Annotated in this window: 94 protein-coding genes, 1 tRNA gene and 1 pseudogene (2 of these 96 only partly in view); 44 read left to right on the forward strand and 52 right to left on the reverse strand. The window is 66.4% G+C overall.

Translation table 11 applies throughout. The features are described 5' to 3' along the window. A protein-coding gene (locus FEZ61_RS09090; protein ID WP_242455126.1) for a hypothetical protein crosses the window boundary here: on the forward strand, nt 1-225 show its 3' portion. Its footprint begins 681 nt before the window's first position; only the last 225 of its 906 coding nucleotides appear in the window; the start codon falls outside the window, past its left edge; it ends in the stop codon at nt 223-225. A 312-nt stretch (nt 226-537) separates the two neighbouring features. Here the strand turns inward: FEZ61_RS09090 and FEZ61_RS09095 are convergent, their stop codons facing one another. From FEZ61_RS09095 to FEZ61_RS09110, 4 genes are all read right to left on the reverse strand, one after another. Next, nucleotides 538-975 (reverse strand): hypothetical protein, encoded by a 438-nt coding sequence (locus FEZ61_RS09095; protein ID WP_017640942.1) that lies wholly within the window; start codon nt 973-975, stop codon nt 538-540. A 164-nt stretch (nt 976-1,139) separates the two neighbouring features. After that, nucleotides 1,140-2,147 (reverse strand): nucleoid-associated protein YejK, encoded by a 1,008-nt coding sequence (gene yejK, locus FEZ61_RS09100; protein WP_017640943.1) that lies wholly within the window; start codon nt 2,145-2,147, stop codon nt 1,140-1,142. 79 nt (nt 2,148-2,226) lie between these two features. Further along, complete coding sequence (locus tag FEZ61_RS09105; protein ID WP_064308629.1) at nt 2,227-3,105, reverse strand: GntR family transcriptional regulator; 879 nt, start codon at nt 3,103-3,105, stop codon at nt 2,227-2,229. A gap of 86 nt (nt 3,106-3,191) precedes the next feature. Continuing rightward, complete coding sequence (locus tag FEZ61_RS09110) at nt 3,192-4,646, reverse strand: amino acid permease (RefSeq protein WP_173148331.1); 1,455 nt, start codon at nt 4,644-4,646, stop codon at nt 3,192-3,194. 249 nt (nt 4,647-4,895) lie between these two features. Between FEZ61_RS09110 and FEZ61_RS09115 the strand changes: the two genes are divergently transcribed. Next, entirely contained in the window at nt 4,896-5,909 is a 1,014-nt protein-coding gene (locus FEZ61_RS09115; protein WP_064308627.1) for a GlxA family transcriptional regulator, read from the forward strand. 185 nt (nt 5,910-6,094) lie between these two features. Next, on the forward strand, nt 6,095-6,250 hold the full coding sequence (locus FEZ61_RS09120; protein ID WP_085984310.1) for a hypothetical protein: 156 nt from the start codon (nt 6,095-6,097) through the stop codon (nt 6,248-6,250). Nucleotides 6,251-6,323: 73 nt separating this feature from the next. Here the strand turns inward: FEZ61_RS09120 and FEZ61_RS09125 are convergent, their stop codons facing one another. After that, nucleotides 6,324-7,223, reverse strand: coding sequence for a DMT family transporter (locus FEZ61_RS09125; RefSeq protein WP_173148333.1), 900 nt, complete (start codon nt 7,221-7,223; stop codon nt 6,324-6,326). Nucleotides 7,224-7,320: 97 nt separating this feature from the next. Here FEZ61_RS09125 and FEZ61_RS09130 point away from each other — a divergent pair, with 97 nt between their 5' ends. The 5 genes from FEZ61_RS09130 to FEZ61_RS09150 all read left to right on the forward strand — a co-directional run bounded on the left by FEZ61_RS09130 (nt 7,321) and on the right by FEZ61_RS09150 (nt 13,049). After that, complete coding sequence (locus tag FEZ61_RS09130) at nt 7,321-8,181, forward strand: LysR family transcriptional regulator (protein WP_173148335.1); 861 nt, start codon at nt 7,321-7,323, stop codon at nt 8,179-8,181. 174 nt (nt 8,182-8,355) lie between these two features. Continuing rightward, a complete protein-coding gene (locus FEZ61_RS09135) occupies nt 8,356-9,546 on the forward strand; it encodes an MFS transporter (RefSeq protein ID WP_173148337.1) in 1,191 nt (396 codons plus the stop codon). A 182-nt stretch (nt 9,547-9,728) separates the two neighbouring features. Further along, the gene (gene sbcD / locus FEZ61_RS09140; protein ID WP_064308635.1) at nt 9,729-10,934 is read left to right on the forward strand and encodes an exonuclease subunit SbcD; all 1,206 of its coding nucleotides are present in this window, start codon (nt 9,729-9,731) and stop codon (nt 10,932-10,934) included. Between the two features lie 100 nt (nt 10,935-11,034). Beyond that, nucleotides 11,035-11,874, forward strand: coding sequence for an SRPBCC family protein (locus FEZ61_RS09145; RefSeq protein WP_173148338.1), 840 nt, complete (start codon nt 11,035-11,037; stop codon nt 11,872-11,874). Next, nucleotides 11,874-13,049, forward strand: coding sequence for a zinc-dependent alcohol dehydrogenase (locus FEZ61_RS09150; RefSeq protein ID WP_064308622.1), 1,176 nt, complete (start codon nt 11,874-11,876; stop codon nt 13,047-13,049). The genes FEZ61_RS09145 and FEZ61_RS09150 overlap by 1 nt, the downstream gene beginning before the upstream one ends. 42 nt (nt 13,050-13,091) lie before the next feature. Here FEZ61_RS09150 and FEZ61_RS09155 read toward each other — a convergent pair whose 3' ends face one another. After that, entirely contained in the window at nt 13,092-13,229 is a 138-nt protein-coding gene (locus FEZ61_RS09155; RefSeq protein ID WP_156522344.1) for a hypothetical protein, read from the reverse strand. A gap of 172 nt (nt 13,230-13,401) precedes the next feature. Between FEZ61_RS09155 and FEZ61_RS09160 the strand changes: the two genes are divergently transcribed. From FEZ61_RS09160 to treA, 3 genes are all read left to right on the forward strand, one after another. Next, nucleotides 13,402-16,827: an AAA family ATPase gene (locus FEZ61_RS09160; RefSeq protein ID WP_173148340.1), complete on the forward strand. Its 3,426-nt coding sequence runs from the start codon at nt 13,402-13,404 to the stop codon at nt 16,825-16,827. Nucleotides 16,828-16,953: 126 nt separating this feature from the next. Beyond that, nucleotides 16,954-18,867 carry an ATP-binding protein gene (locus FEZ61_RS09165; RefSeq protein WP_173148342.1) on the forward strand — a complete coding sequence of 638 codons (1,914 nt, stop codon included), beginning with the start codon at nt 16,954-16,956 and terminating at the stop codon, nt 18,865-18,867. A 99-nt stretch (nt 18,868-18,966) separates the two neighbouring features. After that, complete coding sequence (treA, locus tag FEZ61_RS09170) at nt 18,967-20,610, forward strand: alpha,alpha-trehalase TreA (protein WP_173148344.1); 1,644 nt, start codon at nt 18,967-18,969, stop codon at nt 20,608-20,610. A gap of 337 nt (nt 20,611-20,947) precedes the next feature. On the opposite strand, the gene FEZ61_RS09175 is transcribed toward treA, so the two are convergent. From FEZ61_RS09175 to FEZ61_RS09215, 9 genes and pseudogenes are all read right to left on the reverse strand, one after another. Continuing rightward, nucleotides 20,948-21,100, reverse strand: a complete 153-nt coding sequence (locus tag FEZ61_RS09175; protein ID WP_173148346.1) for a hypothetical protein — start codon at nt 21,098-21,100, stop codon at nt 20,948-20,950. A 64-nt stretch (nt 21,101-21,164) separates the two neighbouring features. Beyond that, nucleotides 21,165-22,956: pseudogene (locus FEZ61_RS09180) on the reverse strand (ABC transporter ATP-binding protein). A 934-nt stretch (nt 22,957-23,890) separates the two neighbouring features. Next, nucleotides 23,891-25,306: a diguanylate cyclase gene (locus FEZ61_RS09185; protein WP_017641718.1), complete on the reverse strand. Its 1,416-nt coding sequence runs from the start codon at nt 25,304-25,306 to the stop codon at nt 23,891-23,893. Between the two features lie 283 nt (nt 25,307-25,589). Further along, nucleotides 25,590-28,229, reverse strand: a complete 2,640-nt coding sequence (locus FEZ61_RS09190) for a glucosidase (RefSeq protein ID WP_017641719.1) — start codon at nt 28,227-28,229, stop codon at nt 25,590-25,592. Nucleotides 28,230-28,498: 269 nt separating this feature from the next. After that, entirely contained in the window at nt 28,499-30,136 is a 1,638-nt protein-coding gene (gene mqo / locus FEZ61_RS09195) for a malate dehydrogenase (quinone) (protein WP_017641720.1), read from the reverse strand. Nucleotides 30,137-30,740: 604 nt separating this feature from the next. After that, entirely contained in the window at nt 30,741-31,667 is a 927-nt protein-coding gene (rlmF, locus tag FEZ61_RS09200; RefSeq protein ID WP_017641721.1) for a 23S rRNA (adenine(1618)-N(6))-methyltransferase RlmF, read from the reverse strand. 70 nt (nt 31,668-31,737) lie between these two features. Then, nucleotides 31,738-32,709, reverse strand: a complete 972-nt coding sequence (locus FEZ61_RS09205; RefSeq protein ID WP_173148348.1) for an aldo/keto reductase — start codon at nt 32,707-32,709, stop codon at nt 31,738-31,740. A gap of 60 nt (nt 32,710-32,769) precedes the next feature. Continuing rightward, nucleotides 32,770-33,474, reverse strand: a complete 705-nt coding sequence (locus FEZ61_RS09210) for a pseudouridine synthase (RefSeq protein ID WP_017641723.1) — start codon at nt 33,472-33,474, stop codon at nt 32,770-32,772. Then, nucleotides 33,474-33,689, reverse strand: coding sequence for a cysteine-rich CWC family protein (locus FEZ61_RS09215; RefSeq protein ID WP_017641724.1), 216 nt, complete (start codon nt 33,687-33,689; stop codon nt 33,474-33,476). The genes FEZ61_RS09210 and FEZ61_RS09215 overlap by 1 nt, the downstream gene beginning before the upstream one ends. A 294-nt stretch (nt 33,690-33,983) precedes the next feature. Between FEZ61_RS09215 and FEZ61_RS09220 the strand changes: the two genes are divergently transcribed. The 5 genes from FEZ61_RS09220 to FEZ61_RS09240 all read left to right on the forward strand — a co-directional run bounded on the left by FEZ61_RS09220 (nt 33,984) and on the right by FEZ61_RS09240 (nt 38,137). Beyond that, nucleotides 33,984-35,105, forward strand: coding sequence for a glycerophosphodiester phosphodiesterase (locus tag FEZ61_RS09220; protein ID WP_173148350.1), 1,122 nt, complete (start codon nt 33,984-33,986; stop codon nt 35,103-35,105). A gap of 50 nt (nt 35,106-35,155) precedes the next feature. Further along, entirely contained in the window at nt 35,156-35,584 is a 429-nt protein-coding gene (locus FEZ61_RS09225) for an NUDIX hydrolase (protein ID WP_017641726.1), read from the forward strand. 107 nt (nt 35,585-35,691) lie between these two features. After that, the gene (locus tag FEZ61_RS09230) at nt 35,692-35,991 is read left to right on the forward strand and encodes a hypothetical protein (RefSeq protein WP_017641727.1); all 300 of its coding nucleotides are present in this window, start codon (nt 35,692-35,694) and stop codon (nt 35,989-35,991) included. Nucleotides 35,992-36,055: 64 nt separating this feature from the next. Then, complete coding sequence (gene ung / locus FEZ61_RS09235; RefSeq protein ID WP_173148511.1) at nt 36,056-36,751, forward strand: uracil-DNA glycosylase; 696 nt, start codon at nt 36,056-36,058, stop codon at nt 36,749-36,751. Nucleotides 36,752-36,847: 96 nt separating this feature from the next. Beyond that, the gene (locus tag FEZ61_RS09240) at nt 36,848-38,137 is read left to right on the forward strand and encodes an Nramp family divalent metal transporter (protein ID WP_173148352.1); all 1,290 of its coding nucleotides are present in this window, start codon (nt 36,848-36,850) and stop codon (nt 38,135-38,137) included. A gap of 10 nt (nt 38,138-38,147) precedes the next feature. On the opposite strand, the gene FEZ61_RS09245 is transcribed toward FEZ61_RS09240, so the two are convergent. The 3 genes from FEZ61_RS09245 to FEZ61_RS09255 form a co-directional block, all read right to left on the reverse strand. After that, complete coding sequence (locus FEZ61_RS09245; protein WP_026083917.1) at nt 38,148-39,098, reverse strand: DMT family transporter; 951 nt, start codon at nt 39,096-39,098, stop codon at nt 38,148-38,150. Nucleotides 39,099-39,175: 77 nt separating this feature from the next. Next, entirely contained in the window at nt 39,176-39,901 is a 726-nt protein-coding gene (locus FEZ61_RS24680) for an AraC family transcriptional regulator (RefSeq protein ID WP_017641731.1), read from the reverse strand. A 79-nt stretch (nt 39,902-39,980) separates the two neighbouring features. Next, nucleotides 39,981-40,886: a DMT family transporter gene (locus FEZ61_RS09255; protein WP_173148354.1), complete on the reverse strand. Its 906-nt coding sequence runs from the start codon at nt 40,884-40,886 to the stop codon at nt 39,981-39,983. A gap of 93 nt (nt 40,887-40,979) precedes the next feature. Here FEZ61_RS09255 and FEZ61_RS09260 point away from each other — a divergent pair, with 93 nt between their 5' ends. Beyond that, complete coding sequence (locus tag FEZ61_RS09260; RefSeq protein ID WP_173148356.1) at nt 40,980-41,504, forward strand: MarR family transcriptional regulator; 525 nt, start codon at nt 40,980-40,982, stop codon at nt 41,502-41,504. A 54-nt stretch (nt 41,505-41,558) separates the two neighbouring features. On the opposite strand, the gene FEZ61_RS09265 is transcribed toward FEZ61_RS09260, so the two are convergent. From FEZ61_RS09265 to plsB, 3 genes are all read right to left on the reverse strand, one after another. Continuing rightward, the gene (locus FEZ61_RS09265; protein WP_173148358.1) at nt 41,559-42,119 is read right to left on the reverse strand and encodes a GNAT family protein; all 561 of its coding nucleotides are present in this window, start codon (nt 42,117-42,119) and stop codon (nt 41,559-41,561) included. Nucleotides 42,120-42,229: 110 nt separating this feature from the next. Continuing rightward, complete coding sequence (locus FEZ61_RS09270; protein ID WP_173148360.1) at nt 42,230-42,712, reverse strand: YbaY family lipoprotein; 483 nt, start codon at nt 42,710-42,712, stop codon at nt 42,230-42,232. A gap of 48 nt (nt 42,713-42,760) precedes the next feature. After that, nucleotides 42,761-45,271: a glycerol-3-phosphate 1-O-acyltransferase PlsB gene (plsB, locus tag FEZ61_RS09275; RefSeq protein ID WP_173148362.1), complete on the reverse strand. Its 2,511-nt coding sequence runs from the start codon at nt 45,269-45,271 to the stop codon at nt 42,761-42,763. Nucleotides 45,272-45,640: 369 nt separating this feature from the next. Here plsB and FEZ61_RS09280 point away from each other — a divergent pair, with 369 nt between their 5' ends. Beyond that, the gene (locus tag FEZ61_RS09280; protein ID WP_017641736.1) at nt 45,641-45,853 is read left to right on the forward strand and encodes a cold-shock protein; all 213 of its coding nucleotides are present in this window, start codon (nt 45,641-45,643) and stop codon (nt 45,851-45,853) included. Between the two features lie 200 nt (nt 45,854-46,053). On the opposite strand, the gene FEZ61_RS09285 is transcribed toward FEZ61_RS09280, so the two are convergent. Genes FEZ61_RS09285 through dapE form a run of 3 tightly spaced genes read right to left on the reverse strand, consistent with a single transcriptional unit; the run spans nt 46,054 to nt 48,394 of the window. Further along, nucleotides 46,054-46,437, reverse strand: a complete 384-nt coding sequence (locus FEZ61_RS09285; RefSeq protein WP_064307967.1) for a hypothetical protein — start codon at nt 46,435-46,437, stop codon at nt 46,054-46,056. A gap of 5 nt (nt 46,438-46,442) precedes the next feature. Beyond that, nucleotides 46,443-47,255, reverse strand: coding sequence for a putative RNA methyltransferase (locus FEZ61_RS09290; RefSeq protein WP_173148364.1), 813 nt, complete (start codon nt 47,253-47,255; stop codon nt 46,443-46,445). Then, nucleotides 47,252-48,394, reverse strand: a complete 1,143-nt coding sequence (gene dapE, locus FEZ61_RS09295) for a succinyl-diaminopimelate desuccinylase (protein ID WP_173148366.1) — start codon at nt 48,392-48,394, stop codon at nt 47,252-47,254. The genes FEZ61_RS09290 and dapE overlap by 4 nt, the downstream gene beginning before the upstream one ends. A gap of 1,133 nt (nt 48,395-49,527) precedes the next feature. Here dapE and ltrA point away from each other — a divergent pair. Together ltrA and tcdA are read left to right on the forward strand one after the other, a co-directional pair. After that, on the forward strand, nt 49,528-51,267 hold the full coding sequence (gene ltrA, locus FEZ61_RS09300) for a group II intron reverse transcriptase/maturase (protein WP_145152957.1): 1,740 nt from the start codon (nt 49,528-49,530) through the stop codon (nt 51,265-51,267). Nucleotides 51,268-51,405: 138 nt separating this feature from the next. Then, the gene (tcdA, locus tag FEZ61_RS09305) at nt 51,406-52,191 is read left to right on the forward strand and encodes a tRNA cyclic N6-threonylcarbamoyladenosine(37) synthase TcdA (protein WP_173148368.1); all 786 of its coding nucleotides are present in this window, start codon (nt 51,406-51,408) and stop codon (nt 52,189-52,191) included. A 471-nt stretch (nt 52,192-52,662) separates the two neighbouring features. Here the strand turns inward: tcdA and mltF are convergent, their stop codons facing one another. Next, nucleotides 52,663-54,147, reverse strand: a complete 1,485-nt coding sequence (gene mltF / locus FEZ61_RS09310; RefSeq protein WP_173148370.1) for a membrane-bound lytic murein transglycosylase MltF — start codon at nt 54,145-54,147, stop codon at nt 52,663-52,665. A 316-nt stretch (nt 54,148-54,463) separates the two neighbouring features. On the opposite strand from mltF, the gene purL reads away from it, so the two are divergent. Next, nucleotides 54,464-58,363, forward strand: coding sequence for a phosphoribosylformylglycinamidine synthase (gene purL / locus FEZ61_RS09315; protein ID WP_173148372.1), 3,900 nt, complete (start codon nt 54,464-54,466; stop codon nt 58,361-58,363). A gap of 102 nt (nt 58,364-58,465) precedes the next feature. Next, complete coding sequence (locus FEZ61_RS09320) at nt 58,466-58,780, forward strand: NGG1p interacting factor NIF3 (RefSeq protein WP_173148374.1); 315 nt, start codon at nt 58,466-58,468, stop codon at nt 58,778-58,780. Nucleotides 58,781-58,783: 3 nt separating this feature from the next. Here FEZ61_RS09320 and FEZ61_RS09325 read toward each other — a convergent pair whose 3' ends face one another. From FEZ61_RS09325 to FEZ61_RS09345, 5 genes are all read right to left on the reverse strand, one after another. Next, nucleotides 58,784-59,080 carry a winged helix-turn-helix domain-containing protein gene (locus FEZ61_RS09325; protein ID WP_173148376.1) on the reverse strand — a complete coding sequence of 99 codons (297 nt, stop codon included), beginning with the start codon at nt 59,078-59,080 and terminating at the stop codon, nt 58,784-58,786. A gap of 53 nt (nt 59,081-59,133) precedes the next feature. Continuing rightward, on the reverse strand, nt 59,134-61,965 hold the full coding sequence (locus FEZ61_RS09330; RefSeq protein ID WP_173148378.1) for a valine--tRNA ligase: 2,832 nt from the start codon (nt 61,963-61,965) through the stop codon (nt 59,134-59,136). An 87-nt stretch (nt 61,966-62,052) separates the two neighbouring features. Beyond that, nucleotides 62,053-62,415, reverse strand: coding sequence for a hypothetical protein (locus FEZ61_RS09335; RefSeq protein ID WP_017642554.1), 363 nt, complete (start codon nt 62,413-62,415; stop codon nt 62,053-62,055). Nucleotides 62,416-62,419: 4 nt separating this feature from the next. Beyond that, on the reverse strand, nt 62,420-62,848 hold the full coding sequence (locus tag FEZ61_RS09340) for a DNA polymerase III subunit chi (protein ID WP_017642553.1): 429 nt from the start codon (nt 62,846-62,848) through the stop codon (nt 62,420-62,422). A 212-nt stretch (nt 62,849-63,060) separates the two neighbouring features. After that, complete coding sequence (locus FEZ61_RS09345) at nt 63,061-64,560, reverse strand: leucyl aminopeptidase (protein ID WP_173148380.1); 1,500 nt, start codon at nt 64,558-64,560, stop codon at nt 63,061-63,063. A 171-nt stretch (nt 64,561-64,731) separates the two neighbouring features. Here FEZ61_RS09345 and lptF point away from each other — a divergent pair, with 171 nt between their 5' ends. Continuing rightward, nucleotides 64,732-65,844 carry an LPS export ABC transporter permease LptF gene (lptF, locus tag FEZ61_RS09350; RefSeq protein ID WP_017642551.1) on the forward strand — a complete coding sequence of 371 codons (1,113 nt, stop codon included), beginning with the start codon at nt 64,732-64,734 and terminating at the stop codon, nt 65,842-65,844. Continuing rightward, nucleotides 65,841-66,902 carry an LPS export ABC transporter permease LptG gene (gene lptG, locus FEZ61_RS09355; RefSeq protein ID WP_017642550.1) on the forward strand — a complete coding sequence of 354 codons (1,062 nt, stop codon included), beginning with the start codon at nt 65,841-65,843 and terminating at the stop codon, nt 66,900-66,902. Before lptF ends, lptG begins: the two co-directional genes overlap by 4 nt. A 19-nt stretch (nt 66,903-66,921) precedes the next feature. Here the strand turns inward: lptG and FEZ61_RS09360 are convergent, their stop codons facing one another. From FEZ61_RS09360 to FEZ61_RS09370, 3 genes are all read right to left on the reverse strand, one after another. After that, nucleotides 66,922-67,242, reverse strand: a complete 321-nt coding sequence (locus FEZ61_RS09360; RefSeq protein ID WP_017642549.1) for a hypothetical protein — start codon at nt 67,240-67,242, stop codon at nt 66,922-66,924. 100 nt (nt 67,243-67,342) lie between these two features. Beyond that, a complete protein-coding gene (locus tag FEZ61_RS09365; protein WP_173148382.1) occupies nt 67,343-67,810 on the reverse strand; it encodes a hypothetical protein in 468 nt (155 codons plus the stop codon). Between the two features lie 35 nt (nt 67,811-67,845). Beyond that, nucleotides 67,846-68,016, reverse strand: a complete 171-nt coding sequence (locus tag FEZ61_RS09370) for a hypothetical protein (RefSeq protein ID WP_017642547.1) — start codon at nt 68,014-68,016, stop codon at nt 67,846-67,848. A 198-nt stretch (nt 68,017-68,214) separates the two neighbouring features. Here FEZ61_RS09370 and FEZ61_RS09375 point away from each other — a divergent pair, with 198 nt between their 5' ends. Continuing rightward, complete coding sequence (locus FEZ61_RS09375; RefSeq protein WP_017642546.1) at nt 68,215-68,544, forward strand: DHCW motif cupin fold protein; 330 nt, start codon at nt 68,215-68,217, stop codon at nt 68,542-68,544. Nucleotides 68,545-68,653: 109 nt separating this feature from the next. On the opposite strand, the gene FEZ61_RS09380 is transcribed toward FEZ61_RS09375, so the two are convergent. Then, nucleotides 68,654-68,738 (reverse strand) — tRNA-Leu (locus FEZ61_RS09380). 106 nt (nt 68,739-68,844) lie between these two features. Here FEZ61_RS09380 and queA point away from each other — a divergent pair. The 6 genes from queA (at nt 68,845) to FEZ61_RS09410 (ending at nt 74,945) form a co-directional block, all read left to right on the forward strand. Then, nucleotides 68,845-69,888 (forward strand): tRNA preQ1(34) S-adenosylmethionine ribosyltransferase-isomerase QueA, encoded by a 1,044-nt coding sequence (gene queA, locus FEZ61_RS09385; protein WP_173148383.1) that lies wholly within the window; start codon nt 68,845-68,847, stop codon nt 69,886-69,888. 10 nt (nt 69,889-69,898) lie between these two features. Beyond that, the gene (gene tgt / locus FEZ61_RS09390; protein WP_051226203.1) at nt 69,899-71,017 is read left to right on the forward strand and encodes a tRNA guanosine(34) transglycosylase Tgt; all 1,119 of its coding nucleotides are present in this window, start codon (nt 69,899-69,901) and stop codon (nt 71,015-71,017) included. Nucleotides 71,018-71,164: 147 nt separating this feature from the next. After that, on the forward strand, nt 71,165-71,509 hold the full coding sequence (gene yajC / locus FEZ61_RS09395; protein WP_007162951.1) for a preprotein translocase subunit YajC: 345 nt from the start codon (nt 71,165-71,167) through the stop codon (nt 71,507-71,509). Nucleotides 71,510-71,573: 64 nt separating this feature from the next. Further along, entirely contained in the window at nt 71,574-73,442 is a 1,869-nt protein-coding gene (secD, locus tag FEZ61_RS09400; protein WP_160923625.1) for a protein translocase subunit SecD, read from the forward strand. 10 nt (nt 73,443-73,452) lie between these two features. Next, nucleotides 73,453-74,358 (forward strand): protein translocase subunit SecF, encoded by a 906-nt coding sequence (secF, locus tag FEZ61_RS09405; protein WP_017642542.1) that lies wholly within the window; start codon nt 73,453-73,455, stop codon nt 74,356-74,358. A 59-nt stretch (nt 74,359-74,417) separates the two neighbouring features. Next, the gene (locus FEZ61_RS09410; protein ID WP_017642541.1) at nt 74,418-74,945 is read left to right on the forward strand and encodes a glycine zipper 2TM domain-containing protein; all 528 of its coding nucleotides are present in this window, start codon (nt 74,418-74,420) and stop codon (nt 74,943-74,945) included. 153 nt (nt 74,946-75,098) lie between these two features. Here the strand turns inward: FEZ61_RS09410 and FEZ61_RS09415 are convergent, their stop codons facing one another. The 7 genes from FEZ61_RS09415 to FEZ61_RS09445 all read right to left on the reverse strand — a co-directional run bounded on the left by FEZ61_RS09415 (nt 75,099) and on the right by FEZ61_RS09445 (nt 81,027). Beyond that, nucleotides 75,099-76,139: an acyltransferase gene (locus FEZ61_RS09415; RefSeq protein WP_173148385.1), complete on the reverse strand. Its 1,041-nt coding sequence runs from the start codon at nt 76,137-76,139 to the stop codon at nt 75,099-75,101. A 286-nt stretch (nt 76,140-76,425) separates the two neighbouring features. Further along, entirely contained in the window at nt 76,426-76,971 is a 546-nt protein-coding gene (locus tag FEZ61_RS09420; protein ID WP_173148387.1) for a hypothetical protein, read from the reverse strand. Nucleotides 76,972-77,091: 120 nt separating this feature from the next. Beyond that, entirely contained in the window at nt 77,092-77,229 is a 138-nt protein-coding gene (locus FEZ61_RS09425; protein WP_007159685.1) for a hypothetical protein, read from the reverse strand. Between the two features lie 64 nt (nt 77,230-77,293). After that, a complete protein-coding gene (locus FEZ61_RS09430) occupies nt 77,294-78,646 on the reverse strand; it encodes an MATE family efflux transporter (protein ID WP_064307955.1) in 1,353 nt (450 codons plus the stop codon). Nucleotides 78,647-78,725: 79 nt separating this feature from the next. Further along, nucleotides 78,726-79,364 carry a pyroglutamyl-peptidase I gene (pcp, locus tag FEZ61_RS09435; protein WP_173148390.1) on the reverse strand — a complete coding sequence of 213 codons (639 nt, stop codon included), beginning with the start codon at nt 79,362-79,364 and terminating at the stop codon, nt 78,726-78,728. An 8-nt stretch (nt 79,365-79,372) separates the two neighbouring features. Next, on the reverse strand, nt 79,373-80,323 hold the full coding sequence (locus tag FEZ61_RS09440) for a DUF979 domain-containing protein (RefSeq protein WP_017642536.1): 951 nt from the start codon (nt 80,321-80,323) through the stop codon (nt 79,373-79,375). Further along, nucleotides 80,320-81,027: a DUF969 family protein gene (locus FEZ61_RS09445; protein WP_017642535.1), complete on the reverse strand. Its 708-nt coding sequence runs from the start codon at nt 81,025-81,027 to the stop codon at nt 80,320-80,322. The genes FEZ61_RS09440 and FEZ61_RS09445 overlap by 4 nt, the downstream gene beginning before the upstream one ends. A 272-nt stretch (nt 81,028-81,299) precedes the next feature. On the opposite strand from FEZ61_RS09445, the gene FEZ61_RS09450 reads away from it, so the two are divergent. The 6 genes from FEZ61_RS09450 (at nt 81,300) to bfr (ending at nt 86,333) form a co-directional block, all read left to right on the forward strand. Next, entirely contained in the window at nt 81,300-82,220 is a 921-nt protein-coding gene (locus tag FEZ61_RS09450) for a LysR family transcriptional regulator (RefSeq protein ID WP_017642534.1), read from the forward strand. A 105-nt stretch (nt 82,221-82,325) separates the two neighbouring features. Then, nucleotides 82,326-83,072, forward strand: a complete 747-nt coding sequence (locus FEZ61_RS09455; RefSeq protein WP_017642533.1) for a 5-oxoprolinase subunit PxpA — start codon at nt 82,326-82,328, stop codon at nt 83,070-83,072. Continuing rightward, entirely contained in the window at nt 83,069-83,746 is a 678-nt protein-coding gene (gene pxpB, locus FEZ61_RS09460) for a 5-oxoprolinase subunit PxpB (protein ID WP_017642532.1), read from the forward strand. The genes FEZ61_RS09455 and pxpB overlap by 4 nt, the downstream gene beginning before the upstream one ends. Then, nucleotides 83,743-84,675, forward strand: a complete 933-nt coding sequence (locus tag FEZ61_RS09465; RefSeq protein ID WP_017642531.1) for a biotin-dependent carboxyltransferase family protein — start codon at nt 83,743-83,745, stop codon at nt 84,673-84,675. The genes pxpB and FEZ61_RS09465 overlap by 4 nt, the downstream gene beginning before the upstream one ends. Before the next feature lie 149 nt (nt 84,676-84,824). Next, nucleotides 84,825-85,715: a PA4780 family RIO1-like protein kinase gene (locus tag FEZ61_RS09470; RefSeq protein ID WP_017642530.1), complete on the forward strand. Its 891-nt coding sequence runs from the start codon at nt 84,825-84,827 to the stop codon at nt 85,713-85,715. Nucleotides 85,716-85,835: 120 nt separating this feature from the next. Next, nucleotides 85,836-86,333, forward strand: a complete 498-nt coding sequence (gene bfr, locus FEZ61_RS09475) for a bacterioferritin (RefSeq protein ID WP_093250619.1) — start codon at nt 85,836-85,838, stop codon at nt 86,331-86,333. A 30-nt stretch (nt 86,334-86,363) separates the two neighbouring features. Here the strand turns inward: bfr and FEZ61_RS09480 are convergent, their stop codons facing one another. The 11 genes from FEZ61_RS09480 to FEZ61_RS09530 form a co-directional block, all read right to left on the reverse strand. Beyond that, the gene (locus FEZ61_RS09480; protein ID WP_173148392.1) at nt 86,364-88,931 is read right to left on the reverse strand and encodes an ATP-binding protein; all 2,568 of its coding nucleotides are present in this window, start codon (nt 88,929-88,931) and stop codon (nt 86,364-86,366) included. A 100-nt stretch (nt 88,932-89,031) separates the two neighbouring features. Further along, nucleotides 89,032-90,360, reverse strand: a complete 1,329-nt coding sequence (locus tag FEZ61_RS09485) for a bifunctional DedA family/phosphatase PAP2 family protein (protein WP_017642528.1) — start codon at nt 90,358-90,360, stop codon at nt 89,032-89,034. Between the two features lie 62 nt (nt 90,361-90,422). Beyond that, a complete protein-coding gene (locus tag FEZ61_RS09490; protein WP_242455127.1) occupies nt 90,423-91,568 on the reverse strand; it encodes a cell division protein FtsQ in 1,146 nt (381 codons plus the stop codon). A gap of 10 nt (nt 91,569-91,578) precedes the next feature. Beyond that, nucleotides 91,579-92,994 (reverse strand): MBOAT family protein, encoded by a 1,416-nt coding sequence (locus FEZ61_RS09495; RefSeq protein WP_173148394.1) that lies wholly within the window; start codon nt 92,992-92,994, stop codon nt 91,579-91,581. 13 nt (nt 92,995-93,007) lie between these two features. After that, entirely contained in the window at nt 93,008-93,619 is a 612-nt protein-coding gene (locus tag FEZ61_RS09500) for an alginate O-acetyltransferase AlgF (protein WP_051226201.1), read from the reverse strand. Between the two features lie 35 nt (nt 93,620-93,654). Continuing rightward, nucleotides 93,655-94,320: a cell division protein FtsQ gene (locus FEZ61_RS09505; RefSeq protein WP_017642524.1), complete on the reverse strand. Its 666-nt coding sequence runs from the start codon at nt 94,318-94,320 to the stop codon at nt 93,655-93,657. Nucleotides 94,321-94,334: 14 nt separating this feature from the next. Continuing rightward, nucleotides 94,335-98,117: a cellulose biosynthesis protein BcsC gene (locus FEZ61_RS09510; RefSeq protein WP_173148395.1), complete on the reverse strand. Its 3,783-nt coding sequence runs from the start codon at nt 98,115-98,117 to the stop codon at nt 94,335-94,337. Between the two features lie 3 nt (nt 98,118-98,120). Next, a complete protein-coding gene (gene bcsB, locus FEZ61_RS09515) occupies nt 98,121-100,355 on the reverse strand; it encodes a cellulose biosynthesis cyclic di-GMP-binding regulatory protein BcsB (RefSeq protein WP_173148397.1) in 2,235 nt (744 codons plus the stop codon). Next, the gene (gene bcsA, locus FEZ61_RS09520; RefSeq protein ID WP_173148399.1) at nt 100,352-102,550 is read right to left on the reverse strand and encodes a UDP-forming cellulose synthase catalytic subunit; all 2,199 of its coding nucleotides are present in this window, start codon (nt 102,548-102,550) and stop codon (nt 100,352-100,354) included. Before bcsA ends, bcsB begins: the two co-directional genes overlap by 4 nt. A gap of 2 nt (nt 102,551-102,552) precedes the next feature. After that, entirely contained in the window at nt 102,553-103,602 is a 1,050-nt protein-coding gene (locus FEZ61_RS09525; protein WP_173148401.1) for a cellulose synthase operon protein YhjQ/BcsQ, read from the reverse strand. Nucleotides 103,603-103,966: 364 nt separating this feature from the next. Further along, nucleotides 103,967-106,984 carry a cellulose biosynthesis protein BcsC gene (locus tag FEZ61_RS09530; protein ID WP_173148403.1) on the reverse strand — a complete coding sequence of 1,006 codons (3,018 nt, stop codon included), beginning with the start codon at nt 106,982-106,984 and terminating at the stop codon, nt 103,967-103,969. A gap of 251 nt (nt 106,985-107,235) precedes the next feature. Here FEZ61_RS09530 and FEZ61_RS09535 point away from each other — a divergent pair, with 251 nt between their 5' ends. The 7 genes from FEZ61_RS09535 to mltB form a co-directional block, all read left to right on the forward strand. Further along, complete coding sequence (locus tag FEZ61_RS09535; RefSeq protein WP_026084015.1) at nt 107,236-108,495, forward strand: glutamate-5-semialdehyde dehydrogenase; 1,260 nt, start codon at nt 107,236-107,238, stop codon at nt 108,493-108,495. Continuing rightward, the gene (gene nadD, locus FEZ61_RS09540; RefSeq protein WP_017642517.1) at nt 108,495-109,157 is read left to right on the forward strand and encodes a nicotinate-nucleotide adenylyltransferase; all 663 of its coding nucleotides are present in this window, start codon (nt 108,495-108,497) and stop codon (nt 109,155-109,157) included. Before FEZ61_RS09535 ends, nadD begins: the two co-directional genes overlap by 1 nt. Nucleotides 109,158-109,167: 10 nt before the next feature. Beyond that, complete coding sequence (rsfS, locus tag FEZ61_RS09545; RefSeq protein WP_017642516.1) at nt 109,168-109,518, forward strand: ribosome silencing factor; 351 nt, start codon at nt 109,168-109,170, stop codon at nt 109,516-109,518. Nucleotides 109,519-109,523: 5 nt separating this feature from the next. Beyond that, nucleotides 109,524-109,991, forward strand: a complete 468-nt coding sequence (rlmH, locus tag FEZ61_RS09550) for a 23S rRNA (pseudouridine(1915)-N(3))-methyltransferase RlmH (protein WP_007159668.1) — start codon at nt 109,524-109,526, stop codon at nt 109,989-109,991. Nucleotides 109,992-110,003: 12 nt separating this feature from the next. After that, nucleotides 110,004-111,911 carry a penicillin-binding protein 2 gene (gene mrdA, locus FEZ61_RS09555; protein WP_173148405.1) on the forward strand — a complete coding sequence of 636 codons (1,908 nt, stop codon included), beginning with the start codon at nt 110,004-110,006 and terminating at the stop codon, nt 111,909-111,911. A gap of 44 nt (nt 111,912-111,955) precedes the next feature. Then, complete coding sequence (gene rodA / locus FEZ61_RS09560; RefSeq protein ID WP_085984320.1) at nt 111,956-113,059, forward strand: rod shape-determining protein RodA; 1,104 nt, start codon at nt 111,956-111,958, stop codon at nt 113,057-113,059. Between the two features lie 78 nt (nt 113,060-113,137). Continuing rightward, nucleotides 113,138-113,832 carry the 5' portion of a lytic murein transglycosylase B gene (mltB, locus tag FEZ61_RS09565; protein WP_242455131.1) on the forward strand. Its footprint extends 271 nt past the window's final position, so the window shows 695 of its 966 coding nt (coding positions 1-695); its start codon is at nt 113,138-113,140; its stop codon lies off the right edge, out of view.

Genomic DNA, 113,832 nt, shown 5'->3' on the forward strand with positions numbered 1-113,832 from the left:
GGCGGCGTGGCGACCGCTGCCGCCCAGGAAACCGCCCAGTTGTCGGCGCCGACCTTCAACGTCAGCACCGGTGCCGATGGTGCACCCCAGTGGACGGTGCTGCCGGTGGACGAACAGGGCGCAGGGGCAAACACCGCGCTGGATGGCAGTATCCTCACCCAGATGACCGGCACGACCGCCGCGCCGGCGCTGTCGCTCTATCGGCAGATCGCCGCGTTCGGTTGAGTAGGGCTGTTGGGCTAGGGCCTGCTTGTTGGGCTTCGACGATGGAGCCGTCTCAGCCCAACCTACGGTGCGGTAGGTTGGCGCTGAGCGCAGCGAAGCCCAACATCGTGGTGCTTAGGTCTATCTGTTGGGCTTCGACGATGGAGCCGTCTCAACCCAACCTACGGCGCAGTAGGTTGGCGCTGAGCGCAGCGAAGCCCAACATCGTGGCATCCGGGTTGCCCATGGGACTTCGACGATGAAACCGTCTCAACCCAACCTACGGCGCGGTAGGTTGGGTTGAGCGCAGCGAAGCCCAACGCCAAGCTGACCTCAGATCGCCCGCAGTTTCTTCGCCGGCAGGTAGTCGCGATGGACGCGCTCTTCCACCAGGTACAACCAGCAGGGGCCTTCCACCTGGGGAAAGAGGCGCACTTCCTGGATGCTGCTGGGCTTGGGTTCGCCATTGCCGACCTGCACGGCCACCGTCTGGCCCAGACGGAAGCGCGGGACCACGCCGGCGTCCACCACGCTCTGCTCGGCCTTGGTCGCCGGGCGGCCCAGGTATTCGCCCAGGTCCACCGGGCCGGAGGGGCCTTCGGCCACGGTGTCCACATGGAAGCTGTAGGCGGTGGCCAGGCCTTCGTCGCCACCGTGGGTCTCGCCCTGCTTGATGCGCGACACGGCCTGGTCGAGGGCGGCGTCGAGCGTCAGTTCATTGTTCGATTGCAGGGTGATGACGATGCGGCGTTCAAAGGGGTACTGGCTCATGGTTTCGACTTTTTCGGCAGATAAGGAAAAGAAGGGACATCTTGTGCCCCCTTTGGCCGGCCACTGTCCAGCCGGGGGCGCCCGATCGGTGATCGCGTTTGCAACCCCAGGTGTCCAGGAGGCTCGACGGTCATTCGCGGATGACCGTGCTCGCTGCGCTCAGGCTAGTCATTACGCCGCTTGAGCTGGTCCTTGAGCTGGGTCGGCACCTCGCGAATGATCAGCAGATCCTGGCCTTCGTCGTATTCGATGCGCGAACCCAGCAGGTGCGCTTCGAAGCTGATCGACAGGCCTTCGGCGCGACCGGTGAAGCGGCGGAATTGATTGAGGGTGCGCTTGTCCGCCGGGATCTCCGGCGCCAGGCCGTAATCCTTGTTGCGGATGTAGTCGTAGAAGGCGCGCGGGGCCTGGTCGTCCATCAGCTCGGAAAGGGCGTCCAGGGCCATGGGTTCGCCGCGCTTGGCCTGGCTGCTGGCGTAGTCCACCAGGGTATCGGTCTTTTCCTTGGCGGCTTCTTCGGGCAGGTCCTCGCTTTCCACGTAGTCGCTGAAGGCCTTGAGCAGGGTGCGGGTCTCGCCCTTGGCGTCGACGCCTTCCTGGCAACCGATGAAGTCGCGGAAGTAGTCCGAGACCTTCTTGCCGCCCTTGCCGCGGATAAAGGAGATGTACTGGCGCGACTGCTTGTTGTTGCGCCATTCCGAGAGGTTGATGCGCGCCGCCAGGTGCAGCTGGCCCAGGTCCAGGTGCTTGGCCGGGGCGACTTCCAGGCTCTCGGTGACGGTCACCCCCTCGCTGTGGTGCAGCAGGGCGATGCTCAGGTAGTCGGTCATGCCCTGCTGGTACTGGGCGAACAGCACATGGCCGCCGGTGGAAAGGTTGCTGCTCTCCATCAGCCCCTTGAGATGCTCCACCGCCTGGCGACTGAAGGCGACGAAGTCCTGCTCGCCTTCCAGGTAGGCATGGAGCCAGCCGCTCAAGGGATAGGCGCCGGATTCCTCGTGGAACAGGCCCCAGGCCTTGTTGGGCTTGGCGTTGTAGCTGTCATTGAGATCGGCCAGCAGATTCTCGATGGCCTGGGAGTCGGCCAGTTCGGCGTCCCGCGCGTGCAGGGTCGCGGGCTGGCCGTCGGGCTTCTTGTCGATCAGATGGACGATGGCGTGACGGATCGGCATGACGGCCTCGGGTGACGGAGAAAAGTCCGCCAGTCTAACGCCCCCGCGCCCTGGCGGGCAGGCCCTGGGCGCCGCAGGCTCAGCGCGCCGCCGTGGCCTGCTTTTCCTGCAGCGCGTTGCCCAGGTGGCGGGTCATGAAGGTCGCGGCCTCTTCGCGGCGGCCCTCCAGCAGCAGATCGATCAGCTGCAGATGTTCCTGGCAGCGGCGCTGGGCCTGCTGGCGATCCACCGACTTCTGGTACTCGATCAAGCGGCGCAGGCGATTGAGCCGGCGCAGCGCATCAAGGATGAAGGCATTGCCCGAGCAGCGGGCGATGGTCTCGTGCAGGCGGGTGTTGGCGTCGAAGATTTCCGCGGGCGAGGCCTCGAACACCCGGCCTGCGGCCAGCAGCGCCTGCTCGTCGCGGCAGCGGCGCAATTCTCCGGCATCCAGGGTGAAGTCGGCGTCGCGGATGCCGGCCGGTTCGATCAGCAGGCGGAAGGCATAGCTCTGGGCATAGGCATCGGGCGAGGTGAGACCTTCGACGAAGCTCCAGCCGTAGCCCGGCAGGCGCTCGGCCCAGCCTTCCTGGACGATGCGCCTGAGGATATCGGCCAGTTGCCCACGGGTGACCTGGTAGCGGCGGATCAGCTCGTTTTCCGTGACCTTGAGCGGCAATTCGCCCTCGATGCGGTCGCGGGCGATGGTCAGGTACAGGCGTTCGCTGGCGGACACCTCTTCGCGCGCCTGGGGCGTGGCGTCCAGGGCCGCGGCGGCCACGGCGAAACCGCCCTCGGGATGCCGCGCCAGCAGGCTCTGGTCGGCCATCTGCTGCAGGGCGCTGCGCACCGGCGAGCGCGACACCCGCAGCCGCTCGGCCAGGGTGCGCTCGGGCAGCCGGGTGCCGACCGCCAGCTGGTGCGAGGCGATGTAGGTGAGGATGTCGGGAATCAGTTGGGAGGCGAGGGTGGTGCCCATGGCAGCGCTGGCGAGTCGATCGGAAAGATCCGGGATGCTAGCACGGGACCCGCCGGGCGCAGCCGGTGGGTCCCGCTGGCGGTCGCTCAGTCCCCGCTCGGACTGACGTCCATGTCCTTGAGCTTCACCAGGCGGCTCCGATGCTTGAAGCGGTAGCCCAGCCAGACGGCGAGAAACAGCGGCAGGCTGATGTAGGTGGCGGCCAGGCCCAGCCAGTCGACGCCGTTCGGCCCGAACAGGGCGGCATAGTTCTGCCCCAGGGTGATCACCAGGCAGAGGGCGAAGGCCAGCAGCGGCCCGAAGGGAAACAGCTTGGCGCGGTAGGGCAGGTCTTCCAGGCGGCGACCCTGGGCCAGGTAGCCCTGGCGGAAGCGATAGTGGGAGACGGCGATGCCCAGCCAGGCGATGAAGCCGCACATGCCCGAGGTGTTGAGCAGCCAGCCATAGAGGGCCTTGTCGCCCACCAGCGAGGTAAAGAAGCACAGGGCGCCCACCGCGGTGGTGGCCAGCAGGGCATTGCGCGGCACGCCATTGCGCGCGACGCGGGCGAACAGGCGCGGCGCCTTGCCCTGTTCGGCCAGGCTGTGCAGCATCCGGGTCGAGGCGTACATGCCCGAGGTGCCGGCGGAGAGCACCGCCGAGAGTATCACCGTGTTCATCAGGCTGGCGGCGAAGGCCAGGCCGGCGCGCTCGAACAGCAGGGTGAACGGCGAGACGGAAACGTCGGTGGCATCGTTCTGCAAGAGGCGCGGATCGGTGTAGGGAATCAGCATGCCGATAACGAAGATCGCCAGCACATAGAACATCAGGATGCGCCAGAACACCTGGCGGATGGCGATGGGTACATTCTTGCGCGGATTCTCCGATTCACCGGCGGCGATGCCGATCAGCTCGGTGCCCTGGAAGGAAAAGCCGGCGATCATGGCCACCCCGACCATGGCCTGCAGGCCGCCGACGAAGGGCGCCTCGCCCTGGGTGAACACGGACAGGCCCGGCGGCTCGATGCCGCTGAAGATGCCGAGAATGGCGGCCAGGCCCAGGCCGATGAAGACCACCACGGTGGCCACCTTGATCAGCGCGAACCAGAATTCGCTCTCGCCGAAGCCGCGCACCGACACCGCATTGAGCAGGAACATCAGCGCGAGAAACAGCGCGCTCCAGATCAGCCCCGGTACCTCGGGAAACCAGAAGCCCATTACCAGCTGCGCCGCCACCAGTTCGGCGGCGATGGTCACCGCCCAGTTGTACCAGTAGTTCCAGCCCAGGGCGAAGCCGAAGCCGTCCTCGACGAAGCGACTGCCGTAGATGGAAAAGGAGCCCGACACCGGCTGGTAGGCGGCCATTTCGCCGAGGCTGGTCATGAGGAAGTAGACCATCAGGCCGATCAGCGCATAGGCCGCCAGGGCGCCGCCCGGGCCGGCGGTGGCCACGGTGGCGCCGGAGGCGACGAACAGGCCGGTGCCGATGGAGCCGCCGATGGCGATCATGTTGAGGTGGCGGGGCTTGAGCCGGCGCTGCAGACTCGGAGAGGCGGTGGACATGGAATTTCCAGCTGGCAGTTGAAGGGGCCGGACGTTGGCTCTGGCGGCCATTCACGGTCATGGGGCGCAGGGCGGTGAACCCACCGCCTGCGGCGACCTGCACGGGCAGGTGGCAAAAAAGCGGCGAAGCTTAGCAGGCTAAGGGCGCCAGGTGGGATGGCGGTCGTCGGTGCGAAGCTGTCGCAGTCCGATCATCGCCAGGTTGAGCTTCGGCTAGCATGAGCCCAAGGTCGGAGAAGGCAGCATAGCGTGATCGATTCAAGAACCTTTGGCAGCGGTATCCAGGGCAAGAACTACCTGCAGTTGCAGTCGACGCGGCCGCGACCGGAGTTTTCCCGACTGGTCGGCTTCATCCTGCTCGATCACTTCTCCCTGCCGTCCTTCACCCAGGCGCTGGATACCCTGGTGACCGCCAACCTGCTGGCCGCCGGCACCTTCGCCACCCAGACCTACAGCCCGACCGGCGCCGAGGTGCTCAGCGATCTCGGCATCGTCATCCGTCCGGATGGCGACTACCGCGCCGTGGAGCAGGCCCGCTTCGACCTGCTGGTGGTCTGCGGCGGGCTGCGGACACCGCTGGAGCTGGATTCGCGGCTCAAGGCGCTGCTGCTGCGTGCCGCCAAGCAGCAGGTGACCCTGTGCGGCCTGTGGAATGGCGCCTGGCAACTGGGTCAGGCCGGGGTACTGGACGGCTATCGCTGCGCCATCCATCCCGAGCACCGCGGCGCCTTCAGCGAGCGGGTGCGTGGTTGCAAGACCTCGGCGGAAAGCCATGTGCTGGATCGCGACCGCCTCACCGCCGCCAGCCCCAGCGGCGCCTTCCACCTCTTTCTCGAATGGATCGGCGCCCAGTGCGGCAGCGCCCTGGCCGATGGCCTGGTCAATATCCTGGCTTTCGAGGAATCGCGCTTCCGCCAGGTCAATCCGACGCTCAAGGTGCAGATGACGCCGCCGCTGCGCGAGGTGGTGACCCTGATGGAGGCCAACATCGAGGAGCCCCTGACCATCGAGCAGCTGTGCGACTACGCCGGCCGCTCGCGGCGCCAGGTCGAGCGGCTGTTCCGCGAGCAGCTCGATACCGCGCCCATGCGCTACTACCTGGAGTTGCGCATCACCGAAGGGCGGCGCCTGCTGCAGCATTCCACCCTGTCGGTGCTGGAGGTGGCGGTGGCCTGCGGCTTCACCTCGGTCACCCACTTCAGCAAGAGATACTCGGCCTACTTCGGCTATCCGCCGTCCAAGGAGCGGCGGTTGAAGTACTAGCCTGCCGGTACGCCGCAGGCAATGACAATCGTCAAGAAAACGCCTGCATGGCCTACTTCAGAGTGTTTCGTCGGTGCGCTGGAACGGCTGCGCGCCGTCCCGCTCGAAACATCACCCCCGGTGCAACACTGCCCGCATGATGCGTCGATGGGGATCCGAACGACCTACCAAGCCAAGGAAATCCCATGACCGATCCACGCAACGTCGCCCACGACAAGAAAGTGCAGCAAGAGAAAAAGCATCATGGCGAGGACATCGCCCCCGATGCCGAGCACGCGCCGCAACCAGGTAAGAAGCCTGCACTCAAGGATCACGACGAGCAGGCTGACGAAAAGGAGTGAGCATGGGCGCGCCTCGTATCGAACGAGGCGCATGACGATGCTGACAGCCGTCAGCATCGCGTTCTGGAGACCCTCATCTGCCCAGCGCCGGCTCCAGGCGGCCGCTCCGCTCCGCGGCATTCAGGCACAGCAGCCCCGCCAGGGCGAACAGCAGGCCGAGCAGCATGCCGGGTGCCAGGGGTTCGTCGAAGCAGGCCCAGGCCCACAGCAGCGCCACCGGCGGACTGAGATAGAGAGCGCCACTCACCGCCTGGGGGCTGCCCTGGCGCAGGCACAGCCAGTAGAGGCCGAAGCCGAGCAGGGTCGGGATCAGCAGCCATAGAACCGCCAGGGCGAAGCCAAGGGTCAGCGGTGGAGTCAGCGGGCCTTCCACCCCGGCCACTCCCAGCATCACCAGGCTACTAGCTGCGAGCTGGATGAACAGCTGGGTCCGCAGGGCCAGGCGGCTGGGTGGCAGGCGACTCTGCACCAGGGTCGCCAGCGCCAGGGCCAGGGCGCTGCCCAAGGGCAGGGCATAGGCCCAGGCAGGCGCCACGCCCAGCCCCAGTCCGGCGCCGGTCGCGAGCAGGACCCCGGCCAGGCCCAGCCCCAGGCCGAGCCACTGACGCCCGTTGGTACGCTGGCCCGGCAGCAGGCAGCAGCCCAGGGCCACCAGCAGCGGCGACAGATCCGAGAGCAGTGCCGCCAGCCCAGGTGAGACACCCAATTCGATGGCCTTGGCTGCAGGGGCAATGCAGCAGGCGAAGGCCAGGACGCCGATACCCGCCTGTTGGCCAATGATCTTCAGCGGTAGCCGCCGCACCTCGGTCCAGGCGAACGGCAGCAACAGCAGGGCGGCCAGCAGCAGGCGCCAGAAGGTCACCAGCAGGGTAGGGGCCTGGTCCGCTGCATAGCGATAACCGACGAAACCGGCGCTCCAGCACAGCACCAGGGCGAATTGACGTAACAACAGAGAAGACAGCGCAGGGGACATGACCAGACTCCAGGTGACGGGATGTCTTGAGCCTGGACCGAGGTGCTAATACACTCAAACGACATTACATGCAGCTATTCTTCGATAAAGGTGCATCATGCCTGCTCCCCTCGATATCGACGTCCTGCGCACCTTTCATACCATCGTCCGGCTGGGGCAGTTTCGCGCCGCCTCGCTGCAGCTCAACCGCAGCCCCTCGGCGGTGAGCAGCCAGATCCGCCGGTTGGAAGAGCAGACCGGCGGCCGGCTGTTCGAGCGCGACAACCAGGCCGTGACCCTGACCCCGCTCGGACGCCGCGTGCTGCTGGAGACCGCCGAGCTGCTGCAGGCCCACGACCGCATCCTCGCCGGTCTCACGGGGCAGCCGGTAGTGGGCGAGGTGCGCCTGGGTGTGGCCGAGGACTATGCCGCGCGACTGCTCAAGGCTGTCTTGCCGCGCCTGCAAGGCGAGCACCCTGGCATCGTTCTCGAAGTGCTTACCGGCAATAGCGGCCAGCTCCGTCGCTGGCTTGGCCAAGGGCTGCTGGACCTGGCGCTGCTGGTAGGGCCGCCCCGCGCCGACCGGGCGGATGGCCAGCTGTTCGGCCATACCCAGCCGGTGTGGGTCGCCGGTCCCGGTTTGCAACTGAGCCCGGACGCCAGCGTGCCTCTGGCCCTGCACGGCGAAGGCTGCAGCTATCGCGAGTTGGGCATTGATCTGCTGATCCGCCAGGGCCGGCGCTGGCACGCGGTGGTGACCAGCGCCGCCTCGTCGGCGCTGGAGGCGGCGGTCGAACTGGGCCAGGCCGTGGCCATCACCGACCGGGCGCGCATGACCCCGCCGATGCGCGAATTGACGCCGGAGGAGGGCTTTGTACAACTGCCGGTGCACGAACTGCGGTTGGCCTCGCCACCGGGCGAACGCAGCCCCGCCTGCGCCTCTCTGGCCGGGCTGATCGCCGAGGATTTCCGGATCTAGCCCGGCGGCCCCATGTTTGACCGGACGGCGGCGCAGCCACTAAGGTGCCGCCCTTGGTGCGCCAACCCTGGCACCGATCGCACCCAGCCCCACCCCCGAGACACGCGGGATCAGTCCGCCCGTCCGGCCCGCTACAGCCGCTCCTGTCCGCTTTTCTGGAATCCTCCGCCTGTCATGAATGTCCCACCCGCCATCCCCCGTCTCATCTATCTGCTGGCCCTCACCATCTTCGCGCTGACCACCGCCGAATTCATGGTCGCCGGCATGATGCCGACATTGGCCGCTGATCTCGGCGTCTCCATCGGCCAGATCGGCTATCTGATCTCCTGGTATGCCCTGGGCATGGCCTTGGGCGGCCCACCCCTGACCCTGCTGTTGCTGGCCCTGCGCCTGGCGGAAAAGTCGGCGCTGCTATGGCTGCTGTCGCTCTATCTGGTGGGCGCCGTGGTGGCCGCGCTGGCGGCCAGCTATCCGGTGATGGCGGCAGGCAGGGTGCTCATGGGTGTCGCCAGCTCCGCCAGCATTGGCCTGTGCCTGACCCTGGGCGCCAACCTGGTCACGCCGGATCGTCGCGGTCGGGCCGCCTCGCTGATCCTGTCCGGCCTCATGCTGGCTCCGGTGTTTGGCGTGCCGGGTACGGTATTGATCGAGCAACAGGCCGGCTGGCGCGCCAGCTTCTGGGCGGTCGCCCTGCTGGCGGCCTGCTGCACCCTCCTGGTCGGTCTGTGCGTGCCCCGCTCACCGGCGCGCGCGGCCGGACAGTTGCGCGGAGAACTGGATACCCTTGTCAGTGCCCGGCTCTGGGCGGCCTACCTCACCAGCGGCCTGATCATCGGTGCGACCTTCGCCGGCTTCAGCTACTTCTCGCCCATCCTCATCCAGGTGACGGGTTTCGCGCCCACCACCATTCCCTGGTTGCTGATGGGCTATGGCCTGGCCAATGTGCTGGGCAATCTGCTGGTGGGCCGGCTGGCCGATCGCCATACCCTGAGGGTGCAGGGCGTCGGCCTGGCCGTGCTGGCGCTGGGCTTCGCCCTGTTCGTCGGCTGCGCCGACAGCGCCGCGCCCAGCCTCCTGGCCCTTGCCCTGATCGGCCTGACCGGGGTGGCGCTCAACCCGGCCATGGTCGCTCGGGTCATGGCCGCGGCCACGCCAGGGCCCCTGGTCAATACCCTGCACACCTCGGTGATCACCGCGGGCCTGGCGGTAGGCGCCTGGGCCGGTGGCGCGGCCATCGATGCCGGTCAGGGCCTGCGCGCGCCGCTGTGGGTCGGCCTGGGGATGGCGCTGCTGGGGCTGCTGAGTCTGCTTCCCCTGGGCTTGCGAAGGGATGCGGCAATCGCGGCACGGCCCTGCGCGGAGTGACCGCTCGGCCGTGCGTACCGGCGCGGATTTCCCTCGGTGCAGCAGGAGGAGGATACTGCGCCTCTTTGCCGCTCTGACCGCCGATACCCATGGAAAACCTCCCGCTGTTCGATCTGCCCGCCGCTGTCCCCGAGGAAAAATCCAAGCCCAGGCGCGCCCGCAAGGCCACCGCTCAAGGCGGCCTGCGCCTGCTGCACACCTCCGACTGGCACCTGGGGCAGCACTTTCTTGGGCGCACCCGCGAGGCCGAGCATCGCGCCTTTCTCGCCTGGCTGGTCGACCAGGTGGAGGAGCAGGGAGTGGACGTGGTGCTGGTGGCGGGAGATATCTTCGATACCGCCACGCCGCCGAGCTATGCCCGCGAGCTGTACAACGGTTTCATCGTCGCCCTGCGTGTTACCGGTGCCAGCCTGGTGGTGCTGGGCGGCAACCATGATTCCGCCGCGGTGCTGGCCGAGTCCCGCGAGTTGCTGGCCTGCCTGGACACCCGGGTGATCCCCTGCGTCAGCGAGACGCCGGCCGATCAGTTGCTGGAGTTGCGTCGCCGCGATGGCGAGATCGGCGCGCTGCTCTGCGGCATTCCCTTCGTCCGCCCACGGGACGTGGTGCAGAGCCAGGCCGGGCAAAGCGCCGCTGAAAAGCGCCAGGCGCTGCAACAGGCCATCCAGGGGCACTATGCCGAGTTGCATGGTCTGGCGGAGGCGCGCCGCGCCGAGCTGGGCATGGCCCTGCCGATCATCGCCACCGGCCACCTGACCACCGTGGGCGCCAGCGCCAGCGAGTCGGTGCGCGAGATCTATGTCGGCAGCCTCGACGCCTTTCCCACCAGCGCCTTTCCACCGGCGGACTACATCGCCCTCGGCCATATCCACCGGCCCCAGCGCGTCGGCGGCCTGGAGCAGGTGCGCTACAGCGGCTCGCCACTGTGCCTGAGTTTCGACGAAGAGCGCGCCAAGCAGGTCCTGCTGGTGGAGTTCGGTACCGCCCTGGAGCGGGTGACGTCCGTGGCGGTGCCCTGTTTCCAGCCCCTGGCCGTGGTGCAGGGCAGCCTCGATACCCTGGGTGCGGCGCTGATCGAGGCCGCTGCCGATGGTCGCCCCGGGTGCCCGGTGTGGGCCGAGGTGGTGGTGACCGGAGACGACTACCTGGCCGATCTGCAGCCACGCATCTCCGCCCTGGTCGCCGAGTTGCCGCTGGAGGTACTGCGCGTCAGGCGCGCACGCAGCGCGATGGCGCCCACCCTGCAGGGCACCCAGCGCGAAACATTGGAAGAACTCAGTCCCCTGGACGTCTTCAGCCAGCGCTTGGCCGAAGAGTCCCTGGACGACGAGCTGCGCACCCGCCTGGAAGGCCTTTACCGCGAGGTTCTCGGCGAGTTGCCCGCCTGATCGCAGCGAAACGCGTCCATCGGACCGCTTTTCCCCTTCGGAACAACGTCCCACGCGCTGGGGTCACCCTCTCTATGTAGCCCATACCGGAGGAGACCCCATGCACGACCTATCGCAACCCCTCGCCGCCACGCGCCATGAGCGTTCCGACAACCAGGTAGCCAATGTCCAGGGCACCGAACGGGTGGTTTCCCTGCTGGGCGGTGGCTTGCTGATCCTTGGCGGCCTGCGCCGCGGTGGCCTGACCGGCTGCGTGAAGATGGCCCTGGGCGCCATGGCCCTCAGCCGCGGGGTACGCCAGCGCTGCGAACTCAAGGCCGCACTGCAGCCGTCGCCCTTCGAGCAAGCCTTGGGCGAACGCTGGGGCTGGCGCAATCCCACCGCCATCCAGCGCAGCGTGACCATCGCCAAGCCGCGTGAAGAGGTGTTCGCCTACTGCGCCGATCTGCAGCACCTGCGCGAGCTGCTGCCGTTCGTTGATCGCATCGAGCTGGGCGCCGATGGCGACAGCCACTGGCATGCCTCCGGTCCCCTGGGACGCACCCTGAGCTGGACCCTGGAGCAGAGCGAGCGCCGCGAGAACGAGTTCCTGCTGTGGAGCACCGTGCCCGGCACCTTCATGGCGCACAAGGCCAGCCTGACCTTCAGTGACGCCCCCCAGGGCCGTGGCACCCTGGTGCAGGTCGTGCTGGCCTGCGAAGCCCCGGCCGGCCTGCTCGGCCATGCCGTCACCGAAGGCATCAGCCGCTTCACCGGCAAGGCGGTCAACCTCGGCCTGCGCCGCCTCAAGCAGCAACTGGAAACCGGCGAGATCGCCACCCCAGAAGTCTCGCGTAGCGGTCGCCCGCTGGCGCCACCCCATCCGCCGGTGACTCGCCCGGCCGATGAACCCTCGGCTGACATCGACGCGGGCCTTGGTACTCCGGGGAGGGCGAATTGATGCGTGCCCTGACCTGGCAAGCCCCCAACCGCCTGCAGGTGGAAACCGTCCCGGATCCGGAGATCCTCAATCCGCGCGATGCCATCGTGCGCATCATCATGTCCTCGGTGTGTGGCTCGGACCTGCACCTGCTGGGCGGCTATGTCCCGGCGATGAAACCCGGCGACATCATCGGCCACGAATTCCTCGGCGAGATCGTCGAGCTGGGCAGCAGCCTGCGCAACCAGGGCCTGGCCGTGGGCGATCGAGTGGTGACCGTCTCCATCATCGGCTGTGGGGACTGCGAGCACTGCCAGCGCGAGGATTACAACTGCTGCGACAACAGCAATCCCAAGCCTGAAATGACCGAACTGGCCTACGGGCAGCCCTGTTCCGGCATCTTTGGCTACAGCCACGCCTTCGGCGGCTATGCCGGCAGCCACGCGACCTACGTGCGGGTGCCCTATGCCGACGTCAACCTGTTCAAGGTGCCCGACGGCGTCAGCGATGCCCAGGCGGTGTTCGTGTCCGACGCCGTGCCCACCGGCTACTACGCCGCCGACATCGCCGACATCCAGCCCGGTGATACCGTGGCGGTCTGGGGTTGTGGTGGCGTTGGCCAGATGGCCATTCGCAGCGCCTACCTGCTGGGCGCCGAGCGGGTCATCGCCATCGACCGCTTCAGCGATCGCCTGCAGCTGGCGGCCGAGAAGGCCGGTGCCATCGTCCTCGACTACGAGACCACCAACATCCATGAAGCCTTGCTGGAACTGACTGGCGGGCGCGGCCCCGATCGCTGCATCGATTGTGTCGGCATGGAGGCCCATGGCACCCAGTTGGATTACGCCTACGACAAGACCAAGCAGATGCTGCGCCTGCACACCGAGCGTGGGTCGGCGCTACGCCAGGCCATCCGCGCCTGTCGCAAGGGCGGTACGGTGTCGGTGATCGGGGTCTATGGCGGCTTGATCGACAAGTTTCCCATGGGCGCCATCGTCAACAAGGCCCTGACCCTGAGATCGGGTCAGCAGCCGGGGCAGCGCTATGTGGAGCGGCTGTTCGAGCACATCCAGAAAGGCGAGCTGGATCCGTCCTACCTGCTCACCCACCCGATGAGTCTGGAGGAATCGCCCTATGGCTACGAGCTGTTCAAGTCCAAGGACAAGAACTGCATGAGGGCGGTGTTCATGCCTTGAGGGGCCGCCCGGCGATCCCAGGATCGTCGGGCTTTTTATCCGCTAGACCAGCCAGGTTGTCAGCGGCTGCCAGAGCGCAGCGGTCTTGTCATCACCACCGCAACTGACCAGTGCCAGGATGCCCAGGCCGATCAGCAGCGGCATGCCAAGAAAATCGAAGGGAGACAGAGGTGAGCGCACGACGGATCCTCCCGGGAAACGTTGTTGCAAGGCGGTACCTTTCTGTTGAGAACGGAGCGGGAGGCAAGTTCAGCAGCGGGCATGACCATAGGTCGAATGGTCGGTTGGCATGGGCGCGCGCGCCCAACAATGCCAGAATCGGCGGTTCGCCGAGTCGTCCTGGAAAAGCCCGATGAAGATCCTCACCCTGCGCCTGAAGAACCTCAATTCCCTCAAGGGTGAGTGGAAGATCGACTTCACCGCCGAACCCTTCGCCAGCAGTGGCCTGTTCGCCATCACCGGACCGACCGGGGCGGGCAAGACCACGCTGCTGGATGCCATCTGCCTGGCGCTCTATCACCGCACCCCACGCATGAGCAAGGTGGGCGGGGAGAGCAACGAACTCATGACCCGCCATACCGGCGACTGCCTCGCCGAGGTGGAATTCGCCGTGCGTGGCGAGCGCTACCGGGCCTTCTGGAGTCAGAGGCGCGCGCGGGATCGGGCCGATGGCGCCCTGCAGCCACCCAAGGTTGAACTGGCCCGTCTCGATGGGACCATCCTCGCCGAAAAGACCGGTGACAAGCTCAGGCTCACCGAAGAACTCACCGGCCTCGACTTCGAGCGCTTCACCCGTTCCATGCTGCTGGCCCAGGGTGGCTTCGCCGCCTTCCTGGAAGCCAGTGCCAGCCAGCGCGCCGAACTCCTGGAAGAGCTGACCGGGACCGCTGTGTACGGCCAGATATCCCAGCGGGTATACGAGCGGACGCGGGAGGCCAAGGGCGTGCTGGACGGCCTGCGCCAGCGCGTCGCGGGGGTCGAGGTGCTGGACGATGAACGCCGTCAGGCGCTGGCCGCCGAGGGTCTCGGTCTGGCGCAGCGCGAAGAACAGCTGGGCGCCGACCTCAAGACCTGGCAGACCCAACGCCAGTGGCTGACCGCCCTGGAGCAGGCGGTGGCGGGCGAGCAGCAGGCCGAGGCGCGCCTGGCCGCGGCACAGCAGGCCTGGGAGGCCGCCGAGCCGCAGCGCCAGCGATTGGCGGCGGCCGAACCGGCGGCGCGATTGCTGCCCATCGAACAGGCCTGGCGCGAGGCCCAGACCCGCGAACAGCGCAGCCGGGAAGAGCTGGAACAGCTCGATCAACGCATCCAGATTCTGGCCAGTCGCCGTGACGTTGCCCTGGCCCAGGCCCTGGGCGCCAGTGGCGAACAGCTGCGCCAGGCCGAAGCGGAGCAGGCGCGTACGCTCGAGGAGCAGCACCACCTGACCGAGAGCCTGGCCGAGCGTAGCCGCCATGCCGAACTCGGCGAACGCCTGGGCGATTGGCGCAGCCAACTGGCGCTACGCGACGAAAGAGCCGAGGCCCTGGCGCGCCTGACGCGGCGTCAGGAGGAGCAGACCCGCCAGCTGCAGTTGCTGGCCGAGGAGCGCGAGGCCCAGCAGGGGGCGCTGACCCGCGCCCGCGAGCAAGCCACCCAGGCCCAGGCGGCGGAGCACGCCCAGACCGAACGCTGGCAGGCGGCGCTGGACGGGCGCGACGAAAAGGCCTGGCGCGCCCTCTGGCAGGCTGCGCTGGGCCGGGTCAATGAGGTGGACCAGCTGGATCAGCTGGTCGAGCGTCGGCGCCAGCTGCAGACCCAGCTGGAGCGCCTGGCCCGCAGCCAGGGCGAGCGCCAGCGCCAGCATGGCGATCATCAGGTGCGCCTGGATGCCCTGCGCGGACGCTATCGCGAAGTGGCCCAGCAGGTGCGCGAGCGCGAGAAGCTGCTCGAACAGGAGCGGGTCATCCGCAGCCTGGAAGCCCAGCGCGCAGCATTGCAGCCCGACGAACCCTGTCCGCTGTGCGGCTCTCGCGAGCATCCTGCGGTGGCCGACTATGCCGCTCTGGACGTCTCCGCCACCCAGACCGCCCTGCAGGACGCCAAGGCCGAGCTGGAGCGCCTGACCCAGGAGGGCAAGGAACTCAGCGAGGCCCTGGCCGCGCTCAAGGCGCAACTCGATCAGGCCAACGAGCAGCAGACCGAGGCCGGTCAACAACTGGAGCAGTTGGGCGAACTCTGGCGCCAGCGTTGCACGGCCCTGGGCGCCGATCCCGAGGCGCCCGGCGCGGTGGCCGAATTGCGCCGCCGTCAGGATCAGGAACTGGCGCGCATCCAGCAGGTGCTCGCCACCCTGGATGGTCTGCGCCAGCAGGGCGAGGAAAGCCGCCAGGAGGCCTTGCGCCTGGCGCGCCAGCAGGCCGATGCCGAACAGCGCCTGGCCCTGGCCGAGGCGGCCTGGGAGCGGGCTCGCCAGGCGCTGGCCGAGGGGGCCGACGAGCAGCGCGAAGCCCAGGCGCAACAGACCAGTGCCGAGCGTCGACTGGGCGAGGAGCTGGCCGGCTGGGGCCATGAGGTACCCCGTCGCGCGGCGGAATGGCTGGCCCAGCGCGACCAGGAATGGCGAGTCTGGCAGGCCGATTGCCAACGAGCGCAGGCGTTGCAGCAGCGCTTGAAGGACAGCGCCCAGCGCCTGGCCACGCTTGCCCCGCTGGTGGCGACCTGGCGCCAGCGCGCTGGCGAGGTCGCGCCTGCCACGGTAGCGCCGCAAGACGCCGCCGCCGTCCTCGTTGAGGCCACCACGACCTGGGAGGACTGCCGCGACCAGGGCGCGGCGCTGCAGGGGACCCGCCAGGCGCTGCACGAGCGGCTGGCGGGTGAAACACGCCAGGCCCGCGAGGCCGACGAGCGCTGGCAGGCCGCCCTGGCCGCCAGTGCCTTCGCCGATGCCGACGCCTGGCGCGCCGCGCAACTGGACGACAGCGAGCACAGCGCCCTGACCGCGGAGCGCAGCCGCCTGGAGACCGCCCTGACCGAGGCTCGCGCCCTGGCCGGTGCGGCGCAGGAACGCCTGGCAACCTTGAACGCCGCGCCGCAGACCGAGCGCAGCGCCGCCGAGCTGGATGCCGAACTGGCCGCCGCCAGCGCCGAATTGCGTGCGCTGGGCCAGCGCCAGGGCGAGGTCAACGCCGCCCTGCGCGAAGACGAACGGCGCCGGGACGGCCTGCAGGCCCTGCTCGGCGAGATCGCCGCCCAGGAGCGCGATCACGATCTCTGGCAGCACCTCAACGGCCTGATCGGCTCGGCCGACGGCGCCAAATTCCGCAAGTTCGCCCAGGGCCTGACCCTGGATCACCTGGTGCACCTGGCCAATGGTCAGCTCATGCGTCTGCACGGCCGCTATCGGCTGATCCGGCGCCAGGCGGCGGAACTGGAACTGCAGATCCTCGACACCTGGCAGGCCGATGCCCTGCGCGACATCCGTACCCTGTCCGGTGGCGAGAGCTTCCTGGTGAGTCTGGCTCTGGCGCTGGCCCTGTCGGATCTGGTCAGTCAGCGCACCGGCATCGATTCGCTGTTTCTCGACGAGGGCTTTGGCACCCTCGATGGCGAAACCCTGGAGGTCGCCCTGGATGCCCTCGACCAGCTCAATGCCAGCGGCAAGACCATCGGCATCATCAGCCACGTGGAGGCGCTCAAGGAACGCATTCCGGTGCAGCTCAAGGTGCGCAAGGGCGTCGGTCTGGGTCACAGCGGTCTGGAGCGGCGCTATGCCGTGGAGAAAAACGCGACCGAGTGAGTAATTTTTCCGGCGCAGTGGTCGAAGCGCAGCGCGAAGCGAAACGATGAAACTGTTAACGTAGACAGGTTCGCCGTCTTTGATGGCGTTATGACATCTCCTTTTCCTACCGGCCACCTACCCACCATGTCCCAATTCCTTGCCGTCGGCCTGTTCGAATACGATCCCAGCCGCGCCGAATGGCGCGCGGATGCCGCCTGTGCGGCCATGCTGGAACGGGACGCCGAGGCGCTGGCCCGGGGCCTTCCACCCGCCGAGGTGCTGAGCGGCCTGCAGAGTCGCAGTACGCCGCCCGAGGGACTGCTGCCCGCGCCAGGGCAGGTCTGGGAGGCCTGGCACCAGGGTGCCGATGGCCAGTTGCGCTGCCTGCAGTTCCAGCGGCGCGAGGCCGGCGGCGTACTGCTAGACGTCACCGCGCAGCGCCGCCATGAGGCGGAACTCTGGCAGGGCGAGGCCTTCAAGCGCAGCGTCATGGTCTGCAGCGTCGACTGCATCAAGCTGATCGATCTGGAAGGGCGCCTGGAATACATGAATCCGGGCGGCCTGATGGTCATGGAGATCGATGACTTCATTCCCTTCCAGGGGCGCCTCTGGGCCGAACTCTGGCCCGAGGGGCAGCGTCACGAGGTGCTGGCCGCGATCGAGGCGGCGCGCCACGGCGGCATCGGCCGCTTCACCGGGCTCGCGCCCACCGCCAAGGGCACCCGGCGCTGGTGGGACGTGGTGGTCACGCCGATCCTGGGCGATGACGGCACCCCCCTGAAATTCCTCTCCATCTCTCGCGACGTCAGCGAAACCGTGCGGGCCCGCGAGGCCCTGGACGAACTCAACCGCAACCTGGAAGAACGCATCGAGGTGCGCAGCCAGGAGCTGGTGGCCCTGGAAGAGGAACTGCGCCAGGCGCAGAAGATGGAAGCCATCGGCCAACTCACCGGCGGCATCGCCCACGACTTCAACAACCTGCTGACCGGCATCGTCGGCTCGCTCGACCTGATGCGTCGGCGGGTGCAGCAGGGACGCATCCAGGAGCTGGAGCGCTATCTGGATACCGCTACCCGCTCGGCCGAGAACGCCGCTGCCCTGACCCAGCGCCTGCTGGCCTTCGCCCGCCGTCAGGTGCTCGAACCGCGCCCGGTGGATGCCGGTCAGCTGGTGCAGGGCATGCACGAGTTGCTGCGCCACAGCCTGGGCAAGAAGATCCGCAAGGACGTCCAGCTGGACGCCGACCTCTGGCTGCTGCATTGCGATCCGCACCAGTTGGAAAACGCCATCCTCAACCTGGCCATCAACGCCCGCGACGCCATGCCCGAAGGCGGCAATCTGAGCATCCGGTTAGAAAACGTCAGCGGCCCCCTCAGCATCGGCTTGCCGATCGAGACGGTGGCCGGTGATTTCGTCCGTATCCAGGTCTGCGATACCGGCACCGGCATGGACGCCGATACCCTCAAACGTGCCTGCGAGCCCTTCTTCACCACCAAGCCCAGCGGTCGCGGCACTGGTCTCGGCCTGTCGATGATCTATGGTTTCGTCCGCCAATCCGGTGGCCAGGTGGAAATCCACTCGGTGGTGGGCGAGGGCACCTGCATCAGTCTCTATCTGCCGCGGTTGCTGGCCCAGCCCGAGGTGCAACCCACCCCCAGCGAAGCCGAAGGCCCGGTGCTGCCGGAAGTCTCCGGTGACTGCGCGCTGATCGTCGAGGAAGAGCGCGAGGTTCGCGTCATCATCGGCGAGGTGCTGGCGGAACTGGGCTATACCCCGCTGGCGGTGGCCGACAGCGCCACCGCGGTTGCCCTCATCGCCTCGGGCACCCTGCGCATCGATCTGCTGGTGACCAGTCTCGGCCTCTCCGGGCTGGATGGCCGGCAACTGGCCGAGCAGGCGCGGGCCACCAGCCCCGGACTGCCGGTGCTCTATCTGTCCGGCCAGGCCGATCCCGCGTCCTTGCCGGAGCTGGCCGAGGAGGGCGTCGAACTCATCGGCAAGCCCTTCGGCCTGGAGGAACTGGCGCGCAGCGTGAGGCGTCTGCGCCCGGGTAGCTGAGCCCGTCGCGGCGAACTGTCGCGGCGCTTCAGGGTCGATCCTTTCGTGTCGCAACGTCTGTTGCGGCTGCTGTCGTGTCGACAAGAAAAGGAGCGCTTCATGAAACGCCTGCCACCTGCGCCACCCGCGCGGATGCTCGTCCTGTCCCTGTCCATCGCCTTTCTCGCCGCCTGCGCCCATGAGGGCAGCAAGCCGGAAACCCCGACCTGGAGTTGGCGTGACGCCAGCAACGCCCGCGCCGTGCCGCCGGACCAGGCCTATCCCGAGCTGTTCGCCGCGGTGCAGCAGGGCAAGCTGTTCACCGACCAGAAGCACTTCGTCGATGCCCTGCCCAAGCGCAATCCGGCCGACATCCGCCAGGACTACCTGGCCCAGCGCGACAAGCCAGGCTTCGATCTCAAGGCCTTCGTCAGCGCCAACTTCGAAGAATCCGCTCCGATCAAGGCCGAGCCGCCCAAGGCGGGTGCCAACCTGCCCACCCACGTCAAGGATCTCTGGCCGGTACTGACCCGCCATTACGAAGAGGTCCCGGCCTACAGCAGCCTGTTGCCGCTGCCCAAGCCCTATGTGGTACCGGGCGGTCGCTTCCGTGAGGTGTACTACTGGGATTCCTACTTCACCATGCTGGGCCTGGCCAAGGATGGGCGCACCGACCTGGTCCGCGACATGGTGGACAACTTCGCCCATGAGATCGACGTCTACGGCCACATCCCCAACGGCAATCGCAGCTACTATCTAAGTCGCTCGCAGCCGCCGTTCTTCGCCTATATGGTCGACCTGCAGGCCAGCCTGGAAGGCGATTCCGCCTATCGTCGCTACCTGCCACAGCTGCAGAAGGAATACGCCTACTGGATGGCCGGCGCCGAAGGGCTGCAGGCAGGCCAGGCCAATGCCCATGTGGTCAAGCTGGCCGACGGCACCCTGCTCAATCGCTACTGGGATGCCCGCGATACCCCGCGCCAGGAGTCCTATATGGAAGATCTGGCCACCGCCGCCCAGGCCAAGGGTCGACCGGCCGGCGAGGTCTATCGAGACCTGCGCGCGGGCGCCGAAAGTGGCTGGGACTTTTCCTCGCGCTGGCTCGGCGATGGCAAGACCCTGGCGACCATCCGCACCACCGCCATCGCCCCGGTGGATCTGAACAGCCTGCTCTATCATCTGGAACAGACCATCGCCAAGGCCTGCGAAAAGACCGGCGAGGCCAGTTGCGTCCAGGCCTACAGCCAGAAGGCCAAGACCCGCCAGCAGGCCATCGATCGCTACCTGTGGAATCCCGCCGGCTACTACACCGACTTCGACTGGCAGGCCAAGCGCCGCACTGACAAGGTCACCGCGGCGACGCTGTTCCCATTGTTCGTCGGTGCGGCCAGCCAGAGCAGCGCCGACCAGACCGCCGCGACCGTGGCCAACCAGCTGCTGCGTCCGGGTGGTATCGCCACCACCACGGTCAAGACCGGCCAGCAGTGGGATGAGCCCAATGGCTGGGCACCGCTGCAGTGGGTGGCCGTGGATGGCCTGCGCCGCTACCAGCAGGACAAGCTGGCGGCGGACATCGGTACCCGCTTCCTGACCCAGGTGCAGAATCTCTACGCCCGGGAGCAGAAGCTGGTGGAAAAATACGACCTCACCGGTGGTCAGGGCGGTGGCGGCGGCGAGTACGAGCTGCAGGACGGCTTCGGCTGGACCAACGGCGTCACGCTCAAGCTGCTCGAACTCTACCAACCGCAACCCGGCCCGAAATAAGGCCAAAGAAAAGGTCCGCTACGGCGGACCTTTTTCATGATGCGGAATATCCGTAGGTTGGGCTGAGACAGCCCCATCGTCGAAGCCCAACAAACCTGTGCCGACCTGAAAAGCGTTGGGCTTCGCTGCGCTCAACCCAACCTACGGGCCGCTATTTCCCCCTCTCCCTCCAAGAGAGGGCTAGGGTGAGAGCAAACCCTACGCCAGATTCATCCGGATACTGACTCTAGACGTCACAGCGGATCCACCGGCGGCGCGTCGTCTTCGTCGGCCGGCAGCTCCGCCGGATGCAGCCCTTCCGGATCTTCATCCTCGGGCAGCGGCAGGATGGCGTTCATCAGCTGTACTCCGGATCGCGCGGATTCTTCTGCGGCAGGCGTTCCTCAACCGGCTTGTCATCCGAATTATCGCCTACGGGCTCTTCGGGATCGGGCGCGATGTCCGGATCGATGTCCAGGTCGTCGGGGTTTTCCTTGATCTGATCGTTCATGCGGCCTCCGCGAGTGGTTGTTAAGGTTGGGCAGAGCGCCCTGCGCGAAGTTCGCCACCGGCGATCAGCGATAACCCCGGGCCTGCAGATCGAACAGCTGGGCATAGCGGCCGCCGCTGGCCAGCAAATGGTCATGATCGCCGCGTTCGCGGATCTCTCCACCTTCCAGCACCAGGATCTGATCGGCGTTGCGCACGCTGGAGAAGCGGTGCGAGATCAGCAGGGTCATGCGCTGCTGCGCCTGGGCCCGAAAGCGCTCGAAGATCACCGCTTCGGCGGCGGCGTCCAGGGCGGCGGTGGGTTCGTCCAGCACCAGGATATCGGCGTCTTCGCGCATATAGGCGCGCGACAGGGCGATCTTTTGCCACTGCCCGCCGGACAATTCCTGGCCGCCCAGGAACCAGCGCCCCAACTGGGTCGCGTAACCTTCGCGCAAGCCGGCGATGACCTCGTCGGCCAGGCCCTGCTCGGCCGCCTTGCGCCAGCGTGCCTCGTCGTGGAAGGCCGCGGTATCGCCGACCCCCAGGTTCTCGCCGGCGGTGAGCTGGTAGCGGATGAAGTCCTGGAAGATGACGCCGATGCGCCTGTGCAGCGCCGCCGGCTGCCACTCCTGCAGATCGCTGCCATCGAGCAGGATACGGCCCCGCGTCGGGCTGTGCAGGCGGGTCAGCAACTTGATCAGGGTGGTCTTGCCCGAACCATTGGCCCCCACCAGGGCCAGGCTCTGGCCCGGCGCCAGGTGAAAGCTGATGTCCTCTAGCGTCGGCGCGGTCGCACCCGGATAGGTGAAGCCGACCCCTTCGAATCTCAGGCCATCGCCAGGCTGGCTGCCCAGGGTGAGACTGCCGCCCTCGGCACTGGTCGGCTGGCCCAGATAGTCGTAGAGATTGCTCAGGTAGAGGCTGTCTTCGTAGAGCCCGCCCAGGGCCGTCAGGCTGGCGCTGACCGCCGCCTGACCCTGGCGGAACAGGGTGAGATAGAGGGTCATCTGGCCCAGGCTCAGGCGACCGCGCACGGTATCGAGCACCACCCAGGCATAGGCGGCATAGAAGGCGAGGGTGCCCAGCAGGCCAAAGACGAACCCCCAGCCGTCACGCCTCAGGGTCAGGCGGCGGTCCTCGGCATAGAGCTTGGTGAAGGTGGTGCGATAGCGCTCCAGCAGCAGCGGCGCCAGGCCGAACAGCTTGACCTCCTTGATGTAGGCCTCGTGGGAGAGCAGGGTTTCCAGATAGGTCTGGCGGCGGGTCTCGGGCGCACGCCGGCTGAACAGCCGAAAGGCATCGCCGGAAAAGCGCGCCTCGGCGAGGAACACCGGCAGGGCGCCCACCACCAGCAACAGCAGCGCCCAGGGCGAGAAATGCACCAGCAGCACGGCGAAGCTGACCAGGGAGATGAGGTTCTGCAGCAAGGTGAGGGACTTGGTCACCAGGGCCAGCGGTCGCATCGAAGCCTCGCGCCGGGCTCGCACCAGCTTGTCGTAGAACTCGGCGTCCTCGAATTGCGCCAGCGACAGGGTCTGGGCCTTTTCCAGGATCAATAGATTCACGGTCTGCCCAAGGCGTACCCGCAGCAGCGATTGCTGCACCGACAGCAGCCGCTGGGCGCCCGCCAGGGCCGCCAGTACCCCGGCTTCGGCCAGCACGAACTTCAGCACCGGCCATAGCGGTGCCTGGCCCTGGTCGGCATGCAGCCGCATGGCCGCCACCACGGCATCGACGATGCGCTGCCCCAAGCAGGCCGGCGACCAGGGTCGCCAGGATCAGGCTGATCATCAGCGCGGGTGAGGTACTCCAGACCAGGCCGGCGGCGCGGCGCATCTGCTGTTGCACGATAGCGAAGGAGGTCGAGAGGGCCATGGCGGATCTTCGGCGGGGTCAGCATTAGTCGAGGCGGCGATCGCCATGTTCCCCAGGCTATGGCAAAAGGCTTACACCGACTGGTGTCACCTGGCCATGTTGCTACCTGCGGGGACTGCGTAATCTACACCCATCAGCCGCGCAGGATGCGCAGCCCTGAGGTCACGGATGAAGACCAGGCCAGGATGGCGCCTGACAGGACGTTGGGATGGTCGCAACAAAGAACCCGCTTCGGCGGGTTTTTTGTTGGGCGCGATTTGAGGTCGGCAGGTGAACCGGGCGGGGTATGGCAAAAGGCTTACACGCACTGGTGTCACCTGGCCATGTTGCCATCCGCGGGGGCTGCGTAGTCTACACCCATCAGCCGCGCAGGATGCGCAGCCCTGAGGTCACGGATGAAGACCAGGCCAGGATGGCGCCTGACAGGACGTTGGGATGGTCGCAACAAAGAACCCGCTTCGGCGGGTTTTTTGTTGGGCGCGATTCAGGGCCGGCGGGTGGACCGAGCAGGGTATGGCAAAAGGCTTACACGCACTGGTGTCACCTGGCCATGTTGCCACCTGTAGGGACTGCGTAATCTACACTCATCAGCCGCGCAGGATGCGCAGCCCTGAGGTCACGGATGAAGACCAGGCCAGGATGGCGCCTGACAGGATGTTGGGATGGTCGCAACAAAGAACCCGCTTCGGCGGGTTTTTTGTTGGGCGCTATTTGAGGTCGGTAGGCGGATCGGGCGGGGTATGGCAAAAGGCTTACACGCACTGGTGTCACCTGGCCATGTTGCCACCTGCGGGGGCTGCGTAATCTACACCCATCAGCCGCGCAGGATGCGCAGCCCTGAGGTCACGGACGAAGACCAGGCCAGGATGGCGCCTGACAGGACGTTGGGATGGTCGCAACAAAGAACCCGCTTCGGCGGGTTTTTTGTTGGGCGTCATTCCTGGCTGGGCGGCGAGACGGGGCCGGACTCGGCGGCGATGCGGTTGCGGCCAGCGCCCTTGGCCGCATAGAGCGCTCGATCAGCGCCTTCGGTGAGGGTGTAGGCATCCATCCCGGCCCTGTGGGTAGCCAGACCGACGCTCAGGGTGATGGGGCGCCGCGACCAGGCATGGTTGGCGACCGCAGCGCGGCAGCGCTCGGCCACCAGATGGGCCGCGGTGAGATCGGCACCCGGTAGCAGGATGGCGAATTCCTCGCCGCCGTAGCGGAAGCAGGCGTCGTTGTCGCGACAGCTCTGCAGCAGCAACTGGCCAACGGTCTGCAAGGCGCTATCACCCGCCTGGTGACCATAGGCATCGTTGTAGGCCTTGAAGTGATCCACGTCGATCAACAGCATGGACAGCGGCGTGCGCTGCTCCTCGGCGCGCAGCAGGTGCTCCGCCAGGCGCAGGTCGAAGGCGCGTCGATTGAACAGGCCGGTCAGGGCATCGGTGACGCTGCGCTGCTCGGCGGCCTGCATCATGCCCAGCAACTGGCGCTGCGAAGCCTCCAGCATGTGCTGCTGCTCTATGTGCTCGGTGACATCCACCGACAATCCGGCCAGGGCGATGCCCTGCCGGGTGACCAGGGGAAACTTGTAGGACTGCCAGAAGATGCGCCTACCGTCGTGGACAGTCATGCGCTCGACGAGTCGACTCGGCTTGAGTTCGTTCATCACCTGCTCGTCGACCTGGCGAAAGCGTGGCGCCGCCTCTGGCCAGATGCTGAAGTCGTCCTGGCCGAGGACCTCCTCGCGGGTCAGCTCCAGTTGCTGCAGGAAGGGTTCGTTGACATAGGCATAGCGCCAGTCGCGGTCCTTGATATAGGCGATGAAGGGCCCGTTGTTCATGAAGGCGGAAAAGTTGATGTCCAGCTCTTCCAGCTGGCGCAGGGTGTCGCGCTGCTGCAGCAGCCTCGTGACCTGCCGGGCCAGGCGTTGCAGATTTTCCACCTGGACAGCCTCGAAGCGGCGGACGCGATCGTCCATCACGCAGAGAGTGCCGAGGGCGATCCCGCGCCCATCGAGCAGGGGAATGCCCAGGTAGGCACGCATCCGTTCCAGGCCGGGGGCCGATCTGAGGTGCGCGACCCGTGGATCCTCTTGCAGGTCTTCCACCAGAAAGGGCTGACGAGGGGTGCGGATCGCCAAGTGGCAGAGAGAGGCGTCGACCGGCATCTCGCTCATCGTCACGCCCTGGCAGGCCTTGAACCAGAGTCGGTGCCGATCGGCCAGGGTGATGAAGGCCACAGGCGCCCGGGTCAGCTGGCAGGCCAGCGCGACGATGTCCTCGTAGGCGGCTTCGGCTCCGCTATCGAGAATCTGCAATTCGCTCAAGGCGTGGAGACGCTGGACGTCATCGGGGAGAGTCATGCGGGCTCGCGAAGGCGGGTCTCTGGCTAGTGTGGTGTTTCAGAAGTTAACTGCACAATGTTGGCGGTGCTTTTGCTCCTTGGACGGCGTTGCCACGCCTAGCCATAGCCCTGCCATGACTCGTCGCGGCGCCTTGCCCAAGAACAAAAATCACTCGCCATTTCTTGCGCGAACTTCTTAAACACCGCACTAGAGCATAGTATCCAGGGCGGCCGAGGAAAACTGCCGCCTTGTTGCAGTCTGCCACGGTGCCGGCCGGGGCCGGCACCGTGGCGTGCTCGGGCTAGCGCCGGGGTTGCAGCAGCAGTGCCACCAGGGCACTCCAACCGGTCTGGTGCGAGGCCCCGAGTCCACGGCCGTTTTCGCCATGGAAGTACTCGTGGAACAGCACCAGATCGCGACTGCGCGGATCGTTCTGCAATTGCGGATAGTCGACCATGCTCGGGCGCTTGCCGTCGGCGTCCTTGAGGAACAGCCGGGTCAGGCGCTGGCTGAGGCCGTCGGCGACCTCTTCCAGATTGGCCAGGTAACCGGAACCGCTGGGGTATTCCACCGAGAAGCTGTCGGCGTAGTAGCGATGGAATTCGTGCAGCGACTCGATGAGCATGTAGTTGATCGGCATCCACAGCGGCCCGCGCCAGTTGGAGTTGCCGCCATAGAGGCGCGAATCCGATTCCGCCGGCTGGTAGCGGGCACTGAGCAGGTTGCCGTCGGCCTGGCGCATCTCGAAGGGCTGCTGCTCGTGAGCCTTGGACAGCGAGCGGATGCCGTATTCGGAGAGGAATTCCTGATCATCCAGCATGCGCTTGAGCAACAGCTTGGTGCGATGGCCGCGCAGCAACGAGAGCAGGAATCTATTGCCCTGGCCGGGTTCGGTCCAGCGCGAGACCAGTCGCGCGAGGTCCGGACGCTGGCGCAGGAAGCCGCGTAGCCGTCCGCCCAGGCCGGGCAGGCCTTCATGCTCGCGCTGTTCCAGCACCTGCACCGCGAACAGCGGGATGAGGCCGACGATGGACCTCAGGCGCAGCGGCTCGGCGCTGCCATCGGCCTTGTGCAGGACGTCATAGAAGAATTCGTCCTGTTCGTCCCAGAGGCCGTCTTCGCGATCGTCGCTGTGGTTGATGGCGCCGGCGATGTGCAGGAAGTGCTCGAAGAACTTGACCCCCAGATCGACGTACACCGGATTTTCCTTGGCCAGCTCCAGGGCGATGCGCATCAAGTCCAGGGCATAGGCGGCCATCCAGGCGGTACCGTCGGCCTGATCCAGGTGATAGCCCTCCGGCAGGGGCGCCGAGCGGTCGAAGAGGGCGATGTTGTCCAGGCCGAGGAAGCCGCCCTGGAAGATGTTGCGACCCTCGGTGTCCTTGCGGTTGATCCACCAGGAGAAGTTCAGCAGCAGCTTGTGGAAGACCCGTTCGAGAAAGACCCGATCGCCCACGCCGGTCAGGGACTTGTCCTGCAGGTAGACGTGCCAGGTGGCCCAGGCGTGCACCGGCGGATTGGCGTCCTCGAAATTCCACTCGTAGGCCGGCAACTGGCCGTTGGGGTGCATGAACCTGTCTTTCACCAGGAGCAGCAGCTGCTGCTTGGCGAAACCGGGATCGATCAGCGCATAGGCAACCGCCTGGAAGGCCAGGTCCCAGGAGGCGTACCAGGGGTACTCCCATTTATCCGGCATGGAGACGATGTCGAAGTTGAGCAGGTGGCGCCAGTGACCGTTGCGGATGCGCTGGCGCTGGGCGGGTGGCGTCGGCTGGGCCGGGTCGCCATCGAGCCAGCGGTTGACCTCGAAATAGTAGAGTTGCTTGGACCAGAGCAGGCCGGCCAGGGCCTGACGCTGCACCAGGCGCGCATCGGGCTCGGCGATCTTTTCCTGCAGGGCGGCATAGAAGGCATCGGCTTCGGCGATGCGCTCGGCAAAGACGGCGTCGGCATCCACCGACAGAGCGTTGGTGGGCGCCAGGCGCAGGTAGACCACGGTCTTGGCGCCACCCTCCAGCTCCACGGCAAAATGGGCGGCCGCCTTGCTGCCGAAGTCGCGGCGGATCGCCTCGCGGGCACCGCGCACCACGTAGTCGTTGATGCCGTCCTTGAAGGGGCCTTCGGCCGGCTCGCCGGTAAGACGGGGCAGGTTGGTTTCGTTGTTGCAGAACAGCCACTCGACTTCGCGGGGGCCCCAGGCGCTCACCACCAGGTCGGGCCGGTCGAAATAGCTGGCGCGGACCTGGTCGCCTTCCAGGCTGAGCATGGAGCGCGGCGGGGTGCCGGTCCAGGCCCAGGTGTTGCGCGACCAGATCTGCGGCAGCACCCGCAGGCTGGCGCGCTCGGCCCCGCGGTTTTCCACGGTGACCCGCATGAGGATGTCGTCGGGGGTGTGCTTGGCGTATTCGACGGTGACGTCGAAATAGCGATCTTCGGCGAAGACGCCAGTGTCGAGGATCTCGTACTCGCGATCGTTCAGGCCACGCCGGGCGTTTTCCTCGGTGAGCTGGGCATAGGGAAAGGCGGCGTGGGGATACTTGTAGAGCATCTTCTGGTAGGCGTGACTCGGCACTCCGTCCAGGTAGAAGTACAGCTCCTTGACGTCTTCGCCATGGTTGCCCTCGGCGTTGGTCAGGCCGAACAGGCGTTCCTTGAGGAAGGGATCGCGCTCGTTCCACAGGGCGATGCCCAGGCACCATTGCTGAGCCTTGTCGCAGAAACCGGCGAGGCCGTCTTCGCCCCAGCGATAGGCACGGCTGCGCGCATGGTCATGGGGAAAGTAGCGCCAGGCGTCGCCATCGGCGCTGTAGTCTTCACGGACCGTGGCCCACTGGCGCTCGCTCAGGTAGGGCCCCCACTGCCGCCAGGCGGCGGCATCGGTATCAGCCAGGCGCTGGCCTTCTCGGGTATGCAGGATGCCCGGGGCGGGATGTGCCGTCATCGTGTCTCCAGATTCAGGTAACGGTTAAGGCTCGAGGATAGATCAGCATTGTGGCGTGCAATGAGCTGCCTCGGCGTATCGCTGCTGTTTTAGTGCCTGTCTGGCGGGAAAAAATTCACGCCGTTGCGGTTTTTGTCACAGGGCCTGGCTGGGCGCAAGGGCTCTATCACGGTCAATGCAGGGGCGAAAAAAAGCCCCACGCCGGATCGGGGTGGGGCCTTTGCTTATCGCGGTGAGCCCGCTGCTTGCACAGCGGGCCTGACGGCGATTTACAGCGCCATGTCGTTGGCGGCCTTGTCGGCGCGCGGAGCGCTGACGGTGGCCTTGGCGTTCTGGCTGCCGGTGGCGACCGGCGGGGTGGCCAGTTGCAGCACTTCGGCGGTGTAGTTCCACTCCTGCTGCACGCGCTCGGGATCGCCGTTGAGCTTGGTGCCGTAGCTGGGCACGATCTGGTGCAGCTTGGCTTGCCACTCCGGGGTCGCGACCTTGTCCTTGAACACCTTCTCCAGCACGCTCAACATGATGGGCGCGGCGGTCGAGGCACCTGGGGAGGCGCCCAGCAGGCCGGCGAGGCTGCCGTCCTTGGCCGCGACGATCTCGGTGCCCAGCTTCAGCACGCCACCCTTGTCGGCGTCGCGCTTGATGATCTGCACGCGCTGACCGGCTTGCCACAGGCGCCAATCTTCCTTCTTGGCGTTGGGGAAGTACTCGCGCAGGGCGGCCATGCGGTCGTCATCCGACAGCATCAGCTGACCGGCGAGGTATTCCACCAGCGGGTATTCGGCCACGCCCACGCGCACCATCGGCCAGGCGTTGTGGGTGTTGGTGCTGGTCAGCAGGTCCAGGTAGGAGCCCTGCTTGAGGAACTTGGTGGAGAAGGTGGCGAAGGGCCCGAACAGGATCACGCGCTTGCCATCGAGCATGCGGGTGTCCAAGTGCGGAACCGACATCGGCGGTGCGCCCACTGAGGCCTTGCCATAGGCCTTGGCCAGGTGCTGCTGGGCGATCTCGGGATTGTCGGTGACCAGGAAGGAGCCACCCACCGGGAAGCCGGCGTAGTCGTTGGCCTCGGGGATGCCCGACTTCTGCAACAGGTGCAGGGCACCGCCGCCGGCGCCGATGAAGACGAACTTGGCGTCGGTCTCGGTCTTCTTGCCGTCCTTGAGATTCTTGTACTCCACGCGCCAGCTGCCGTCGGCATTGCGGGTGATGTTCTCGACTTCGCTGGACAGGTTCAGCTTGAAGTTCGGCTTGGACTGCAGGTTGGCGGCGAACTGGCGGGTGATCTCGCCGAAGTTGACGTCGGTGCCCAGCGGACTCCAGGTAGCGGCGATCTTCTGCTTGGGATCGCGGCCTTCCATCATCAGCGGAACCCACTGCTTGATCTGCGCGGGATCTTCCGAGTACTGCATGCCGGAAAACAGCGGGCTGGCCTTGAGCGCTTCGTAGCGCTTCTTCAGGAAGGCGATGTTCTCGTCACCCCAGACGAAGCTCATGTGCGGGGTGCTGTTGATGAAGCTCTTCGGATCCTTGAGGACGCCGTTCTTGACCTGCCAGGACCAGAATTGACGGGAGATCTGGAAGGCTTCGTTGATCTCGATGGCCTTGGCGATGGTGACCTTGCCGTCCTTGTCTTCCGGGGTGTAGTTCAGCTCGGCCAGGGCGGAGTGGCCGGTACCAGCGTTGTTCCAGCCGTTGGAGCTCTCGTCGGCGACCTTGTCCAGGCGCTCGACCATTTCCATGGTCCAGTTCGGTTCCAGCTCGTTCAGCCAGATGCCCAGGGTGGAGCTCATGATGCCGCCGCCGATCAGCAGGACGTCGACCTTCTTGATGTCTTCGGCCTGTGCGGTGCCCAGGGCGGAGGCGATAGCTACGCCGAGCAGCGCGCCAGTCATTTTCTTCAGCATATGGTCTCTCAATCGATAGAAGCGGGGTCTGCTTATCGAGTTTCGGTGCGGTGCGGCACCATGGCACATGGGTAGATGTGCAGTGGGCAAGGCAGAATGCAGCCGGAAACACGCAAGGGCAGGTTCTTGTCCCTCCACCGCCCCTCTCTTGTGCGTCACCGGAGGAGTCGGAGCAAAAACGCAATGCGCGGCCTTGGCAGCGGCTGACCGGAGACAGAGGTCTCGGGCGCGGCTACGTGCGCATGCGTTTTTGTTGCTGGACATTTTAATGAGAAGGGTCGGGGATGCCTAGCCCGTAATTCATAGGCTTTGCCTATTATCCTTTGGTCTAATCTCTTGCGACCTGGGTCAAAGTCCCGCCAGATGCCTCGGCGGGCGAACCGCAGCGGTGCCGGGGCCGCTCCGCGAATAGCCGGCGGTACCGACGAAACCGGCCAGAAAGCCGCCGAAGGGTCGTCGTCCGTAGCGGTAAGCAGGGGTGGAAAGATCGACCAAGTGCTATACGAAAGGTCGACGAGCTAAGGTCAGACGAGGCCTAGGTCGGGCTGGCGATCCACGCCTTTTTCAACGAAGCATCGCCGCGCGGGCATTTTTCGTACAGCACCTAGCCGAAACGCCAGGCGAGAAAGCGACTCTGCTTCTGGCCCTGGGCCATGGCCACGACACGGATCTCGCTGGCTTGCTCGCGGTGCAGCGCCGCCTGTAGCAGCGGCAGGTTGCTGACCTTGGACACCAGACAGGTGAACCAGCCGACCTGCTTGGCGAAGGCGCGGCTCTCGCGAATCATCCGTTCGATAAAGGCTGCCTCGCCGCCGGGGCACCAGAGTTCGGCCGCCTGGCCGCCGAAGTTGAGCAGGGGAACCTGCTTGCCCGTGGTCTTGCCCAGGTTCTTCCATTTGCGCGTGCTGCCGCGCACGGCATCGTCGGGGCTGGCGTGGAAGGGCGGATTGCACAGGGTGGCGGCGTAGCGCTCTCCAGGTTGCAGGATGCCGGCGAAGATCGCCTGGGGATCCGGCTGGTGGCGCAATTCGATGGCGGCGGCGCAATCCGGATTGGCGGCCAGGGTGCGGCCGAAAGCGTCCAGGGCCGCTGGGGCGATGTCGCTGCCCACGAAGTGCCAGCCATACTCTTTGAAGCCGATCAACGGGTAGACGCCATTGGCGCCGGTGCCTACGTCCAGCAGCCGCGTCGTCGCGCCACGGGGAATCCGGCCACCCGTGCCCTCGGCCAGCAGATCGGCCAGATGATGCAGGTAATCCGCCCGACCGGGAATCGGTGGGCAGAGGAAATCGGCGGGGATGTCCCAGTCCCGCACGCCGTGGTGCAGCGCCAGCAAGGCCCGATTGAGCGCCCGAACCGCCTGGGGATCGGTGAAATCGATGGACAGATTGCCCCGCGGCGTCGGTGCCACGAAGGGCCTGAGCGCTGGGCTCGTCCGCATCAGGGCCGGAAAGTCATAGCTGCCCTGGTGGCGATTGCGTGGATGCAGGGGCGCGGGGCGGCCAGGCAGGGGGCGGCGGGGCGAGGTCATGGCGGTGGACAGGGTCGAAAAGGGGGCGGCGAGCCTAGCACAGCCGCCCCCTTGACTCACGCAAAGGGGCTCACGCTGGCGTCGGTGCATCTTCCGGCAATGCCCCGATCTCACGCAGATTGCGCCAGAAGGCAGCGGGGATAGGCGCCCGCAGCAGTTCAGCGTTCTGCCGGGCCCGCGCCGGGGTGCTGCTGCCGGGGATGGTGGCGGCCACGGTGGGATGGGCCAGGCAGAACTGCAGGGCCGCGGCGCGGATATCCACCCCGTGATCCTGGCAGACGCCTTCGATCAATTCGACCTTGCGGCGCAACGCAGGCTCGGCTTCGGCATAGTTGTAGTGCTTGCCGCCGGCCAGCAAGCCGGAGTTGAAGGGCCCGCCCACCACGATGCCCACGCCGCGGCGTTCGCATTCGGGGAAGAGGGTGTCCAGGGCTTCGCGGTGGTCCAGCAGCGAATAGCGACCGGCCAGCAGGAAGGCGTCGGGATCGCTTTGCTCCAGCGCCAGCCGGCAGGGTTCCACCAGGTTGACGCCCAGGCCCCAGCCCAGGATCAGGCCTTCCTCGCGCATCTCGGTGAGGGCCTTGGCCGCCCCCTGCATGGCCTGGGCGAAGTAGTCGCGCCAGGCCGGACCGTGCTGGTCTTCCGAGAGATCGTGAATCCAGACCAGATCGAGGCGGTCGGTCTTGAGGCGTTCCAGGCTGGCTTCGATGGAGCGACGGGCACCCTCGGCGGAATAGTCGAGCACCCGCTTGAAGGGCAGTTCGTTGACGAACGGCGGAGCGTTTTCCGGCTGGTCAGCCGGCTCCAGCAGGCGACCGACCTTGCTGCAGAGCACGAAGTCATCGCGCGGTTTGTCGGCCAGCACCTCGGCGAAGCGGCGCTCGGACAGACCGGCGCCATAGTGCGGCGAGGTATCGTAGAGGCGGATGCCAGCATCCCAGGCGGCTTCGAGGGTCGCCCGGGCGTCGGCGTCGCCTACCTCGCGGAACATGTTGCCCAGAGGGGCGCCGCCGAAACCGAGGGAGGGGATGTCGATACGCATGAAAGGTCTCCGGGAGGGTGCGTGTCTGCATCCCGACCGGTACTCCCGAGTCCCGTTCCCCTAATCCGCCGGACGTAGCAGGGCCACCTCGGCAGCGGTGAGCGAGCGATAGGCGCCCTCCGCCAGCGCCGGATCCAGGGGCAGCGCGCCGATACGATCGCGGTGCAGGGCGATGACCTCGATGCCGAAGCGACCGAACATGCGCTTGACCTGGTGATAGCGGCCCTCGACCAGGGTCAGGTAGGCGCTGTGCTCATCCAGCAGCTCCAGCTGGGCGGGCTGGGTGGTGAGGTCTTCGTAGGCGAAATAGAGTCCTTCGGCGAAGGCGGTCACCAACTGCGGTGGGATGACCTCGGCGGTGGTGACCCGGTAGCGCTTGGTCTGCTTGTGGCGGGGATGACTGAGGCCTCGCGACCACTGGCCGTCGTTGGTGAGCAGCAGCAGGCCGGTGGTGTTGAAGTCCAGCCGGCCGGCCAGGTGCAGGTCGGCGCGCTGGTCCGCTGCCAGGCAGTCCAGCACCGTGGCATGGCGGGCGTCGACGGTGGCGCTCACGCAGCCACGTGGCTTGTGCAGCATCAGATAGCGACCGCCGGGACCGTCCTGCAGCAGGCGTTCGTCGGCCTCGATGCGATCGAAGGTGAACACCTCCTGCTCGGCCTGCTGGGTGGTGGCGCCATTGACCCGCACCCGGCCTTCGGCGAGCAGACGGCGGGCCAGTTGGCGACCCAGTTCGGGTCTGTTGCCCAGCCAACGGTCCAGGCGCATCAGCGGGATTCGCGCGCAATACCCGCCGCGCAGGCCGGGCACAGGCAGCGCTGGTTGCGCTCGTCCTCGGGCAGGCGCGTCAAGGCCGCTGGATCGACCGGCGTCTGCAGGCACCAGCAATCGTGGATCTCGCCACCGGTGGCGAGGGCGCAGCTATTGGCCTTGCCGCATAGCGGGCAGCGGGTGGGATCGCAGGGGATGGGTGATGCAGCCATGGTGATCTCGTCAGGCGAAGCGGGCGGCAGAGTACCGGAAATTGCGACCTGGATAACGTCTGCTGCCCCGGGTGTCTGCCCAATGTCACATCCGGGGTGCAGTCTGCCACCTGAAGGCTGTTCAGGGGGGCGGTAGGGGATCGACGACAGGCTGTCGTCCTTGACCGACCGACCCATCCGCTCACCTTGAGCTAGGCTTCTGCAGCTGTTTCCGTGGAGCCGCAGCCGAACCTGCAAGGGGGCGTGCGATCTCCAGCAGCCTCAGCGCTACCCGTCGGACCACCCGAGGACCCCATGACAATAAACGCCTTGCGCACCCTGATCCGTACCCTCATACCCGGAACCCTGCTGGTCAGCCAGCTGGCCCTGGCCACCGAAGCCGACGTCGGCCAGACCCTGGCCCGCCAGGCCGGCATTCCCTGGCCGGCGGTGATCGCCCATCGCGGCGCCTCCTTCGATGCGCCGGAATCCACCGCCCCGGCCTATCTGGTGGCACGAGAGCTGGGTGCCGACTACCTGGAGCTCGATCTGCAGCGCACCAAGGACGGCCAGCTCATCGCCCTGCACGACGACACCCTGGAACGCACCACTGATGTCGCCAAGCGCTTTCCCGAGCGCGCCAAGGCGCCGGTCAGCCAGTTCACCCTGGCCGAGCTCAAGTCGCTGGATGCCGGCAACTGGTTCAACCAGGCCCATCCCGACCGCGCCCGAGCCAAGTTCGCCGGACTCAAGATCCTCACCCTTGACGAGGTCATCGATATCGCCGAGGGCGGGCGCAACAAGCCGGGCCTCTACATCGAGACCAAGCAGCCCAAGCTGTTCCCCGGCATCGAGCGTGATCTCAAGGCCAAACTGACCCAGCGCGGCTGGCTCGGTCAGCCCAAGGCCGGTGCCACCGGTGTCGCCGCCATGCCCGGGCGGGTGATCCTGCAAACCTTCGAGAAAGGCAGCCTGGAGCTGCTGCAAAAGGAGATGCCCAATACGCCGAAGATCCTGCTGCTGTGGCTGGGCGATGACTACATCCCGGCCAAGCCCGGGCCGACCTATGCCGAGTCGGGGGAGGCCAGCAAGGCGGCCTACTACGCCAAGCAGCAGGTACGTTCCGAGGGTGACTTCACCGCCTGGGTCGAATGGGCCAAGGCCCATGGCGCCATCGGCATCGGTCCGTCGGCGGCACTGGAGGAGGGTGGCGACCAGAGCTACGCGGACCTGGTGAAGCCCTGGATGAACGACGTGGCCCACGAGCGCGGCCTGCTGGTGCACGCCTATACCGTGGATTCGGCGGTGGACTTCGCTCGCCTGGCGCCGCGTGGTGTGGATGGCTTCTTCACCAACCGCAGCGCCGAACTGCTGAAGTTCTATGAGCGGCCGGCCAAGCAGGCACCTGGCGCCCTGCTCAAGCAGTTGGGTTATTGAGGCCCGGCGGGGAGGCCTGGCGGTCTCCCCGTCATCACTGGAAGTTCAGCATGTCCCGCCATGCCTTCAACGGCGCCAAGCTGGCACTGCTCTGCGCTGACCAGATCCTGGTCTATCAGCGCGACGACAAGCCCGACATTCCCTGGCCTGGCCTCTGGGATCTGCCCGGGGGCGGTCGCGAAGACGGCGAGACCCCGGAGCGTTGTGCCTTGCGCGAGCTGGACGAGGAATTCGGCCTGGTACTGGATGAAGCTCGGCTGACCTGGGGTCGCTGTTATCCACCGCGCCAGCCCGGCTATCTCCCCAGCTGGCTGTTCGCCGGAGAACTGCACCCGGCCGAGATCGCTGCCATTCGCTTTGGCGACGAAGGGCAGCACTGGCAACTGATGAGTCTCGCCGACTTCCTCGCCCATCCTCAGGGTATACCCCATCTGCAGGAGCGACTGCGGGACTACCTGAGCGAACAGGACGAGCGCTGACCGACGTCTCTTAATCCCGGCTGAATGAACGCGCGATAAGCAAGCGTGAGCAGCAGGCGCAGCTTAGACTTTCTCCAGGCTCATCCGGGCCGTCCTGGAGATCTCTCATGCGCCATCTTCTCTTGGCGTCGCTCTGTGCCCTGACCTTCACCGGCTGCACCGTCTACGACACGTCCCCACGCTATTACAGCCGTCCGGCGCCGCCCGCGGCGGTCTTCTACGGCACGCCGGCCTATCCGCCGCCCGTGGTCATCGTGCGACCCTATGGCCACGGCTACTACTATCGGCCGGCTCCTCCACCGCCGCCCCACTGGGGGCCAGGCCCGGGGTGGGGACCGCCGGGCTGGGGGCCGCGTCCGGGTTATGGTCCGCCCGGCTGGGGCCCGCGCTATGGTCCGCGCTGGTAGCGGGTTTGACAGGGGCAGCCAGCTTTCCTAGGGTGCTGCCCTTGTCTTGACCAGGAAGCCCCGAATCGTGGACGACGATCGCATCAAGCTCGACCCCCAATGGAAAGCCGCGCTGCGCGACGAATTCGAGCAGCCCTACATGCGTCAGCTGAGCGAATTCCTCAGGCGCGAAAAGGCGGCGGGCAAGGTCATCTATCCGCCCGGTCCGCTGATCTTCAATGCCCTCAATACCACCCCTTTGGATCAGATCCGGGTGGTCATCCTTGGCCAGGATCCCTATCACGGGCCGGGCCAGGCCCACGGCCTGAGCTTTTCGGTGCAGCCTGGCGTGCCGGCACCACCGTCGTTGCAGAACATCTTCAAGGAACTCAAGCGCGACCTGAACCTGCCCATTCCCAACCACGGCTATCTGCAGCACTGGGCCGAGCAGGGCGTCCTGCTGCTCAACACCTCGCTGACGGTGGAGCAGGCCAACGCCGGTTCGCACGCCAAGGCCGGCTGGCAGCGCTTCACCGACCGTATCATCGAGGTGGTCAGCGCCGAGCGCGAGAATCTGGTGTTCCTGCTCTGGGGCAGCCATGCCCAGAGCAAGCAGACGCTCATCGATCCCCAGAAGCACCTGATCCTCAAGTCGGCGCATCCCTCGCCGCTGTCGGCCCACCGCGGCTTCATCGGCAACGGCCACTTCGGCCGCACCAACGAATTCCTGCGCAACGCCGGCCTCACCCCCATCGACTGGGCGCTGCCGCCACTGTCCTAGAGCGGTTCAGGCGTTTACACCTTGTAATCCTCCGGCGCTTGTTGACTGACCGGTCATCCGGGACAGTCGAGGCACGTCCCACACCGGAGAGAGCCCATGACCGAAAACAACAACAAGGTCGCGCCCACCCCCTCGGCGGCCGATCCGTCGCAACCGCCCCGCGGTACCCTGGCGCGCTGGAAACTGGTGGGCCCGGGCATCGTGGTCGCGGTGACCGGAGTCGGCGCCGGCGATCTGGTCGCCACCCTCATCGCCGGCTCGCGCTTCGGCTATGCCCTGCTCTGGGCCGCGGTGGTGGGCTGCATCGTCAAGATCGCCCTGGCCGAAGGCTCCGCGCGCTACCACCTGGCCACCGGCTCGACCATGCTCGAAGGCTGGCGCTCGCTGGGCATCTGGACCTACTGGTACTTCGGCATCTACATCGTGCTCTGGGGCTTCGTCTATGGCGGCACCGCCATGAGCGCCACGGCCTTGCCGCTGGCCGCGCTGTTCCCGGACGTGCTGCCGTTCTGGGCCTGGGGCGCCCTGTCGGGCATCGCCGGCGCGGTTTTCGTGCTGCTCAATCGCTATGCGGTGTTCGAGGCGGCGATGAAGTTCTTCATCGGCGTGATGTTCGTGGTGGTGGTGGGGCTGGCCATCCTGGTCATGCCCAACCTCGGCCATGCCGTCACCGGCCTGGTGCCGACCATCCCCGAAGGCTCGGCGATCTACACCCTGGGCCTCATCGGCGGCGTCGGTGGCACCATCACCATGGCCGCCTATGGCTACTGGGTGAACGCCAAGGGTTGGCGGACTCCGGCCTGGATGGGCGTGATGCGCCTGGACAACCAGGTGGCCTACATCGCCACCGGCATCTTCGTCATCGCCATGCTCATCGTCGGCGCCGAGTTGCTCTATACCGCGCAGATCACCCTTTCCAGCGGCGATCGCAGCCTGCTCGACCTAGACGAGGTGCTGGAGCAGCGCTTCGGCCCGGTGGTCTCCGCCGTCTTCCTGATCGGCTTCGCGGCGACCACCTTCTCCTCGATCCTGGGCGTCTGGCATGGCGTGTCCCTGCTGTTCGCCGACTTCGTCCGCCAGGCCACCGGTGGCACCGGCGACCGGGGTGATCTGGAGAAGACCCCGGCCTTCCGTTTCTATGTGCTCTGGCTGACCTTCCCGCCGATGGTGTTGCTGCTGCTCGGCCGCCCCTTTGGCCTGATCATCGCCTACGGGGCCTTTGGCGCCTTCTTCATGCCGTTCCTGGCCCTGACGCTGATCTGGCTGCTCAACTCCAAGCGGGTGCCCAAGGAATGGCGTTCGGGCTGGCTGTCCAACGGCCTGCTGGGGCTGGCCGCGGCGCTGTTCATCGTGCTCAGCCTGAACGAGATAGCCCGGTTGTTCTAGGGCTGCGCTGCTAGCAGGCCGACCCGGCTGGCGCGCTGGTCGGGACAGGCTGCTGGTGGCACCTCAGGCACCAGACCACCCCCACGATCAGCAGGCCGATGGCCAGGGCTTCCAGCAGCGTCGGTAACCGCCACTGCCAGAGAAAGCCGTAGAGCAGCGAAGACAGCGTTTCGATGACGATGGCCTGGCCGCTCAGGGTCAGCGGCAGGCGGCGACTGGCCTGGTTCCAGCAGAAGCCACCGACCACCGAGGCGAGCAGCGCCACGCCGGCGGCTACCACCAGCGGCTGCACCCAGTCCTGGGGTGCCCGTACCAGCAGTTCCGGCCCCAGCAGGAAGGGCGCGGCCAGCAGCGCCTGGAGGCCGGTCACTCCGCCCAGCAGCAGGGCCCAGTCGTGGCTGCCGATGGCAGTCACGGTCAGGTGACGGGTATTGGCTACCGCGAACCAACTCCAGGCCAGCAGGGCGCCGCAGGCGCAGAGCAAACCCAGGGCCGGTTGGGCGCCCAGGGCCGTGACGGTCAGCGCCTCGTAGCTGATCAGCCCCACCCCGAGCAGGGCACAGGCCATTGATGGCCATAGGCGATCGACACCCACGGCCCCGGTGTCAGCGCGCGCGGCCAGGGCTACCAGCAGCGGAATCAGGCCGACGATCAGGGTGGTCGCGGCGATGCCGGCCTGCTGCACCCCGGCGCCTACCAGGGCGTAGTAGCCCAGGTTGCCGATCAGGCTCAGCCAGAACAGCCGTCTCCCATCGCTACGGGTGAGTTGTGCGCGCAGCCTGTGCCAGCGTGGCAGGAGCAACACCAGCGAGACCCCGCCGTAACAGAGAAAGCGCAGCACGGCGAACTGGGCGCCGCCGAGATCGGGCACCAGCGCCGGGGCGAGAAAGATCACGCCCCAGCACAGGCCTGCCGCGACCCCATAGCCAATTCCCGTTGCCGATACCCGTCGTTCGCTCATGTCACTCGCCTTCGCTGTTTCGGCAGCAGTCTGGCGATAGCCTGAGGGGTGGGTCTTGCGCGAGGCTCCGGCGTTTTTTACCCAGGCGTGCGCTGGCTGCGCCGCCAGGCGGCGGGGCTGATGCCCTGGCGACGGGTCATGGCCCTGGTGAGGGCGGCCTGATCGGAAAAGCCGACGCGCAGGGCGATCTCGACGATGGGCAGGCGGCTGTCTCCCAGCCAGCGCTGGGCCTGGCGCAGCCGCAGATCGGTCAGCCAGGCCTGGGGTGTCTGGCCGAAGCGCTCGTGGAAAAGCAGGTGCAGGCGACTCAGGCCGACCCCGGCCAGATTGGCCATGGCCGCATTGGTCCAGTCACCCGCCGGCTGGGCCTCTACCCGTGCCAGCAAGAGCTCGAAGGCCGAGGCCGGGACTGTGATGGTAAGGGAGTGCAGGAGCAGGCGTATGAGTTCGCTGGCGTGCTGGGTGAGGGCTGCCGCTGGAGTCAGTTCGGCAAAGGTGATCAACTGCCGTGCCGCCGGTGGAATCGGCAGGCCGGGTTGGCGCAGCGCCTGATCCAGCGTCCGGGCCGGTAGCCAGTCGGTTGCGCAGTCGATCACCAGGAAGCGGCTGTCCGGCGCGGACAGCTGCGCATGACCGCAGTCAGGCGCTACCAGGGCCGCGAGACCGGTATGCAGTCGCGTCTCGCCTCGACCTTCCAGCTCCAGCTGCATCCCGCCCTGAATGGGCAGCACCAACTGGGCGAAGGCATGGGCATGGGGCCGATGTTCGCCCTCATAGCTCTTGATGGCGAGGCGTGGCGTCACGAGTCACCTTGGGAGAAGGGTAAGAGCCAGGATCTTCGCACGGAACCCAGAACGAGGCGTAGCAGGGGAGTCAGGTATATCACCTCGCGACCGCGATGGACGCCAGGATGAGGGCGGCGCCGAGAAGCATGCCCATCGTCGGTCGTTCGTCCAGCCAGAGAAAGGCGGCGACCAGGCCGAATACCGGAATGAGGGCGAGATAGAGACCGGCGCTGGCGGCGCTCAGGTGGCGCAAGCCCAGGAGGTAGAGCCAAAAGGGCAGGGCGTATTGTAGAACCCCGGACAGCGCCGCCTCGGCGATCACTGCCTTGTCCAGGGCATCCCAGCGGGGGGTGGCGAACCCCGCGGCGACGATGACCCCTTGCAGCGCCAGGATGAACAACAGTCCAGCGCCTTGTTGCACCAAGGCCAGGCTGGCGGGTGGATAGAGATTTGCCAAGCGCGACGAAGCGATGACGTAGCCGGCGGCGAACAGCGTCCCCAGCACGATCAGCAGATCGCCCCGGAGCGAGGTTGCCGAATTCCCGGTCTCGCTACCGCAAAGGCCGATCAGCGACAAACCGATCACGGTGCTCAGCAGACAAGCGAGCAGGCGTCGCCGAGGACGTTGCCCCAGTAGTAGCCAGCCCAGCAGGACGATGAACATGGGTTCGGCCGAACCTATCACCGCGGCATGGCCGGCGCTGGTCAGGGAGAGACCGGCGAGCCCTATCCCATAAGCCAGCCCTGGTTCGAGCACGTCTGGCCAGGCGGTACGCAGCAAGAGCGGCCACGATGCCGGCCGGCGGCTCTCGCGCGATGCGAGAATAGCCAGAAAGAGCAGACTGGCTAGCAATTGGATCGGCAGCAGGGTCGCGGCGGGCACCTGTTCCAGCAGGTCGCGGCTGGCGACGGTGGCCAGGCCCCAGCAGGCTGCCGAACCTATCATGGCTAGCGTCGCCAGACTGCGGTCGCGCTTGAAGGGGATCGCTTGGGTGGCTGTCATTTAAGCTAGGCTCGCATTCTGAGAAGTCATGGGGATGAAGCTAATGAATAGTGACGTGTTTTTAAATGTATGCAGAACACATATATTAGAGCCATGAACGAAGCGCAACTGGAAAATCTCTTGGGGGCCTGCGCTCTGGCCGTGGCCGATGCCCAGACCCAGGCTTTACAGCAGGCGAGTGGCGTCAGCAGCGCCGGCTGTACCGTGCTCAATGCCCTGGCTCAGTATCCCGGCCTGACGATCCGTGAGCTGGCGGCCATTGCCGGTCTCAGCCATTCGGTCATGGTGCGCACGCTCGATGCCCTGGTCGGTGCGGGCCTGGTCAGTCGCCAACCTGGGCAGGATCGCCGTGAAGTCCAGGCCAGCCTGACTTCGGCGGGCGAGGTGCAACGTGAGCGGCTGATCGCGGCGCGAACGGCGGTATTGACGCGGGCGCTGGATGCCGTACCCCAGACCCAGCGGGACGCCTTGCAGCAGGCCTTGGTAGCCATACTGGCCGCGCTGACGACCGGCGCGCAGCAGGCCGATCATCTCTGCCGCTTCTGCGATGAGTCTGCCTGTGGCTCGAGTTGTCCGGTAGCAGCCGAGGTCGAGCACTTGGCTGCCAAAAAAGCCTAGTCGGCGTTACGGCAAGCGCGTGTTCGAAGGCTGCCGCGCGTCAGCCAAGGGTTATTAGGTCTGCGCTACCGGCCATTCTTGCGCCAGCACCGCGTAGACGTACTCGTCCCCCCACATTCCGGCGAAGCGGTCGTTCTCGACGAAGTGGGCTTCCCGGCGCAAGCCCAGGCGTTCCACCACGCCTATCGAGCCCTGATTAAGCACGTCCAGGCGAGCGAAAATGCGGTGCAGGCCTAGCTCCGCGAAACCGAAGGTGAGTAATCGCGCAACGGCCTCGGTGGCGTAGCCCTGGCCTGCGTGTTCAGGATCGAAGATGTAGCCGACCTCAGCTTGCCGTGCGTCCACGCTTGCCAGCTTGAGCAACACCTCGCCCAAGACCCTGCCATCAGCCTTCCTGACGACGGCCAACCTTAACTCGTCGCCCGTCGTCTCGAAGCGGGGCTGCTGCAGATCGCGGAAACGCTCGACGAGCGCCGCTGGGGTAGGGGGTTCGCTATAAAGATACCGGTAGACACCCGGCTTGCTGTGGTAGGACGCATAGGTCTCAAGGTCAGACGGTTGGAAAGGCCTGATCGAAAGTCGGGGTGTCGTGAGCGTTAGTTGGGCAAAGTCCAAGAGCGGGTTCCTGAGCGATCATGGAACCCGGACCTTGCCTTTTATCGCTATCGCTTAACCAGTCAGCGGACAGCTGCTGTTACGAAATGGACATCCAGAGTGGCTGGACCTCAACGCACCGGCTGCAACGGCAACTCCACCTCGCCACCGCTGTTCAGGTCCACCACTACCGGCTCCTGGGTCAGGTACAGTGGGCGACCGCCCAGCAGGATGCGGCCGCTGAGCAGGTAGCGCTCGCCGTTCTTGACCTTGGCTGGGGCGTAGTCGAGGCGGAAGGGCACCTGGTCCTGCTGCTTGACGAACAGGGTTCGCTGGGCCAGCCGACCGGCAGGGGTGTCGCCGGCGCTGGCGCTGTAGAGGCTGACGGTGAGCTTGGCGGTAGGCGGCACTGGCTCGTTGGCGGTAAAGGTGGCCTGACCGCTGAGACTGGTCATGCTTGGCTGGGTGGGTACGCCAGGGGTGGTGGTCTGCGGCTGCTCGGTGGGCGGCAACGGCTGGCCGCTCGGCGGCGGTGGTGTCGCGGGGCCGGGGCGCAGCCCGCTACAGGCGCTGAGCAGCAGCGAGGTGGCGAGCAGGGCGGCGATTCTTTTCATGGCTAGATCCTGGACTGAAATCGACTGCTGTGACCCACGGACGCCGGCTTAGTTGCCGGCGACAACGGGTGTTTCCGGATCCGGCAGGTCCGGGGCATCGGGGCGGTCCAGGGCCACCTGGCGGATCGACAGGCGAATCTCCGCCGGCAACACCCGCTTGCCGGCACCCTCGGCCAACTCGCCGAGCAATTCATGGTGGCCCAGGGTGCCGTCGTCGGCCTTGCGCAGCACCCCCTCGGCCAGCAGCGTCTGAATGAAATGGCGGAACAGCGACTTGTCGAAGAATTCCGGCGCATTGAGGCCGTGCAGCACCGACAGCCGCTGGGCCATCACCGTGCAGAGTTCTTCCAGCTGCGGAGCGGTCAGGCTGTTCTGGCCGTGGTTGAGGATCAGTGCGGTGGTCATGTAGTAGCGCTGCAGGGTCTGCAGGACGGCTCGCGCCAGCAGGGTGAGGCGGACGAATTGCCGCGAGCTGGGCGCGGCGCGCACGAAGACGTCGTCCTCGATACGCAGCAGGCCGCGCTCCACCATGGCTTCCAGCCAGCCGTCCAGCACCAGGGGCAGCTCCTCGCGCTCCCAGTGGATGAACAGCTCGGCCTGCAGATAGGGATAGAGCGCCAGGGCGAATCTATGGATCAGCTCACGGGTCATGCGCCCGGTGTTCTGGAAGAAGCTGGCGATCAGCGCCGGGATGGCGAAGAGGTGCAGGACGTTGTTGCGGTAGTAGGTCATCAGCACCGCGTTCTGCTCGTCCAGGTAGAGGATGCGCCCCAGGGCGTCCTGCTGCTCGGAGAGGAAACCCAGGGCGCGCACCTCCTCGATGATCGCCTGGCCGTCGCCCTCGGGCAGGGTGACGCTGGTGGAGTAGGGCACCCGCTTCAGCAGATCCAGATAGAGGTCGATGGCGCGTACCAGAGCGCCTTCGTCGAGGGCCTGGCGATGGGTCGAGAGCAGCGCCAGGGCCACCAGGTTGACCGGGGTGACGGCCGCCGCGGCATTGATGCGGCGTACCACCCGCTCGCCCAATTCGTGGGTGACCGAATTGAACCAGGCAGGCTTCAGGTCTTCGTCGAGGGGTTCGTCGCGCCAGCCCGGACGGCGGGCATCGAGAAAGCCCTGCAGCGGAATGGGTTCGCCGAAGTTGACCCAGACCCGGCCGAAGCGCTGGCGCAGGGCGCCAAACACCTTGACCAGGTCGAAGATGGATTCCTTCTTTTTCGCCGCGCCGCGCAATTCACCCAGGTAGGTGCGGCCCTCGAAGACCTTCTCGTAGCCGATGTACACCGGCACGAAGACGATGGGCCGCCGGGAGTCGCGCAGGAAGCTACGCAGGGTCATGGCCAGCATGCCGGTGCGCGGCTGCAGGGTGCGTCCGGTACGCGAACGGCCGCCCTCGACGAAGTATTCGGTGGAGAAGCCGCGGCTGAACAGACTGTGCAGGTATTCGTTGAACACCGCGGCATAGAGGGCGTTGCCCTTGAAGCTGCGCCTCATGAAGAAGGCCCCGCCACGGCGCAGGATATTGCCCACCACCGGCATGTCCAGGTTGATGCCGGCGGCGATGTGCGGCGGCGTCAGGCCGTTCTGGAACAGCAGGTAGGACAGCAGCAGGTAGTCGATGTGGCTGCGATGGCAGGGCACGTAGACCACAGTGTGACCGGGCGCCATCTCCTGGATCCGCTCGATGTGGCTGACCGTGACGCCATCGTAGATGCTGTTCCAGAACCAGCGTAGACCCACGTCCAGGCAGCGCACCACCGGATAGGAGAAGTCCGAGGCGATCTCCCGCGCATAGTGCGCCGCCTCGTCTTCGATGCGCCCGGGGGTGGCCTTGCGCTGGACGATTTCGTGGGCGATGGTCGCCCGTACCTGAGGCGCCCGCAGCAGGCCGCGCAGCAGGGTGCGTCGGTGCGACAGGTCCGGGCCGATCACCGCCTGGCGCACGTTGCGGAAGTGGATGCGCAACCGCCGCATCACCAGACGTTCCAGGCGCTGTGGATCGGGGCGCTGGCTGGCCAGTTCGCCCAGCGACAGCGGCTTGGAGAACTGCACCCGGGTCAGCCGGCCCAGCACCAGGATGCGCGCCAGCTTGCGCAGCCGTCCGGTCACCACCCAGTTGTCCGCCCAGAGCAGCTTCCAGGGACTGGTCTCGCGATCCGGCGACTGGCCCCAGAAGACGCTGACCGGTACCAGCTGGACGTCTTCCAGCTGCTGCTCGGTCACTGCGGTCACCACCCGGCGCAGGGTAGGAGGTACCGAGCGCCGGGCGGGGCGCCCGCGCCAGTTCGCCTTGCCGGTGGCGTTGAAGTAGGCCAGTGGTTCGGTCTTGCTCCCCAGCACCAGCGGGCGTAGCGGTCGTGGCAGGCCGGCCTTGCGGCATTCCCGGTCGAGCACCGCCAGATCGCTCAGCGAGGCCTCGGGCAGTACGTAGAGCACTGGTTTGGTGGGATCGATGCGGCTGAGCAGGCTGGCCGCCTGGGTGGTCTCGGAGCGAACCCAGAGATAGAGCAGGCGCTTGAGCAGCGAGAAGGCCAGCAGACGCAGCGGCGAACGGGTCATGGAGGGCTACCGGGTGGACGGGGCGGCAGTGTGCCGGATGGCCTGGCGGGCGTAAAACCACCCGTGTTGTTCTGACTTCGACCCGGCAGTCGGCGCCTTGTCCCCAGCGTCGAAAAAATGCCATTCAAATCGTCGACAATCCGGCGCTGGCGTGGCTTCCAGCCGTGATGGCACTGTGCGTAAAGAACGTTGCTTTTGCCGGAAAAGCCCTGCTTCATAAGGTTTCGGCAACGTGTTGCCGATGGTCGGATACGGGCCAGCCTGGCGACCGGTCCGATGCGCGACCTGTACCGATACAACAAAGCGACCCGGTCGCCCAGGCTGTGGCGAGCGGGGATAGGAAATCCAGAAAAGCTTCGGAGAGATGTGATGGGTGAGCAACGCGAAACCGGGACCGTCAAGTGGTTCAATGACGCCAAGGGATATGGATTCATTCAACGCGAGGGCGGCGCCGACGTGTTCGTTCACTACCGCGCCATTCGTGGTGAAGGCCACCGCTCCCTGGTCGAAGGCCAGCAGGTGGAGTTCTCGGTGATCGAAGGCCAGAAGGGTCTGCAGGCCGAAGACGTCGCCCGGCTGTAAGAGCCTATTCAAAGTCTGCTGCGCGTCGGCCAAACGGCGTTGAAAATGGCTTCGGAATGCTCATTTACCACTCGTAAACTCGTTCGCGAGCCCGGTCCGCTTCCTTAGCCATTTTCGCCTTGTTTGTCTCTAGCTCGCGAGCCTTTGAACAGGCTCTGAGCCCGCTTCGCGAGGAGCGCAATGCTCCTCGCGCCTTCAGTTCACTCGGTGCGCCAGACGATTTCCTCGACGCCCTCGTCCGTCACCTTTAGCCAGCGATCGGCGGTTTCTTCCTCTTCTTCCTCGCTCCAGCCACTCGGGGCGCAGCGTACCTGCACCTGCAGGGCCGCCTGGGCGTCGCGGGCACAGGCCAGGTCGTCTACCCAGGGCGAGACATCGCTTTCCAGCAGCAGGCTGTGCCACTTGCCCACCGCCTTCGGCAGCCAGGTGACTGGAATGGGCTCGCCACCATAGCGCAGGGTGCACTTGAAGGTCTGCCCACGCGCCTGCCAGGCGCAAGGCATGGCGAACACCTGTTCGAGCCAGGCCGAGACGGCGTCCTGGTCGACGTCCTTTAGGTAGATTTCGATATCGGGCTGGCGCATGGGGCTTAGGCTCCGGATTTGACGATCCAATCGTAACGTACTGCCACCCGCACCTCGAAGGGCTCGGCGAGAACCCGCTCGCGTCGCTCGGCGTTGACCCGCCAACCGTGGGGCGTCATGGCCAGCAGGTCTTCGCGGGTCTGGCGCTCGGTCAGCGGCAGCACGAATTCGAGCCCTTCGCTGTGGGCCAGTTCCAGACCTGGCGGCAGATCCTGCAAGTGCTTGTCTTCGGCATAGTCGCGCACCTCGTCATAGAGCCGCTGGCGCAACTCCAGCAGGTGGGCGCTGGCCGGACCCAGGCGCAGGATTCCGCCGCCCGGTGCCAGCACGCGCAGGGCTTCGGCCCAGTCGATGGGGCTGAAGACACTGGCCAGCAGCTGGCAACTGGCGTCCGGCAGCGGCAGACGCGCCATGCTCGCCACCAGCCAGGTCAGCGCCGGGGTACGTCGGCAGGCGCGGCGCACCGCCTCACGGGAGATGTCCAGCGCATAGCCGTCGGCTGCGGGCAGGGCCTGGGCCAGACGCGCGGTATAGAAGCCTTCGCCACAGCCCACGTCGATCCAGCGCTGAGGTGTGCGTTCGGCGGCTAGCTGCGCCAGGCGCTCGGCCAGGGGCGCATAGTGACCGGCATCGAGAAAGCGCCGGCGCGCCTCGACCATCGCGGCGTTGTCACCCGGATCCAGGCTCTTCTTGTGCTGCACCGGCAGGAGGTTCAGGTAGCCCTGGCGGGCGCGGTCGAAACGATGGCCGGCGGCGCAACCGACGCCACCCTCGAGTTCGGCCAGCGGGGCCTGGCAGAGCGGACAGATCAGCTTCATGCCAGCAACCGCACCAGGGTGCCGTAGTAGACCTCGGTCAGCAGATCCAGGTCGCTGGCCAGGACGTGCTCGTCCACCTGGTGGATGGTGGCGTTGACCGGACCCAGTTCCACCACCTGGGCGCCAAGGGTGGCGATGAAGCGACCGTCCGAGGTGCCGCCGCTGGTGGAGGCCTCGGGGCGATAGCCGGTGACCGCCTCCACGCTGGCCGCGACGGCGTCGAGCAGGTCGCCCGGCTCGGTGAGGAAGGGCAGCCCGGACAGCGACCAGTCGATGTGCCAGTCCAGGTCGTGGCGATCGAGGATGGCCTCGACGCGGGCCTGCAGGCCTTCCACTGTGGATTCGGTGGAAAAGCGGAAGTTGAACAGCGCCTGCAGTTCGCCCGGCACCACGTTGCCGGCGCCGGTGCCGGAATTGAGGTTGGAAATCTGGAAGCTGGTGGGCGGGAAGAAGGCGTTGCCGTCGTCCCATTGCTCGGCGGCGAGATCCGCCAAGGCCTGGGCCGCCAGGTGGATGGGATTGCGCGCCAGGTGCGGGTAGGCCACGTGGCCCTGCTTGCCGCGCACGGTCAGGCGGCCATTGAGCGAGCCGCGGCGACCGTTCTTGACCACATCGCCCAACAGCCGGGTGCTGGAGGGTTCCCCGACGATGCACCAGTCCAGCCGCTCGCCGCGCTCGCGCAGGCGCTCGACCACGGCACGGGTGCCGTGCAGGGCGGGGCCTTCCTCGTCGCTGGTGATGAGGAAGGCGATGGCGCCGCGATGGTCCGGGTGGTCGGCGACGAAGCGCTCCACGGCGATGATCATGCTCGCCAGACTGCCCTTCATGTCGGCGGCGCCGCGGCCACGCAGCATGCCATCGGCATCCACGTGGGCATTGAAGGGCGCCTGCTGCCAGGCCTCCAGCGGGCCGGTGGGCACCACGTCGGTGTGGCCGGCGAAGCACAGCACCGGACCCTCGCCGCCACGGCGCGCCCAGAAGTTGTCCACCTCCTCGAAGCGCAGCGGTTCCAGGGCGAAGCCCAGGCGCTCCAGGCGCTGCATCATCAGCGCCTGGCAACCTTCGTCCAGCGGCGTGACCGAGGCCCGGCCGATGAGGTCGCAGGCGAGTTCCAGGGTGGGGGTGAGAGCGGTGGTCATGGCGGGTCCCGGGAGGCGGCTAGGGTTCAGGGGGAGCGGTATGGTAAAGGAAAACCTATACTGTGGCTTTTGGTGCGACACGAATGCTCGTGTTGTGCTTGGTTGGTAGCTTGCCTTGGCACCTAAATCCTTGTTTTACAAGGGTTTAAAGCCTGAAGAAGCTCGAGAGCCGGTCCTGCCGCGTCTGCTTTGACCCACCTGTGGGGACATTACGATCCCTGCACGTCAGGGTTAGTACGTCTCAATTTTGGCCGTTTCCGGCTATAAATTGATCAATCGGACGTAACAGAGAGCAATTTCCATTAGTGGAATTGTATCTAAATGTAACAAGACTCCCTGTGGGTGATCGATCCCGCAAGGGGTCAATCCATCACTGGGATGCCTTGGTCTCATTTGGCCTATGCCAACGTCGTGAGACGCTAGGGTATCTCGTCCAAGCACGGAGCAACCGCTCCGTTGTGCATTGCTCAACCTCGCTGGCATAGGGGGCACCGAGCCTGGCATGTACCTGCCAGTTCACTACATCGGCATGCGTCGGGGGCCAACCCTGGGGTGTGAAGCCCGATCGACAACGTCCTACCCCAAATGGGGGTGCGATGGCTGGTAACAGCCACGTGCAGCTCCCGAATTGCACGGGGGCAAGGGGCTAGTGACCTAACCCGTACGGTTAACGAAAGTGAATCGTCGTTTGACCCTCCGTAAACAGTAACGGGCCTACGGCAATTAATAGGCCTTAGCCAAAAACGGCACCGCAGTTCGGCGCTCGCCGTCAAAAGAGGCGACGCGGTACCACTATGACTGCCGGGGGAAAGACGGAACCTAACCGGGGAATCGATGCACATCGGGGAACGTGGCAATCCCGACCACCCGCCTAACCAGCAACATCGGAAGGCAGGCAATCCGCAAGGAAAGCTGTTGGGTGTGGGGAATGGGAGGGTGCAAAAAGCGAATGGCTGTCTGTAATGGGCGGCATATCGATTGAAACATTATCGACAGGGGCAACCCTGGCTGACGTGCACCTGGTTTACGGGCGCATGATCTAGTGCTGATTTCCAGCGAAACGACCCTAGGGGTGACTTCAACCCCTAGGGGGAGAAGTCCGTCCCGAAGGTTACTGACCTGAGGAGGACTGTATGAATACGCAACCAGCAACACCGGTTTCGTCTGCGTCTCCTGACGGTGTGAAGGGCTGGCACGATCTCGATTGGGCCAAGATCCAAATCTCCGTTCGGAAAACGCAGTTGAAGATTGCGCAGGCAACAAAGGCTAGTGACTGGCGTAGGGTTAAACGTCTACAACGGTTACTGACCCATTCGTTTTATGGTCGCTGTTTGGCTGTAAGACGGGTGACTGAAAACCGGGGTCGCAAGACTCCGGGCGTCGATGGAGAAACCTGGGGGACGCCCCCAGCCAAGCTCTACGCCGCGAAGCGTCTATCGGAGAAACGAGGCTATCGGCCCAAACCGCTTCGGCGGGTGTGGATACCGAAGCCAGGAAAGAAGGAAAAGCGTCCACTAGGCATACCGACGATGTTTGATCGGGCCATGCAAGCGCTCTACTTAGCCGCCCTTGAGCCGGTTATCGAAAGCAGCAGCGATCCGAAAAGTTATGGCTTTAGGCCTGACCGATCAACGACTGATGCAATGGCCGAACTCTTCAACCTACTCTCACAGCGGACCTGTGCCCAGTGGATATTGGAAGGAGATATCAAGGGGTTCTTCGACAACATCAATCACGAGTGGCTGTGCCAGAACGTCCCTATGGACAAGAAGGTGCTGCGGCTGTGGTTGAAGGCCGGGGTAATCGACCGGCGACACTTCAAGGCTACGGAGGCCGGAACGCCACAAGGTGGGATCATCTCGCCCTGCTTGGCCAACGCCACACTAAATGGGTTGGAGTCTCAGCTTCGAACGTATTTGATTTCCAAGTTTGGGAAGAAAAGGGCGGAGAAGCTAAAGGTGCATGTGGTTAGGTATGCGGATGATTTCGTCATCACAGCGGATAGTAACGAGCTGTTGCGTGACGAAGTCCAACCATGGGTCGAGCTATTCCTGTCAGCACGAGGGGTCAAGCTGTCCTCTGAGAAAACTCATATCACTCACATCTACAAAGGCTTTGACTTTTTAGGGTGGAACTTTAGGAAGTATGTGCCGAGGTCGCCATATAAGCGTGCCAAGCTATTTATAAAACCGGCAAGAAAGAATGTTTCTGCATTCTATCGTAAGGTGAAAGAGATAGTGAGGAGCAGTGGTGCACTAACTCAGGGAGAGTTAATCGGACGCCTAAATCCGGTACTGAAAGGGTGGGCTAACTATCACTCTCCAGTGGTGGCAAAGAAGACCTTCAATAAGCTAGATAGCGACATTCACTGGCTATTGAAGCGGTGGGCGAAACGCAGACATCCAAGAAAACTGGCCGCATGGTGTGAAAACAAATACTTTCATGCAATCGGCACGCGGAACTGGGTGTTTGCATCCCTTCATAAGAGTAGTAAAGGAGAGCAGAAGCTCCGTCAGCTTTACAGATTGGCGGATACGGAGATTGTGCGGCACATGCACCTAGCGGTTGAGTACCAACCCTATGATGTGGAGCGCGAGCAGGAGTGGGAGAAGTTAAGGGTCAAACGGATGCAGCACAAGCTGCGTTATCGAAGACAAATACTTTATCTTTTCCGACGACAGCAAGGAAAATGCGCGCTGTGTGGTCACGCAATTACTAAAGAGACTGGATGGGACGATCACCATGTCATCAGACGGGTGGACGGCGGTCCAGACACTTTGAACAACCGTACACTTCTTCACCCAAGCTGCCACTCGCTGGTTCATAGCCGGCGGCATAAGGTAACCCTGCGATACAGCGGTCTTAAGTGTTAAGATCGTAGTCACAGTTGCCGGCCAGCTATTGGCTGGTTTTTCGTAAGCTTGAGCCGTGTGCGGTGAAAGTCGCCCGCACGGTTCTTAGGGGGCTCTGGATCAGATAATGATCCAGGGCTACCCGACTGGAAAGCCTTCATGACGTTCGATGAACAACGCTTCGGCGGGATCGCCCGGCTCTATGGGCAGGAGGCCGTCGAGCGCCTGGCCGCCAGTCACGTCGCCGTGGTCGGCATCGGCGGAGTGGGTTCCTGGGCCGCCGAGGCCTTGGCCCGTAGCGGCGTCGGTCGCATCAGCCTGTTCGATCTGGACGACGTTTGCGTCAGCAACACCAATCGCCAGGTGCACGCCCTGGACGGCCAGGTGGGGCGACCCAAGGTCACGGTGATGGCCGAGCGCATCCAGGCCATCAACCCGGCCTGCACGGTCAAGGCGGTGGCGGACTTCGTCACCCGCGAGACCATGGCCGACTACATCACCGAGGAGCTCGATCTGGTGCTGGACTGCATCGACAGCGTGGCCTCCAAGGCGGCATTGATCGCCTGGTGCAAGAGACGCAAGATCGCCATCGTCACCACTGGCGGTGCGGGCGGCCAGATCGACCCCACCCAGATCCAGGTGGTGGACCTCAATCGCACCTACAACGACCCCCTGGCCTCGCGGGTGCGTTCGCTGCTGCGCCGAGACTATGGTTTCTCGCGTAATCCCAGCCGCCACTACAGCGTGCCCTGCGTCTTTTCCACCGAGCAGCTGCGCTATCCCAAGCCGGACGGCAGCGTCTGCCAGCAGAAGAGTTTCGTCGGCGACGGCGTGCGCCTGGACTGCGCTGGCGGCTTCGGCGCGGTGATGATGGTCACCGCCACCTTCGGCATGGTCGCCGCCGCCCGCGCCGTGGACAAGCTGATCCAGAAGCCCAAAGGCTAAAGCTCTCGTAGGTTGGGTTGAGCGCAGTGAAGCCCAACGCTGCCCAGGTCGAGTCCGCAATGTTGGGCTTCGACGATGGAGCCGTCTCAGCCCAACCTACGTCCTAATGATGGGACGCTTCGGTAGGTTGGGTTGAGCGCAGCGAGGCCCAACGCTGCCCAGGTCGAGCCCGCAATGTTGGGCTTCGACGATGGAGCCGTCTCAGCCCAACCTACGTCCTGGTGATGGGGCGCTTTGGTAGGTTGGGTTGAGCGCAGCGAAGCCCAACGGTGCCCAGGTCGAGTCCGCATGTTGGGCTTCGGCGATGGAGCTGCCTCAACCCAACCTACGTTCAGAGGACGATGGTCGCTTCGGTAGGTTGGGTTGAGCGCAGCGAAGCCCAACGGTGCCCAGGTCGAGCCCGCATGTTGGGCTTCGGCGGTGAAGCTGCCTCAGCCCAACCTACGTCAGCGCCAAGACCGGGCCGCAGCCTCACATATCCTGGGGCGTTTCCCGGACGGGACGGTCGTCGGCGATGGCGGGGACGTGCAGGCCGGTCTTGGCTAGTTGCTGGCCTTCCATCTGCGGCTGGGTGGTCCAGGTGAGGATGTCGTAGTAACGGCGCACGTTCTGCACGAACTGCACTGTCTCGCCGCCGCGGGCGTAACCGTAGCGGGTCTTGCTGTACCACTGCTTCTGCGCCAGGCGCGGCAGCATCTTCTTCACGTCCAGCCAGCGATCCGGGTCCAGGCCCTGGGATTCGGCCAGGCGGCGGGCGTCGAGGATGTGGGCGATACCGATGTTGTAGGTGGCCAGGGCGAACCAGGTGCGATCCGGTTCGCGGATGCTGTCGGGCAGCTCGTCGCGGATCTGGTCGAAGTACTTGGCGCCGCCGGTGATGCTCTGCTCGGGGTCCAGGCGATTGGATACCCCCATGGCCTGGGCGGTGTTATTGGTCAGCATCATCAGGCCGCGTACCCCGGTCTTGGAGGTGGCGTCCGGCGTCCACAGCGATTCCTGGTAGCCCATGGCGGCCAGCAGGCGCCAGTCCAACTGGTGTTTCTGCGCCACCTTGCGGAAGTGCTTCTCGTACCTGGGCAGGCGTTCCTGCAGGTGCTGGGCGAAGGTGTAGGCACCGACGTAACCAAGCACGTCGACGTGGCCGTAGTAGCGCTCCTTGAGCTGCTGCAGGGTGCCGTCGCGGCGGACCTTGTCCAGGTAGGCGTTGACCGCGTCGAGCAGGCTGTTGTCCTCACCGGGCTGCAGCGCCCAGGCCTGGCCCTGGTTATCGCCCAGGTCGAAGGCCACCCGCACATTGGGGAAATAGACCTGGTTCATGGCCAGTTCGTTGGAATCCACCAGGGTCAGGTCGATCTGGCCCTCGTCGACCATGCGCAGCAGGTCGCTGACCTCCACCTGATCGGATTCGTCGAAGGCCAGCCCCGACACCTGGGCCTGCAGCGCCTTTAGTTGCTGGGCCTGGCTGCTGCCCTTGAGCACCAGGATGCGCTTGCCGACCAGGTCCTTGGGCGTGCTGGGGCGGACGGTGCCGTTGCGATAGATGACCTGGGGCACCACGTCCAGATAGCTGCGGGAAAACTTCAGACTCTGGCGATTGATCGAAGGCGTGAGGCCGGCCGCGGCGATCACCGGCCCGTCAGGCGCGGTCAAGCGATTGAAGAGGTCGTCGAGGTTGTCGGCGGTGCTGATTTCCAGGCGTACCTTGAGCGATTCGGCGAAGCCCTTGACCAGTTCGTATTCGAAGCCGGTCTCGCCGTTGCGGTCCTGGAAATAGGTCGCCGGACTGTTGCGCGTCACCACGCGCAGGACTCCCGCCTGCTGCACCTGCTCCAGCGCGGTAGGCTTGGGCGGCGCAGGCACGTCGGCCTCCCCGCAGCTCATGAGCAAGGCGAGGAAGGGCAGGGTAAGCCAGGCGAATCGCTTGAAGGCTCTATTCAAATGGGCTAGCTCGGCCATACGGCATCAAAACGGCACTGGCGCCTTGCTGACGCGCCTCATCGGTCGGCCCCTCCGGGCACTCGTTATGGTCGGGACGCTCCGCGCCACCGGTCCGGCCAAAGGCTCTATCCTGAGCCCAATGGGGAGCCGCGTCCATGGGGCGCGGCAGGCCGTAACGGCGGGCAGTATACGCGAGAAGTGGCCCAGCGCCCATTTTATACATACAAGGATGGTGGTAAGGCTGCATGAACCCTCGTCGCCGGAAGGTGTCCCCGGCGCGCCTTTAGGCTAGAATGCACGGCCCCAAAGTGACTTGGCCCCGAGGCTGTCCCCGATGCTGATCCTGCGCGGCGCTCCCGCTCTTTCTTCGTTCCGTCACGGCAAACTTCTCGACCAGCTGACTCGCCTGGTTCCCGGTGTCTCCGGGCTCTATGCCGAGTTCGTTCATTTCGCCGAAGTCGCCGGCACCCTGAGCGCGGAGGAAGAGGGCATCCTCGGCCGACTGCTGCAATACGGCCCCAGCGTCCCCCAGCAAGAACCCCAAGGCGCGCTGTTCCTCATCGTCCCGCGCCTGGGCACCATCTCGCCCTGGTCGAGCAAGGCCACCGACATCGCCCACAACTGTGGCCTGGCGCAGATCGAGCGTCTGGAGCGCGGCGTGGCCTACTATGTCGCCGGCGAGCTGGACGGCGTTGCCCACGCGCAGCTGGCCGCGGCCCTGCATGACCGCATGACCCAGCGCGTGCTGCCGACCCTGGACGCCGCCGCCGACATCTTCAGCCATGCCGCGCCCAAGCCGCTCACCGCGGTGGACGTGCTCGGCGGTGGTCATGCCGCGCTGGAGCAGGCCAACCTCGAGCTGGGCCTGGCCCTGGCCGAGGACGAGATCGACTACCTGGTCAAGAGCTTCACCGCCCTGGGGCGCAATCCCCATGACATCGAACTCATGATGTTCGCCCAGGCCAACTCCGAGCACTGCCGGCACAAGATCTTCAATGCCAGCTGGGACATCGACGGCGAAAGCCAGGAGAAGTCGCTGTTCGGCATGATCAAGAATACCTACGAGATGAACCGCACCGGCGTGCTGTCCGCCTACAAGGACAACGCCGCGGTCATGGAAGGCTTCACCGCCGGCCGCTTCTATCCCGACGCCGAGTCCCGCGAGTACGGCGCGCACAGCCAGCCCGTGCACATCCTGATGAAGGTGGAGACCCACAACCACCCGACGGCCATCGCCCCCTTCCCCGGCGCCTCCACCGGCTCCGGCGGCGAGATCCGCGACGAAGGCGCCACCGGCCGCGGCTCCAAGCCCAAGGCCGGCCTGACCGGCTTCACCGTCTCCAACCTGAACATCCCCGGTTTCGAGCAGCCCTGGGAGCAGCCCTACGGCAAACCCGAGCGCATCGTCACCCCGCTGGACATCATGATCGAGGGCCCGCTGGGCGGCGCCGCCTTCAACAACGAATTCGGTCGCCCGGCTCTAGCCGGCTACTTCCGCACCTTCGAGCAGCAGGTCGAGACCCCCCGTGGTCCCGAGGTGCGCGGCTACCACAAGCCGATCATGCTCGCCGGCGGCCTGGGCAACATCCGCGCCGACCACGTGCAGAAGGGCGACATCTCGGTGGGCGGCAAGCTCATCGTGCTCGGTGGTCCGGCCATGCTGATCGGTCTGGGCGGCGGCGCCGCCTCGTCCATGTCCACCGGTGCCAGCTCCGCCGACCTGGATTTCGCCTCGGTGCAGCGCGAGAACCCGGAAATGGAGCGCCGCTGCCAGGAGGTCATCGACCGCTGCTGGCAGCTGGGTGAAAACAACCCCATCACCTTCATCCACGACGTGGGTGCGGGCGGCCTGTCCAACGCCTTCCCCGAACTGGTCAACGATGCCGGGCGCGGCGGTCGTTTCGAGCTGCGCAACGTGCCCAACGACGAGCCGGGCATGAGTCCGCTGGAGATCTGGTGCAACGAGTCCCAGGAGCGCTACGTGCTCTCCGTGGACGCCGAGAACTTCGAGACCTTCAAGGCCATCTGCGAACGCGAGCGTTGCCCCTTCGCCGTGGTCGGCGAGGCCACCGAGGAGCGCCAGCTGACCGTGGCCGACAGCCACTTCGGCAACAACGCCGTGGACATGCCGCTGGACGTCCTGCTCGGCAAGCCGCCGCGCATGCACCGCAGCGCCACCCGGGAAGCCGAGCTGGGCGACGCCTTCGACGGCGCCGGCCTGGACCTGACCGAGTCGGTGGAGCGTGTCCTGCGCCACCCGGCCGTGGCCAGCAAGAGCTTCCTGATTACCATCGGCGACCGCACCATCACCGGCCTGGTCGCCCGCGACCAGATGGTCGGTCCCTGGCAGGTGCCGGTGGCCGACTGCGCCGTGACCGCCACCAGCTTCGACGTCCACACCGGCGAAGCCATGGCCATGGGCGAGCGCACCCCGCTGGCGCTGCTCGACGCGCCCGCTTCCGGCCGCATGGCTATCGGCGAGACCATCACCAACCTGGCCGCCGCGCGCATCGACAAGCTCGGCGACATCAAGCTCTCCGCCAACTGGATGGCCGCCGCCGGCCACCCGGGCGAAGACGCGCGCCTCTATGAAACCGTCAAGGCGGTGGGCATGGAGCTGTGCCCGCAGCTGGGCATCACCATCCCGGTCGGTAAGGACTCCATGTCCATGAAGACCCGCTGGCAGGACGGTGGCGAAGACAAGAGCGTCACCGCGCCACTGTCCCTGGTGATCACCGGCTTCGCCCCGGTGCAGGACATCCGCCGCACCCTGACCCCCCAGCTGCGCTTGGACAAGGGCCAGACCGACCTGATCCTGATCGATCTCGGCCGCGGCCAGAATCGCCTGGGCGGCTCCATCCTTGCCCAGACCCACGGCAAGCTCGGCCAGCAGGCTCCCGACGTCGACGAAGCCGAAGACCTCAAGGCCTTCTTCGCCGTGATCCAGGGCCTCAACCAGGACGGCCTGCTGCTGGCCTACCACGACCGTTCCGACGGCGGCCTCATCACCACCCTGGTGGAAATGGCCTTCGCCGGTCACTGCGGCCTGGCCCTGCGCCTGGACGCCCTGGCCGCCGACCGTGACGAGCTGACCCGGGCGCTGTTCGCCGAAGAACTGGGCGCCGTCATCCAGGTGCCCCAGGACTTCACCCACGAGGTGCTGGCCCAGTTCAGCGCGGCCGGTCTGGAAGACTGCGTGGCGGTGATCGGCAACCCGGTCAACGGCTACGAGATCAACATCCACTACCACGACGAGCATCTCTACCGGGCCGAGCGGCGCATGCTGCAGCGCGTCTGGAGCGAGACCAGCTTCCAGATCCAGCGCCTGCGCGACAACGCCGACTGCGCCCAGCAGGAATTCGACGCTCTGCTGGAAGAGGATCATCCGGGTCTGTCGGCCAAGCTGGCTTATGATCCCAACGAGGACATCTGCGCCCCCTACATCAAGAAGGGCGTGCGGCCCCAGGTCGCCATCCTGCGCGAGCAGGGCGTCAACGGTCAGGTGGAGATGGGCGCGGCCTTCGATCGCGCCGGCTTCGCCGCCATCGACGTGCACATGAGCGACATCCTCTCCGGTCGCATCGACCTGGCGGACTTCAAGGGCGTGGTGGCCTGTGGCGGCTTCTCCTATGGCGACGTGCTCGGCGCCGGCGGTGGCTGGGCCAAGTCCATCCTGTTCAACGCCCGGGCCCGCGACGGCTTCCAGCAGTTCTTCGAGCGCACCGATACCTTCACCCTGGGCGTGTGCAACGGCTGCCAGATGGTCGCCAACCTGCGCGAGCTGGTGCCCGGCAGCGAATTCTGGCCGCGCTTCGTGCGCAACCGCTCCGAGCAGTTCGAGGCACGGGTGGCCATGGTCCAGGTGCAGGATTCGCCCTCGCTGTTCCTCGCCGGCATGGCCGGGTCGCGGCTGCCCATCGCCATCGCCCACGGCGAAGGCTTCGCCGAGTACCCGAGCCAGCAGGCGCTGGTCGCCGCCGATGTCTCCGGCACCGTGGCGCTGCGCTATGTCGATGGCCACAGCAAGGTCACCGAGACCTATCCGGCCAACCCCAACGGCTCGCCGCTGGGCATCACCGGTCTGTCCAGCCAGGACGGTCGCGTGCTGCTGATGATGCCGCACCCCGAGCGCTGCTTCCGCGCCGTGCAGAACTCCTGGATCCCGGCCGACTGGCAGGGCGAGGACGGCGGCTGGATGCGCCTGTTCCGCAATGCGCGGGTCTGGGTGGACTGAGTCCTCGGCTCGCGTCTGACGAAACCCGCGCCTCGGCGCGGGTTTCGTCTTTCTGGGAAGGGTTTAAGCTGAAGGGGTCGTCCCCTGTCCCCGGAGTCATCGATGTTCAAGCTGTGTTTCTATGTCCCCGACTCGCACCTCGAAGCCGTCAAGCAGGCGATCTTCGCCGTGGGCGGCGGTCGCATCGGCCGCTACGACAGCTGCTGCTGGCAGGTCCGGGGCCTCGGCCAGTTCCGCCCGTTGCCTGGCAGCCAGCCGCACCTGGGCGAGCAGGGCAGTCTCGAACGGGTGGAGGAATGGCGGGTGGAGCTGGTGCTGGCCGACGAAGCTATCGCCCGCCAGGCCGTGGCGGCGCTCAAGGCGGCGCATCCCTATGAGACGCCGGCCTATGACGTGGTGCAGGTGCTGGATTTCTAGGGTTCAGGGATAGCCCAGGACCGTCTTGATCCGCGCCAGCTCGCGCTCGACCCAGCGCGGGTCCACCGCGCCCCAGTCGCGGATCTCGTAGCCGCCGGCATTGTTGCGGGCGCCTTCGCCCTGCACGAACTGGCAGTCGATATCCAGATCGGCCAGCGCCAGCAGGGTGTCCTGGGCGGTACGCCGCGGCATGCCGGTGGCGGCCATCAGCGTCGGCACGCTGGTGGCGGTGCCACTGGCCACCAGCCAGGCCACATAGAGCCGGCGATAGAAGCTGGTCTTGGTCTTGCTCACATCCATGAGAATCGTCCTGGGCAATAAAAAGCCCACCGCAAGGGTGGGCTTCAGGGGCATCAGAGGGTGGCGATGCGCTGCCGCTGGTCCACCAGCTTGACCAGGGCCTGTTCTGCCTCGGCCAGTTTGGCGCGTTCCTTTTCCAGGACCTCGGCCGGCGCCTTGGCGACGAAGCCTTCGTTGCCCAGCTTGCCGCCGACGCGCTTGACCTCGCCTTCCAGGCGGCCGATCTCCTTGTCCAGGCGCGCCAGTTCCGCGTCCTTGTCGATCAGCCCGGCCATGGGCACCAGCACTTCCATCTCGCCCACCAGGGTGGTGGCGGACATCGGCGCTTCCTCGCCGGCGGCCAGCACGCGGACCGATTCCAACTTGGCCAGCTTGTTCAGCAGCGGCTCGAAGTCGGCCAGGCGGCGCTGGTCCTCGGCACTGGCATTGGCGACGATGATGTCGATGCGCTTGGCCATGGAAATCTTCATCTCGCCGCGGATCTGCCGCACGCCCAGCATCAGCGCCTTGACCCACTCGATGTCGCCTTCGGCGGCGGCGTCGATGCGCGCCTCGTTGGCTACCGGCCAGGGCTGCAGCATCAGCGTCTCACCCTGGACACCGGCCGGCGCCTTGAGGCGCTGCCAGATTTCCTCGGTGATGAAGGGCATGAAGGGGTGCGCCAGGCGCAGCACCACTTCCAGTACCCGCGCCAGAGTGCGGCGGGTACCGCGCTGGCGCTCGATGGAGGCGTTCTCGTCCCACAGCACCGGCTTGACCAGCTCCAGGTACCAGGCACAGTACTCGTCCCAGACGAATTCATAGAGGGCCTGAGTGGCCAGGTCGAAGCGGAAGGCGTCGAGCTGACGGGTCACCTCGGCCTCGGTGCGCTGCAGCTGGGAGATGATCCAGCGATCCACCGAGGACAGCTCGACCGGTTCGTCATTGACGCCGGTGTCCTGGCCTTCGACGTTCTCCATGACGAAGTTCGCCGCGTTCCACAGCTTGTTGCAGAAGTTGCGATAGCCCTCGACGCGACCCATGTCGAACTTGACGTCGCGGCCGGTGGTGGCCAGGGAGCAGAAGGTGAATCTCAGGGCATCGGTGCCGTAGCTGGCGATGCCGTCCGGGAATTCGGCGCGGGTCTGCTTGGCGATCTTCTCGGCCAGCTTGGGCTGCATCAGGCCGCTGGTGCGCTTCTGCAGCAGGGTGTCCAGGTCGATGCCATCGACGATGTCGAGGGGATCGAGCACGTTGCCCTTGGACTTGGACATCTTCTGGCCCTGGCCATCGCGGACTAGGCCGTGGACGTAGACGGTCTTGAACGGGATCTGCCCGGTCAGGTGGGTGGACAGCATGATCATCCGGGCGACCCAGAAGAAGATGATGTCGAAGCCGGTGACCAGCACGTCGGTGGGATGGAAGGTCTTCAGCGCCTCGGTCTGCTCGGGCCAACCCAGGGTGGAGAAAGTCCACAGACCGGAGCTGAACCAGGTATCCAGCACATCGTCGTCCTGGCGCAGGGCGATGTCACCGAGGTCGTGCTTGGCGCGTACCTCGGCTTCGTCACGGCCGACATAGACGTTGCCGGCCTGGTCGTACCAGGCGGGAATGCGGTGGCCCCACCAGAGCTGGCGGCTGATGCACCAGTCCTGGATGTCGCGCATCCAGCTGAAGTACATGTTCTCGTATTGCTTGGGCACGAACTGCACCTCGCCGCTCTCGACCACGCCGATGGCTTTCTCGGCCAGGGGCTTGGTGGAGACGTACCACTGGTCGGTCAGCCAGGGCTCGATCACGGTGCCGGAACGGTCGCCCTTGGGCACCTTGAGGGCGTGGTCCTCGATCTTCTCCAGGCGGCCGGCGGCGTCTAGGTCGGCGACGATGCGCTTGCGCGCCTCGAAACGGTCCAGGCCGGCGTAGGCCTCGGGCAGGGTGGCGTCGAACATGCCGTTGACGCTGCCGTCCAGGTTGAACACCTGAGCGCCGGGCAGGATGGCCGCGTCGGCGTCGAAGACGTTGATCAGCGGCAGGTTGTGGCGCTTGCCGACTTCATAATCGTTGAAATCGTGGGCCGGGGTGATCTTGACGCAGCCGGTGCCGAATTCGGGGTCGCAGTAGTCGTCGCCGACGATGGGGATGCGGCGGCCCACCAGGGGCAGTTCGACGTACTGGCCGATCAGATCCTTGTAGCGCGGATCTTCCGGATGCACGGCCACGGCGGCATCGCCCAGCAGGGTCTCGGGGCGGGTAGTAGCGACCACCAGGTGATCCATGCCCTCGGCGGTGCGGGCGCCGTCCGCCAGGGGATAGCGCAGGTGCCAGAGGTGGCCTTTCTCGTCATGGCTTTCCACTTCCAGGTCGGAAATGGCGGTGTGCAGCTTGGTGTCCCAGTTGACCAGGCGCTTGCCGCGATAGATCAGACCGTCCTCGTGCAGGCGTACGAAGGCTTCCTTGACCGCCTCGGAGAGGCCGTCGTCCATGGTGAAGCGCTCGCGCGACCAGTCCACCGAGGAGCCCAGGCGGCGGATCTGCCGACTGATGTTGCCACCCGATTCGCTCTTCCATTCCCAGACCTTTTCCAGGAATTTTTCCCGGCCCAGGTCATGGCGCGACAGGCCCTCGGCACCGATGCGGCGCTCCACCAGCATCTGGGTGGCGATGCCGGCGTGGTCGGTGCCCGGCTGCCAGAGGGTGTTGCGACCCTGCATGCGGCGGAAGCGGATCAGGGCATCCATGATGGCATTGTTGAAGCCATGGCCCATGTGCAGGCTGCCGGTCACGTTCGGCGGCGGGATCATGATGGTGTAGGGCTCGCCCGACCCCTGGGGCGCGAAGTAGCCCTGGCGTTCCCAGGTCTGGTACCAGGAGGTTTCGATGGCGTGCGGCTGGTAGGTCTTGTCCATGGAGGGGGCTTTTGTCGCTGGAAGAGGAAAGCCTCCGAGTATAGCGACTCCCGCCGGCCGGCGGCAGGGCGCCTTGGCGCTCCGCGCTCAGGGACGCTGCAGCAGTTCTTCCAGGCGCCGTTGCAGACGGCGCTGCAACTCGGCTTCCAGGCGCGGCAACTGCTCGTCGAGCAGTTCCTGCAGGATGGCCGGCGCCTCCTGGTGCAGGCGGACGTGGGCCAGGTCTTCATGGGGCGCGCTGGGTGTCACCTCTTCGATGGCGTCCGGCACGATCTGGTCGAGCAGCGGCGGGATGGCCTTGAGGCGCTCGGCGCTGGGCGCGATGACGTCGGAGAGGATGGGGATGCCATCGGCGCTGCTCGGATGAATCGTGTTGCGACTCTTGTCGAGCACCTGGCGGATGGCTTCGAGGTCTTGCAGGACGTGCGCGGGAGGCTTGGTGCTGGTCATGAAATCAGACACGTGACAGCTGATGGTCCTGTAGAGCATAGCCAAGCTTGCGGTAGAAGCGAAAACCTTCGCGCATCGCCTGGCGCACGTCGGGGGCTTCGACGACCACTTCGGCGATCCGGGCGAAACCCGCATGGCAGGGCGGCGGGGCCAGGCTGAGGTTGATCAGCAGTTCGCCCGTTTGCTCGGCGGTCGTGGTCAGGCCCAGCACCACCGGACTGTCACTGGCGGTTTCCGCCAAGTCGTGGGGAATGAAGCTGTCGGGACGGAAGGCCCATAGCTGTTCGTCCAGGCGCTGACGCTGCTCGGTGTCGGCGCAATGCACATAGACCGGCATGCCCTGCTTCCAGGCCTTGTCCACCAGCCGGCAGGCAAAGGCCAGCCGCGCCGCGGGATCGGTGGAGGGCAGGACATAAAAATCGACACGGGTCATGGCGGATCACGAAGAAGGGGAGGGAAGCGGCAAGGCCGCGACGTAGGGGCGTCGCGGCCTCTATAGGCGTTAGCGCGTGTTCAAAGTCTCGCGAGCTAGAGCCAAACAAGGCGAAAAGACCTGAGGAAGTGGAGTTTACAAAACGTAAATGAGCATTCCGAAGGTCTTTTCAACGCCGTTTGGCCGACGCGCAGCAGACTTTGAGCAGGTGCTTAGGCCTCGGCGGTGCGGTCGAGCAGGTACTGCACCAGCAGCGGTACCGGGCGACCGGTGGCGGCCTTGTCCTTGCCGCCGCTGATCCAGGCGGTGCCGGCCACGTCCAGGTGCGCCCAGGGATAGGCCTTGGCATAGCGCGCCAGGAAGCAGCCCGCGGTGATGGTGCCGGCCTTGGGACCGCCGATGTTGGCCATGTCGGCGAAGGGGCTGTCCAGCTGCTCCTGGTACTCCTCGTGCAGCGGCAGTTGCCAGACGCGGTCGTCGGCGCGATCGCCGGCCTGCTTGACCTGGTCGATCAGGGCGTCGTCGTTGCCCATCAGGCCCGAGACCAGCGAACCCAGGGCGGTGATGCAGGCCCCGGTGAGGGTGGCGATGTCGATCACCGCCTTGGGCTGGAAGCGCTCGGCGTAGGTGAGGGTGTCGCACAGCACCAGGCGGCCCTCGGCGTCGGTGTTGAGGATCTCGATGGTCTGGCCGCTCATGCTGGTGACGATGTCACCCGGGCGGGTGGCGGTGCCGCTGGGCATGTTCTCGGCCAGGGCCAGCAGACCCACCACGTTGATCGCTGGCTTGAGCTCCATGAGGGCGCGGAAGGTGCCCAGGACGCTGGCGGCGCCGCACATGTCGTACTTCATCTCGTCCATGCCGGCGCTCGGCTTGATGCTGATGCCGCCGGTGTCGAAAGTGATGCCCTTGCCGACCAGGGTGTAGGGCTGGGCGTTCTTGGCGCCGCCCCGGTACTGCAGCACCACCAGGCGCGGCGGCTGGGCGCTGCCCTGGGCCACAGCGAGGAAGGAGCCCATGCCCAGTTCGCGCATCTTCTTCTCGTCGAGCACCTCGACGGAGAGCCCGGCGTCCTTGAACTGCTTGCCCAGGGCCTTGGCCTGATCGGCTACATAGACCGGGTTGCAGACGTTTGGCGGCAGGTTGCCGAAGTCCTTGGCATAGGCGGTGCCGTGGGTGATCGCCAGGGCATGGGCCAGGGCGCGTTCGGCTTCCGGCTGGGAGGCCTTGGTGGTGACCAGGGTCAGCTTCTTCAGCGGCCGCGGCTCGGCCTTCTTGCTCTTGAAGCGATCGAAGACATAGTCGCCGTCGGCCAGGGTCTCGGCCAGCAGGCGCAGGCGGGCATAACCATCGCGATTCTTGACCGGCACATCGCCGAGGGCGATGGCGGCGTCGCTGCCACCCAGGCTCTTGAGCACGCCCAGGGCGCCGCTGGCCAGCTTGCGGTACTGACGGTCGGAAAGCCCTTCGCTGGCGCCGCTACCGACGAGCAGCACGCGTTCGGCCTTGAGGCCGGGCAGATTGGTGAGCAGCAGGGTCTGGCCGGCCTTGCCGGCGATGTCGCCGCGCTTGACCGCTGCGCTCAGGGCGCCGGAAGTGGCAGCGTCCACGGCGCTGGCCGCTGCGTCGAGCGCACCGCCTTCACCGACGGCCACGACCAGCGTGGCGGTTTTCAGGGTTTCCGGACGAGCGTTTTTGACGACGAATTCCATTAGGAGAAGCTCCCCAAGACAAACACATGAGTTCGCAGGATATAATGCGGGGCTTTCGCCAGGGCCTTTCCCGGCGATCGGCCTTCAACGGGTGGGCCTTGCAACGCAAGCCATGCAGCCGAGCTAGTGTGAGCGTTCGCGCCAGAGCCTGACAACCCTGGAGAATCCTGTTTGATCGTCTTCCGCTATCTGTCTCGAGAAGTTCTCACCACCCTCGGTGCGGTCAGTGCCGTGCTGCTGGTGATCATCATGAGCGGCCGCTTCATCAAGTACCTGGCCCAAGCGGCCCAGGGCCTGCTGGATCCGGGCGTGCTCCTGCTCATCATGGCCTACCGCATCCCCGGCTTCCTGCAGCTGATCCTGCCGCTGGGCCTCTTTCTCGGCTTCCTGCTCGCCTATGGCCGGCTGTACCTGGACAGCGAGATGACCGTGCTCACCGCCACCGGCCTGAGTCCGCGCCGCCTGCTGGCCTACAGCATGGCGCCGGCCGCGGTGGTGGCCCTGGTGGTCGCCTGGCTGAGTCTGTCGCTGGCACCCCTGGGCGTGCAGAAGGTCACCACCATCCTCAATCAGCAGGATGCCATGACCGAGTTCGACACCCTCGAACCGGGCCGCTTCCAGTCGCTGCGGGACAATTCGCGGGTCACCTACACCGAGCGCCTGTCGGCGGATCGCAGCCAGCTGGGCGGCGTCTTCATTTCCGAGCGCAACACCTCCACCGCCGGCGGCAAGGACCGCGGCGTGGGCGTGCTGGTGGCCGACACCGGGCGGCAGGAAATCCACCCGGACGGCAGTCGCTACCTGATCCTGCAGAACGGCTTCCGCTACGACGGCGTGCCGGGCCAGGCCGATTACCGCGCCGTGCAGTACGAGACCTATGGCGTGCTCCTGCCCAAGCCCGCGGTCAGCGAGGACATCAGCGAGCGTGACGCCGTCACCACCGGTGAACTCATGCGCAGCAACGAGCTGCAGTATCGCGGCGAGCTGCAATGGCGGCTGTCGCTGCCAATCCTGGTGTTCGTCGTGACTCTCATCGCCGTGCCCTTGGCCAAGGTCAATCCGCGTCAGGGCCGCTTCCTCAAGCTGCTGCCGGCGATCCTGCTGTACATGGCCTACCTGTCGCTGCTGATCGCCGCCCGCGGCGCCCTGGATAAAGGCCGCCTGCCGCCGGCCATCGGTCTGTGGGGCGTGCACCTGCTGTTCCTGGTGCTGGGGCTGCTGCTGGCCTTCTGGGAACCGCTCAAGGCGCGTCTGCGCGGTCGCAAGCCGGAGGTAGCGGCATGAACAAGCTCGATTGGTACATAGGGCGCACCGTCTTCGTCAGCATCCTCGCGGTGCTGGGTGTGATCGTTGGTCTGGCCCTGCTGTTCGCCTTCATCGACCAGCTCGGCGACTTCGACGACAACTACGGCGTCGCCGAGGCGCTCAAGTTCGTCCTGCTCACCTCGCCGCGGCGAGCCTACGAGATGCTGCCCATGGCGGCGCTGATTGGCTGCCTGATCGGCCTGGGCACCCTGGCCAGCAGCAGCGAGCTGATCGTGATGCGTGCCGCTGGGGTTTCCCTGGGGCGCATCGTCTGGGCGGTGATGAAGCCGATGTTCGTGCTGCTCATCGCCGGCATCCTGGTCGGCGAGTACGTGGCGCCCTGGTCGGAGAACCTGGCGCAGAGCGGTCGTGCCCTGGCGCAGAGCGCCGGCAAGGCGCAGAGTTCGCGTCATGGCCTCTGGCATCGCCAGGGCCACGAGTACACCCACGTCAACGCCGTGCAGCCCAATGGCCTGCTGCTGGGCGTGACGCGCTACGAATTCGACGACAATCGCCATCTGCTGCAATCCAGCTTCGCCCAGCGCGGTATCTATCGTGGAGATCACTGGGAGCTGGAAAACGTCAGCATCACCGACTTCGGCAATCGCCAGACCAGTGTGCGTCAGGAGCCCAAGGTGATCTGGAACGTCGAGCTGACCCCGCAGGTGCTCGATACCGTGATCATGGAGCCGGATGCGCTGTCGATCTCCGGGCTGTGGTGGTACATCCACTACCTGGCCGATCAGGGCCTGAGCAACAAGAGCTACTGGCTGGCGTTCTGGTCGAAGATCTTCCAGCCGCTGGTGACCGCCGCTCTGGTGTTGATGGCGATCTCCTTCATCTTCGGCCCGCTGCGCTCGGTGACCCTGGGCCAGCGGATCTTCACCGGGGTGATCATCGGCTTCGCCCTGCGCATCTTCCAGGACCTGCTGGGACCGTCCAGCCTGGTGTTCGGCTTCTCGCCGCTGCTGGCCGTGCTGGCACCGGCGCTGCTCTGCGCCGTGGCTGGGATCCTGTTGCTGCGCCGGGCCGGCTAGGGCCCGGCGGCGCCGTCCGCTAGGCGGCGCCCTTGCTCACGACCGGTTGCGGCTGCAGCCAGCCGGCGTGGGCTTCGCAGAAGCTCAGGATGCGCTGCACGCGGCGGATCTGATCCCGATGGCGGCATTCGCCCACCACGGTACGCACCAGCAGATCGACGTTCTGCATGTGGATCAGGCGCAGATCAGCGCTCATGTCGGGGCAGGCGTCCATCTCGTCCATGCGCGTCTCGCAACGCGAGAGCAGGCGCTCGATGAAGGCGGTGGAGAAGCGGGCGGGGGTCTGGGCCGTTTCCAGGTCCTTGACCGCCACCTGAGAGAGGGGGGAGAGCGTTTCCATGTGCAAGATCTCGCGTCCGTATCGATGTCTTACTATTGCACGCTTTGCCCTTGCGTTTCAGCTGCCGGTGGTCAGCTGGCTATCCGATCGTTTCCGGGGCTCAGCGCGGATGTCCGGGTGCTCCTGTCGCCACGTCGAGCAGCGCTGATCGCGCCTTAAGATAAGACTGCTTCTGCTGCAAGTCGGCTGGATGATCGATGGTTAGCCCCGCCAGATAGCCCTGCCAGATGGCCAAGTAGGCTTTCTGCGCATTGCGCAGCCGCCAATCCTGGCCGGCGGGTAATTGGTCCGTAGCAGACTTCTCTTCGGCAGCGGCCTGGGTCTGGCAACTGCTCAGCCGCTGACGAAAGTCCGCCAGCCGCCCTTGTTCGCCCGCCAAGCGGGCGTTGTTGCCATGCAGCACCAGCAACTCGCAGCCATAGAGGGCGCTGTGCAACCGGGCCTGCAACGTCCAGCTGGGCGAGCGATTCAGGTCGACACCCGCACTCGCTGGCTGGGTGGGTCGCTGCACGGCGCAGCCACCCAGGGTCAGCAGCAGGACGAGTAGCAGGGAAGGGCTCAGGCGCATCTTCCGGTCTCGGCAAGCCTTGTGCGGGCACCAGCCTATTGGTAACGCTGCCATTCCCGATACTTGTCCATCAGGTAGTTACCGACCGGTTGCGACTTCTTGCAGTCCTCACCGCTCAGTGGGCTGGGTTCGCAGACGGAGTCGGCCGAGCTGTAGTGGTTGCAGCCGGTCAGCAGTAACGCGAGGCCAAGCAATATCCATTTCAAAAGGCATCCTTCCCTACGATGAAAGCGGGAGTGTGGTGATCAAGAACGTGCCTGATGGATGGGGGTCGCCGTATTCGCAAAGGTACAAAAACCGCAATTAGCGCAAGGCTGCATACCTTGAAAATTCATCCAATCTGTATCCCTTGACCGTCTTGCTGCCGGGCTAACATACCCTTCCTGACCTAGGTAGAGGCCGTCATGCAACTGAGCGACATTCCATTCGGTACCACTGACTGGTCGAAAATCGAACCTGTAGTCCATGCGGGAGCGAGCGGCTCAGCGCTTTGGCGTACCTGCCAGTTTGGTGCAATACGGGTCCGCATGGTCGAGTACAGTGAGGGTTATCTTGCCGATCACTGGTGCAGCAAGGGACATATTCTACTTTGCCTGGATGGTCGGCTGGATACCGAGCTGGCCGATGGTCGCGTCTTCACCTTGACCGCCGGCATGAGTTACCAGGTGGCCGACAATGCAGAGGCTCACAGATCCTCGACCGCGACTGGGGCTAGGTTATTCGTCGTGGATTGAGGCTCGTATCGACGCCGCGACCAAGGCGCACCAGGCACAAAAAAACCGCCTCGAGGGGCGGTTTCTTCGGCTTCCAGGCAACACGGGGGAGGCCTGGAAGGTACCAACTTGGTGCCCCGGGGGAGACTCGAACTCCCACTCCTTTCGGAAACGGATTTTGAATCCGCCGCGTCTACCGGTTCCGCCACCGGGGCAATGGCGGCGGAGTATAGGGATGCAGGCAGGTCCGGTCAATCCAAAGTGCGTTGGTGAAAAAGGCCGCTTCCGGTAAGCTGTGCGGCCTTTCGAGATCTACCTGCCATGCACGTCGCCGACTTCCATTTCGACCTTCCCGAATCCCTCATCGCCCGTCATCCGCTGGCCGAGCGCCGCGGCAGTCGATTGCTGGTGCTCGACGGCCCCAGCGGTGAGCTGAGCCATCGCCACTTCGCCGATCTGCTGGGCTATCTGCAGCCGGGCGACCTGATGGTGTTCAACGACACCCGGGTGATACCCGCGCGGCTGTTCGGCCAGAAGGCCAGTGGCGGCAAGCTGGAGATCCTGGTGGAGCGGGTGCTGGACGAGGAGCGGGTGCTGGCCCATGTACGGTCCAGCAAGTCGCCCAAACCGGGCAGCCGCATCCTCATCGACGGCGGTGCCGAGGCCGAGATGGTGGCGCGCCACGAGGCGCTGTTCGAGCTGAAATTCGCCGAGCCCGTGCTGCCGCTGCTGGAGCGGGTCGGTCATATGCCGTTGCCGCCCTATATCGACCGGCCCGATGAAGCCGAGGATCGCGAGCGCTACCAGACCGTCTATGCGCGCAATGCCGGTGCGGTGGCCGCGCCCACCGCCGGACTGCACTTCGACGAGCCGCTGCTGGACGCCATCCGCGCCAAGGGCGTGGCGACCGCCTTCGTCACCCTGCACGTCGGCGCCGGCACCTTCCAGCCGGTGCGGGTCGAGCGCCTCGAAGACCACCACATGCACCGCGAGTGGCTGCAGGTCGACCAGGCCGTCGTGGATGCCGTGGCCGCCTGCCGCGCCCGTGGCGGTCGGGTGATCGCCGTCGGTACCACCAGCGTGCGTTCGCTGGAAAGCGCCGCCCGTGATGGCCAGCTCAAGGCCTTCGCCGGCGAGACGGATATCTTTCTTTATCCCGGTCGCCCCTTCCATGTCGTCGATGCGCTGGTGACCAACTTCCACCTGCCCGAATCGACCCTGCTGATGCTGGTGTCGGCCTTCGCCGGTTACCGCGAGACCATGGCCGCCTATGCGACGGCCGTGGCCGAGGGCTATCGCTTCTTCAGTTATGGCGACGCCATGTTCATCACCCGCAATCCCGGGGCCCAGGGCCCGGAGAGCTGATATGAGTTTCATGAATTTCGAATTGCTGGCCACCGAGGGCAAGGCCCGTCGCGGCCGCCTGACCTTTCCCCGCGGCGTGGTCGAGACCCCGGCCTTCATGCCGGTCGGTACCTACGGCACGGTCAAGGGCATGCTGCCCGACAGCGTCGCCGATATCGGTGCCCAGATCATCCTCGGCAACACCTTCCACCTCTGGCTACGGCCTGGGACCGAGGTGATCCAGCGCCATGGCGACCTGCACGACTTCATGCAGTGGCAGGGGCCGATCCTCACCGATTCCGGCGGCTTCCAGGTGTTCAGCCTGGGCGCGCTGCGCAAGATCAAGGAGGAGGGCGTCTACTTCGCCTCGCCGGTGGACGGCGCCAAGGTCTTCATGGGCCCCGAGGAATCCATGGCGGTGCAACGCGCCCTGGGCTCGGACATCGTGATGATCTTCGACGAGTGCACGCCTTATCCGGCGGACTTCGACACCGCGCGTCGTTCCATGGAATTGTCGCTGCGCTGGGCCAAGCGCTCCCGCGAAGCCCATGGCGACAATCCCTCGGCGCTGTTCGGCATCGTCCAGGGCGGCATGCACGAAGAACTGCGCCTGAGATCCCTGGAAGGTCTGGAAGGCATCGGCTTCGACGGCTACGCCATCGGCGGCCTGTCGGTGGGCGAGCCCAAGGAAGAGATGATCCGCGTGCTGGACTTCCTGCCGCCGCACCTGCCGGCGGACAAGCCGCGCTACCTGATGGGCGTGGGCAAGCCGGAAGACCTGGTGGAAGGCGTGCGCCGTGGCGTCGACATGTTCGACTGCGTGATGCCCACCCGCAACGCGCGCAACGGCCATCTGTTCATCGACACTGGCGTGCTCAAGTTGCGCAATGCCGTGCATCGTCACGACGAGACGCCGCTGGATCCCACCTGCGACTGTTACACCTGCAAACATTTCTCCCGGGCCTATCTGCACCATCTGGATAAATGCGGGGAAATGCTGGGGAGTATGCTGAATACGATCCACAACCTGCGGTATTACCAGCGGGTGATGGCCGGTTTGCGCCAGGCTATCCAAGAGGGTAAATTGGCCGACTTTGTGGACGCCTTCTATGCTCGGCGCGGCCTGCCTACGCCGCCGCTCGACCGCTGAAAGCCCCTGTCCGATCGTCCAGGCGAAACGGCGCTCGCGCGTCCTTCGCCGGGTGCGTGACGGGGGTTCTGCAGCGGTCGAACCGGTGGCGAGCGACCCCCGGCATCTCTTCTTTTTCCGTCATCCAACTCTGCAAGGAGTAGTGCAATGAGTTTTCTGATTTCCACGGCCCAGGCCCAGGAAGCTGCCGCGCCGGCCGCCAACGCCGCACCGGGAGGTGAATACATTCAGTTCATCTTCCTGATCGGCTTCGTGGTGATCTTCTATTTCCTGATCTGGCGTCCCCAGGCCAAGCGCACCAAGGATCACAAGAACCTGATCGGCGGCCTGCAGAAGGGTGACGAAGTGGTGACCACCGGCGGCATCGCTGGTCGCATCAACAAGGTCACCGACGAGTTCGTGGTGCTGGAAGTGTCCGACAACGTCGAACTCAAGTTCCAGAAGGGCGCCATCGCCGCGACCCTGCCGAAGGGCACCCTGAAGGCCCTCTGAGCCTTCCTCACTCTAGCTAACACCGGGGCGCGCAAGGCGCCCCGCCTTTATCTCGGGCGGTGTCATGCTCAACAAATATCCCCTCTGGAAGTACCTGCTGATCCTGGCCGTACTGGTCGTGGGCGCCATCTATTCGGTTCCTAATCTGTACCCCGACGATCCGGCCCTGCAGATCAGCGCTTCCAGCACCGAACGCACGGTGACCCCCGCCGAGGTGCAGCGTGTCAACGCGGCCCTGGCCGAGGCTCATCTGGCGGTGAAGTCCAGCGATCTCAATGAGAACGGCAGCCGGGTGCTGATCCGCCTGATGCGCGCCGATGATCAACTGCCGGCCCAGGAAGTGGTCCGCCGTACCCTGGGCGACGACTTCGTGGTGGCCCTGAACCTGGCGCCCACCACCCCGCAGTGGCTGCGCAAGCTGGGCGCCAGCCCCATGAAGCTGGGTCTGGATCTCTCCGGCGGTGTGCACTTTCTGCTGGCGGTGGACATGGACAAGGCCGTGGATGCGCGCCTGAAGGTCTATGACAACGAGGTCAAGACCCTGCTGCGCCGCGAGAAGGTGCGCTATCGCAGCATGCCCGACCAGAACGGCGCCCTGCAGCTTGGCTTCACCGATGCCGCCGACCTGCAGCAGGCCCAGAGCCTGATCCGCAAGAACTACACCGATTTCGAGCTGACCACCGATACCCGTGGCGACCTGCAGGTGCTGCGTCTGCAGCTGACCGAGGCCAAGCTGCGGGAGATCCGCAACTATGCCGTCACCCAGAACCTGACCACGGTACGCAACCGGGTCAACGAACTGGGTGTGGCCGAGCCGCTGGTGCAGCGCCAGGGCGCCGACCGCATCGTGGTCGAGCTGCCGGGTGTGCAGGACACCGCCGAAGCCAAGCGCATCCTCGGCAAGACCGCCAACCTGGAATTCCGCCTGGCCGCCACCGCGGACACCCCGCGGGCCTCCACCGAGAGCTTCGAATTCCGCGAGCCCGGCCGTCCGGCGGTACCGCTGGAGCGTAACGTCATCATCACCGGTGATCAGGTCACCGACGCCTCGGCCAGCTTCGACGAGAACGGCCGGCCCCAGGTCAACATCCGCCTGGATGGCCATGGTGGCGATCTGATCAACCGTGCCACCCGCACCAACGTCGGCCGCAGCATGGCCGTGGTGTTCATCGAGCAGCGTCCGGTCACCCGCTACACCACCCAGACCGTGGACGGCGTGCAGAAGGAAGTGGCGGTGCCCGGCTTCGAGGAAGAGCGGCGCATCATCAGCCTGGCGACCATCCAGTCGGCCCTGGGCAACAGCTTCCGTATCACCGGCCTGAACGGTTCGGGCGAGGCCTCGGAACTGGCGCTGCTGCTGCGTGCCGGTGGCCTGGCCGCACCCATGTACTTCGCCGAAGAACGCACCCTCGGCCCGAGCCTGGGCGCCGACAACATCGAGAAGGGCATCGACGCCTCCATCTGGGGCATGATCTTCGTCTCGCTGTTCCTGATCGCCATCTACCGCTTCTTCGGGGTGCTGGCGACCATCGCCCTGGCGTTCAACATGGTGCTGCTGATGGCGCTGATGTCCATCCTGCATGCCACCCTGACGCTGCCGGGTATCGCCGGTATCGTGCTGACCATGGGGCAGGCGGTGGACGCCAACGTGCTGATCTTCTCGCGGATCCGTGAAGAGATCGCCAATGGCATGCCGATCCAGCGCGCCATTCACGAAGGTTTCAATCGGGCCTTCACGGCGATCCTGGACTCCAACCTGACGACCCTGCTGGTGGGCGCCATCCTGTTCGCCATGGGCACCGGGCCGGTCAAGGGCTTCGCCGTGACCATGTCGCTGGGTATCTTCACCTCCCTGTTCACCGCCATCTTCGTGACCCGTGCCATGGTCAACCTGATTTATGGCGGCCGGAACGTCAAGAAGCTGTGGATTTGAGGACGCGGCCATGAAAAAGACCATCAACTTCATGGGCGTACGCAATATCGCGTTCGCCATCACCGCGCTCCTGACCGTACTGGCGCTGTTCAGCTGGTTCTATAAGGGGCTGAACTTCGGCCTGGACTTCACCGGCGGCACCCTGATTGAGCTGCGCTACGAGCAGCCGGCCGACCTCGGCAAGATCCGTCAGGAATTGCAGGGCGCCGGCTTCGAAGACGCCGTGGTGCAGAGCTTCGGCGCCACCACCGACGTGCTGGTACGGATGCCCGGTGACGATCCCCAACTGGGCCAGAAGGTGACCGGCGCGCTGCAGCAGGCGAGCACCGAGAACTTCTCCCTGACCCGTACCGAGTTCGTCGGTCCGCAGGTGGGCGAGGAGCTGCGTGACCAGGGCGGCCTGGGCATGCTGCTGGCCCTGGGCAGCGTGCTGGTCTACGTGGCCTTCCGCTTCCAGTGGAAGTTCGCCGTGGGCGCCATCCTGTCGCTGGTGCACGACGTGGTGGTGACCCTGGGGCTGCTGTCGTTCTTCCAGATCACCTTCGACCTGACGGTGCTGGCGGCGGTCCTGGCGATCATCGGTTACTCGCTCAACGACACCATCGTGGTGTTCGACCGGGTGCGAGAAAACTTCCGGGTGTTGCGCAAGGCCGACCTGATCGAGAACATCAACGTCTCGACCACCCAGACCCTGCTACGGACCCTGGCGACCTCGATCTCGACTCTGCTCGCCGTGGGAGCCCTGCTGATCTTTGGTGGCGACAACCTGTTCGGCTTCTCGCTGGCGCTGTTCATCGGCGTGATGGCCGGTACCTACTCGTCGATCTATATCGCCAACGTGGTGCTGATCTGGCTGGATCTGAAGAGCGAGGACCTGATTCCGCCGCAGGCCAAGGAACTCGACGAGCGTCCCTGATGTCCCAGGCATGGCAAAGGGCCAGGTGCCCGCTATGACAGAGTAGTCAGGAGGTTGTAGTGAACAAGTCGATGCTCGTAGGTACGGTTCTGGGAGCCATCGTCGCCACCGCAGGTGGCGCCGTGGCGTACAGTTTCGTTGACCGCGGGCCTCAGTACGCCGAGGTCGTCGCCGTCCAGCCGGTCAAGGAAACGGTCAAGACCCCGCGCGAGGTCTGCAAGGAGGTCGCGGTGACTCATCGGCGACCTGTTCAGGACCAACACCAGATCGCCGGGACCGCCGTAGGCGCGGTCGTCGGCGGTCTGCTGGGCAACCAGGTCGGCAACGGCAGCGGCAAGACCCTGGCGACCATCGCCGGTGCCGTGGGCGGTGGTTACGCCGGCAACAAGGGTCAGGAATACATGCAGAACCGCGACACCTACACCACCACCCAGACCCGCTGCAACACGGTTACCGACAGCAAGGACCAGGTGGTCGGCTATGACGTCAAGTATCTGCTGGATGGCAAGATCGGCCAGGTCCGCATGGACCACGAGCCGGGCAAGCAACTGGAAGTGAAGAACGGCCAGGTGCTGGCCAGCCAGTGATCCGCCTTGACCGCTGAAGCCCCAGGGCTTCAGCCGATGAAAAAACCCGCTACCAGGTGACTGGTAGCGGGTTTTTTCATGGGGGTTTCGTGCTGATCGAAACGCTCTTCCACGCTGGCCAGAGGCGCAGGGCGCCCTGGCCGGAGCCGTCACTCAGACGGCGGGGCGGGGGGTTTCAGCTTTGGGCCGAAGCCACCGCCGGGCGGAGATCCACGCCGGCGCCTCGAACAGACCGTTGATGCCACGGGCTTCCAGCAGCTTGGCGATGGCCACGGGCACCAGGATGCCGAAGGCGCAACCGGCGACGATGTGCAGCAGGCCGTCGTTGATGTGCAGGCCCTTGCTCAGGACGATGCGCGCACCGCTGCCACTCAGTACGTGCATCACGTAGATGGGCATGGACAGCGCCCCCAGGGTCAGCACCCACTGCAGCGGCCGTTGCGCCAGCACCATGCAGGTGGCGCTGACGAAGACGATGCCGTTCAGCGCCAGGACCAGGGTGGCCAGGCCACGATCGGTATAGACCAGGCCCAGCAGGCCATGGAACCAGTACTCCAGCACCACGAACAGCAGACCAGAGCCCAGCATCACCCGGCCGGCCTGTTCCTCGATGGCCTGCTTGAAGTTGTTGAACCAGACGCCGAAGGCGAAGAACACGAAGTTCTGCGCGGTGAAGGTGAAGAAGAAGTCTTCCGGGCCGGCGTTCTGGAACAGATAGACCAGGGCGCCAAAGGCGAACACGGCAAAGAAGGCCAGCGGCTTGGCCCAGCGATAGGCGAGCATGGCCAGGCAGAACACCAGGAACAGGGCATAGAGGAACCAGAACTGCTGGCGTGGCTCCCAGACCGTCAGGACTTCGCTGAAGCTGACGCCGCCATTGGTGTAGCGCGACATCAGCGCCTCTACCGAGCCCTGCAACAGTGACCAGACCAGGAAGGGATAGACGATGGTGTCGATCTTGTTCACCAACAGGCCGCCGGTGCCGCGCTTGACGAAGGAGCTGTAGAAGAACAGGCCGGAAAGAAAGAAGAACAGCGGCATGTGGAAGCTGTAGATGACACTGTCCACCAAGCCGTGGAATTGGGCGTCCTGAAGGATGCCGGCGTTGAGCAGGCCGCGGACGACATGGCCATAGACGACCAGCACGATGCCAATGGCTTTCGCATAGTCGACCCAGAGATTGCGAGTGTTCATTGAATGATCCTTTTCAAAGGAGAACCTGTGCCGCTGAAGCCAAGCGCTGGGGGCAAACGAAAGCAGGAACGCTGCGGCGCCAGGGCGCGCATCGCGACAGGTTCGGTCATGGTAGGACTCCCGAAGGAACGACGTCCGTAAGTAGCCGGTTACAGGAAGGGGCTCCTTGCCCGCGTTCTGACCATGGCTATCTGCCATTGTTCATGGCTTGTTTCCAGCCAGGCGTGAACGGGGCGACACTTTGGCCGCCTGGGGGACAACTGTCCGACGAGCTGTAACCGGATGTTTAAAGCGAGTCTTTTACGAACTGCAACTGCCGCTCCTTGAGCAGGGGTTCGTAACGTGGCGAGGTGTAGATCAGCAGGACCTGTTTCCGACGTGCCGCCTGGGCGCTGAACTTGTAGACCACGGTGTCGTGATCGAAGGCCAGATAGGCCTGGGCGTCGTCATCCTGGTTCAGGCGTTCGAAGGCGGCGGCCGATGACTGGGAGGAGGGCTTGCCATACTTCTGGGTGAGGCCTTCGGCGATCAGAAAGGACTGGGCCAGGGGCGTGACGATGGACAGCCGCAGGAAGCGACCATCGATGAAGAAGGCGCCGGCCTCGACCTTTTCACCGGCGAAGGCGAGGTCGTTGCATTCGAAATATTCGACGCCGACCACGTCGATCTTGCGCGGCTGGAAGGTGCAGAGCTTTTTCGCCAGAAAGGCCTTCAGCTCGGTGCCGAAGGCGATGCCCGCATAGCCATCCACGGCCCGGGCCGGCGCCGGGACGAGCACCAGCAGCGCCAACAGGGGCGCGAGAAGAGGCGACAGGTAGGACCTGACGGTCATGGTGATCTGGATTCCCTTCACGAAGGCCCTGGGGCCCACTCAACCCGACGGATGCTAGAAGCTCCGCCGGGGCTTTGCCACCGCTGTCGACGGCTTTTGTCGAGGGGTTCAGGGTTGGCGTCAGGCGATGCCGGGCGGAATCTGATCCTTGCCGTAATCCTTGAGCTTCTCCAGGTTTTCCGGCTTCTGGTGCTCGGGGACGTCGTCGCCGTCGGCGGGGGTGTCCAGGGGTTCCTGATCGCGGGTGTCTTCGCTCATGGCAGCGCTCTCGGCAGGGGATGTTCGACTTTGAGGGGAGCGCCGACCCGGCGGTTCCGCAGGATCAGGCGCTGGCGTGGTCGTCGAGCCAGCCTTCGCGCCGGGCCAGGCGCCAGGCGAGCAGGGCGGAGATCAGGCCGCGCAACGCCATGAAGGTCAGAAAGGCCAGCCACAGGCCGTGATTGCCGAGGCCGCGCAGCAACCCGCCGAGGGGCAGTGCCAGCAGCAGGGCGAGGAGCATCGAGTTGCGCATCTCGCGGGCGCGGGTGGCGCCGATGAAGAGGCCGTCCAGCAGGTAGCTGACCATGGCGATCAAGGGTAGCAGCGCAAGATAGGGCAGGTAGGCATGGGCCTCCTGGCGCACCGCGGCGATGTCGCTCTGCAGGGCGACGAACAGATCGCCGCCCAGGGCGAAGGCGACGGCGAACACCAGGCTGGCCAGCAACGACCAGCCGCCGGCGATTACCAGCACCCGGCGCAGGGTGGCGCCCTCGCGAGCGCCGAGGGCATGACCGGCCAGGGCCTCCACCGCATGGGCGAGGCCGTCGAGGGCGAAGGCGGTGACCAGCAGGCCATTGAGCAGCAGGGCGTTGACCGCCACCGTGGTCTCGCCCAGCTGGGCGCCCTGGGCGGCGAACAGCAGGAACACCGCCTGCAGCGCCAGGGAGCGGATGAAGATGTCGCGATTGACCGCCAGCAGCGGGCGCCAGCTGGCGAGCTGGCGCAGCGCCTGGCGATCGATCCGTCCCGGCCACAACCGCAGACGGCGCAACACCAGCCCGAGGCCGAGCAGCATGCCGCTCCATTCCGCCAGGACCGAGGCCAGGGCGATGCCCTGCACCCCGGCGCCGAGGCCGAGCACGAAAGCGGTCACCAGCAGCAGGTTCAGGGCATTGGTGGTGAGTAGCAGCACCAGCGGCGTGCGTGCATCCTGGGTGCCGAGCAGCCAGCCGATCAGCGCGTAGCTGAGCAGCGCCGCAGGCAGGCCGAGCAGGCGCAGGTGCAGGAAGCGCGCGGCCAGCTCGGCGAAGGCGGGATCCAGGCCGAGCCAGGCGAGCAGCGGCTCCAGCGCCAGGCTGGCCATCAGCAGCAGGACCAGAGACAACCCGAGGCCCAGCAGACCGGCTTGCAAGAGGATCTGGCGCAGGGCGGCGCCATCGCGCCGCCCACTGGCCTGGGCGGCGAAGCCGGTGGTGCCCATGCGCAGGAAGGCGAGGATGCCGAGCAGGGCGGTGTAGAAGGCGCCGCCCATGGCCACCGCGGCGAGCTGGCGGGCTTGCGGCAGGTGACCGGCGATGGCGCTGTCGACCAGGGTCACCAGCGGCACGCTGAGATTGGACAGGATCATGGGCGCGGCCAGCGCCCAGACGCGGCGGTGCAGCAGGGGATGACGCCAGTCGGCAAGCAGGGTGGACATGGGCTAATCGCAGCGGCGGCGGAGGGGGCATTGTAGGCCAGCCAGCCCGGATGGTCCTCCGCCGCCGCGCCTGCGGGTGTCAGTCCAGTTGGCCGCCGCCTTCGCGCAGGTCCGCCTGGGTGGTCGCCGCGCAGGTGAGCGCCAGGCGCAGGCCGGCGACCAGGGTCTCCAGGGCCATGGACGGCGCCCCGGGCTGGTTGGCGGCCTGGGCCGGCAGATAAGGAATATGGATGAACCCGCCGCGTACCCCGGTGCCCTGCAGGCGATGCTGCAGGCCGTAGAAGACGTGGTTGCAGACGAAGGTACCGGCGGTCTGGGACACCGCCGCGGGAAAGCCGGCGGCGCGCAGGGCATGGACCATGGCCTTGATCGGCAGGGTGCTGAAGTAGGCCGCGGGGCCGCCGGGCACCACCGGTTCGTCGATGGGCTGACGTCCGACATTGTCGGGGATGCGGGCATCGTCGACGTTGATGGCGATGCGTTCCAGCGACAGCTCGGCCCGCCCGCCGGCCTGGCCGACCGCTACCACCAGGGTGGGACGATGGCGGTCGAGTAACTCGTCCAGCACCCGAAGGGCGGCGCCGAATTCGGTCGGCAACTGCGCCGCGACCACGGGTAGATCGCCGAGGCGTTCGCCGTCGAGTCGGCGCACGGCCTCCCAGGAAGGGTTGAGCTCTTCGCCACCGAAGGGTGCGAAGCCGGTGAGCAGCAGGGTCATGGGATACCTCACATCAGCAGATAGAGCAGCACCACGTTGCAAGCCAGCACCGCCAGGGCGGTGGGGACCTGGGCCTTGATCACGGCGTTCTTGTCGTCCAGTTCCAGCAGGGCCGCCGGGACGATGTTGAAGTTGGCCGCCATGGGCGTCATCAGGGTGCCACAGTAGCCGGAGAACATGCCGATGGCAGCCATCACCGCCGGATCGGCATGATAGACACCCACCAGCACCGGCACGCCGATGCCGCCGGTCATCACCGGGAAGGCGGCGAAGCCGTTGCCCATGATGACGGTGAAGGCGGCCATGCCCACCACATAGACCACTACCGCCACCAGGCGCAGGTCGAGGGCCACGTAGGCGGTGGCCAGGTGCGCCACCGCCTTGCCGACGCCAGCATCGGTGAAGACCAGGCCGAGCATGGCCAGGGCCTGGGGCAACACCAGCGACCAGCCCAGGGCATCGGTCAGGCGGCGCGATTCGCGCATGGCCTGAATCGGGGTGTCCCGGGTCAGCCAGCAGGCCAGCGCCAGGGCCACCAGGGCGCCCAGGCCCAGGGAGACGAAGGTGACGTTCTTGGGATCGAGCAGCGGCAGGCCGGCGATCTGCACATCCTTGAGCAGCACGCTGCCGATCACCGTCACCACGGGAATCGCCAGGGCCGGAATGAACAGGCGATTGCCCAGGCGGCCGGCGCTGGCGCGGGTCTCGCGTTCAGGGCGAGTCACGTGGTGACCACTGCCCACTGCGCCGCAACCGGCCAGCACGGCCATCAGCAGCACTCCGGCGCCGACCCAGGCCGGCGGCAGGCGATCGCCGATCAGGAAGACCAGGCTGAACAGGCCCCAGAATAGGCCGCTGGTCCAGCGCTTGGGGTGGTGACGATCGGCCAGGGTCATGACCGCGGTCAGCGCCAGGATGGCGCCAGCCAGCCAGAACAGATACTGGATCGACAGGATCATGGTTGCACCTCCTTGCGCGCGGTCAGCTCGCGATAGAGCTGGCGGTCGAAGCGGTGCAGGCGCAGGGCATGGATGAAGAAGGCGCAGAGGGCCGTGGGAATGCCCCAGAGAGCGATGTGCAGGGGTTCGACATCAAGGCCGGCGCCCAGCAGGAAGGTGTGCATCAGGGCGATGGCGCCAAAGGCGACGAAGATGTCCTCGCCAAAGAACAGCCCGACGTTGTCGGTGGCCGCGCAGAAGGCCAGCAACCGCTGGCGCAGCGCCTCGGGCAGGCGGCCATGGAGTTTTTCGGCGGTGCCTTCGGCCATGGGCGCCAGCAGCGGCCGGACCATCTGCGGATGGCCGCCGAGGCTGGTCAGCCCCAAGGCCGCGGTGGTCTCGCGGACGAACAGGTAGAAGATCAGCAGGCGGCCGACGGTGGCGTTGCGAAAGCGGGCGATCCAGTTCTGCGCATGCAGGCGCAGGCCGTGGCGCTCGAGCAGGCCGATCACCGCCAGCGGCAGCAGGATGATCAGCGGCAGGGCGCGCGCCTTGATGAAGCCGGTGCCGATGGCGGCGAGCAGTGCCTCGGGGCTGAACTGAGCGGCGATCCCGGTGGCCACGGCGGCCAGGGCGACCACCAGCAGCGGATTGAACCTCAGCACGAAGCCGACCACGATGACCAGCACGCCCAGCAGCGGCCAGAGGTTGACGGTGGTTTGCATGGGTGGATGTCTCCAGCGGGTCCACCGCGCTCCGGGCAGACGGTGCGGCGGACGGTAGGAAGCCGCAGGCGGCTTCGGCTGATCCAGGCCGTGCCCGTGGCACGGCTCGTTATTGTTGTCGGACGTCATTTGGCATGGCGCCGGCTGGCATCTTTTGCCGTCGGTGGAGCTGGCGTCCAGCAAATAAAACTGTTCGCCGCCGATAGGGAAAAGCGGGGCAGACAAGCCTGCTGGTGGGGGTAAAGTGACGGGATAGCCTTGTCGAGGTCCCCATGAATCTGCGCTTTCTCGATACCTTCGTCTGGGTCGCCCGCCTGGGCAGTTTCCGCCTGACGGCGGAAAAGCTCTCCACCACCCAGGCCGCCATCTCCAGCCGCATCGCCGTGCTGGAAAGCGAGCTGGGCGTGCAACTGTTCCTGCGCGACTCCCGCGGCGTGAGTCTGACCGCTGAGGGGCATCGGGTGCTGGGCTACGCCGAGCGGATGCTGGCCACCCAGCGTGAATTGCACGAGGCCCTGGGGCATGGCCAGACCCTGGAGGGTCGCCTGCGCATCGGCGTGATGGATACCGTGATCCACAGCTGGCTGGATCAGTTGATCGCCGCGGTCACCCAGAGCTATCCGGCCATCGAGCTGGAGTTGACCGCCGATACCGCGCTGAATCTGGCCGAGCAACTGGCGCGGGGACAGCTCGACCTGATCTTCCAGACCGATCTGCTGCGCGCCGAAGGCATTCGCAACCTGCACCTGGCCAGCTATCCGGTGCGCTGGCTAGTGGCCAGCGACAGTCACCTGGCGCGGCCTTACGCCAACCTGGCCGAGTTGGCCGGCGAGCGGCTGATCACCTTTTCCCGCCATTCGCGGCCGCACCAGGACATCCTCGGCCTCTTGCAGCGCGAGGGCATCGCCGAACCGCGGGTCTGCTGCATCAACTCGGTGGCGGCCATCATCAAGCTGATGGGCGAGGGCTTCGGCATCGGTGCCTTGCCGCCGGCCCTGGTGATCGAAGAATTGGCCCGCGGCAGCCTGATGCCCTTGCCGCTGGCCGGACCGCCGCCCTTCGATGTCCAGGCCAGCTGGCACGGCGGTGCCGGCCTGGCGCTGAGCGAGGCGGTGGTGGCCCTGAGCCAGACGGTGGTGGCCGACTGGTGTACGCGCCTGGGCCCGGAGCGTGCCCTGCCGGTGCTGGTCTAGCCCGGGTGTTTCAACGGTATCTTATCGCCAGCGCCCGGAATCTTTTGTTGGACAGCGGCGCCCCGGCTTTCCGACACTCGAGCTACTTCCTCAGAGGATCCTGTCATGCCCGCTCGCCTGCTGCTCAATTGCGATTCCGGTGAAAGCTACGGTGCCTGGTCCATGGGCGACGATGCCCATGCCATTCCCCTGGTCGACCAGGCCAATCTGGCCTGCGGCTTCCACGCCGCCGATCCCCTGACCATGCAGCGCGCCGTGACCCTGGCGGTGGCCAATGACGTGCAGATCGGCGCACATCCGGCCTATCCCGACCTGGTGGGTTTCGGTCGGCGGCCCATGGCCTGCACCCCGGCCGAAGTGGAGGCCATGATCCTTTACCAGATCGGCGCCCTGGACGCCTTCTGCCGCGCCGCAGGCGTGCGCGTCGAATACGTGAAGCCCCATGGCGCCCTCTACAACGCCCTGGTCAAGGAAGATGCCCTGCTGAGCGCGGCGCTCTCCGCCTGCGCCCGCTATCGCCAAGGACTGCCGCTGATGGTGCTGGCCAAGGCCGACAATGACCGCGAGCGCCGGCTGGCCGAAGCCGCCGGGGTGCCGTTGCTGCTGGAAGCCTTCGCCGATCGCGCCTATCTGGCCGACGGCTCCCTGGCCCCGCGTGGCCAGGTTGGCGCCGTTCACCATGACCCCGAGCGCATCCTCGCCCAGGCCGTCGCCATCGCCCGGGGCGAAGACTTTCCCGGCTTCGATGGCCAGCCCATGCGCCTGCAGGCCGACAGCCTCTGCGTGCATGGCGACAATGCCGAATCCCTGGCAGTGCTGCGCCGGCTGCGCGCGGCGCTGGACGCCCTATGATCGCCTGCAAGCCCTTTGGCGTTGCGGCGCTGCTGCTCGAACTGGCCGAGCACCCCGATGCCGAACTGCCTTCGCGCATCGCCCGCCTGGGCGAGCGGATTCGCCAGCGTTTCGGTGCGGCGGTGACCGATCTGGTAGCGGGCTGGACCAGTCTGCTGGTGCACTACGATCCCCTGCAGCTGACCTTGGCCGAGGTACAGGCCGGCCTCGAACCCTTGCTGGCCGACTGGCCGGGCGCTGCGCAGGCGGGCGAGGGCGGGCGCCTGCACGAGGTACCGACCCTCTATGCCGGCCCCGATCTGGCCGAGGTGGCCGAGCGCTGTGGCCTGAGCGCGGCCGAGGTCATCGCCCGGCACTGTGGTCGTGACTATCAGGTAGGCGCCATCGGCTTCATGCCCGGTTTCGCCTTTCTCGGCGAGCTGGATGAGTGCCTGGCGCTGCCGCGGCGCAGCACGCCGCGCACCAGCGTCCCCGCCGGCAGTCTGGCCATCGCCGAGCGCCAGACCGCGGTCTATCCCCAGGCCTCGCCAGGGGGCTGGAATCTCATCGGCCGCTGCCTGTGGACCGTCTTCGATGCCCGGGCCGAGCCGCCGTGCCTGCTGGCGCCTGGCGATCGCGTGCGCTTCGTACCGGTCGACGAAGCGGCCTTTCGTGCCCAGGGAGGTCAGCCATGAGCGGTCTGATGGTCAGCAAGCCCGGTCCCCTGACCCTGCTGCAGGATCTCGGCCGCCAGGGCTGGCAGCACCTGGGCGTGGCGCCCTCGGGCCCCATGGACGGCCATGCCGCACGCTGGGCCAATCGCCTGGTGGCTAACCCGATGACGGCGCCACTGCTGGAGATCGCCCTGGGCGGCGCCGAATTCGAGATCGAGACCGACACCTGGTTGGCCCTGACCGGCGCGCCGCTGGACGCCCGGCTGGATGGCGAGTCCCTGCCGGCCTGGTCGTGCTTTCCGGTAAAGGCCGGCGCGCGACTGCGGCTGGGCTTCGCCCAGGCTGGACAGCGCGCCTATCTGGCCGCGGCCGGTGGCGGCTTCCAGGCCTCGACGACCCTGGGCAGCGTGGCCAGCAACCGGCGCGAAGGCCTGGGCGGGCTGGAGGGCCAGGGCGCTGCCCTGACGGCCGGACAGCGGCTGGGCTGCGCGACTGTGACCGTGTTGCATGCCCACAGGTGCGGACCGGCGGCGCGTTTCGTCCCGGACTATCGCGAGGTGCCAACCCTGAGGGTGATCTTTGGCGGCGACGCCGAGGCCTTCGGTCCGGCGGCGCAGCAGGCGCTCTGCGACCAGCCCTGGCGCATCAGCCCGCAATCCGACCGCATGGGCATCCGCCTGGCCGGGGACGTGCCCCTGGGGCCACCACGCCGCCAGTGGTCGCTGGGGGTGGTGACCGGTGCCATCCAGGTGCCGCCCGACGGCCAGCCCATCGTGCTCATGGCCGATCGCCAGACCATGGGCGGCTATCCGCTGTTGGGCTTCATCCATCCCCTGGACCTGGCGCGCCTGGCCCAGTGCCCGGCCCATCACGAGGTGCGCTTCGCCCCGGTGGAACTGGCCGTGGCCCAGGCCGAGTGGCGGCGTTTCCTGGCCTTCTTCGGGGGTTGAACACGCAGTCGGTCTCGGCCGAGGAATCTTGTCCGCTTCGATGAGTCGCACGCTCAGGGGCGATGCCGACTTCCCTTTCTCGGCGTCTGGCTTGAAACTTGCCTCACACGTCCCCTGTGACGACCGACAAGAAGGAGCTGGAACCGGCGATGAAAACTCCCAAACGCATCGAGCCGCTGATCGAGGACGGCTTGGTCGATGAGGTGATACGGCCCCTGATGAGTGGCAAGGAGGCGGCGGTCTACGTGGTGCGCTGCGGCAGCCAGGTGCGCTGCGCCAAGGTCTACAAGGAGGCCGACAAGCGCAGCTTCCGCCAGGCCGCCGAGTACCAGGAGGGGCGCAAGGTGCGTGGCAGCCGGGAAAATCGCGCCATGGCCAAGGGCTCCAAGTTCGGTCGTCGCGAGCGCGAGGACAACTGGCAGAACGCCGAGGTGACGGCGCTCTATCGCCTGGCCGACGCCGGGGTGCGGGTACCCAAGCCCCATGACTTCCTCGATGGCGTGCTGCTGATGGACCTGGTCACCGACGGCAATGGCGAGGCCGCGCCCCGTCTCAACGACGTGACCCTCACCGCCGAGGAAGCGCTGCGCTATCACGAGCTGATGATCGGCCAGATCGTGCGCATGCTCTGCGCCGGCCTGGTCCACGGCGACCTTTCCGAATTCAATGTGCTGCTGGCCGAGGACGGCCCGGTGATCATCGATCTGCCCCAGGCGGTGGACGCGGCTGGCAACAACCACGCCTTCCGCCTGCTGGCGCGGGACGTGGAGAACATGGCGCTGTACTTCGGTCGCTTCGCGCCGGAATTGCGTACGACGCGCTATGCGCCGGAGATGTGGGCCCTGTTCGAGAAGGGCGAGTTGTTCGCCAATACGCGGCTGACCGGCGAGTTCGCCGAGCGTGAAGACCAGGCCGACGTCCATGCGGTGATGCGCGAGATCGAGGCGGCGCGGCGTGACGAGGAACGACGGCAGGCGGCGCGTCGCGAACAGGATGAGCCCAGTGTGCGCGAAGAGCCGCCGCCACCGTGGTTAAGCTGAGCGTGAAGCAGAACGATTAGCGCTGCGATGAGACGAACGGCCCCAGTGGTCGGGCGATGAACGGCGCCTCCCTGGCGCCGGCGCGCTAAACTGGGCACTGAACAGCACAGGACTCTTTTCATGCAAGGCCATCCGGACGTCATCAACTACCTCAACCAGCTGCTGCGTGGCGAGCTGGCAGCGCGCGACCAGTACTTCATCCATTCGCGGATGTACGAGGACTGGGGCTTGATGCGTCTGTACGAGCGGATTGGCCACGAGATGGAAGAGGAAACCCAGCACGCCGATGCCCTGCTGCGCCGCATCCTGTTCCTCGAAGGCACGCCGGACATGCGGCCCAACGGCATCACCGTGGGCCAGACCGTGCCGGAGATGCTGCGTGCGGACCTCGCGCTGGAGTACGAGGTGCGTGAAGCCCTGGCCCAGGGCGTGGCGCTGTGCAACCAGCACAAGGACTTCGTCACCCGCGAGATCCTGGTCGTGCAGCTGGAAGACACCGAGGAAGACCACGCCTACTGGCTGGAGCAGCAGCTGGGCCTGATCGACAAGATCGGCTTGCAGAACTACCTGCAATCCCAGATGAAGGGCGGCACCACGCCCCACGGCGCCGGCCTCTAAACTCGGCGGAGCGGCGCCGCCAGGTGTCGCTCAAGACCCGCGGGCGTCGCCCTCCGGCGCGCGTGGTAGATAGAGCGAGATGCAGGTGCCTGCGCCAGGTGTGGTGTCCACCTGGATCTGACCGCCCGACTGGTGCACGAAGCCGTGCACCATGGACAGGCCCAATCCGGTGCCTTGACCCGGCGGCTTGGTGGTAAAGAAGGGATCGAAGATCCGTTCCAGGATCTCCGGCGCGATGCCGCTACCGGTGTCGCTTACCTTGACCCGCACATAGTCTCCGGCAGGCAGATCGTCCGGTCGCTCGGGCGCGTCCTCGGGCAGATTGGCCGTGGACAACCGCAGCTGTCCTCCCTGGGGCATGGCATCCCGGGCATTGATCGCCAGGTTGAGCAGGGCGCTTTCCAGTTGCACCGCATCGATCACCGTGGACCACACCGGTTCCGCCGGCTCGGCCTGGACGTCGATCGCCGGGCCGACGCTGCGACGGATCAGCTCCTCCATGGCCAGCATCAGCTCGTTGACGTCGGTGGGCTTGGGTTCCAGCGTCTGCCGCCGGGAAAAGGCCAGCAACCGCTGGGTCAGGGAGGCCGCGCGCGCGGCATAGGCCTGGGCGCCACCGAGCAGCCGGTCGAGCTGGTCGGTACGATTCTGCTGCAGGCGGCGCTCGATCAGCTCCAGGCTGCCGATGATGCCGGCCAGCAGGTTGTTGAAGTCATGGGCGATGCCGCCAGTCAATTGGCCGATGGCTTCCATCTTCTGCGCCTGGTGCAGGGCCTGCTGGGCCTGGGTCAACTCGGCGGTGCGCTCGATCACCCGCTGTTCGAGGGTCTCGTTGGCGGTCCGCACCGCTTGGAACAACTGGGCCTGTTCGATGGCAATGGCCGCACGGGCGGCCAGGGCGACCATCAGCCGTTCGTGGCGGGCGTTGAAGCGCCTCGGCTCGGGATGGCCGAAGCCCAGTCCGCCCAGCACCGCCCCGCTGCGGGCTACCACCGAGACGGCCAGATAGCTGCGCAGGGGCAAGCGGCCCGCCGTTCTGCCGGGAGTCGCCAGGGCCTGGCCAAGCCGGGGATCGCTCGCCAGGTCGTCGCTCCGGACCACGCCCGCGCTGTCCAGGGTGGTGGCGAACAGCGCGGTGGCGCCGGACTCGCCGAACTGCTCGAAAACACCCCGCTCGACGCCGGACAGGGTGAAGCGCTGCAGGCGCCCGCCACGCGCTTCGGGCTGTTGATTGAAATAGGCGCCGAAGTCCGCACCGGTCAGCTCCACGCCGGCATCGGTCACGGTCTGCACCAGGTGCGCCAGATCCAGCTGGCTGGCCAGCTCCGTGTCGATGCGCTTGAGGGCTTCCAGGGTACGGGTTTCCTCGCGCAACTCGGCCTCGGCCTGCTTGCGGTCGCTGATGTCGACGAGGAATTCGAAGGCACTGCCGTCGGGCAGGCGCTTGGCCGCCACCAGGGCCCAGCCGGTCGAGCCGTCGCGTCGCCGGTAGCTGCGCTCGTCGGGCGGCCGCTGGTCGTCGGCGCATCGCAACGTCGGCGCGGGCCAGGCGATGCGACCGGCCGCCAGATCGCCGTGGTCATGCCCGCTCATGCGCAGGAAGGCGTCGTTGGCATCGATCAACCGGCCCTCGGCGTCGAAGCACAGCGCCCCCACCGTCTCGATTTCCAGGGCGGTGCGAAAGCGGCGCTCGCTGGCCTCCAGGGCGGCCCGTGCCAGATGGGCTTCGGTGACGTCCTGCCCCTGGCAGAAGATGCCGATCACCTGGCCGGTTTCGTCGGTCAGGGGTTCATAGATGAAATCCAGGTACAGGGTCCGGATCGGTTCACCCGCCGTTTCCAGTCGCATCGGCTGGTGTTCGGCGACGAAGCGGCGACCGCTGCGATAGACCTGTTCGAGCCACTCGAAGTAACCCTGATTCTGCAGCTCGGGAAAGACTTCGCGTACCGTGAGACCTTCGCGGGGCCGACCATCGAACAGTCGGCTGAAGGCGACGTTGACGAAATCGAAGACGTGGTCCGGGCCGCGGACGATGGCGACGAAGCCCGGCGCCTGTTCGAACATCCGCCGCTGGCGCGCGGCATCGGCGGCGCGGCGGCGTTCGTCGAGGATGCGTTGGGTGGTCTCGTGCCCCTGGTTGAACAATCCGGCGACCTCGCCGCCTTCACCGCGGATCGGCGTGAAGCTGTAGTTCCAGTAGGTCTCGGTGACCACGCCCTGACGCACCATCGGCAGCAACTGGTCGAAGACGGAAAAGCCCTGGCCGGTGCTCAGGACCTGCTCGAATTGCGGCCCAACCACGGGCCAGATGTCCTGCCAGACCTCCTGCGCCGGACGGCCCAGGGCCCAGGGATGCCGCTCGGCGGGGATCGGCGCCCAGGCGTCGTTGTAGAGCAGCAGCAGGTCCGGCCCCCAGTAGATGGCGGTGGGAAAGCTGGAATTCAAGCAGATGCTGAGCGCGGAGCGCAGTGATTGCGGCCACTGCGACGGCGCGCCCAGAGGGGATTCCGACCAGTCGTGGGTACGCAATCGGGCACCCATTTCGCCGCCGCCGGCGAGAAAGTCCAATTCGTTCCAGTCGGCAATCTGCGCTGCCATCGATCACCTCTCCCCAGCCACTTCTGCCGTTCCAGGCGTTCAGACCACAATTGCACCGGAACTGCATGACCGCGACAGGTTTTTTTAGTTCGGGGTGGCGCTACAGGCGGGGCGCGTAGCGTTCGATGGCCTCCGGCAGGGCCCAGCCCGCGGCGAAAGCCAGGATCAGCAGGATCAGCGGCAACAGTACCCACCAAGTCCGGGTCGGAACGGGTTCCAGGCGATTGCCGCCGGTCTTTTGCAACAGCGCCAGGCTAAGGCCGCAGAAGCCCCCGGCGAGCAGGGCGCCGGCCAGGATGTCGGTCGGCCAGTGCACGCCCAGATAAACGCGACTGAGGGCGATGAGCGCGGCCGGCAGGGCCGCGATCACCAGCCAGGCGAGGCGCCCGCGTGGCCCGTAGCGGCGACCGACCAGGATGCCCAGGGTCAGGAAGAAGGCAAAGGAGGCCGAACTATGGCCGCTGGGCAGACTGTAGGTGGTGAGCGGCTCGGCCAGCACGTCCGGTCTGGCGCGGGCCAGCAGGTTCTTCAGTTGGCCATTGGCCAGAGCGGTGCCCAGGGTGGTGCCCAGGGCGAACAGCAGCGGCCGCCACTGGCGGAAGGCGGCCAGCACCAGAATCAGCACCGCGGCGAGGATCAGCTGGGTGCGGAAATCGCCCATGCGGGTAATGACCACGGCGACCAGGTTGAGCCAGCCTTCGCGATGCTCCTGGACCAGCGCCATCAGGCCCTCGTCGAAGGCGCGCAGGTGGTGCCAGCCGAACAGCAGGGCCAGCAGACCGACCAGGCAGAGCGCACCGCTGAGCAGGGTGGTGCCGGCCCGCTCGCGCCAGGCGCCGTGGGCGATGACGGTCGCCAGCAGCACAGTGCCGCCCGTCACGAGGCCCGCCTGATACCAGAAGCCCTCGGGCAGCGGCAGGCGCAAGGCCGCCCCGGCCACCCAGCCTGGGCCCAGAGCCGCGATCGACCAGCCAGTCGCGGCCACCAGACTGACGGCGGCGAACTTCACCACGGGCATGTCGAGCATGCCGGCGATCAGCGGCAACAGGGGCCGCAAGGGGCCGATGAAGCGGCCGACCAGCAGGCTGGCAACGCCGTACTTGTGGATGAAGTCTTCCGCGCGGCTGATCCATTCGGGATGGGTACGCAGGCCCGGCAGGCGGCGAATGCGTTCGTGGAAATGGCGGCCGAGAAAATACGATACGGCATCGCCGAGGATGCCACCCAGGAAGCCCAGCAGCAGGGTGTCGAAGAGACTCATGGCGCCGTTGCCGGCGGCGATGGAAATGGCGAACAGCACCACCGTGCCGGGCACCACCAGACCGGCCAAGGCCAGGCATTCGAGAAAGGCTACGACGAAGATGGCAACGCCGAGCCACTCATTGTGATGGGTGATCCACTGGGTCAGGCCGGCGAACAGTTCCGTCATCGAAAGGCTTCCTGAGAGCTAAGGGCTGCGTCCTCAGACCCATAGGGAAAGCCTTGGTTGCCTCAAGGACGCGGATCGAGACGCAACGCCTCGGGGCGGGGAGATTGTAAATCGCGCTCGGGAATTTCCCAGACCAATAACTGTGGCGGGGTTTGTCGGAAGGCAGGGCTGTCGAAGTAGTCCCGCGCCGCGCCGGCGAAATGCCCGCCGTCCTTGGCGAAGCGCCCGACGCTGGCCCCCAGGGCCTGTTCCAGGAAGGGCAGAAAATTGGAATTGCGCGAGAAGGAGGTGCCGATCACCGCGACATTGGGCAGGTCGCCGTCGCCGAACAGATCATCGCTGGCGCCGGCCGCGGCGCGGCTGTCGACCTGGGTCAGCCGCAGGACCTCGGGCGCGGGTTGCAGGCGCAGCGGTAGCCAGTCCAGGCCGGCCAGGCGTACCAGGTCTCCGGGTCGCGGTGCCGGCGCCAGCAGCGTGCGAGCGAATGTCCGTGCCGGGCTGGCCTGGAAGGGCAGCGCCTGGATATGGGTGGCCAGGGCGCGGGCTGCGGCCTCGGCACCGGTCTCGTTCCAGTGGGTGTCGGTGCGCAGGAAGGCGGCGCTGCCCAGGGGCGCGAGTGCCGCGGTGAGGTCGAGCACCGGCACCTGGGCGGCGCTGAGCAGCCGCGTCCAGTCGGCGACGCGGCTGGCGAAGGCGGCCGGTCGGTGCAGGCTGCACAGCTGGTCGGCGGCGATGCGGCTCTTGTCCGGCACCACGGTGACCAGCAGCTGGATGTGCCGGGCAGCCAGTTGCTGACGCAGCTCGATCACCGTCTGGGCGCGGGCTCGGGCATTGGCGACCGCCTGGCGCGGGACGTCGAGTTCTTCGGCGAGAAACAGCCAGCCAGGGCAGCCCTGACGTACCCGCGGACCGGTATCGCCCAGCAGCAGCCAGCTGGCGCCCCGTTCCAGGCGGGCAGCCGCTTCCGGCAGCGGCGCCTTGGCCAGCTCCTTGGCGATATGGTGGGTGAGCTCGCCTTCGAGCAGGGCGTGGCGATCCACCCGCTCCGGCCAGAGCGACAGGCGCTCGCTCAGCAGCGCCCAGGCGCAGGACGCCAGGCCAAGGGCCAGGAACAGCGCGAAGACGATTCCCGCCAGGGGCGCCAGGCGTGTGCTGGTGACACTGGGCGGCTGCGGGGCGGGCGAGGGCGGCAGGGCGGGAGCGCTCATGACGGCGGCCTCAGAACTGGAAGTAGAGGAAGGGCACGGCTTCGCGGCTGGCGATCAGCGCGAAGCAGAGCAGGAAGCCGGCTATCGGCCAAAAGGCACCGACACCGCGCAGCAGGGCGCTGCCGGGCAGACACGCCTCGATGCGCGCCTGCCACAGCGGAGCGAGGACGCAGGCCACACCCAGCGCGGCGGCCAGGCCGTGCACGGGTCTCAGGGTCACGGCCAGGGCATCGCCCAGGGCGAAGCCGTGCAGGCCGAACTGACCGGCGTACATCGACAGCGCCGTGGCGAAGTCCGGCGCGCGGAACAGCGTCCAGGCCAGGGCCACGAACAGCAGGGTCAGGCCGTGGGCCAGGGGACGCGGCAGCGGGCGGCCACCGAGTTCGTCCCAGAGGCGATCCAGGCACAGCGCCAGGCCGTGCAGCATGCCCCAGAGCAGGTAGTTCCAGCTGTCGCCGCCGTGCCAGAGGCCGGCGATGGCCATGGTCAGGAAGAGATTGCGATAGGTGCGCCAGCGACCGCCGCGATTGCCGCCCAGGGAGATATAGAGATAGTCGCGCAGCCAGCTGGACAGCGACAGGTGCCAGCGCCGCCAGAAGTCCTGGATGCTGCGGGCGAGATAGGGCCGGTTGAAGTTTTCCGGGAAGTGGAAACCCAGCATCAGGCCCAGGCCGATGGCCATGGCGCTGTAGCCGGCGAAGTCGAAGAACAGCTGCAGCGAATAGGCCAGGCAGCCGATCCAGGCGTCGACGAAGGACGGCTGATCGAGGTGGAAGGCCACATCCACCAGCGGCGACAGGGTGTCGGCCACCAGCACCTTCATGCACAGGCCGATCATGAAACGGCGCGCGCCGAGGGCGAAATTCTCACGAGTGAACCAGCGCTGGTTGAGTTCGCGCCGCACCCAGTCGTAGCGGATGATCGGCCCGGCGATGGAGTGGCCGAACATGGAGATGTAGGTGGCGTAGTTGACGAAGCTGCGCTCCACCGGCACCACGTGGCGGTGGACATCCACCAGGTAGGAGATGGCCTGCAGCACGATAAAGGACAGCCCGGCCGGCAAGGCCACCTTCTGCCAGTCCAGCGGCAGGGCGCCGGCGCTCACCAGCACCTGACTCCAGGTGGCGGCGACGATGTTGGCGTACTTGTACCAGCAGAGCACCGCCAGGTTGAGCACGATCAGCCCGGCGAGCAGCCGCAGCCGGGTCCTTGAGCCTTCGCGCGCGCGATTCACCAGCAACCCGCCGATCCAGGCCAGCAAGGCCAGGGCCATGTGCAGCAGCAGGAACAGCGGACTCAGCCAGCCATAGAACAGCCAGCTGCCCACCAGCAGCACCCCGTTGCGCCCGCCGGGCCGCGCCAGGGCGTAGACCAGCAGGAACAGCGGCAGGAAGAGGGTGAGGAATTCCAGCGAGGCGAAGACCATCGAGCGGCTGTCCTTAGTGGGCGATAGCGTCCTGGGTGGCGAGCAACCGCGGACCCGCGGCGCCGGGCAGCAGCAGCACGCTGTAGCGCTCGCCGGCCTTGAGTTCGCCCAGGTCCAGGGCGTCACCGGTGGCCTGGCCGGCGCAGGTCAGCTGCACCTTGAGCGCCACGGCGTTGAGGCTGCGGCGCTGGAGGGTGCCGTCAGCGACGTTCTTGAAGATCTCGGCATTGCGGCCGGCCGCCTGCAGCCCCGGGCTCGCGCACTGCGGATCCAGGCTGTAGAAGGCCAGCGAGGCCTTGAGGGCGTTGAAGTCGTCGGGTTGCTCGCGCACCAGGCGCTGCACCAGCGGGCTGCCGGGCAGAACTACCAGGGTGGCGAATTCACCGGCGGCCACGGTCAGCTCCAGCGGGGCCTTGGCCGCGCCCTGGACCAGTTCACCCTGGATGGCCTTGGTCGCCGGCACCGTCAGGTAGTCGGAGACCGGCTTGGCGGCTTCCAGTTGGAGCCGTGCGGCGGAGCCGGAGGCCTGTAGCGCCAGCGGCTCGCTGCCGGCGTTGACGAATCTGAGGAAAGCCGAGTCTTCGCTGGGGCCGGTGGGATAGAGGGACACCTCGGCCTGGGCCATCCCGCTCACTAGCAGGCCGAGCAGCAGCAGGGCCTTCACTGGGCGGCTCCCTTGAGTTTGTCGGCGGGCAGCTTGTTCAGGGCGTCGACGATGGCCGAACTCCAGGACTTGTAGCCCGGGCCGGTGAGGTGCTGGCCGTCGATGGTGGCCCACTGACCGGGCTTGGCGAAGCTCAGGGAGTCGATGTAGCTGCAGGGTGCGACGTTGCTGGCGAGGAAGCCGGACATCAGCTTGACCCGGTCGAAGGTCTTGCCGTATTTGCCGCCCTCGGTGCCCCAGGTCGGGCCGACCCAGGCGCAGTGGGTCTTGGTGGCGGCGATGGCCTTGGTCAGGCTGGTGGTCTGCTGCCAGACCCAGGTCTTGGGAAAGCTGGGGTTGGTGTAGCTGGCCATGGTGTCGCCCATGACGATCAGCACCAGGTCGGGCTTGTCGGCGGCGATGAGTTCGTTGATCGGCTGGGTGGCGGCCTTGCCGCCGAGCACCACGGCCTTGTCGCCGTTGCGCCGCTCGGCGCCGCCGCAGGTGCCAGGGGTGACCTTGAGCCAGTCGCCGGCGTTGGTGCCGCAGATACCCAGGGTGTGCACCTTGGCGCCTTGCTGCACCAGGCTGTCCTGCAGGGCGCCGATCAGGTAGTCGGGGGTGGCCAGGTGGCTGTCGCCGATCATGAGAATGGTAAGTCCGGTGAGAAGGCTGGCTGCCATGGGAGCTCCGTGAATCAGTTGTCGTAGGGGGAACGATAGGGACTGACCGGCAGGGCGAGTGCACGGTCCTGGGGATCCAGCGTATAGCGCAGATAGAGGCCGCCATTGAGCTGTTGGAAATCGCGGCCGTTGTCGACGCCGAGGTTGCCGCCAACGAACAGCTGGCGCCCGAGCTGGTACTCGGTGGCGCCATGGAGGCTGTAGCCGATACTGGTCTTGCTCTGGCCGCCATAGACCGCCGGGGCGCCGAGCGCCTGGCTCGCCGCGGCCTGCAGCCGGGCGTCGGTCGGATAGAAGTCGGCGCCGTCCTGCACGATGCGCTGCACGCCTACCGCGCCGCGCAGCTGCCAGGTCCAGCGATCGGTACGCTGCGACCAGGTCAGGGGCACGCCCAGGGCATAGAAGCGCTGCGGACTGAAGTAGCCGCCATGGCCGTAGGTGAAGAAGGCCTGGTTGTTGTCGTAGGCGATGCCGGTGAGGGACAGGCCCAGCGTCAGGCGGCTGTCTTCGCTGTTGATCAGATAGCGATACAGCCCGGTGCCCAATTCGGTGCGGCTATTGTCGGCGACATGGTTGCCCAGCAGCCGGTACCAGGAAGCATAGGCATAGGCGCCGAACTGGCGGTCGTCATAACCGAGCTGGCCGCGTACGCCGTTGGCGGTCACGCCGCCCCATTGCTGACCGGTACGGGCGTCCTCGCTGCCGGCAAAGGAGGTCAGGCTGTCGATCACCGCGCGGCGCGAGGCCGAGAGGGTGTAGCGGCTGTTATCGGTCAGCGGCCGCTCCAGGCTCACCCCTCCCACTGGCGTCGAATAGAGAAAGCCCAGGGGGGTGGTGCCAGCGTCGGCCTTGAGACCGCGCTGGGGATCGCTGTAGGCCACCGCGAGGCCCACGCCGCTGTCGCTCTGGCTGCCCGGCGAGGCATCCGGCGCGGCCTGGGTCGCGGCCGGACCGCCACCGAAGCGACTGCGGGCGTCGCTGCCGACGCTGCCGGCGTTCAGGCTGACCGGGGTCACCCGCACGGCCAGGCGCACGTCGCCCAGCGGGAAGTCGATCTCCAGCGGCGCCTCCACGTCGGTGAGCTTGCCGAGGCCGCGCTCGTTGTCGTTGCTGCGCACGGTGAGGCCCTGGGTGATGCGCGCACTGCGGGTCTGCAACAGGTCGTCCAGGGCGCGCTCGGCGGCGCTGTCCTGCGGGGCCACGGGCGCGTCCGCCAGGGGTGCGGCCTTGGCCGCCGCCAGCAACTGGTCGGCAGTGGGCGGAATGGCCTGGCTGGCCAGGGTGGCGCTGCCGCGCCGCGTGCCGAAGGGATTGGCCGGCGCGCTGGCCAGGGGCCGCGCGGTCTCGGCGTCGCGGCGCTCCACCGCGACCACCTGGCGCAGCAGTTCGGTGGCCCGGCCATCGCGGCCCAGGGCGCGATAGAGACGTGCGGCCTCGGTCAGCACCGCCACGTCATCGGCGCCCAGGGTGACGGCGCGTTCGAGGGCGCGTTCGGCATAGGCGCTGTCACGGGCCCGCACGGCCGCATCGGCCGCGCCCAGTTGCAGCCCGGGATTGTCGGGCGCGCGGCGCAACAGGGGCTCATAGAGGCGCAGCGCCTTGTCGGCCTCACCATTGGCCAGGTACAACCGCGCCAGGGCGGCATTGGCCAGGTCATCGTCCGGGCGCTGGGCCAGGGCTGGCGCGAGGGTGTCGTAGGCGGTGACCAGATCGCCGCGCTCGCGCAGCTGGTCGGCCTGGCGCACCCGATAGCGATAGAGCAGGTCTTCATAGCCCTGACGGTGCGCGGCGCTCAGGCGCTGCCCCTGGAGGTCGTGCAGCAGGGCGTTGACCTCGTCGTCGGCGCCACTGCGCAGCAGCACCTCGCCATATTGCAGGCGCAGGGCGGGATCGGGCGTGCGTTCGCGGGCCAGGACATCGCGCAGCAGGCGCAGACCGCGTTCGGGATCGCCGGCCTCGGCATAGGCCGCTGCCAGACCACCCAGGGCCGCGGCGCGCTCGCCGGCCTGCGGCTCCAGGGCCGCCAGCTGGCGGCGTGCGGCCTGCTGCTGGCCGCGGCGGGCTAGGTCGCGAGCGGCGCTTACCCTGGCATCGAAGTCGAGATCGGTGGCCAGGCCGTTCATGGCCGGAGTGCGCTGGGCCGACGGGATGCGCCCGAGCAGCTCGCGCGCCGCCGCGGGATCCTGCTGCTCCAGGGCGAACAGGGCGCGGACATAGAGCGCCTCGGGGCGTTGGGGATCCTTGGCTAGGCCACTGTCCAGGGTCTGGCGGGCCGCCTGGGTCTGGCCCTGGCGCAGCTGCAGGCGGGCCAGGGCGAGCAGTGTCCAGACGTCGTCCGGATCGGCGCGTCGGGCGTCTTCCAGGGCGCGCCGGGCGCCCTGAAGATCGCCACGACCTTCGGCCAGCTTGGCTTCCTGCAGGGCCTGGGTGGCCTTGAGCCGATCCAGATTGCCGAGCTTGGCGCGCTCGGCCGGGGTCAGGGTGTCGAGCAGGCGCAGGGCCTCGGCCGGACGGTCGCTCTCGGCCAGCAGGTCGATCAGGCCCCGGCGGGCTTCCAGATTGCGCGGATCCTGCTGCAGGATCCGCCGATAACCGGCCTCGGCGGCGTCCAGCTGCCCGGTCTGGGCCTGGAGTCCGGCCAGGGCCAGCGGTGCCTCGGGGCGCTTGGCGTCCAGCCGCAGCGCCTGCTCCACGCGGGCGCGAGCGGTAGTGAAGTCGTTGGTTTGCTGGGCCTGACGGGCCTGGGCGAGCAGCGCCCAGTAGCGCACCTCGGCCAGGGGCGCCTGCCAGCGCGCCCCGCCCGGTTGGCGGCTGGCGCGGCTCAAGAGGTCCTCGGCGTCGCTGAAGCGCTCCTGGCGCTGGCGGACGATGCCCAGTCCGCCCAGGGCGTTGGCGTCGTTAGGTGCCGTCTTGAGCCGTGCCTGGAAGGCCTCTTCGGCAGCGCCCAGCTCATTGCGGCGCAAGGCCTCGATGCCGCGGGCCAGTTGCGGATCCAGACCGCCGCTGCGATTCAGGGCACGGCCCTTTTCCAGCTGGGCGCGCAACTCGGCGTCGTCGGGATGCTGGCGTAGATAGGCCTCGAACAGCGGCACCTCGGCCGGACCGGGCGGACCGCTCCAGACCAGGGCCTGGCGCCAGTACTCAGCGGCCTCGCCGCCGATGTCCTTACGCGTGCTGAGATCGGCCAGGGCCTGGATGCCACGGCTGCGACTGGCCGGAAAACGCGCCAGGTGCTTGGCCTGGATCAGCATCAGCGCCGGGTCGGCAGGTTGCAGCTTGCGCAGGCGCTCGATGCCTGGACCCGCTTCCTGCCAGCCATTGGGGGTATAGGCGAGGATGTCGTAGTACTCCCGCGCCAGATCGCCCTGGGGCAGCCGACCGCCAAACAGCTGGCGATAGAGCGCCAGGGCCGGCAGGGGCTTTTCTTCGCTGACCAACTGGCGGGCATCCACCAGGCGCTGCGGATTGTCGCCACTGGCCAGGGCGATGTCCTGTTCCAGTTGCAAGGCCTGCTGGGGCAGGGGCTTGAGCGCCTGCAGGCGGCGCAGATAGGCCTGGGCCGCCGACAGCCGGTCGGCCTGTACCTCGATCAGGCCCAGGCCGTAGAGCGCCTCGGGCTGCTGCGCATCCAGTTCGAGCAGTTTGTTCCAGGTCTCCTGGGCGCGGGGCGCGTTCTTGCGTGCCTGCCAGAAATGCCCCTGCTCGATGAGCAGCGCTTCGGGCGTGCCGGCCGCCAGGGCCAGCGGCGGCAGCAGGAGACCGGTCAGCAGGGTAGCCAACAGTGGCGTGCGGATCATGGTCTAGCGCTCCAGCCGTTGACGGGCACGGGCACGCAGCGCCGCATAGAGCAGGCCGGCCAGCAAGGCCACGCCCAGGGCGCTCAAGCCCAGCATCAACAGCGGGTGGCGAGCCAGTTGCCAGCGGACATAGAGCAGCGGCCCCAGGCTACCGATGTGATAGGTCTCGTCGGCCACCAGGCTCTGCACCTGCTGGCCACGCACTATGGCCAGGCTGCCCTGCAGCCCCTGGGCATAGTCTTCCCGGGTGGTGAGGGCGCGGCTGATGTCGGCCAGACCTTCGGGGCGGGCGGCGACCAGGGCCACCACGCTGCGACCGCTCCTGAGCGGCGATTCGAAGCCGGCGACGAAGGCCGTGCCGGCACCGCCACTGGCACTCAGGGCCGCGCGGCTGCGCGCCAGGCTGACCGCGTTGTCACTGCTGAACCACTGGCGCACCTTGAACGCTAGGTCGGAAACCTCGAAGCGCTGGCTGTTGCCGGCGAAGCCGGCCGGCAACTGGGCGGCCCAGCGCTGCAGCAGCGGCTGGTCGGCGCCGCTGGCGATCAGCAGCAGGTCCTTGTCGGCCAGACCCTCGACCTCGCCCGCGCGGGCCACGGTGACCGCGGTGGCGGGATAGCCGGTGGAACTGCCGAAGCGGCCGAGCACGTTCAGGTAGCTGTCGATCTCCGCTGCGCTGGGCGCATCGGGCAGGATCACCGCGGTTTCGCTCAGATCCGCCAGGCGGGTGAAGGGAAAGCCGCTGTCCTTGAACACGCCCAGATTGGGCAGGGCGATGAAGTGCCGATAGCCGGACAGATCCAGGGTCGAGTCCGGTTCCAGGGTGCCGCGCATGTTGTCGATGATGACGTCGCGGCATTCACCCTGCTTGAGGTAGTCGTACATGAAGCGGAATTGCAGGCGGGCCTGCAGTGCCTCCCCATCCAGTGGCAGCCGCACCTCGGCCTCGCGGGGCAATTCCTCGTCCTTGATCAGACCCAGCAAGCCCTGGTCCAGGTGCTCCTGGGACGGCAGGGGGATGGACTGCACGAAGCGGTCGTTGAAGCTCACCAGCAGCGAGGAATTGGTCGCCACCGGCTGCGGGGTGTAGCGGTATCTGAGGTGCAGCGGCAACCCCTGGTTGCGCCAGAGGAACAGGTCCGGCGGCAGTCGCAGCGGCACGGTCACCGTTCCCGGCGCGTAGCCGGAGACGGCGAGCTCCTTGGGCGTCGCCAGCTCGCCCAGACGCACCGGTCGGTCGCTGGGCAGCCAGTTGGGCGCATCGTAGGGCTTGCGCGGTTGCAGCGCCTGCAGGGTCTCGATGGTCACGCCCTGGCCGGACAGGGTCTGGTGACCCAGGGCCACGGCGCTCGCGGCGCGCTTGAGTTCGTTGGCATCGCGCCCGGAGATCACCAGCAGCTGGCCCTGGGGATCAAAGGGGTTGACCAGGATGTCGACCCGCGCCGCCGTCGGTGCCGGCAGACTCAGGCCCAGGGTCTTGGCGCGCTCTTCGCTGGTGACCAGCACCACCGCATTGCCCTTGGCCGGCAAGGCGCTCTGGCTGCTGGGAAAGCGGGCGCCGCGATAGCTGGCCAGAGCGCTGAACCAGGACGACAGGGTGCCGGCGGCCTCCAGGGTGCCGTTGTCCGCCGCTCCGGCGATGACGAAGGGCAGCTCCAGCGGGCGGGCATCGCGGCGATCGAAGAACGGCTGCGGCAGGCGCGCCAGATCCGGCGCCAGGTCCAGGCGGTTGACCTGGATGTCCAGGCGGCTGCCGTTGCTCACCTTGGCCCAGAGACTGGAGTGCAGCGGGTCTTCGCACTGCATGGTGTAGTGGCCGATCAGCTGGATGCTCAACCGGTTGAACTCGGTGATCAGCCGCGGCGGGATATCCACCACCCGGGTCTGGGGCGTGCCGGCGGTCTCCTTGGGCAGCGGAATGCTGGCGGCGACCTCGTCGTTGACCAGTACATTGAGCTGGGACAACTCCGGCAGCAGCGCCGGGGAATAGGTGTAGTTCAGCGTCACCTTGGCGGCGCTGACGATCTCGTCGGCACGGATATCGAAGCTGACCCCGTCGCGACTGTCGATGCCGCGCAGATTGAAGGGATAGACCGCGCCGAGCTGCTTGAAGCTGTTGTCGTAGCCGCTGCCGGCCATGGCCACGGCCACCGGGGGTGCGCTCTGGGCCAGGGTGATGGCGGGTGCGGCACCCAGGGTGGCGAGCAGCAGCGGGGCGAGACGAAGCGACACGGTCATGGGCGGTCCAGGGAGGCGGAAGAGGAGGGCGCCGTGCGCCGGGAAGGTCGGCTCAGGCGCCAGACGTTGCGATTGAGATCGGCGATGCCGCGCAGGCCGATCAGACTGACCTCGCGCAGCGAGCCCAGCAGGGAATCCGGGCGATGATTGCCCCAGGCCGCGGCCCAGAGATCGGCGCGGGAAAAGGTCATGCGCACCAGCTCGCGCTGTTCGGTGACGCTGAGCTCGGCGAAGCGGGTGCCCACAGCGCCGGCGCGGCTGAAGGCCACGGTGGCCGGGAAGCGGCGGCTGCGACCGTCGCGGCTGAGTTCCACCTCGACCGCGCTGCCCTCGGGCACCTGCACACCCTCGGGTAGCTGCAGGCCAACGCCGCTCTGGGAGAAGTCCAGGGTAGTGCACGCCAGGCGGCTGCCATCGGCGAGGACGAGTCCGGCCGGCAGGGCGGCGGCCACCCGCGGTTCGGCGCGTACCTGGCGCGTCTCGCTCGCCACGGCCACCGCGGCACTGGCGATCACCAGGTTGTAGAGGGTCCAGACCAGATTGATGGCCACCGTGGTCACCGCTTCGGGATCGCCGAGGAACAGCCGGCCGATGCCCACCCCCAGACCGAGCAGATTGAGCGCCAGCAGCACGATGTAGGGCCGTGCCAGCTCCCAGTCGAAGTAGTCGCGGGCGATGATGCCGCCCTTGTCGGTGACGTTGAACTTGCCCAGCCGCGGGTTGATCAGCGCCAGCAGCGTGGGCCTGAGGATGTACCAGGCCAGCACCGTCTCGTAGACCTCGTTCCAGAAGGAGTGGCGGAATTCGCCCTGGATGCGCGAGTTGGTCAGGTTGGAATGCAGCACGTGGGGCAGCACATAGCAGGTGATCAGCAGTGCCGAGGCGTGAAAGATCTGCGCGCTGAACAGCAGATAGGCCAGTGGCGCGGTGAGGAACACCAGGCGCGGCAGACCATAGAAGAAGTGCAGCATGGCGTTGAGGTAGCAGAGCCGCTGGCCGAGGGCGAGGCCCTTGCCCAGCAGCGGATTGTCCATGCGAAAGATCTGCGCCATGCCGCGGGCCCAGCGGATGCGCTGGGCGATATGGCGCGACAGGCTTTCGGTGGCCAGACCGGCGGCCTGGGGAATGCCCAGGTAAGCGGTGTTGTAACCGAGCCGATTGAGCTTGAGCGCGGTGTGGGCGTCTTCGGTCACCGTCTCGGTGGCCACGCCGCCGACCTCTTCCAGCATGGTGCGCCGGATCACCGCGCAGGAGCCGCAGAAGAAGGTGGCGTTCCACAGGTCGTTGCCGTCCTGCACCAGCCCATAGAACAGTTCGCCCTCGTTGGGCACGGTGCGAAAGGTCTTGAGGTTCTTCTCGAAGGGATCCGGGGAAAAGAAGAAGTGCGGCGTCTGCAGCATGGCCAGCTGCGGATCCTTGAGGAACCAGCCCAGGCAGACCTGCAGGAAGGAGCGCGTCGGCACGTGGTCGGCATCGAAGATGGCGATGTACTCGCCATCGGTCACCTTGAGCGCCGCGTTGAGATTGCCGGCCTTGGCATGCTCGTTGTTCTCGCGCACCAGGTAGGAGACGCCAGCGGTCGCGCAGAAGTGGCGGAAGTCCTCGCGGCGGCCATCGTCGAGCACGTGCACCCTGAGCTTGTCGCGCGGCCAGTCGATGGCCTGGGCCGCCAGGATCGACAGCTTCACGATGCTCAGGGCTTCGTTGTAGGTGGGGATGAAGACGTCCACGGTGGGCCAGGCGGCCGGATCGGCCGGCAGCGGCACCGGTGTGCGGCGCAGCGGCCAGATGGTCTGCAGATAGCCGAACACCAGCACCGCCAGGGCATAGAGCTCGGCGGCCACCAGCCCGTAGCCGAGCACCATTTCCAGCGGCGTCTCGAAGCCCAGGGTGCTGGTCAGGCGCCAGTAGAGGTAGCGCAGCGACGCCAGCAGCGACAAGAGGATCAGCGCGATCACCGGCAGCCGCCCGGGCAGCCGGCGCAGCAGCAGGGCCGCGACGAAGCAGCCGACGGCGAACAGCGCCTGCTCTTCCAGCGCCAGGGGTACGCTCACCAGCAGGGCGCCCAGCAGCGCGGCGGCCGTCCAGGCGAGCAGCTGCAGCCAGGGCGGCGCCACCGGCGTTGCGGGCGGGACGTCGGCACTGCGCGCCGCGCGGCGCTGGCGAACCTGGTCCAGGCGGTCGAGAACGCTCATGGCTAGGAATGCGCCGCGTAACGCAAGGCCGGTCGCAGCTCGCCGAGCAATTCCCGGCCCAGCTCGGCGAGGCCGTGCGCCCAGGCGTCCTGGACGCTGGCCAACCCCTGGCCCAAGGCCAGTGCCTGCTCCAGGTCAGGACTTTCCGGCAGTACGCCGAGAAGGCGATCGCCCCAGGAGTGCGCCACGATGGCAGCGATGTCCTGACTCAGGGGACGTGCGGGATCGACCCGGTTGAGCAGGTGCAGCGGATGGACCTGGCCGGTGCAGTGCTGCCACTGGCGTTCGAGGCGCGGCAGACTGGCATAGCCGGTCGCATCCGCGGTCGTCACCCCGAGGACCCGGGTGGCCAGGGCCAGCGCCTGACGAGTCAAGGGCGTCGAGCCCGTGGGGCAGTCGAGGATCACCAGGGTGTCGGCTGGGACGTCGAGTGCCTGCAGGCGCCGCGTCAGCCACTGGGTGTCGGTGGCCAGCGCGCGTTCCAAAGCCTGCAGATCCAGGTCGTCGGGGGCGCCGAAGGGCACCAGGCGCAGGCGATCGTCCACCGCCAGGCAGGCGGAGAGCGGAGCCCTGATCGAGCCGGTGGTGGACGAGGCTTCCTGCAGCAACAGCGAAGACAGCACGTTCTGGCTGTCCAGCTCCACCAGCAGCACCGCCTGGCCGCTGCGGCTCAGTGCCTGGGCCAGGCCTGCGGCGATGACCGTCTTGCCGGTCCCGCCCCGGGCCGAGGTCAGTGCCAGCACCGGACCGGCCAGTGCCGGTCGCGAGCGACTCAGCGCCTGATCCAGCGCAGCAGCTGCCTGGCTGGCCTGGCGGCTGCTGTGCAGCTGCGCCAGCTCCCGCGACAGCGGCGGCAACTCGCCTGGCTCGGCCTGAACGACAGGCTCGGCAAGCGCCCTGACCGCTTCGACCGGTGCACGTGGGGACGGCAGCGGCGCAGCCGTCGAGATCGCCTCATGCAACTCCGCTTCGGGCGCCTCGAATTCCTGGTAGCGCTGGGGATCACCGCCGAAGGAGCGGAACAGATTGGCAATATCCAGCGAACGGACCATGGCTAATTCCGGGAGGTTGAGAGGGCTGGGCAGATGCTTGACGTCAGATTAATGGCTAAAAGCCACCAGGCGTCATTTTTGCGAATACTGTCACGCGTGATTCGTGACGCACCAATTGAAAATGCGTATGCGGGCATTGCAGCGGAGCGAACGGATAGTTGCGCTATTCGCCCCTGTCTTGCGGCAATGGTTGGATGACCTCGACGCCTCGTCAACGCCATGTCTGGTGCGGTTCGGACGAAAGGCGCGGCCTAGGGATGGGGCGGTCGAAGCGACGACGAATGTGGGGATGAGCGGTCGTTTCGGCGGCGAAGGAAGGATGCCGCAGGGCAAGAAAAAGGCCCGCGGGTGCGGGCCTTTGTGCTTATTCCTCGTTGCGCGAACGGTAGGGCTGCGGCCGCGAGAGTTGCGGTCGGCCTTCCTGCTCTTCGAAGAAGTAGCGCAGATAGAGGTTGCCGTTGACGTCGCGCTCGTCCTGGGCATTGTCCATGCCCAGACGACCACCCAGGGCGAACTGCCCGCTGAGGCGGTATTCGCCATTCGCGGAGAGGCTGTAGGCCACGCCGGTCTTGCTCTTACTGCCGTATTGGCCTTCGCCGGCGGCTTCCGCGGCCGCCTGCAGGGCGGCGTCGTCGGGATAGCGATCCGCGGCGTCCTGGCGAATGGTTTGCACGCCCAGCATGCCCTGCACCTGATAGGCCCAGAGATCGCCGCGCTGCGCCCACACCAGGGGCACGCCGATGGCGAAGTAGCGCTGTGGACTGAAGTAACCGCCATGACCGTAGGTCAGGTGGTTCTGATTGTTGTCGTAGCCGATCGCGGTGGCCGAAAGGCCCACGGTGAACAGGCTGTCCGGGCCATTGCGCAGATAGTAGTAGACGCCGGTGCCGATCTCGAAGCGGTCGTTGTTTTTGACGTCATGGCCGGTCAGGCGATGGGCCGCGCCGTAGATGTAGGAGCCGTAGCGCCCGTCGTCATATCTCAGCCGGGCCAGACCGCCATTGGCGGTGACGCCGCCCCACTCCTGGCCGGTACGCGGATCGCGGATGCCGCCGTAGGACGCCAGGGAATCGGTCACCGAACGCCGCGACACGCTCAGGGCATAGAGCAGGTTCTCGCTGAGGCTGCTCAGCGGGCGTTCCAGGGTCGCGCCGCCGACCACGGTGCTGTATCTCAGGCCCACCGGCGAGACGCCGATATCGCCCTTGAGGCCGCGCCCGGCGTCTTCCACGGCGATGGATGCCGCCACGCCGTTTTCCTTCTGGCTGCCCTCGCTGCTGCTGTCGTTGATCCGCGTCGGGGTGACGCGCACGGCCAGGCGCTGGTCGCCGGCGGGGAAGGAGATCTCCAGCGGCGCGCTGACGGTGGTCTGACGCGAACTGCCGCTGGGATCGTAGCTGCGTACGTTCAGACCCTGGGTGATGCGGATGCTGCGCTCGCGCTGCAACTGGCCGAGGATCTGCTCGGTGGCCAGGCTGCTCGACAGGCTGCTGGTGGGTACCACGGACAGGTCGTTGAAGGGGTTGTTGGCAGCCTTCTGCGCCTGCAGCGGATCGCTCCAGGCGTAGTCGGCGCTGCCGGCGTTGCCACCCGCGGCGGCCGGAACGGCGGCCAGGGCGTCATCGCTGCGGGTCTGCCCGGGCAGGGTGGCGAAGGGATTGTCGCTGGCACCGGCGGCGCGGGCCGCGGATTCGCGATCCTTGCGCTCCACCTGCACCACCTGCTCCAGCAGGCCGGTCGCGGTACCGGCCATGCCGATGTCGCGATAGAGCAGGGCGGCGCGGCGCAGCACCTGGGGATCGCTCTGGCCGAGCTTGACCGCCTGATCCAGATACTGGCGGGCGGTGACGCTGTCCTGGGACTTGGCGGCGATCTCAGCGGCGCCCAGATAGAGTTCGGCGTCCTTGGGCTGGTCGCTGAGCACGTCGCGATAGAGCTGGCGGGCCTTCTGGGTGTCGCCACTGGCCAGGTACATGCGCGCCAGGGCGGCCTGGGCGGCCTTGTCGTCGGGACGGGCCTTGAGCGCCGGGGCCAGGGTGTCGTAGGCGGCGGCCAGCTTGCCCTGATCGGTGAGGCGATCGGCCTGGCGGATGCGATAGCGGGCGAGGAGGTCGTCGTACTGTTGCTTCTCGCCACTGTCGAGTACCACGCCCTGCAGGTCGCGCAGGACGTTGCCCACGGTCTGGTCCTGGTTCAGCTGTAGCTGGATGCTGGCGTAGTGCAGCTGCATGGCGGGCGCCGGGCGGGTATCGCCGGAGATCATCGGCTTGAGCAGGGCCAGACCGTGTTCGGGATCGCCAGCGGTGGCGAAGGCCTCGGCCAGATCGCCGATCAGATCCGGATTGCGCCCGGCGCGGGCTTCCAGGCGCTGCATCAGGCTGCGCGCTTCCTCGCGGCGACCCTGCTTGGCCAGGGCCACGGTCTCGGCCAGTTGTTCGTTGAAGGTGATGCGCGCGGCCAGGGCGTTCATATCCGGCGAACGCTGCGCCTGGGGAATGCGCATCAGGGTCTGCATGGCGCGCGGGTATTCACCCAGCTCGTTGGACAGCAGGGCGCTGGCATAGAGCACCTCGGGGCGCTGGGCGCCATCCTTGACCAGACTGTCCACCAGATCGCGGGCGGCGCGCGGTCGGCCCTGACGGACCTCCAGGCGGGCCTGGGCCAGGCGCAGCCAGGGATCTTCCGGGGCTTCCTTGCGGGCCTGTTCCAGCAGGCGCGAGGCGCCCTGCAGATCGCCCCGCGCCTCGGCGGCTTCGGCCTCCTGCATGGCCTGGCCGGCGCGCAGGCGATCCAGGCCCTTGACCTGATTCTTGGCGCTGGGCTGCAGATTCTTGGTGAGTTGCAGGGCTTCTTCTGTGCGGCCCAGCTCGTTGAGCGCGGCGATGCGCCCATAGTAGGCGTCGACGTTGGCCGGCTCGCGCATCAGCACCTGGCGGTAGGTGGCCTCGGCCAGTTCCCATTGGCGCTTCTGGCTCTGGATGCCGGCGAGGAACAGCTGCGCCTCGACCGCTTCGGGCTTCAGCCGGATGGCTTCGACGCTGAGATCCCGCGCCTGGTCCAGCTCGCGCTTGTTCTCGGCCGCATGGGCGCGTTCCAGCAGGTGGTGGTAGCGCGCCTCGTCCAGCGCCGGCTGCCAGGTCTTACCGCCTTTCTGTACGGCCTGGGTCAGCAACTGCTCGGCATCGGTCCAGCGCTGCTGCGCCAGGCGGGCACTGCCCAGCTTGCCCAGGGCATCCGGATCCTGGGGCGTCTTCTTCAGCTGGGCTTCCAGGGCCTGGATGGCGGCCGCGGTCGGCGCGGCGTCGGCAGCGGCGGCCCAGGTCGCGTCGGCATGGATCAGCAGGGCGAGCAGACCAAGGGACAAGGTGAGGTGCTTGGGCATGGTTCTTTCCGTGAAGGCTGGTAGGCGTCGCTGCAGCACCTGGCGCAGAGCTGGAACGATTTCGGCTATTAGGGAATAGCTGAACGCAAGCTGAACGGCAAATACAGCCGCGGATGATTCCCGACAGGCCGTGGCGAGTCAACCAAATCGCGCAGGCGAATGCCATGGCCAAGCCCCTCGGCGCTGGCCGCGCAGGGCCCGGCGACGCTATACTCTGCGGCTTTCCCACCGTCTTTCGCAGGCCGCCGACCATGACCGAGTCCGTCTCCGCCTACATGACCCGTCTTGGCCAGGCTGCCCGTGCCGCGTCGCGGGTCCTTGCTCGTACGTCCACTGGCCAGAAGAACCTGGCGCTGAGCGCCATTGCGGATGCCTTGGGCGAAGATCGCGAGGCGTTGGTCGCAGCCAATGCCGAGGATGTCGTCGCGGCCACAGCGGCGGGACTCGAGCCGGCCTTGCTGGACCGGCTGACGCTGACGCCGGCACGGATCGACGCGATGATCAACGGTCTCAAACAGGTTGCCGCCTTGCCCGATCCCGTGGGCGCCGTTCGCGACCTGAGCGCTCGGCCTTCCGGTATCCAGATCGGCAAGATGCGCGTGCCGCTGGGGGTCATCGGCATCATCTATGAATCTCGTCCCAACGTGACGATCGATGCGGCCAGTCTCTGCCTGAAGTCGGGCAACGCGACCATCCTGCGCGGCGGCTCGGAAGCCATTCGCTCCAATCGCGCCATCGCGGCCTGCATTCAGAAGGGCCTGGCGAAGGTCGGATTGCCCGCTGCAGCGGTCCAGGTGGTGGAGACCACCGACCGGGCTGCCGTCGGCGCCCTGATCACCATGCCGGAGTTTGTCGACGTCATCGTGCCGCGGGGTGGCAAGAATCTGATCGAGCGCATCAGCAACGATGCCCGCGTCCCGGTAATCAAGCATCTGGACGGCATCTGCCACGTCTATGTCGACGAGGCTGCCGACCTTGCCAAGGCCGAGTCCATCGCCTTCAACGCCAAGTGCTACCGCTATGGCATCTGCGGTGCCATGGAAACGCTGCTGGTCGATGCCAAGGTCGCTGAAACCTTCCTGCCGGCCATGGCGCGCCGCTTCGAAGAGAAGGGCGTGGAACTGCGGGGCTGCGAGCGTACGCGTGACCTGATCCAGGCCCTGCCCGCCACCGAGGCCGACTGGTCCACCGAATACCTGGCACCCATTCTGTCGATCCGCATCGTCGAGGGTCTGGACCAGGCAATCGAGCATATCAACCACTACGGCTCCCATCACACCGATGCGATCGTGACGGAAAATCTCGGCCGTTCGCGGCGCTTCCTCGCCGAAGTCGATTCCAGTTCGGTCATGGTCAATGCGCCGACCTGCTTCGCCGACGGCTTCGAATACGGCCTGGGCGCCGAGATCGGCATTTCCACTGACAAGCTGCACGCCCGCGGGCCGGTGGGCCTGGAAGGACTGACCAGCGAGAAATACGTGGTCTTCGGCGACGGTCACGTCCGCAGCTGATGAGCAGCCTGCCCACCCGCATCGGCTTGTTCGGCGGTACCTTCGATCCCGTGCACATCGGCCACCTGCGCGCGGCGCTGGAGGTGGCCGAAGCCCTGGCACTGGACGAGCTACGGCTGATTCCCAGCGCCCGGCCGCCCCATCGCGAAGCGCCCAGCGTCTCCGCCGAGGATCGCCTGGCGATGGTGCGCCTGGCGGTGGCCGACGTCGCGACCCTGGTGGTCGATGACCGGGAACTGCGCCGGACGCGTCACTCCTATACCATAGAGACCCTGGAAAGCCTGCGCGCCGAACTCGGCGATGAGGTGCAGCTGTTGCTCATGCTGGGCTGGGACGCCTTCTGCGGCCTGCCAGGCTGGCACCGCTGGCGCGAATTGCTGGAGCTGTGCCACATCCTGGTCCTGCAACGACCCGATGCCGACAGCGAGCCCTGCCAGGAATTGCGTGATTTCCTGGCGGCGCGCAGTCAGCCCGATCCCCAGGCCCTGAAGGGGCCGGGCGGGCAGATCACCTTTATCTGGCAGAACCCGCTCGCGGTGTCCGCCACCCAGATCCGCGGCCTCTTGGCTACCGGGAAGTCCATCCGCTTCCTGGTGCCCGATGCCGTGCTTGACTACATCCGGACGCACGGCCTCTATCCGGCGTCCTCCGAACCGAGGTAAGAGCTACACCATGCAAAGCGAACAACTCGTCCAGGTGGCCATCGCCGCCCTGGAAGACATGAAGGCCCAGGACATCATCTCCCTGGACGTGCGGGAAAAGACCAGCGTGACCGACATCATGGTCATCGCCAGCGGCACCTCTAGCCGCCACGTCAAGTCGCTGGCCGACAACGTGCTGGAAAAGGTCAAGCAGCAGGGCGTGCGTCCGCTGGGCAGCGAAGGCCTGGAAGGCGGCGAATGGGCGCTGCTGGACCTGGGCGACGTGGTCGTCCACGTGATGCTGCCGACCACCCGCGAGTTCTATGACCTCGAGCGCCTCTGGCGCGGTGCCGAGCAGAGCCGCGCCGCCCAAGGCGAATAAGTCCGGTGCGCCTGCGTCTCATCGCCGTCGGCTCGCGCATGCCGCGCTGGGTCGAGGAGGGCTGGCACGAGTACGTCAAGCGTCTACCGCCGGAACTGCCGCTGGAACTCGTCGAGATCCCACTGCAGACCCGCGGCAAGAACGCCGACGTCGCCCGGCTGATCCGCCAGGAGGGTGAGGCCATGCTGGCCAAGGTGCAGCCGGGCGAGCGCGTGGTGACCTTGGAGGTCACCGGCAAGCCCTGGAGCACCGAGCAATTGGCTGAAACACTCCAGCAGTGGCGCCTGGAGGCCCGGACCGTCAACCTCATGGTCGGCGGCCCCGAGGGCCTCGCGCCCGAGGTGCAGGCCCGCAGTGAACAGCGCTGGTCGCTCTCGCCGCTGACTCTGCCGCATCCGCTGGTGCGCATCCTCGTCGGTGAGCAGCTCTATCGCGCCTGGACCGTATTGGCCGGCCATCCGTATCACAAGTAGTCCGTACCTGCGATGTCGCAACCCATACGCCTCAAGGACCACGAGAAAGACGCCCAGCTCGTCCGCGCCCGCGTGACGATCGGGGCGGTGATCTTTCTCGTGCTCGCCTGCGTACTGGTGGCGCGCATGTACTACCTGCAGGTCATCCAGCACGACTACCATTCGACCCTGTCGGAAAACAACCGGGTCCATGTCCAGCCGATCCCGCCCACCCGGGGCCTGATCTACGACCGCAACGGCATCATCGTCGCCGACAACCGTCCCAGCTTCAGCCTGACCATCACCCGCGAGCGGGCCGACAACTGGCGACAGACTCTCGATACGCTGGTGCAGGTCCTGGGCCTGACCGAGGAAGACCGCGAGCTGTTCGAGAAGCGCATGAAACAGGGCCGGCGTCCCTTCGAACCCGTGCCGGTGCTGTTCGAGCTGACCGAGGAGCAGATCGCCAAGATCGCCGTCAACCAGTTCCGCCTGCCTGGGGTCGAGGTGACGGCGCAACTGGTGCGCCACTATCCCATGGGCGAGCACTTCGCCCATTCGGTGGGCTATGTCGGGCGGATCAACGAGCAGGAGCTCAAGCGCCTGGATCCGGTCAACTACAGCGGCACCCACCACATCGGCAAGACCGGCGTGGAGCGCTTCTACGAGCCCGAGCTGCACGGCGAAGTGGGCTACGAAGAGGTGGAGACCAACGCCCGCGGCCGGGTGCTGCGGGTGCTCAATCGCACCGACCCCAAGCCGGGCAAGGACATCGTCCTGACCATAGATTCGCGCCTGCAGGCCGCCGCCGAAGCCGCCCTGGGTGGGCGCCGTGGCGCCATCGTCGCCATCCAGCCCAGGACTGGCGAGGTATTGGCCATGGTCAGCCAACCGAGCTACGACCCCAATCCCTTCGTCACCGGGATCAGCTTCAAGGAATATTCCGAGCTGCGCGACTCCATCGATCGCCCGCTCTACAACCGGGTGCTGCGCGGGCTCTATCCGCCGGGCTCGACTATCAAGCCGGCGGTGGCCATCGCCGGTCTCGACAGCGGCGCCACCACGCCCCAGGCGCGGGTCTTCGATCCGGGCTACTACGAGTTGCCCAACTACGATCACAAGTACCGTAACTGGAACCACGGCGGCGACGGCTACGTGGATCTGGACATGGCGCTGATGCGATCCAATGACACCTATTTCTACGATCTTGCGCACAAGATCGGCATCGATCGGCTTTCCGAGTACATGGGCAAGTTCGGCCTCGGGCAAAAGGTCGCCCTGGACATGTTCGAAGAGGCACCGGGCCTGATGCCCTCGCGCCAGTGGAAGCGTGCCACCCGCCGTCAGGCCTGGTTCCCCGGCGAAACGCTGATCCTCGGTATCGGTCAGGGCTACATGCAGACCACGCCGCTGCAGCTGGCCCAGGTCACCACTTTGATCGCCAACCATGGCAAGTGGATCCGCCCACACCTGGCCAAGAGCCTCGACGGCCAGCCGCCGGTGGACAGCAATCCCATGCCCGACATCGAGCTCAAGGATCCCAGCTATTGGGATCGCGCCATCCACGGCATGGAAATGGTGGTGCAGAATCCCCGCGGTACCGCGCACAAGATCAACGTCGGTGCCCAGTACCGCATCGCCGGCAAGAGCGGTACCGCCCAGGTGGTAGCCATTCGCCAGAACGAAAAGTACAACTCGGCGGCGCTCAAGGAGCGGCATCGCGACCACGCCCTGTTCGTCGCCTTCGCCCCGGCCGACAATCCGCAGATCGCCGTGGCGGTGATGGTCGAGAACGGCGAGTCGGGCAGCGGCGTGGCCGCCCCGGTGGTGCGTCAGGTGCTCGACGCCTGGCTGCTCGATGAGCAGGGCCATCTCAAGGCCGAGTACGCCAAGCCGACCACCGCCGGGGCCACCGCCGCCGCGACCAAGGTGCAGCCATGAGTCTCGCTCCCAACTTCGATCGCACCATTCCCGAAGGGGACGTGATGAAGCGGCGGGCTACCCTGCTGCAGCGCCTGCACATCGACGGCCCTCTGCTGATCCTGCTGCTGATGCTGGGCGCGACCGGCCTGTTCGTCCTCTATTCCGCCGGTGGGCGCAATCTCGACCTGCTGTTCAAGCAGGCCAGCTCCTTTGGTCTCGGCCTGGTGGCCATGGCCGTCGTCGCCCAGCTCGAACCGCGCTTCATGGCGCGCTGGGTACCCCTGGGCTATGTGGTCGGCGTGGCCTTGCTGGTGGTGGTGGACGTCATGGGCCACAACGCCATGGGCGCGACCCGCTGGATCAACATTCCCGGGGTCATCCGCTTCCAGCCGTCGGAATTCATGAAGCTCTTGATGCCCATGATGATGGCCTGGTACCTGTCCAAGCGCAGTCTGCCGCCGAACTTCAAGCACAGCCTGATCAGCCTTTCGCTGGTGGTGGTGCCCTTCGTGCTGATCCTCGATCAGCCCGACCTCGGTACCGCCATGCTGGTGCTGGCCTCGGGTGGCTTCGTGCTGTTCGTCGGCGGCCTGCAGTGGCGCTGGCTGATCGGCGCGGTGAGCGCTGCGGTGCCCTTGGCGGTGGCCATGTGGTTCTTCGTGCTGCACGACTACCAGAAACGCCGCGTGCTGACCTTTCTCGATCCGGAAATGGATCCGCTGGGCGCCGGCTGGAACATCATCCAGTCCAAGGCCGCCATCGGCTCGGGCGGGGTGTTCGGCAAGGGCTGGCTGCTGGGTACCCAGTCTCATCTGGATTTTTTGCCGGAAAGTCACACGGACTTTATCATTGCCGTCCTCGGCGAAGAGTTCGGCATGGTCGGTGTCTGCCTGCTGCTGGTGCTCTATCTGCTGCTCATCGGTCGCGGCCTGACCATCACCGTGCAGGCCCAGACGTTGTTCGGCAAATTGCTCGCCGGCGGCGTGACCATGACCTTCTTCGTCTATGTCTTCGTCAACATCGGCATGGTCAGCGGCCTCCTGCCCGTGGTGGGTGTCCCGCTGCCATTCATCAGTTATGGCGGCACCTCGGTGGTCACCTTGCTCACCGGGTTCGGAGTTTTGATGTCGATCCACACGCACCGCAAGTGGATCGCCCAGGTTTAACACGCAACAAAGAAGGGTTAGATGCCGACAATGGGATGGATGCGTCGCTGCTTGCAGAGCCTCGGGCTCGCCACGGCGATGGGCGTGACGACCGGTGTCGTCGCGGGTGACTACGACACGGCACCGCTGACGTGCGACTTCATCGCCGAGATGAGTCAGAGCTATGGCTTCGCCCCGGAACAGTTGCAGGCGCTGTTCGGCGAAGTCGAGCGCAAGCAGGCCATCCTCGACGCCATCTCGCGACCGGCCGAGCGGGTCAAGCCCTGGAGCGAATACCGCCCCATCTTCATCACCGATCGGCGCATCGCCCAGGGTGTCGACTTCTGGAAGACCCACGAAGAGGCGCTGGCCCGCGCCGAGCGCGAATACGACGTGCCGGCCCAGTTCATCGTCGCCATCATCGGCGTGGAAACCTTCTACGGTCGCAATACCGGCAACTACCGGGTGCTGGATGCGCTCTCGACCCTGGCCTTCGACTATCCGCCGCGCGCGCCCTTCTTCCGCAGCCAGCTGCGTGAATTCCTGCTGCTCGCCCGCGAGCAGCAGGTCGATCCGCTCAGCCTGACCGGTTCCTATGCCGGGGCCATGGGCCTGCCGCAATTCATGCCGGGCAGCTTCCGCGCCTATGCGGTGGACTTCGATGGCGACGGCCACATCAACATCTGGTCCGATCCCACCGACGCCATCGGCAGCGTGGCCAACTACTTCAAGCGCCACGGCTGGTCCGGCCGCGGGCCGACCGCCATTCGCGCCCAGGTCAGCGGCGAGCGGGT

This window comes from Pseudomonas sp. MS15a(2019), assembly GCF_013277805.1.
GTDB classification, from domain to species: Bacteria; Pseudomonadota; Gammaproteobacteria; order Pseudomonadales; family Pseudomonadaceae; genus Chryseomonas; species Chryseomonas benzopyrenica.

What these genes read in the sequence shown, in the direction of transcription:
- FEZ61_RS09095 (WP_017640942.1), bottom strand. Translation starts at nt 975, where the DNA reads ATGAGCCAGTACCCCTTTGAACGCCGCATCGTCATCACCCTGCAATCG.
- yejK (WP_017640943.1), bottom strand. Translation starts at nt 2,147, where the DNA reads ATGCCGATCCGTCACGCCATCGTCCATCTGATCGACAAGAAGCCCGAC.
- FEZ61_RS09105 (WP_064308629.1), bottom strand. Translation starts at nt 3,105, where the DNA reads ATGGGCACCACCCTCGCCTCCCAACTGATTCCCGACATCCTCACCTAC.
- FEZ61_RS09110 (WP_173148331.1), bottom strand. Translation starts at nt 4,646, where the DNA reads ATGTCCACCGCCTCTCCGAGTCTGCAGCGCCGGCTCAAGCCCCGCCAC.
- FEZ61_RS09120 (WP_085984310.1), top strand. Translation starts at nt 6,095, where the DNA reads ATGACCGATCCACGCAACGTCGCCCACGACAAGAAAGTGCAGCAAGAG.
- FEZ61_RS09125 (WP_173148333.1), bottom strand. Translation starts at nt 7,223, where the DNA reads ATGTCCCCTGCGCTGTCTTCTCTGTTGTTACGTCAATTCGCCCTGGTG.
- FEZ61_RS09130 (WP_173148335.1), top strand. Translation starts at nt 7,321, where the DNA reads ATGCCTGCTCCCCTCGATATCGACGTCCTGCGCACCTTTCATACCATC.
- FEZ61_RS09135 (WP_173148337.1), top strand. Translation starts at nt 8,356, where the DNA reads ATGAATGTCCCACCCGCCATCCCCCGTCTCATCTATCTGCTGGCCCTC.
- FEZ61_RS09145 (WP_173148338.1), top strand. Translation starts at nt 11,035, where the DNA reads ATGCACGACCTATCGCAACCCCTCGCCGCCACGCGCCATGAGCGTTCC.
- FEZ61_RS09150 (WP_064308622.1), top strand. Translation starts at nt 11,874, where the DNA reads ATGCGTGCCCTGACCTGGCAAGCCCCCAACCGCCTGCAGGTGGAAACC.
- FEZ61_RS09160 (WP_173148340.1), top strand. Translation starts at nt 13,402, where the DNA reads ATGAAGATCCTCACCCTGCGCCTGAAGAACCTCAATTCCCTCAAGGGT.
- FEZ61_RS09165 (WP_173148342.1), top strand. Translation starts at nt 16,954, where the DNA reads ATGTCCCAATTCCTTGCCGTCGGCCTGTTCGAATACGATCCCAGCCGC.
- treA (WP_173148344.1), top strand. Translation starts at nt 18,967, where the DNA reads ATGAAACGCCTGCCACCTGCGCCACCCGCGCGGATGCTCGTCCTGTCC.
- FEZ61_RS09175 (WP_173148346.1), bottom strand. Translation starts at nt 21,100, where the DNA reads ATGAACGATCAGATCAAGGAAAACCCCGACGACCTGGACATCGATCCG.
- FEZ61_RS09185 (WP_017641718.1), bottom strand. Translation starts at nt 25,306, where the DNA reads ATGACTCTCCCCGATGACGTCCAGCGTCTCCACGCCTTGAGCGAATTG.
- FEZ61_RS09190 (WP_017641719.1), bottom strand. Translation starts at nt 28,229, where the DNA reads ATGACGGCACATCCCGCCCCGGGCATCCTGCATACCCGAGAAGGCCAG.
- mqo (WP_017641720.1), bottom strand. Translation starts at nt 30,136, where the DNA reads ATGCTGAAGAAAATGACTGGCGCGCTGCTCGGCGTAGCTATCGCCTCC.
- rlmF (WP_017641721.1), bottom strand. Translation starts at nt 31,667, where the DNA reads ATGACCTCGCCCCGCCGCCCCCTGCCTGGCCGCCCCGCGCCCCTGCAT.
- FEZ61_RS09205 (WP_173148348.1), bottom strand. Translation starts at nt 32,709, where the DNA reads ATGCGTATCGACATCCCCTCCCTCGGTTTCGGCGGCGCCCCTCTGGGC.
- FEZ61_RS09210 (WP_017641723.1), bottom strand. Translation starts at nt 33,474, where the DNA reads ATGCGCCTGGACCGTTGGCTGGGCAACAGACCCGAACTGGGTCGCCAA.
- FEZ61_RS09215 (WP_017641724.1), bottom strand. Translation starts at nt 33,689, where the DNA reads ATGGCTGCATCACCCATCCCCTGCGATCCCACCCGCTGCCCGCTATGC.
- FEZ61_RS09220 (WP_173148350.1), top strand. Translation starts at nt 33,984, where the DNA reads ATGACAATAAACGCCTTGCGCACCCTGATCCGTACCCTCATACCCGGA.
- FEZ61_RS09225 (WP_017641726.1), top strand. Translation starts at nt 35,156, where the DNA reads ATGTCCCGCCATGCCTTCAACGGCGCCAAGCTGGCACTGCTCTGCGCT.
- FEZ61_RS09230 (WP_017641727.1), top strand. Translation starts at nt 35,692, where the DNA reads ATGCGCCATCTTCTCTTGGCGTCGCTCTGTGCCCTGACCTTCACCGGC.
- FEZ61_RS09240 (WP_173148352.1), top strand. Translation starts at nt 36,848, where the DNA reads ATGACCGAAAACAACAACAAGGTCGCGCCCACCCCCTCGGCGGCCGAT.
- FEZ61_RS09245 (WP_026083917.1), bottom strand. Translation starts at nt 39,098, where the DNA reads ATGAGCGAACGACGGGTATCGGCAACGGGAATTGGCTATGGGGTCGCG.
- FEZ61_RS09255 (WP_173148354.1), bottom strand. Translation starts at nt 40,886, where the DNA reads ATGACAGCCACCCAAGCGATCCCCTTCAAGCGCGACCGCAGTCTGGCG.
- FEZ61_RS09260 (WP_173148356.1), top strand. Translation starts at nt 40,980, where the DNA reads ATGAACGAAGCGCAACTGGAAAATCTCTTGGGGGCCTGCGCTCTGGCC.
- FEZ61_RS09270 (WP_173148360.1), bottom strand. Translation starts at nt 42,712, where the DNA reads ATGAAAAGAATCGCCGCCCTGCTCGCCACCTCGCTGCTGCTCAGCGCC.
- plsB (WP_173148362.1), bottom strand. Translation starts at nt 45,271, where the DNA reads ATGACCCGTTCGCCGCTGCGTCTGCTGGCCTTCTCGCTGCTCAAGCGC.
- FEZ61_RS09280 (WP_017641736.1), top strand. Translation starts at nt 45,641, where the DNA reads ATGGGTGAGCAACGCGAAACCGGGACCGTCAAGTGGTTCAATGACGCC.
- FEZ61_RS09285 (WP_064307967.1), bottom strand. Translation starts at nt 46,437, where the DNA reads ATGCGCCAGCCCGATATCGAAATCTACCTAAAGGACGTCGACCAGGAC.
- FEZ61_RS09290 (WP_173148364.1), bottom strand. Translation starts at nt 47,255, where the DNA reads ATGAAGCTGATCTGTCCGCTCTGCCAGGCCCCGCTGGCCGAACTCGAG.
- dapE (WP_173148366.1), bottom strand. Translation starts at nt 48,394, where the DNA reads ATGACCACCGCTCTCACCCCCACCCTGGAACTCGCCTGCGACCTCATC.
- ltrA (WP_145152957.1), top strand. Translation starts at nt 49,528, where the DNA reads ATGAATACGCAACCAGCAACACCGGTTTCGTCTGCGTCTCCTGACGGT.
- tcdA (WP_173148368.1), top strand. Translation starts at nt 51,406, where the DNA reads ATGACGTTCGATGAACAACGCTTCGGCGGGATCGCCCGGCTCTATGGG.
- mltF (WP_173148370.1), bottom strand. Translation starts at nt 54,147, where the DNA reads ATGGCCGAGCTAGCCCATTTGAATAGAGCCTTCAAGCGATTCGCCTGG.
- purL (WP_173148372.1), top strand. Translation starts at nt 54,464, where the DNA reads ATGCTGATCCTGCGCGGCGCTCCCGCTCTTTCTTCGTTCCGTCACGGC.
- FEZ61_RS09320 (WP_173148374.1), top strand. Translation starts at nt 58,466, where the DNA reads ATGTTCAAGCTGTGTTTCTATGTCCCCGACTCGCACCTCGAAGCCGTC.
- FEZ61_RS09325 (WP_173148376.1), bottom strand. Translation starts at nt 59,080, where the DNA reads ATGGATGTGAGCAAGACCAAGACCAGCTTCTATCGCCGGCTCTATGTG.
- FEZ61_RS09330 (WP_173148378.1), bottom strand. Translation starts at nt 61,965, where the DNA reads ATGGACAAGACCTACCAGCCGCACGCCATCGAAACCTCCTGGTACCAG.
- FEZ61_RS09335 (WP_017642554.1), bottom strand. Translation starts at nt 62,415, where the DNA reads ATGACCAGCACCAAGCCTCCCGCGCACGTCCTGCAAGACCTCGAAGCC.
- FEZ61_RS09340 (WP_017642553.1), bottom strand. Translation starts at nt 62,848, where the DNA reads ATGACCCGTGTCGATTTTTATGTCCTGCCCTCCACCGATCCCGCGGCG.
- FEZ61_RS09345 (WP_173148380.1), bottom strand. Translation starts at nt 64,560, where the DNA reads ATGGAATTCGTCGTCAAAAACGCTCGTCCGGAAACCCTGAAAACCGCC.
- lptG (WP_017642550.1), top strand. Translation starts at nt 65,841, where the DNA reads ATGAACAAGCTCGATTGGTACATAGGGCGCACCGTCTTCGTCAGCATC.
- FEZ61_RS09360 (WP_017642549.1), bottom strand. Translation starts at nt 67,242, where the DNA reads ATGGAAACGCTCTCCCCCCTCTCTCAGGTGGCGGTCAAGGACCTGGAA.
- FEZ61_RS09365 (WP_173148382.1), bottom strand. Translation starts at nt 67,810, where the DNA reads ATGCGCCTGAGCCCTTCCCTGCTACTCGTCCTGCTGCTGACCCTGGGT.
- FEZ61_RS09375 (WP_017642546.1), top strand. Translation starts at nt 68,215, where the DNA reads ATGCAACTGAGCGACATTCCATTCGGTACCACTGACTGGTCGAAAATC.
- queA (WP_173148383.1), top strand. Translation starts at nt 68,845, where the DNA reads ATGCACGTCGCCGACTTCCATTTCGACCTTCCCGAATCCCTCATCGCC.
- tgt (WP_051226203.1), top strand. Translation starts at nt 69,899, where the DNA reads ATGAATTTCGAATTGCTGGCCACCGAGGGCAAGGCCCGTCGCGGCCGC.
- yajC (WP_007162951.1), top strand. Translation starts at nt 71,165, where the DNA reads ATGAGTTTTCTGATTTCCACGGCCCAGGCCCAGGAAGCTGCCGCGCCG.
- secD (WP_160923625.1), top strand. Translation starts at nt 71,574, where the DNA reads ATGCTCAACAAATATCCCCTCTGGAAGTACCTGCTGATCCTGGCCGTA.
- secF (WP_017642542.1), top strand. Translation starts at nt 73,453, where the DNA reads ATGAAAAAGACCATCAACTTCATGGGCGTACGCAATATCGCGTTCGCC.
- FEZ61_RS09415 (WP_173148385.1), bottom strand. Translation starts at nt 76,139, where the DNA reads ATGAACACTCGCAATCTCTGGGTCGACTATGCGAAAGCCATTGGCATC.
- FEZ61_RS09420 (WP_173148387.1), bottom strand. Translation starts at nt 76,971, where the DNA reads ATGACCGTCAGGTCCTACCTGTCGCCTCTTCTCGCGCCCCTGTTGGCG.
- FEZ61_RS09425 (WP_007159685.1), bottom strand. Translation starts at nt 77,229, where the DNA reads ATGAGCGAAGACACCCGCGATCAGGAACCCCTGGACACCCCCGCCGAC.
- FEZ61_RS09430 (WP_064307955.1), bottom strand. Translation starts at nt 78,646, where the DNA reads ATGTCCACCCTGCTTGCCGACTGGCGTCATCCCCTGCTGCACCGCCGC.
- pcp (WP_173148390.1), bottom strand. Translation starts at nt 79,364, where the DNA reads ATGACCCTGCTGCTCACCGGCTTCGCACCCTTCGGTGGCGAAGAGCTC.
- FEZ61_RS09440 (WP_017642536.1), bottom strand. Translation starts at nt 80,323, where the DNA reads ATGATCCTGTCGATCCAGTATCTGTTCTGGCTGGCTGGCGCCATCCTG.
- FEZ61_RS09445 (WP_017642535.1), bottom strand. Translation starts at nt 81,027, where the DNA reads ATGCAAACCACCGTCAACCTCTGGCCGCTGCTGGGCGTGCTGGTCATC.
- FEZ61_RS09450 (WP_017642534.1), top strand. Translation starts at nt 81,300, where the DNA reads ATGAATCTGCGCTTTCTCGATACCTTCGTCTGGGTCGCCCGCCTGGGC.
- FEZ61_RS09455 (WP_017642533.1), top strand. Translation starts at nt 82,326, where the DNA reads ATGCCCGCTCGCCTGCTGCTCAATTGCGATTCCGGTGAAAGCTACGGT.
- pxpB (WP_017642532.1), top strand. Translation starts at nt 83,069, where the DNA reads ATGATCGCCTGCAAGCCCTTTGGCGTTGCGGCGCTGCTGCTCGAACTG.
- FEZ61_RS09465 (WP_017642531.1), top strand. Translation starts at nt 83,743, where the DNA reads ATGAGCGGTCTGATGGTCAGCAAGCCCGGTCCCCTGACCCTGCTGCAG.
- FEZ61_RS09470 (WP_017642530.1), top strand. Translation starts at nt 84,825, where the DNA reads ATGAAAACTCCCAAACGCATCGAGCCGCTGATCGAGGACGGCTTGGTC.
- bfr (WP_093250619.1), top strand. Translation starts at nt 85,836, where the DNA reads ATGCAAGGCCATCCGGACGTCATCAACTACCTCAACCAGCTGCTGCGT.
- FEZ61_RS09480 (WP_173148392.1), bottom strand. Translation starts at nt 88,931, where the DNA reads ATGGCAGCGCAGATTGCCGACTGGAACGAATTGGACTTTCTCGCCGGC.
- FEZ61_RS09485 (WP_017642528.1), bottom strand. Translation starts at nt 90,360, where the DNA reads ATGACGGAACTGTTCGCCGGCCTGACCCAGTGGATCACCCATCACAAT.
- FEZ61_RS09490 (WP_242455127.1), bottom strand. Translation starts at nt 91,568, where the DNA reads ATGAGCGCTCCCGCCCTGCCGCCCTCGCCCGCCCCGCAGCCGCCCAGT.
- FEZ61_RS09495 (WP_173148394.1), bottom strand. Translation starts at nt 92,994, where the DNA reads ATGGTCTTCGCCTCGCTGGAATTCCTCACCCTCTTCCTGCCGCTGTTC.
- FEZ61_RS09500 (WP_051226201.1), bottom strand. Translation starts at nt 93,619, where the DNA reads ATGGCCCAGGCCGAGGTGTCCCTCTATCCCACCGGCCCCAGCGAAGAC.
- FEZ61_RS09505 (WP_017642524.1), bottom strand. Translation starts at nt 94,320, where the DNA reads ATGGCAGCCAGCCTTCTCACCGGACTTACCATTCTCATGATCGGCGAC.
- FEZ61_RS09510 (WP_173148395.1), bottom strand. Translation starts at nt 98,117, where the DNA reads ATGATCCGCACGCCACTGTTGGCTACCCTGCTGACCGGTCTCCTGCTG.
- bcsB (WP_173148397.1), bottom strand. Translation starts at nt 100,355, where the DNA reads ATGACCGTGTCGCTTCGTCTCGCCCCGCTGCTGCTCGCCACCCTGGGT.
- bcsA (WP_173148399.1), bottom strand. Translation starts at nt 102,550, where the DNA reads ATGAGCGTTCTCGACCGCCTGGACCAGGTTCGCCAGCGCCGCGCGGCG.
- FEZ61_RS09525 (WP_173148401.1), bottom strand. Translation starts at nt 103,602, where the DNA reads ATGGTCCGTTCGCTGGATATTGCCAATCTGTTCCGCTCCTTCGGCGGT.
- FEZ61_RS09530 (WP_173148403.1), bottom strand. Translation starts at nt 106,984, where the DNA reads ATGCCCAAGCACCTCACCTTGTCCCTTGGTCTGCTCGCCCTGCTGATC.
- FEZ61_RS09535 (WP_026084015.1), top strand. Translation starts at nt 107,236, where the DNA reads ATGACCGAGTCCGTCTCCGCCTACATGACCCGTCTTGGCCAGGCTGCC.
- nadD (WP_017642517.1), top strand. Translation starts at nt 108,495, where the DNA reads ATGAGCAGCCTGCCCACCCGCATCGGCTTGTTCGGCGGTACCTTCGAT.
- rsfS (WP_017642516.1), top strand. Translation starts at nt 109,168, where the DNA reads ATGCAAAGCGAACAACTCGTCCAGGTGGCCATCGCCGCCCTGGAAGAC.
- mrdA (WP_173148405.1), top strand. Translation starts at nt 110,004, where the DNA reads ATGTCGCAACCCATACGCCTCAAGGACCACGAGAAAGACGCCCAGCTC.
- rodA (WP_085984320.1), top strand. Translation starts at nt 111,956, where the DNA reads ATGAAGCGGCGGGCTACCCTGCTGCAGCGCCTGCACATCGACGGCCCT.